The organism is Vibrio hepatarius (genome assembly GCF_011806575.1).
GTDB classification, from domain to species: Bacteria; Pseudomonadota; Gammaproteobacteria; order Enterobacterales; family Vibrionaceae; genus Vibrio; species Vibrio hepatarius_A.
In genome coordinates this window covers 1-115,343 of the sequence record NZ_JAATOO010000015.1, presented here as the reverse complement: position 1 = coordinate 115,343, position 115,343 = coordinate 1, and the positions used below count along the sequence as shown (strand labels likewise).

The following is a 115,343-nucleotide window of genomic DNA, read 5'->3' as shown; positions in this document are numbered from 1 at the left end:
CCATCGCATTTTTTGCATCAGCGTTTGATAACTCACGACTTTGCGCATACTGATCAAGCTTTTTATGCATGCTGCGCTCGTGCTCAGTGAAATTAACCTCCAAAGCTTGCAACTTTCTCTTCGGATAAAGAGCCTCTCCATTTTCATCGACAAGATCGGTTTTCAAACGCCTAATCATGACTTTCTGGAGTTGTTTCTCGTTCGGTAAGATATTGCGAGAGAAACGCTGGTCATCAAGGATTTCTAACAGCGATGTAAATGACTCTGTGTAGCCATTGTGGGGTGTCGCCGTTAAAAACAACTTGTGCTGAAAGTGTGGCGAGATTTCTCGAATAATTTTTGTGCGCTGACTTGCAACAGCGTAATTCGCTGAGCCAGATGGAGCGATATTATGCGCTTCGTCAATGACCAACATATCAAACTTACGCGGGTATTCAGCCTTTGCTGGCATAGTTTCTCTGAGAAGCCTTAAACCTTCTCCACTTTTTATCCAGTCTTGCGAAGCAATAAGTCGAGGAAACGACGTCCAAGGGTTAGCATGAATCCCTCGCTCGCGGCGAAGTTGTTTCACATACTCGGTATTAACAAGTTTGAACTCCAAACCAAACTTTTCTTGCATCTCGTCTTGCCACTTCAATTGCAAAGAAGCAGGGCAAATAATGAGCACTGTTCGAGCACGGTGGCGAATTAACATCTCCTGAATAACTAAGCCGGCTTCAATGGTTTTACCTAGGCCGACATCGTCTGCTATCAGAAGATTTACACGAGCCATATTGATTGCTCGAACTAAAGGATCAAGTTGAAAGTTTTCAATGCTCACACCGCTGCGAAAAGGGGCTTGTAAGAAGTTTCTATCTGCGTTGGTAGCGGCCGCCCAACGAACTGCATCTAGAAATGCATCTAACTTGCTTGCATCATCGAAACCAGTTATTTCTGGCAAGCCTGATTTTTCGATAATGTGAGCGCCAGGCTCAATCTCCCAGATCACTTCAAGTTCTTCGCCTAAGCCATCTTCATCAATAGAGGATAACGTTACATAATTTTGCTTTGTGCGAAATAAAGTTGGGAGTTGTGAAGTTTTCACGTCAGCGACAATCCATTGTTGCTTTCTAACTTCAACCAGTTGGCCTGGTTCTGGAGTGACTGAATATTCGATGGTTTGTGTCATAGCTACTTATTGCTGATAGAGAAAGCAGCCTATGATTATAGCATTGAACACTCAGTTATGAGGAGTTACTTAAACGCTAAAGTTGCTTCACATCAATAAGTTAACTGTACATTTTTCACTCTAACATGTGCAAATCAATACTATCGAGCCTTAAAGTAAAAACTACTGATTTGGTTGCTGGTTGATATGATTCTGTAGGGAAGTACCGACTATTTCACCAAGACGCACAGGTACTGCGTTTCCAATCATTTTACCAAGGTTTTTTATCGCATATTCGCCATCTGGCTCAACAAACTCATAGTCATCAGGAAACGACTGTAAAATTGCGGCTTCCCGCAATGAAATTGCTCGGGCTTGAGTTGGGTGTCCAAAACGACCATTCCCAAAACCAAAGCACTGAGTCGTGATAGTTGGACTAGGCTCATCCCATGTCATGCGACCATAAACGCTAGCATAGCCTTTTCCACTAGCTTTCGTATGGCATTTAGCCCGTAGTTCCTCAGGCCAATCTCGCCACGTGCCTCCTGGTTTTGATGCTTTTATTCGCTTCAGATTCAACTCAGACAAACTACTTGAGCGATGCAATGGATCATGCTTGCTAACACTACCCGCCTTAATTCTTGGCAGATGTCCTATAACATCTTTGACCGTTATGTATTTGCTTTTATCGTGAGTTGGTTTTATTAATTCAATTTTCCCCAGACGGGAAGCTAATAAAACGAGCCTACTTCTAGTCTGTGCCATCCCATAGTCCGGACAAAAAACAACTCTCTCATCAACGAAGTAACCTTCTGATTTTAGGCCTTCTTTGAAGTCAGCGTAGACTTTATGCTTATTCAAATCAGGAACATTTTCCATTGTAATGAAGTCAGGTTGTGATTCTTTAACTAGGCGAGCGAACTGATAAAGTAGCCCCCATCTCTCATCTTGTTCTTTAGGTTTCGCTTGAGTGTACTTAGAGAAAGGTTGGCAAGGTGCACAGCCAGCAAGTAACGAGTATGCACTATCGTCAAATCTTGACTTAATATCTTCGGCTGTAACATCCGCTACACTTTTTAGAACAAACTCAGCACTGTTGTTGTGCTCATACGGAAATTTGCAGTTCACCTCAATATCAAACCCAGCTTTTACATCAATCCCTGCCTTTTGTAAGCCATGGGTCAGGCCTCCAGCACCACAAAATAGGTCAACACCTACGATTTTCACTTTAACTACCAAAATCAACTTTAACTTTGCGAGGACTATACCATAAATCTAGTAAAGCATCGAGCACGATAGTGAAGTGTAACTATGAACAGCAAGAATCATCGTCACTAACAAACAGCTCGTTGATTATTGTGATATATCGCTCAGCCACTGTGCCAACCTCTCGATAAGCCATCTCGAGAATCATTGATACCTGCTCGTTGTTTTCAAGAGGTACGTAGTTTTTCTCGTCCATATAAGATTCAATCGCCTTAACCTTGTCATCCCGCCCTTCTAGGAATTCACGAAAATCTTTGCTTGCTTTTGCGCTATTACATTCTCTACAGCTCGGCACCAGATTTCCGAGTCGATGCTCTCCTAGGTAAACCTTATTAATAGGGATTGCGTGCTCAATCACCAGTTCCTTTGACTCTCCACAATAAGCACATTGATGGTTGAAGTAGGCTTTGGTTGCCTGCCAATCCTCTTCAGAAAACTGCTCTGTTCCAAGGTTACTAAGGATATTTCGCACTAATAGGTTTTGAGCATTGCCTATCGCATTACCACGGTAGCGGCTATTGGCTCTGGCAGTTGGTGCTGATAGCTTGTGCGAGAGTGTTGTTCTTGATTCAAGTGACTCACTCTCCAACTGAGATTGGTCATAGTCGATGCCGATTCGTTTTAAGTATTTAACAAAGTAAACCGCATCTTTTTCAAACCACTGGCTACATGCACGAACAGTTTGCCCACGCACCAAGTAAACTTTGGTCCAGTAACGTTTGGATAAATCCGAAGGAAGGCTACTGATTGGAATCAAAAAAGGAAAGTTAAGGTTAAAATTGCGCTTGGAGTAATCAGCATCGCAAAGACGCTCGAACTCATTGTGATTTTTTTGCTCACAATACTCCAGTATCTTGGGCAGAAGTGCCTGTACTAACTTTCCAATTTTCATGTATAACCTCAACGTTAATTGCCACGACCGCCCACGTAAAGTTTATAGCCAAATATGACTTTATTAGCTAAAAAATCCTTTCACAGCGCGATCTCGAACCTGTACCCGCCATTCCAACCATTCGTTTATGTCGCTTTCAAGCCAGGCGACTGTTCGTGACCCAATTGGCACGCTTACCGGAAACTCTCCTTTTCTAATTTGGTTGTAAATAGCTGATTTACTTAAACCTGTTTTCTCTCTCACCTCGTCTAACCTCAAGAACCTCATCTCATTTTCCTCATATTAGTTTTCAACAGACGTTAAGCCCCGGCTAGGAGTATAGGGACGTCCGAGTAGGTCCACATTAAATAAAATGGCCCTGCTAAATGACTCAACCTGACCCATAAAGTCTGTTTCTTACACCCCATCCCTACATAGATTAAGTAAGTCCCAGTAGGTTTATTATCCCCAGCTAAATACGACTAGGCATTTAGTCGATTCAAACAAATTTCAGGTACATATCATCCAAGTGCGTATACCCACTAACAGGAGTTTCTATATGCACGATTTAAGTAACCGACACTATTCGTTCCATGGGCCAATATCTGCTCACCAAGTACTAGAAAAAGCCGCTGAAATAATCGCGGAGAAATATCTGAGAGGAGATGCTTTCTGCAATCCCAATGCAACGAAGGATTACATCAAGTACAGACTGGGAAGCTATGAACGGGAAGTGTTCGCTCTCATGCTTCTCGATAACCAGCATCGCCTGATTGAGTTCAACGAGCTGTTTTACGGCACGATAGACAGCGCCAGTGTTTACCCAAGAGAAGTGGTCAAAGTCTGCCTAGAAAAGAATGCAGCCGCTGTCATACTGGCTCACAACCACCCTTCAGGAGACGCAACACCATCACAGTCCGACAGGCGAATCACGCAAAGACTCAAAGACGTATTGGCCCTGATTGATGTTCGCGTACTGGACCATATCGTAGTGGGTGAAGAGTGCTACTCAATGGCAGAAGGAGGCATGCTATGAGCAATGTTTCGAAAGAGATGGCATCAGCCTTTCAGCTTGCAAGCCTACACCAGCTCACTGAGTTCATCCTGAGCTGTTACCACATTCCAGAAGACAGCAAACGTGTGGTCCTTAACTTTAAGGTCTCCAGCTTCTATACCGAGCGCTGCGGCATCCAACCAGTAGAGATACAGCTTGAACGAGCCACACCTGACTCACCATGGGAGCTTCGCTTTATTGCGACCTTTGACGCTGAGCAACGTTAATGAACATAGACCCGACGTATTCACGTTTGGTTGCCTGAAAACGTCAAACTCTTGCTCTCTTACAAAATGCCTAATAAGCTGCGCTTTTTTTAAATGTTCGGTTCACTCAAGATAACATCAGACTTGGTCAAGATCTCAAGCCGCGGATCTATAGCCCGTACCTGAAAGCCGCTTGGGACGGACACAAAAACCGGGATTTCTAATTCGATGCGTTTTTTAATGCTTATCTGCAATAGGAACCTTTGCATCAATATCACTAAGTTTATAAGTCTGCTTGTTTGACAATCTCACAAAGCATCTCCATTCATAGCTATTTGTTGCTATTAGTAGCAGAAATAGCAACAGTACGCCGCTAGAGAGATCAAAACTTCACTGAGAAACAAGACACAACACTTCTTGGTGGTAAGCTTCCAACACAGGTTAAAATGCTCATATTTTCTTAATTCATCTCCAACGTATTGACAATATTTGGGAATTCACTTAGGGTTTCTTGGACTAAATTGCAGTCGGCTACCGAGTACGTTACTCACTTTTCCGCTCCCCTCTATTGCACGGGAGGTTTCAGCTGCAAATCCGGACACTGCTCCGGTTAATTCTATATGTGAAACCTAACTCCCATTTTTATTGGAGAAAACTATGTGCAGGATAGATGCGCCATTTGGCAATCGCTCCCTCGATGAAAAAAAAGATCCCGTTGAACGTTTCGTGCAAGCACTTGATGAATTTGAAATTCAAGGTAATTTCCGAACGTTATTGATTAAACACTTTTCAGAAAACTGGATTGATGTCTTTTATAACTCGTCACGCCTTGAAGATGCGTTGACTACCGCTAACGAGCAGAACTCTGAACCAGAAAAGTGCGTGGCGCTAGCGTTTTGCCAAAATATGAACATTCGTTTTCGCTTACAGCCATTTCGTGCTGACGATTCCTATAAAGAGTCATCACTATTCAAATTTTTGACTGACGTAGCAAACACATATTTTCCAACCTCTCCTTACAGCTTCTATAAAGCGGGAATGGAAAAACACTTTAGCTCATATGGTTGGTTTGTTCGAAATCACTATGACGATGAGCTTTTTTTCACCACAGAGTTTTTCAATGATGATGCGTTTTGTTCCCTCAATGGAAATGAGAGACTGCACATTCTTTGGGGTTGCTTGTACTTTATTGCTCCACCGTTTGACAGCTTAAGATACCACTCAGACAACTCGACTTTATTTAAAGGACTACTATCGCTAGCTTCATCAAGAGATGATTCTAGTTCCCCTTGCGAACACGCTCAATCAATCCAACTAGGCATAGAATTCTTACAAACATGGCTCAAACATGATGCAGAAATGGGACGAATTTCTTGTGATTTATCTAGTTTTTTTTGGGGCACGCCATGGGAACGGCTTGAGTCACTAGTTTGGCAGAAAGACTTTGATGACGAAGAGATCAAAAGGTCTCTAACTAACTGGCTCAACAACACAAATCAGGAACTCGAGAAGGTTTTGATTCTAAGTTTTAACTTAGATAATGCTTCAGGACCAGAACTTGAACAATGGGCTAGTCAAGTTGACCGGTACTTTAACCATATATCCCATGATTTCTACAGCGAATTTGATTGGGAGACACAACGTCATGAAGAACTGGACATTCGTCGCAACAGCGAGCTGGAAGCATTATGTTCTCAGTTAAGCTCACAGCAATTAGAAACTTGGATAGGATGGTCGATCCAGCAAGACTTTGACCGCATTTTGGGCGACAAGCAAAGATCGCCAGAATTATCTAATAGCTCTGAAAAATGGGTATGCGAAACTTTTTTTGCTACCTGGAAAGATCTTTTCTTGGCAAATATGAGTGAGCTAGAAGTTGAAAAGCAACTTCGCATTTTATCGGCTCATGTCCCAGCAAGAAGGGGAGTCTCTTCTGAGTTCTATTCCGCCTGTTCTGAATGGTGGAGCGAAATGTTTCGAAGGCTTCCTGAAACAGCTAATTTTCCAAAGAGGTTAATCCCTGAATGGACTACTACTGCTATTCGTTGTTTACATGGTGAAAATCTAACTCCGTATATTGATAAAAGCATTGGTATTTTGAGAGGAGAAGTCTCTAAGTCTGACGAGACAGAAACACCTCTCTACTATAGTGATCTGCTCAGGGTTTTATTGGAAAGACTAGACAAGGTACAGCCAAGCAAATCTTTTCGTCATCGTATGTTATTAATACGTTCTTATTCGAGTTCCTTTGCTGATGAGGCGATTTCATTACGAGATCGTTCCTTCAATACGAGCACGAACCAGTGGTATGAGCCTATTAGCGACCTTGCTAAGAAACTTTTTGATAATAATGAAGTCATCAATTTGGGCGAAGCACCAGAAAACTATGAAAAAAAGTTATCGCAGCCCTATATAGCTTGTACTCACGAATTAGCTGAGTTTTGTCTGAGCCGTTTACGCCTTCGCAAAGGCGAAAAAGCGCGTGATAAACAATACGCAGTTGAACAAATAGTCGAACGATCTTCAGTTTGGCGACAAGGATACTTAAAGGCACTAACTGAGTTAGGGGTTGATCTTAACGGCAAAGTTCATAAAGCAGTGTATTTCATCAAACTGTCAGATCCTGATCCGGATGTACGTGCAATCGCAAATGAATGTTACAAAGCTGTCCGAAGGAACACAAAAAGGAACTCTACTATCGCAGATTTGAAGCGAGGCATTATTGCAGCTGAATGGTGGTTACTTATCTGCCAGCGACAAAATCTCGGTATGACAATCAATCATGAGGATGCCCTCAAAACCAGACGCAACTTAATGCGTAACCCATAAACTACATTAAATTCATCCCATCTTGGTGTACTGGAGCCCGATGCTCCTACCTCGACGCTTGCCGTCCGCCATGTAAAAACTTTACGGCCTACGATTGTAGGCCCGTCAAGGAGTATACGTATGCCAAAAATAACTCACGGTGTTGCTAACGCCAACACAATAAACAGAATGACCTCTAGTCAGTTAAATGAACTCGTAATCAACTGGCACATAACAGAGGCTTGCAACTATAACTGTACCTATTGCTTTGCTAAGTGGGGAAAACCCAATGAGCTGCATCGCTCATTGAGCTCTATTGAACAACTGCTCGACAAACTAGCCAACTACTTCATTCATGGTAACCCAGAGATCAAAAGAATGCTTGGGTACCAGGATGTACGTTTAAATTTTGCTGGTGGTGAGCCAATGATGCTAGGTAGCGCGTTCTCTGCTGCTTTAGTAATGGCGAAACAGAAAGGATTCCAAACTTCAATCATTACTAACGGTAGCTATCTGTTAAGGCGGCGTTTCGAATTACCCGTTAATACACTGGATATGATTGGTATCAGCTTCGATAGTCAACAATCCTCCGTAAGAAGAGAGTTAGGTCGTATTGATAGAAGAGGCAACTCACTAAACGAAGATGAACTTCAGCTCGCACTACAACTTCTATCGCACACCCAAAAAGGATTGAAGACAAAAATTAACACCGTTGTAAACGCTCTAAACTGTGAAGAAGACTTTACTCATCTAATTTCCAGCATAGCAGTAGACAAATGGAAAGTGCTTCAGGTGATGCCTACTGATAAGCATGAACTGTTAATTTCAGATGATCAGTTTCGTCGGTTTGTTGAGAAACATTCAGGTAAGGGCTTACCAATCTCTCCTGAGTCAAACAATACAATGACTGAGTCATACTTGATGATTGACCCAAACGGACGTTTTTATCAAAACAATAATGGTATGTCTGGTTATAGTTACAGTGAGCGTATTACTGATGTAGGTGTAGAGGCGGCATTGAGCCAAGTAAACTTCAATTGTAATCGTTTTAAGTCTCGTTACCATGTCAAAAACATGTCCAACATCTCTGATGAGGTGCTGATATGAAAAGTGAGACGTGCCTAGGGAAAGTGTCCGGAAAACTTCTAAGTGTTTACTATACGGAGTTTGAGGCACAAGTTGCCGCTGAATACTCTAGAAATGTATATGGGAATGATCTAGCACCCTATAAATGCGAGAAGTGCAGGCAATGGCATTTATCTCCAAAGTCTAGGCTTACACCTAGTAAAAAGTGCTCCAGATGCACTTCCGCTATCGGGGAATACAAAAATTCATACCCTACAAGTAAAGAAGCCAGGCTCAGAGCTAATATCATTTACGAAGAGCAAGGCATTGAGTTAGAAGTGTATAAGTGCAAGCACGGTGAAGGTTGGCATTTGACCAAAGCCAAAAGATACTAATTGCTTGGGTTAAATGTAAACATGAAGTGATGTGACGATAGAGAGAGGGCTGTACCGTAGCACGGCCCTTTTTTTCATTTCCTGTTGGTTTCCCTCTCAGCCGATAGCCCTTAAGTGCACTGCGCCAGTTACAGATAGTGAACCAACTGCCGCATCATCGATGTAACTACTCCACCACTCCATCATTTTTCGTCGGCGTTCCAGGTAATCTGTTCGATTATAGGCAGAGCGGATGGCATTACGGTCCTGGTAAGCTAAAGCTGCTTCAATGATATCCGGATCAAAACCTCTTTCATTCAACGTAGTACTGGCGAGAGAGCGCATACCATGCGCGGTGGTGCGATCTTTGAACCCGATGCGTCCCAGGGCCTTATTGATGGTCTCAGAGTCAATAGACCGCTTAGGGAAGCGCATAGATGGAAATACATGCACCCTATGCCCACTGATAGGATGTATGCGTTCCAGTATGGCAATAGTCTGATCAGTCAATGGAATGCGATGTTCACGTTTCATTTTCATCCGTGTGTCTGGAATAATCCAGAGTCGATTTTCTATGTCAATCTCATCCCAGCGAGCACCAGCAGCTTCACTTGGTCTAGTCATGGTGTGCAGCTGCCACTCAATTAAACATTTGGTAGCCAGCTGCATATTTGCAGTTGCAACTGTCTGTAGTAACTCTGTTAGTTCATCAGGTTTAAGTGCCGCCATGTGTTTCACATCAGGAGAAGCAAAAGTTTCTCCAACTCCAGATAAAACGTTGTGTTGGATCAAACCGCTATTAATAGCAAAGCGCATGATTTCATTTACCAACTGGATGGTGCGTTTTACTGTCTCCAACTTGCCTCTACGAGCAATCGGCCTAAACGCTTCCTGAACTATTATTGGCGTCAGTGACTTAACCGGGATCTCACCGAACTTAGGAAAAGCATAAAGCTCGAGCTTTCTCCAGTTACCTTGGACGGTCTTAGGTTTTAGTTTCGTCTTGGTCTTAACCCATTCATCAGCGACTGACTTGAATGTACAAGCTTGCTCTTGTTGAATCTGGGTCCTCTTCTCGATCCTGTCTAACTTAGGGTCATACCTCCCTTCAGAAGTTTGCGCATCTCAAACGCTTTGTCACGAGCACCATCAACATTGAGCATGTCTAGGCTACCCAATCCCAAGAAGGTTCTGTTTTTTGTACCTGGCTTTGTATAACGAAACTCCCAGTATTTGAGGTTGTTGGGTTTCACCAGTAGATAGAGACCTCCACTATCAGGTAAACGATAGATTCGATCTCGGCCCTGCGCTTGTTCGATTTCCTTGTCTTTCAGACGATGTATTAAGTGCGACATATTGCCCCCTGGTATGACTAAGCTACACTCAGAAAAAGTTAGATTTTTCGCGTCATACCACTTAACCCTAAGCCATTGATTTATATAAAATCTAAGCTGTAATTCATGTAATTCCCAAGTTTCTAATCACTTGGATTGGAACTTAGTAAAACAGGTTCAAATGGTATATTCCCGAAGTCGAGAAAGATTAAAACATACACTTTGTCATACCCCAAAATGGCGAACGAACTAGGACATCTTTGGACGTTATCGGACGATAACTTATTGATTTAAAAGTATAATAGGCATAAAAAAAGACGTCCTAGGACGTCTTTCTTCAAGAATGTGGCGGTGAGTGAGAGATTCGAACTCTCGATACGTTTCCGTATACACACTTTCCAGGCGTGCTCCTTCAGCCACTCGGACAACTCACCGAATCAGATTGTGGTTGGTATGTTTAACCAACGAGGCGCTAATTTAATGATTCTGCTGGATTAGGTCAAGCCTAAATCCTTAAAAAAGCGGTGCGTTAATTCCGTTTGGTTACTATCTAGCTAATTCGATCGTGTTTCGACCATATTAGATTTGATGGTAGTAGCCCGGCACGCGGAACAGCTTGCGGCAAAGATCAAGGAAGTAACCATAAAGAACCCCCATCCCACAAGAGATCACGGCATTGGTTGCAACAGCGGTGACGATTTGATCGGTTGATGCACCAACGGTAAACAAAATGGCCGCGTATACCGGTGATTGGAACAACACGTAGGCAACCAAATCAGAAAGGTTCTTCATCACGCTACTCGAAGAAAGTTTTGCACCTTGGCGAAGCATGAAATCTCTGAACACGCCGTAAGGCCAAGCTATCGCTATATTTACCGGGATAGATAGCGTTCGCGAGGCAAGTGATTGCTCAAACGTCATCCCAGAGACAAAGATTTCAATGAACATACCGGATACAAAGCAGAAGATTACCATTGCAAATGTATCGGCTGCAGCGTTGCGAATGCAAAATGGCCCACGAGATTTCATCAACTCACCTAACAAAATACTACAAACAAAAACACAACTAAAACAATAAACCAGACAAAGAACTACAAAGCAGTTCATGCCGCTATTAAAGCATTAGTTTTTCAGTTTTTGATCTCGTATTTTTTGTGAGTTATTGAATAAAAAACCAACGGAAAATACAAACTTAGTTGGATTCACTACCCAGACAGAATTAAAACAATAAAATAACAACTTTAGCCAAAATTAATTACAGAATTCAGTGGCTTGCACCGCTAGTAAATCCATATCTTGAGTCGTTGGGAATTGATTTGCATTCAAACTAATTGCAATTCGCCCTAGGCAACCATCCAGCGTCAGGTTGGCAGTGTTGCCAATGGATTGAGACAACGGCTCAAAAGCCTCCTTAGCTTTGTCCAAATCTCTATCATCGACTGCCATAAAAAAGTTCAGTAGCTGTTGCTCTACGCCCAGTTCTATCTTGTGTTGCTTTTTGCGTAAGTTAGGCTTGAACTGATAAAGCTTATCGGCAAACGCAAAGAGCGCATCGTCGAGTTCAGTCTCATCGATCGGTTTAGGGATGATAAAGTCAACACCAGCGCTCTTCATGTGAGCGCGGGTATCCTTAAACACGTCAGCGGTACAGCCAACAATCAACACTCTCGATTTGCTGCTATCTAACTTGCGAATAGCGGTTGTGGCTTCTATACCGTCCATCACTGGCATATGGTTGTCCATCAATACCAGATCATAAACATCATTTGAAATCGCATCTATGGCTTGCTCACCGTTCTCAACGCAATCGCACTCAAAACCTTTGTTCGACATAAATGTGCTAATGATGATCGAGTTGGTTCGATTGTCTTCAACGACCAAAGCTTTTAAGCCTTCATAGCGTAGCTTTCTGTCCACTTTGGTATCAGGTGTTATCGGTTCACACACATCAAGTTGAAGCAGAGCTTCAAAGCACGAGCCAACTCCTAGTTCGCTAGTCACCTGTATCGAGCCGCCCATCTTCTCGCAGAGCTGCTTTACGATCGCTAAGCCTAAACCTGTACCACCAAATCGTCTGGTAGTGGTCGACTCTGCTTGCTCAAACGGCTTAAAGATCTTTTCTTGCGATTCTTTTGCAATCCCGATCCCAGTGTCTCGCACTTTGATCTGTAAGTAGTTTTTCCCTTCAATCGTTTTTTCATTGAAATGCATTTCGACATAACCCTGCACGGCAAACTTCACCGCATTACTGAGCAGATTGAAAAGGATCTGGCGCAACCTCGCTTTATCGGCCATGTACCAACGATCACTTGGTATCTGAGAAACCACTTTGAATTTCAGTCCTTTCTCCGCACAGAGCGAAAAATAGATGCTGTTGACGCTTCCAATAATCGAGTCTAAAGGGAACGGATAGAGGTCGAGCTCAATATGACCTTGTTCGATTTTCGAGAAGTCCAAGATTTCGTTGAGCAAGGTCATCATATGGTCGCCAGACTCATACAGGGTACGTAGGTGCCGGCGTTGCTCGTCATTAAGTGGTGATTTTAATAGGATTTGCGCCGTACCTAACACACCATTCATCGGTGTTCGGATCTCATGGGATAAAGTGGCTAAAAAAGCACTTTTGGCTTTGGTAGACGCCTGCGCTTTGACTTTTTCAGCTTCTAGGAAAACGGTCTTCTGGTTAAAGGTGTTGATGAGGTGTTTGATCTCATCGTTACTGTTGTAGTGAATATCAATAATGCCGCCTTCTTTCGAGTCACCAACCTTTTGCGCGATCAACACAATGGGTTCGATGAGAAAACGGCTGATAAGAAAGTAACCAAGCATCACGCAAAGCAACATGATCGGGACAATACCCGCTTCGACTTTCGAAACCACGTCGTAAACTTGTTCGTCCACGACGCGTTTGGCGTTGACGACATCAACTCGCCATTGGAAATTACCAAAGGTCTTTTTTCCAATATAACTGTGTTCTGCCCGCCTGAAGTTATGCTCAAGAATAACGTCACCGTAACCATCGGTCAGAATAACACCAAGGTTGTACTCTTCTGCGTGACGTCTGACAAAGCTCACCAATCCTTCAAGAGAAATGTCTACTGTCGCGACTCCGGCAAATTCCCCCTCCACATAATAAGGCGACGAAGCCGTTATCATCTGCACATGCGTAAAAGGGTCGATATAAACAGGAGACCAGGACACGGTGTTAGGAGATGAGTGAGATGCAGAGGTGTACCAGTCAGTAATATCGTATCCGCCAGATTCCGGATTGTCCCAAGAGTAAATACGGTCAATAATGCCATCAGGTGTGCGATTAAAAAATAAACTTGAATAAGCAACAGTCGGGTTGATGGAGTATGGCGCAGGCCAAAGCCCTCCACTTACGGCAACACCATCGGTGAGGGAAAAGAGGCTGTATAAAAGCTGGGCTTGGTTTTGTTGTGGGCTGGGATGGCTTCCAATACTAACGATGCTTTGTAGAACACTTAACGAGTTATTAACTGGGGCGAGTATCTGGGCAGAAATCAGTTCGGTACGTAAATCGAGGTTCTTCTCTAATTGATCTCGCGTTGGCGGTTCAACCACGAAATAGCTCACCGTCCCTATTAGCGCCACCACTGCCGCTAGGTATAGCGCAAGCGCAAACATGCTTTTCTGTTTTAGCGAAGATCGAATATCCATAACCGACTGAATTTTTATTGTTTAGCAAAAATTATAGTGAATATTTAAACCCTTCAACCTTTTTATCATTTACGTCGCCTGTTACCATTACGCCATCACAACTCTCCAATATTTATGGTTATCACTTTGACGCTACAAGAACTTCTCGCTCAACCTGAGCTGCAAGATAAGCTCATCAATGAAGCTAAAACTCGTGGTTTTGTGACTGCTATGGCCGCAGCACCAAACCTGTTACCTCCTCAAGAATGGTTGCCTTTCTTATGGGGTGGTGAAGAAGTCGCACCGTTTTCTGATGGTGAGCAACTGGAAATCTACATTGAGCATATCATTGCAATGTGGAATGAATACCGCCCTGCTCTATTAGAAAATCGCTGGCAGTGGCCAGAAGCGTGTCAATTGGATGAAGAAGAGATCGTCAACGAAGCAGCACGCGATTTCTGTGAAGGATTACTGCAAGGTTGGCAACTAGCACGCGACGATTGGGAAACCATCATGCCGCAAGACAGCGAAGATAGTGCGTTACTAGGCGGTGTATTGCTGTCTGTAAGCATGCTGTACGATCCAGAAACGTCGATTGCAACGCTTGCTGAACAAGGCATTGAAGGCTTAGAGCAATTTGAAGAAATCTTCAAGTCGATCCCAATGATGCTGTGTGGCTTAACCATGCGTGGTGTGACACTCGCTCAAGCAGAATAAGCTAACCGCCGCTGTTTGTTCAGCGGCTTTTCTCAACGAATCCCGCCTCTTTATTCCAAACACACTCAATCAGTTCACACTTACATCACCAACTGATAAAAATAGAGTTACATCTTTTTATCAGCCCTGCTAATATTCGCCACCAACATTCCACCCATTAAAACTCCGTGATGCGAATTATTCGAAACAATACGAGTATGCAAAAGGTCTTGGCGATTTACGTCATTGCCGCTCTTTTGTTTCAACTTTATTTGCTCGCCACCATGGCTCTGAACCCTTCACAAGTACATAGTAAAAACTGGCTATCGAAAGCGCAGGGAGAAAAAGTCTTGTTTTGTACCGCAGAAGGTTTTAAGTGGATAGATATTAGTGAGTTAATCGCTGCCAATGACGATAGTGACACCAGTCAACACAACTATCACGATCCACTCAAGTTCAGTTGCCCTCTATTAGACGTGTGTCAACTTGCGCTGTTGATCTTCGCGATGATTGCAAGCGTTATTGCTCTGTGGTTAGTTCGTATTCAACCTCCATTCAACGCTTACCGGTATCTTAGAGTCACGCAACGAATCTATTTATCCCTAGCGCCTAAACAGTCGCCTCCTAACTTTATCTACGCGTAACAACACAAACGACATATAAAGTAAGCCCGTTTTAATGGCGGAGTCGCTCTGCGCGTACATCGTCATGCTTTAAAACTCTACGGGTTTTGCTTCACTACTTCGCCAGCCTTATTCCAATACCATCGCTGGCAACACATAAAGTTAGGATTCAAAATGAACAAATACCTTCAAACACTGTTACTAAGCGCATTCACATTCTTTAGCGTTCAGACTGTGGCTCACGAGTACAATACGGGGAATATTGAGATCGACCATCCGTGGAGTCGTGAAGCGCCTCCAACTGCAACGGTTATCGCCGGTTTTTTCCAGCTCAAGAACAACGCTCAACAAGACGACTACTTAATTAGTGCCTCAACGCCTGTCGCACCAAGGGTCGAGATTCACACCCATGAAATGTCAGACGGCATGATGCAGATGAAGCAAATTGACCGCGTTAAAATCGCAGCGCAAGAGACGGTCATGTTCAAACCGGGTAGCTACCACCTAATGATTTTCAATCCTGAAAAGGCTTATAAGCAAGGGGAACGCTTCCCGATGACGTTAGTCTTTCAAAATGCTGGCGAGGTTCAAGTCGAATTAGCAGTCGAGAAAAACGGTCACGTTCACGCCCACTAGGCGATAAAAAATGCCCCACTTAGCTAAGTGGGGCACTGGACTCCTAACGCAAGGTTACGGATAAACTTAATTGGATTTCGCGCTCGCCGCTGCTTGCCAGTCGAACGATATAACGCGCTCATCAGCGATGTAGAACAACTTACTGCCTGCAGGAATTTCACGGTCGAGGTCTGGATTCAGTTCTATCCCCTGACCGACATCAATCGCAATCAAAGTCGCGTGATAAGCTCGCTTGATATACGTAAAAATTGCTTCTACGTCCGTCGCAGGAGCGTCTTCAGGATAAAAGGTTGAATACTGTGTCATACCGCGAGTCGATGCGAGTAGTTCTTGGTGCAACGCGCTGGAACCCGGATCAACCGCCGCTTTGGCAAGCATTTCCGCGCCAACAGCGGGAATGCACTCTGCTTTCGGGCAATGTTGACTCAACAAGTTACCTAACGCTTCGTCTTTAAAATACGCCAGTAAGTGCGCGTCAGGGTTAATGTTGGCACAGTACAACGACGCCGATAATGTAATGTCATCTTCTAGGTTATCCACCACAACACAACTCGCGCTCGGTACGTTCGCTAGCTTCATTTGCTCGCTATCGGTATAACTGGTCACTTTGACGAACTGAATTTCTCCCGGCAACGGGTTTTCGATGTCAGAACGGCTGCATAATACAATCGGCCTTTTGCCCTCTTCTTCGTGTTGCAACATTCGAATCAAATGAACGGTACGCTGACCATTCCAACCCAGCAAAAGAATATGATTTTCCACGTTCACTCTCCGTTTCCCTAATACGCCCGCTCGCCAATAATCAATCGCACCGCTTGCCACTCGACCTAATATCGCAGCAAACAAACTCAATCCGCCCGGTATGACAAACAAGATGACGATCCACTTACCCAAATCTGTTGTTGGCGAATAATCGCCATAACCAACCGTTGACGCAGTGACCATCAAGTAATAGATAAATGTTGAAAGATCGTTAGTCAGATCAGTCTCGCCCGCGGTGTACAACAATACCCAAGCAATTAAGATGTATAACACGCTGAGAACCAGTAGGTTTCGGTTGCTCAGACTAAACACATTCGACTTGAACCATCTTTTAAAAACGAACCAAACGGTCATAGATACACCAGAGTCTTTGTTTAAGTCATTGAATAATGATTATATACATAAGCGACAATCGGTTACTTAGCAACAGCGATAAAAAAACCAGCTAAATAGCTGGTTTTTGATACATGTCTTGTAACGAGTTTACGCGTTGCCTTTCACTTGCATATTGAGCTGCTCAGCGAAATCAAGCATGCGATTAAGCGGGATCAAAGACTTCACTCGTAGCGCTTCATCAACGAAGATCTCGTGGTCTTCACCACCGTCACGTAGCGCGGTTTCGATTGCTTTAAGACCGTTCATTGCCATCCAAGGACAGTGAGCACAGCTGCGGCAAGTGGCACCTGCACCAGCGGTCGGCGCTTCAATTAGCTCTTTCTCAGGCACGAGTTGCTGCATCTTGAAGAAGATACCTTTGTCCGTTGCCACGATCATTTGCTTGTGTGGCAACTCTTTTGCCGCTTTGATGAGCTGGCTGGTTGAGCCCACCGCGTCTGCCAGTTCAACAACGCTTGCTGGTGACTCTGGGTGAACCAAGATTGCCGCTTCTGGGTAGACCGCTTTCATCTTACGTAGCGCGTCTGCCGAAAACTCGTCGTGTACCACACACTCACCTTGCCAAAGCAACATATCAGCGCCAGTTTTGTTGGCAATGTATGAACCTAGATGGCGGTCAGGGCCCCAGATGATCGGTTTATCTTCCGCGTCTAGGTGCTCAACGATTTCAAGGGCAATACTCGATGTAACAACCCAATCTGCGCGCGCTTTTACCGCCGCAGAAGTGTTGGCGTATACAACAACCGTATGGTCTGGGTGTGCGTCACAGAACTCACTGAACTTGTCTGCAGGACAGCCTAAGTCTAATGAACACTCTGCTTCAAGGGTTGGCATCAAGATGCGTTTTTCTGGGGTGAGAATCTTTGCAGATTCCCCCATAAAACGAACACCAGCGATTATTAGGGTGCTTGCTGGGTGACGGTTACCAAACTTCGCCATCTCTAAAGAATCACCTACAAAACCGCCTGTTTCTTCAGCCAGCGCCTGGATTTCAGGGTCGGTATAGTAGTGTGCGATCAGCACCGCGTCTTTTTCTTTCAACAGCTTTTTAATATTCGCAATATACGTTTGCTTTTCGCTGTCTGTAAGCGGTGTTGGTTTTGGAGGAAAAGGGTAAACAGTTTCGATCTTATCTAAAATGTGGCTCATTGCTCTTGCTCTACGCAACTTCCAGTAATCCAAGTATTGTAACCCTAACCCGATTCAAGATGCCAGTTTATAGCCCAATAAGTTGGTTGTTATTGTGCTACTAAAAGGAATAAGCCGAGATCAAAAAAGAGCGCCGAAGCGCTCTTTTTTGTTATACCAATCACAGTAAGTAAATGATCAGATATAGCGAAGGAAAAACACTTGAGAACAAGGCAAAATTTTTCGATAAGTAGTTATTCTACAATCAAAAATTTCAACGCAGTTATCGAGTATTTTAACAAGCTAGAATGAGCAGTTATTTACTACGATTGGTATTAGTTAAGACGCTCGCTTGCGAGCTTCGCCGATGCGCTGTTTGGATATTCATCCAATACTTGCTGGTAGTATTTCTTCGCTTGAGTCGCATTGTTGTTGCGAGTCGCGATGTCACCTAGCTTCACTAAAGCATCAGCACGCTTGTTTGAATCCTTGTAAGAGACAACAGCGGCAAAACTCTTCACTGCGTCTTTATCTTGCTTCTTGGCAAAATAAAGCTGACCTAACCAGTAGTGTGAGTTTGCTGAAAACGTGGAATCAGGGTAGTCACTCTGAAACTTCTGGAACGCTGCAATCGCGCCAGTGTAGTCACGTTTTTTAAGAATAAGGTCGACTGCGTTTTGGTATGCAGTTTGTTCGTCCGCGTTAGTGGTGTACTTTCCGGCAGCGGCACCTTTATCTTGCTTTGGTGCGGGCGTTTCGGCTGCGGGCGCGGCGGCTTTTTGGCTGCGTAGTTTGTCTAGTTCAATAAACAACTCACGCTGACGCTGCAACATTTGTTGCATTTCATAGTTGTTTTGTTCCAGTTGACCACGCAAATCACTGATTTCCAGAGCCATATTGTCCACTTGCTGTTGTAGCTGCAACTGGACGCGATTGCGGTTTTGTAGCAGACGTTCAAGACGCTGAACTTCGGATTCGTTTGTACGGGCAGAGGCAACATTACTACCGCTTAGATCAGATACTGGAGCTGGTGCAGCGAGAACAGTACTCGCTGCACTTGCCAGTAACGTAAGCGTAATGACGCGCTTTAGGTTACTGAACATAGGGATTATCCTTGATTAGTATACTAGAACAGCACGACGGTTCTTAGCGTACACATCATTAGATTGACCTAGAAGAAGAGGCTTCTCTTCGCCGTAGCTAACGATTGAGATTTGGTCCGCTTGAACACCTAGTGCTTGTAGGTATTTCGCAACTGCAGTTGCACGACGCTCGCCTAGTGCGATGTTGTACTCTGGAGTACCACGCTCGTCTGCGTGACCTTCAACAGTTACTTTAAGTGCTGGGTTTTTGCTTAGGTAAGCTGCGTGAGCTGCTAGCATCTCTTCGTAATCCGCAGCGATAGTTGAGTTATCGAATGCAAAGTAGATGGTTGAAGATTCACGTAGAGCTTGCTCTTTAAGTTCTTGCTCAGAAAGCTGGCCATCTTGGTCCATTGGAGAAACAACCGTTGTATCAACGCTACCTGCTTCACCAGCAGTAGTTTGGTTAGTTTCAGAGCCAGTTGCGTTAGCTGCGTCGTCACTTGAACTACACGCTGTAACTGCTAGTACTGGTAGCGCAATTAGTAGCCCTTTAAGAACTTTGTTTAGTTGCATTTTTATTTTTCCTTAGTTGTTGATACTTACTTGCTACAAAAACGGTGACCATGCAGGAGCACGAACTCGTCCGTTTGTTGCTGGTAATCGAGCCTTAAAGCGTCCATCTATCGATACCATCGAAAGAACGTTAGTTTTCTGATAAACAGAGCTGTATATAACCATGCCGCCATTCGGAGCGATGCTTGGAGATTCATCCAACAGTGTCTTGGTTAACACTTGAACCGAACCTGTTTCCAAATCCTGTTTCGCAAGATTAAATCCAGAGTTGCTACGGTTCACCATAATTAGGAACCGACCATCTGGTGTAATCTGACCACCTAGGTTCTGACTTCCCTGCCAGGTCAAACGCTTCGGAGAGCCGCCTGCCAAATCTACTTGATAAATCTGTGGTTTTCCACCTCTATCCGAAGTGAAGATCAAGGTTTTGCCATCTGGATGCCAGAAAGGTTCGGTATTATTTGAGCGACCAGTGGTGATTTGTTTCAGTTTACGCGTCGTCAAATCCATGGTGTAAACATGCAGACTACCTGATTTAGACAACACCAGCGCTAACTGCTTGCCATCTGGGGAAAATCTTGGTGCACCATTGTGACGAGGGTATGACGTGACCTTCTCACGTTCACCGGTATAGATGTTCATGATGAAGATTTCAGCCTGACCATTTTGGAAGCTTACGTACGCAAGCTTTTTACCGTCCGGTGACCATGCTGGTGACATTAGTGGTTGCTTCGAGCGTAATACTAAGCGCTCGTTGTAGCCATCATAGTCCGATACACGAAGTTGGTATGGGTACTTCTGGTCTTTGTCATTCACCACAACATAAGCAATGCGTGTTAAGAACGCGCCGCGCTCACCCGTCAATTCTTGGTAAATCAGATCCGAGATACGGTGTGCGTATTCGCGCATGCGTTTACCCGGAACCGTCGCACGTTTGTTGAACAGTACGTGGTCTTGTGAAAGTACCAATTGACCGTCAGCGCTTAATGCTTTGCTCTGACCTTGCGTTAACTGACCGCGTACGACGTCAACTAACTGGTAGTTGATCAGGTAGCTGCCATCTGGATTTTGCGAGATGCTGCCCGTCAGCAGTGCATCCACACCCATACCCGTCCAAGCGTCAAAATTCACTTCAGACGCGTTATAAGGGGTTTGTGGCATTTTGCTGGTCGGAACCGGACTGAATTTACCACTGCGTTGTAAATCTGAAGCGATAACCGCAGACATGTCATGTGGTAACTTAGTCGCGCCCTCCCACTTGAATGGGACGATCGCAATCGGACGAGCCGAATCAATACCATCGGTAATGACCAGTTCCAATGCCGCATTTGCGACATTCGTTATACTGCTTAGCAGTACAAACATTCCTAGTAAAAGGCGTTTAGTCACGTCTTATTCCTTTTAGTCCAATGCAACAGTTAAGTTGATATCTTTAAGTTTTTCGTTAACAGAAGCTTCCGCCGATTTAGGGAAAGAGCCAACCTGAGCAATCGCACTCTTGGCTGCAGCACACACTCTTGAATCTCCACCCAACACGGTAACACCAGAAACCAACATGTCTGAACCTGTAGGGATCAGTTTGATGTTGACCCTACACTCCTTTCCCAACAGGTAATCGTCCTTAATCAGCCTTTGCTGGATATTTTGAGTATAGATAGACGACATACGTGCCAACTCATCATTAATGAACTGATTACGTGCGGCGCTGTTTTGATCCGCTTCGGTTTCCAATCCTGCAAAGATGTCGTTAAGCGCCGCTTCTTGTTCTTTGCGCTCACGCTCTAAGCGTTGAAGACGCTCTTTCTCTTTGCGGGCTTTTTCTGCTGCTTCCTTAGCGGCCTTCTCTTTAGCGATACGCTCTTGTTCCGCTTTCTTAGCCGCTTCACGTTCACGACGTGCTTTTTCTTCGGCTTCTTTTGCCGCTTTTTCACGTGCGATACGTTCTTGCTCGGCTTTCGCGATCGCCGCTTCTTTCGCTAAACGTTCTTGTTCCGCTTTTTTAACCGCTTCTTCTTTCGCTTTGCGCTCAGCTTCTGCCTTCGCTGCTCGCTCTTTTTCTTTGCGAGCTCGAGCTTCTTCCGCTTGGCGTTCTTTCTCTTTTTGAACGCGCTGCTTTTCAGCTTCACGCGCGGCTTTCGCTTCTTTTGCTTGCTGTTCTTTCAGCTTACGAATACGCTCTTCTTCCGCTTTGCGGTTTTTCTCCAGCTGCTCACTTTCGCGGCGCAGCTTATCTAAACGGTCTTGCTCTTTCTTCGCGGCTTCTTCACGTTGGCTGCGAATTTTCTGTGCCTGCTGCTTGACGAGAGCAGGATCAATCACCACCGCTTGAACCATTTGACCTGTCGGCTCTGGTTTAGACATGGTGAAATCCGCACCCCAGATCAGAGCAACGATCAACAGCGCATGTAGCGAAGTCGATATTGCTATCGACTTGCCGTAATCACTCTTTTTTTTTGGCTTATTGTCTTTCATAAACTAAGCGTGCTTATTCCTTAATGTCCGTCAGCAGACCTACTTTAGGGATACCTGCTTGGCTTAATTCATCCAACACTAATACCACATCTGCGTACGGTGTCGCCGCATCTCCCCCCACTGCAACCGGTGAGTTTGGTTTCAATGAAAGTTCGGCTTTAACGCGGACAATAACGTCTTGAAGCGATAAACCACGTTGCACTTCTTCGTCGTTGACGCTGAGGCCTAAGTTACCGTCACGGTCGATCTCGACAATGATAAAGCTTGCATCATTGTCCCCTGCTAGATCGGAAGCAGGTTTCGCCGTCGCGGTTTTCGGTAGCTCGACATCCACACCTTGGGTGACGAAAGGTGACGTCACCATAAAGATGATCAACAGTACCAACATGACGTCGATATAAGGTACGACGTTGATCTCTGCCGTCATCTTTCGCTTTTTACGTTGATACCCCGCCATTACGCTTATTCCTTATGCACGCTTTCACGGCCAGACATCGCCTGACGGTGAAGAATGCTGTGGAATTCTTCAGAAAACGTGGCGTAGTTGTGCTCTAGTTTGCCAACTTTGTTGCTTAGACGGTTGTAAGCCATTACCGCTGGAATCGCAGCAAACAGACCCATCGCCGTAGCAACAAGTGCTTCCGCGATACCCGGAGCAACCATCGCAAGCGTTGCTTGTTTCACTTCGCCTAGAGCGATAAACGCGTGCATGATACCCCACACGGTACCAAACAGACCGATGTAAGGACTGATCGAACCCACAGTGGCAAGGAAAGGTAGATTGGTTTCCAGTTCGTCGACTTCGCGAGCAACGGCGACGCGCATTGAACGACCTGTGCCTTCCATAATGAAATCGGGTGAATCTACGTTCGATTTACGCAAACGGGCGAATTCTGTGAAGCCTGAGTAGAAAATCTCTTCTGTACCAGACAGTTCATCTTTACGCTTTTTGGCATTTTGATACAGAATCGATAGATCGGTCCCTGACCAGAATTTATCTTCGAATGTTTCGGTATCTTTAAACGCTTGAGAGAGTACTTTGCTGCGTTTGATAATCATTGCCCAAGAAGCAATCGACATACCCAGCAAGGTTAACATCACCATTTTTACCAGCAGACTGGCTTGTAAAAAAAGGTCAAGCATTGAAATATCAGCGGTCACTGTGCGTAAACTCCATAACTATTGATTGAGGAATCGCGATTGGCCTCATTTTCTCATTGTCGATACATGCTACCTTAACCATTGACTTACACAATGATTTGCCCGCAGGATTTACGATCTCCTGACAGAAGGTAAGCGATGCCTTTTTTATTTCTGCGATTGAGCTTTTCACTACCAAGTGGTCGTCTAAACGCGCACCCTGCAAGAAATCGATGTCCATGTGTCGGACTACAAAACCAATGTTTTGTTCCAATAGTGTTTGTTGTGAAACGCCAACACTGCGAAGCAGCTCGGTTCTTGCTCGTTCGAAAAACTTTAGATAGTTAGAATGGTACACAACACCACCAGCATCGGTATCTTCGTAATACACGGTGATTGGCCATTCAAAAATAGCTTGGGTTGATTGCACTACTGAACCCTTTTAACTCGTTGAAGAGCCTTACTATAACGCATCCCATGACCGTATGTGCAAGGGATAACAACGGATTTCCATAAATTGGACAAAAAAATAGCGCCAACTAACAATGTTGGCGCTATTTCAATGAACTATTGGATAAATATCTCTCAGCTCACTTATACCAATCGTATCAATGTCAGATAAATTAGGATCGATAACGAAAAGTATGGGCTGAAGAAAACTTGCCAGTACCAGTTACGAGGTTTGAAACTCAAACCAAAAATCATGCTTGAACAAATTGCCCAAATCATTAGCGGTGAGATAACAGCGTTGAAGCCACCAATGGAAGCAGAATATGCTTCTGGATCCCACATCACCATCGCAACATGATAAAAACCCAGCAATAGTGATAAGACCCTAAACAGGGTCTTATCTAATGGTGCATGTAGCTTGGCTACCTGCGCAGCGAGGTTACTCACTGTCTTTATCCATCATTTCAGAGTGCTCTAACCAAAGAGCGTTGATGATACCGAATGCACAAGCAAGTAGTACACCTAGAATCCATGCGAAATACCACATAGTAAATGCTCCTTAGTAAAGTGAGTTTTTGTTGTCTTCGATGTATTTGTTATCCAGACGACCAAACATCTTGTAGTAAGTCCAAGAGGTGTAGCCAAGGATAACCGGAACCATAACCGCAGCAACCGCTGTCATTAGGTTCAGAGTCAGCTCAGACGACGTAGAATCCCACATGGTCAGACTATGGCTTGGCATTAGGTCTGACGGCATGATGAATGGGAACATCGCGAAACCAGCCGTTAGGATCACACCCGCGTTACCAAGGCTTGAAGCTAGGAACGCGATACCGCCTTTTTCAAGACGAGATGCCAACACAGCGAGTAGCGGCATTACCACACCAAGGATTGGTGCCGTCCACAGTAGCGGATAGGTTTCGAAGTTGTTCATCCAAGCACCCACTTCACGAATCACTTCTTTGTTGAGTGGGTTTGACGCTGCGTTAGTATCGATCACGCTAGTAATCACGTAGCCTTCGATGCTTTGCACCCAGAAACCAGCCGCAACAAACGCAGCGACAGTCAGTAGACCCATAATTTGAGCAACGTTGCGAGCACGCACGTGTACTTGGTCTGTAGTCTTCATCTGTAACCAAGTTGAACCTTGCATCAGAATCATGAACAAGCTAACCAGACCACAAAGTAACGCGAATGGGTTTAGCAGACCAAAGAACGAACCGTGGTACGTTGGCATCATAAAATCACTCAGTTGGAACGGTACGCCTTGTAGCAGGTTACCAAACGCCACACCAAAGATGATTGGTGGAACAAAACCACTGATAGAAATACAGATATCCCAAGTGTTACGCCATTTTGGCTCTTCGATCTTCGAACGATAATCTAAGCCTAGTGGACGTAACCAAAGCGCTGCCAGCGTTACGATCATCGCTAGGTAGAAACCTGAGAACGATGTTGCGTAAACCAAAGGCCATGCAGCAAACAGAGCACCACCAGCGGTGATAAGCCATACTTGGTTACCATCCCAGTGCGGTGCGATGGTGTTGATCATCACACGGCGCTCGTTGTCATTTTTGCCGATAACAGGTACAAGCGCGCCTACACCCATATCGAAACCGTCAGTAATTGCGAAACCTACCAGTAGAACACCGATCAGTACCCACCAGATAAGTCGCAAGATTTCGTAATCAAACATTTCGTGTCTCCTTGCCTTACGCTTCTACTTGGCGGCTAACTTTGTCTTCTACAGAGTCAGCGTTTTGCTCAAAGTGGTAGCGACCAGTTTTCAGGCTGCTTGGACCTTTCCGAGCAAATTTCACCATTAGGTATACTTCGGCAATCAGGAACACTGTGTACAGTGCGATGATTGCGAATAGCGATGTCCAGATTTCAGCCGCTGTCAGCGCAGACGCTGCAACGTGTACCGGAAGGATTTCACCTACCGCCCAAGGCTGACGCCCAAACTCAGCAACAAACCAACCTGCTTCGATCGCAATCCAAGGCAGTGGAATACTGATTAGCGCAGCTTTCAGAATCCAGTTTTTTTGCTCGATCTTTTGACGGCAAGTCTGAATGAACGCCGCACCGAATACGAATAGCATAATGAAGCCACACGCCACCATGATACGGAATGACCAGAATAGCGGCCAAACAGTTGGGATAGAGTCATCCGCAGCGGCTTGGATTTGTTCTTCTGTCGCGTCAACAACGTTTTCGGTGTAACGCTTAAGTAGAAGACCGTAACCGAGGTCACCTTTCACTTCATCAAACGCCGTCATGTTCGCTTCTGATTTATCACCAGCGCGTAGTTTTTCTAGCAACTCGTATGCGTACATACCCGTGCGGATACGCTCAACGTGCTCGTCACGCAGGTCACGAAGACCGGTTACTTGCTCGTCAAAAGAACGCGTTGCGATAATACCCATGACGTAAGGAATCTTGATTGCGTAGTCGGTGTGCATGGTCTCTTGGTTTGGGATACCAAACAGAGTGAAGGCTGCTGGCGCAGGTTCTGTGTGCCACTCTGCTTCGACCGCTGCAAGTTTCACTTTTTGCACTTCACCTAACTCGTAACCTGATTCGTCACCCAGTACGATTACAGACAGGATAGCGGCCATACCAAACGACGCTGCGATAGCGAATGAACGACGTGCGAATGCAATGTCACGACCTTTCAGTAGGTAGTAAGAGCTGATGCCAAGAATAAACATTGCGCCAGTCGTGTAACCTGAAGCCACTGTGTGTACGAACTTAACCTGAGCAACAGGGTTTAGAACCACTTCAGCGAAGCTCACCATTTCCATACGCATAGTTTCGAAGTTGAACTCAGCGCCAACTGGGTTTTGCATCCAACCATTTGCCACTAGGATCCAAAGTGCAGAGAAGTTAGAACCCAACGCTACCAACCAAGTCACAACAAGGTGTTGACGTTTAGTCAGGCGGTCCCAGCCAAAGAAGAACAGACCAACAAACGTCGATTCTAAGAAGAAGGCTACAAGGGCTTCGATCGCTAGAGGAGCACCGAAAATATCACCTACATAATGCGAATAGTACGACCAGTTAGTACCGAACTGGAATTCCATGGTTAAGCCAGTCGCTACACCAAGCGCAAAGTTAATACCAAAAAGCTTACCCCAGAACTTTGTCATGTCCTTATAGATTTGCTTATCCGTCATTACGTACAGAGATTCCATGATGGCTAATAAGAACGCCATACCTAGAGTCAATGGTACGAAGAGGAAGTGATACATCGCTGTCAGTGCAAATTGCAACCGCGATAGATCAACTACGTCAATCATGTTTTCTCCTATGTGTCGGCTGAAGACACTCTCTACATTTTACTTGCATAAGTAAGCGTTTCACACGCTTTATCTTTGTTGCAAAGAAGCAACACCTTGTTGCAAAAATGTACCGTAACGGTTAGTTAATTGTTAAGCATCAGCTAATATAGCTGGAGCTAATATTACTTGTAAAAACAGATTGTTTCAAAAGGTTTATGGGAGAGATTCGCTTTGATTTGAGTCAATCTTTAGACGCTGTTTTTGATTAAAAAATCCACACCTTGATCTACATCAATAGATTATGGTCGAAAATGTTAAGCGACGGTGACTAGTAGACGAGATTAGGTATTTATGCACTACAAGTGCGCAACATCTAATGCTAATCCATTACTTCTTTAGGGGTAGGAGAGATTTTAAAAGTGTGACATCGATCGTATAGAACAAAATAGCCAGTCACGGAGACTGGCTATGAAAACTTATTTTTCAATTCCGAAATGGAGATAAGCTCGATCAGTTGCGATTCGGCCGCGCGGAGTGCGTTGCAGATAGCCTTGTTGAATAAGATACGGCTCTAACACGTCTTCGATGGTGTCTTTCTCTTCACCGATCGCTGCCGCCATGTTATCTAACCCAACCGGACCACCAGAGAATTTCTCCATGATCGCCAGTAAGAGCTTTCTGTCCATGTAGTCAAAGCCTTGAGCGTCGACGTCTAACATGTTTAGCGCTTTATCAGCAATATCCACGCAAATGTGACCATTACCCTTCACTTCTGCATAGTCTCGCACGCGGCGCAACAAACGGTTGGCGATACGCGGTGTTCCTCGCGCTCGTCGTGCGACTTCCAGCGCACCATCGGCGTCCATTGATAAGCCCAGGCAATCCGCGCTGCGCTGGACGATGTTTTGCAGATCAGCGATCTTGTAGTACTCAAGGCGCTGAGTAATACCGAAACGGTCGCGCAGAGGCGAAGTCAACGAGCCGGCTCGGGTGGTCGCGCCGATCAAAGTAAACGGCGGTAGGTCAATCTTGATTGAGCGAGCCGCAGGCCCTTCACCAATCATGATGTCCAACTGGTAGTCTTCCATCGCAGGATACAGCACCTCTTCCACCATCGGGCTTAAGCGGTGTATCTCATCGATGAAGAGCACGTCGTTTTCTTCTAAATTGGTCAGCAGCGCGGCAAGGTCTCCGGCTTTTTCCAATACAGGACCTGATGTGGTGCGAATATTTACGCCCATTTCATTGGCAACAATGTTCGCCAGTGTGGTTTTACCCAAACCTGGAGGACCAAAGATCAATAGATGGTCGAGCGCTTCTTGGCGAAGCTGCGCCGCTTTAATAAAGATCTCCATCTGGTTACGAACGTGGTCTTGCCCTTTGTAGTCTTCAAGCTTCTTAGGACGAATGGCACGGTCGATGACGTCTTCATCGCGGTAGGTTGGATTCTCTGGTGCGATTAAGCGATCCGCTTCAATCATAGTCGGTAACCTTGTGTTTAAACCATCGATTTAAGAGCTTCGCGGATCAGATCTTCGCTGCTCATATCCGCAGTCATAACTTGAGAAACCACTTTCGACGCTTGTGTTGGTTTGTATCCCAACGCCAACAGAGCACTGATCGCTTCTTCTTCTGCGCTGTTTGTCGCTGGCGTGTTATCAACGGGTGCAGCGTCAGTGTACGGCGTAAACAGGTCTCCTGCTCCCCACCCTTTCAGGCGGTCTTTCATTTCGACCACCAAACGCTCGGCAGTTTTCTTACCTACGCCCGGCAATTTCACCAATGTCGATACGTCTTCACGCTCTACACAAGAAACAAACTGGCTTGCCGTCATACCCGACAAAATACCCAGACCGAGTTTAGGGCCAACACCGTTTGCTTTGATCACTTCGCGGAACAGCGCACGCTCTTTTACTGTGTTGAAACCGTAAAGCAGTTGGGCATCTTCTCGAACAACAAAGTGAGTATAAATGATCGCTTCTTCACCGATGTTTGGCAGTTCATAGAAGCAGCTCATTGGCATTTGCACTTCATAACCGATGCCATTCACTTCGATGAGCAATTCAGGGGGTTGTTTTTCAATCAGAATGCCGCGTAGACGTCCAATCACAGTAAATTCTCTTTAGAAATGGATTTGCGACAGGATAATAAAGAACTGGATAGACATCCAGTTCTTTATCGATTGTGTTGTCATTTTTGAGTAAACCGTCCCGCAGACTCAACTGCGGTTTATCGGTAGCGACCTCGGCGTGCACTGGTCGCTTTACCTGCCATCGCCACAAGGGTTTTGTTGGTGTTAGCGTGACAAATAGCGACACCGAGCGCATCGGCTGCATCGGCCTGAGGTTTGGAAGGCAGTTTCAGCATATGTTGTACCATGTGCTGCACCTGCGCCTTGTCGGCTGCCCCCGTACCAACAACCGCTTGTTTAATCAAACGCGCTGCGTATTCGTAGACCGGCAGCTCATTGTTTACCGCGGCAACAATCGCACTCCCACGTGCTTGACCAAGTTTCAGCGCAGAGTCGGCGTTACGCGCCATAAATACTTGCTCAATAGCAAACACATCGGGTTGGAACTGGGTAATGATTTCAGACACACCCGCGTAGATCTGCCTTAATCTACCCGGGAGTTCTTTTTCTGAAGTTCGGATACAGCCACTGCCAAGGTATTGCAAGTGGCGACCGGTTTGGCGAATGACCCCATAGCCCGTAATTCGCGAGCCTGGGTCGATACCTAATATTACTGACATTGAAACCTAATCGTCATTATTTCTTCTAACGGTATGGTAAATCAGACAGCAGACTATATCGAGGTAATTATCGCGCGACTCGACAAACCTGGCTCTAATGGAACTTCAATCACTTGCGTTGGCTCATTGATCAAACGCTCGCCTGTCCAGTAATCGTACCAAAAGACAGGATGATCTGAGGTTAACGTCACGTCACGCCCCGGTTGTTGGTAATTAAACAAACAGTGCAGCTCATTGTGCTCCGTTACGGGTAAAAAAGCATGATGTAAGTTAAGCGCCGTAAATCGCGCCGCCTGCTGGGTATGCTTATGGCGAAGAATCAACTTAGACAAACTCTGCTTAGCAAAAGGCGTTAAGTCTGGGAGTGGGTCACCAGAAAGCAGTAATCCGCCACACGCCAGCAGCGCATCACGGTGAAACTCGTAATTTTGCCGATCGGTCGCTTGATTGGACAACGAGACAAACGTCGCACAGTCCGGATCAATTTGCCATAACTTACGATGTTGCCAACTTCGATAAAACGTTTCCTTGGCAATCTGCTCAAAACGGCTGGCGCTGCGCTCAACGTCATCCGATACTCGCATCGCATCGACCATACCTAATGACGGCCACATTGGCGCGTTGCAGCCGAGAATCATCGCATCCCCAGCGCCTTCAGCTATTGCTTCCATCCCCATTCGGTAAGCTTCGACACCCGTTACCCCGCTTTGATGACGCGTACCTTTGAGCGTCCCCCAATAATTGGCATCAAGTTTAAACATCTCAACACCCCATTCCTCACGCATGGTTTTAACCACCAACGTTAAGTGTTCTTGCACCACAGGGTTGGAGGTATCGAGGATATACCAAGGCGTGCAACGCCAACCCGCATAGGTAATGTCTTCCGCTTTAAGTGGCTGTCCATTGTCATGGGTCACAAACCAATCAGGGTGTTGTTGGAACAGCTGAGACTCTGGTTGTGCAATAAATGGCGCTAACCAAATCGCTGGCTTTTTACCTTTCGACTTGATGGCCTGAAGCACCGAATGGACGCCAGAAGGAAACTTATCAGACGGCGTTAACCAATCGCCCATGAACGCTTGATAACCATCATCGATCAAAACATATTCCAGCGGCATCAAATCTGAATGCATCGCCTCTAGATTCTCAACGATATCTTGTTGTTTAACGTCAGCGTAATAAGCGTACCAAGAACACCAGCCGATCGGCGCATTCGCGGTGACACCGTCGCGCTTAGGATGATGAGCTTCTATCAAGCGACTGAACTCGTTGAAAAGCTCGCTCATCGATTCACCCTGCAAAAACACCACCGATTCCAGTTGATTGCTCGACCAGTCTTGTGGGTGAGAGTTTTCTCCGTCCAAATAGGCATTAATCAAGGTGTGGTTATCGCGATGTTCAAACTCAAAGTAACCGGCAAAGCGGTGACAAGAGGTAAAACCAAACAGTGCATAACCAGATGAGCTTTCGATCACCATGTAGTTGTAATAGCGCTGAGGGTCGCGAGGCGGATAAATCCGATAGGTAGAGCTGTTGTCTGGGCAACGACCGACTGGCGTGGGATCAAACGCCGTACCTGTCGTCTGGCACAACATCTGGAAACCGTCGCCTAATACGACGGCGCTACGCTCATAATCGAACACCGTTTGGCACAGTAGGAAACGGTTACTTAAGCCATCGTTATTGATGCCTTGATAGGAAAAACTCAGCTCGTTTTGGGTATGCTCTGTGCGTACGTCAAAGTTAGGAACATTAACGATACGCCCATTTGATAGTTCTATTTTTTGAGCCATAGCAAAGTCCCAGTTATCGCTAGATAATTTAATTAGAGCATTGGATACGGCTACTGTCTATTTCATCAACAGCGCATTTCATTGCCTGTCTCACGCTTTTGACAATTCAACAAGATGCTTATCAAATGCGTTGGTTACGCCTTAAACAATCAGCTTAAAAATGCAGCAGCGCACTTGAGTTGCTTATCGCAAAGACAAAAAAATACCAGCCTAGCAAGACTGGTATTTTTGATGAGAATGTCGTGATTACGCGACTTCGATTGGACCACCAAATGAAGTGACTGGTGGAACTTTACCTTTAAACTTCTCAAACTGAACGATACAGGTGTTTGCCGAGGTTGCCTGAGCAAGCTCTGAAGAACCGATATCCATTGTCAGAGTATTCGGGTCACCGTAAGTACAGATCGCACCTTCTTTCTCGTTTAGCGGACCGTACCATGCACCTTCTTCGATACGGATAACGCCACGTGGGTAGCTGTCAGTCAGTACTGCACCAGCTAGAAGCTGACCACGGTCGTTGTATACGCGTACTAAATCACCGTCTTTAATGCCTTTTTCTTTTGCATCTAGCGGGTTGATATAAACCGGTTCACGACCTTGTACCGCGTAAGTCGCGCGGAACTCTTCAGATTCACACATTTGTGAGTGCAGACGTTTGTCTGGGTGACAAGACTGCAGCCAGAATGGGTATTTATCTGAACCCGGACCACCGTGAGAACGTTCTGTCTTTTCAAACCACATTGGGTGCTCTTGACAGTGTTCGTAGCCGTAACGACCAATCTTACGTGACGTGATCTCGATAAAGCCTGACGGAGTACCTAGTGCGTTGATCTCTGGGTCTTTACGGAAGTCCGCATGGCGAACCCAAGGTTGGCCTTCACCAAAGTCTAGTACGCTCTTCTCCCAGAACTCATCAAATTCTGGCATATCGAACTTGTCTTTGTTCGCTGCACGACAATCATCGTACAAAGAACGAACCCATTGCATTTCATCCATACCACGGGTGTACTCGTTGTGGCGGCCAAAGCGACGAGTTAGCTCAGTAAAGATCTCGAAGTCCGTCTTAGACTGGAACAATGGATCCACCAAACGGTGCATCGCAATCAAACCCTTACCTGAGTAAGAACCGTACACATCAATGTCGTTACGTTCCCATTGTGTACACGCTGGTAGAACGATATCTGAGAAACGACAAGTTGCTGTCCACGCGAACTCAATAGTCACAACAGTTTGCAGCTTCTTGAACGCTTTCTTCATGCGGTTGCGGTCTTGGTGGTGATGCCACGGGTTGTTACCCGAGATAACCATCATCTTGTAACCCGGCAACTTCACTTTTGAGCCGTTGTAGCGGATCTCTTTACCCGGTTCTAGCAAACAGTCAATCCAACGTGCAACAGGGATTGTTTTGCTGTAGCCGTTAAAGTCGTCGTTATCCCATTTTGGTTTCATACCTTGGTCAAGGTTACGTGGGAAACCGCCTGGCGCCGCAAAACCTGTCGAAGGAACACCTATACCTGAGTAATGGTGACCGTAAGAGATACCGCCGCCCGGTAGACCGATTTGACCAACCATTGCTGCAACAACGGCTGCTGCCCAGTATGGTTGCTCACCGTGTTCCTGACGCTGAATACACCAGCCCATCAGAATCTGAGTACGGCCGTTGACTAGCATACGAGCGAATTCGCGGATCTTGTCTGCGCTCACGCCACAGATTTCAGCAGCCCACTCTGGTGTCTTCTCGATTTTGTCTTTCGATTCACCTTGAACGTACTTGATGAAGTCTTCAAAGCCTAGACAGTAAGTCTCGATGAACTTCTTGTCGTATAGATCTTCGTTGTACAGCACGTGAGCGATCGCTAGCATGAATGCCACGTCGGTCAATGGGTTGATGTACAAGTGATCATTTTGCAGGAATCGCTGCGTCTTGTTCTTCACAGGGTCAACCGAGATCACGTTGATCTCACCCTTCGACACTTTTTCTTTCAGTTGTTCAAGGTATGGGAAAGACTGGTGAGTTTCACAGTTCCAACCTACCTGTAGGTTCTTCACTGGGTCGTTCGCCCAAAGGATGATGTTGTCAGAGTTCTTTAAGATCTCAGACCACGACGTACCTTGTGCGTAAACCTCAGTAGAGCCCAGCACGTAAGGCAGGATGGTTTGACCTGCACCCGTTGAGTAGTCACCCACTTTAGTGATGAAGTTACCGTGCATACCTACTGCGCGTTGCATATGACTGGTACAGCTATGGAACTGACCTGTTTGACGCCAACCTGTCTGACCTGCGTGCAACGCCCAAGGACCGTAGTCTTTCTGTACACGCTCAAGCTCACGGTAGAAAAGGTCTAGCGCTTCATCCCAAGTTACGCGAATAAAGCGGTTGTCACCACGCGTTTCTGCGCTGTATTTGTGCTTTTTCAGCCAATCTAGGCGAACCATTGGGTAACGCACACGTGATGGGCTGTAGATAATACCTTTAATACCGTTCAACATTTCTGTTGGGTTAGAGTCTGATTCCAGCGGTTTGATCTCTTGGACTTTACCCGCGTAGACGTGGGCGCGGAACGCGCCCCAGTGTGAACCTGACACTTTCCAAGTACCGGTTGTTTCTGCTGCACTCGCAGACGCTGAGGCCAATAAGCTTGGACCAATGACCGATGCCGCGCTGGTAGTCGCAACACCTTTCAGAAAACTTCTTCGTGTAATAGCCATTTCAATTACTCCGTATGACGCTTATTAGTGGTGACCTTCAGCAAAATCTGAAGAGTGCTTCTGTAGATACTTCAATACTAACGCTTCGCTGTCAGTGTCGAAGTTAACGAATGCAAGCATACCGTTGAACATACCCGGCCATGTGTTCGCGTCGAAGTGCGCTTCATCAGGCTGCGTGTGACATACAGAACAGTTGGTTTTGTACGCTTCACTCGCTTTCTCCCAGATAGGCGTTACGTCGTTAAGCATCGCTTCTTTCTTCATCCACACTTTCGCCGCCACTTTCTCCCATGGCAGACCCGTTAGCTCATCGATTTTCTTCTCGCCAGCCGTCACGATTTCATCGCTTTGTGCCGCTTCTTTAAGTAGAGAACCCACTGCGATGTTCATACCGAAGTCTTCTTGAATTACACGACCAAAACCTTTTGCTTTACGCCAGCCATCGATCTCAACCTGAATCATCTCACCGTCGTCTTCAAGAACAGTCACAGTAGACGCAGGGTTAAGCAGACCAGCTTCCTCGCTCGCTTGCGCGTCGAAGTAAACCGGTAGGTGACGAACACTTACCAATGCTTGACCAACCGAGTAATCAGTATTCGATGTCAATTGCTCTAGCTCACCAACGATACCACCAATGCTATCCATACCCGCTGGAAGTTGGTGCGCAATACCTTTGTGACAGTCAACACAGCTTTGATCTTTCTCTGCCGCTTGTTTCATCTGGATACGAGCAGTCGGAGACATTTGCTCGAAGTCCATCGACTCATAGTTGTGACAGTTTTTACACTCAAGGGATTTGTTTGCCGAGAAACGGTCCCACTCGTGTTTAGCTAGTTCGATACGGCGCTCTTCAAATACGCCCGGTTCGTCGTAATTGCCAAATACTTGCGCAAAAACTTCTTTTGATGCCTGCATCTTACGTGCAATTTTGTCTGTCCAGTTGTGAGGAACGTGACAGTCAGGGCAAGTCGCGCGTACGCCTGAGTGGTTTTTCCAGTGTACCGTTTCTTGAAGTTCTACGTATACGTTGTCACGCATGGTATGACAGCTGATACAGAATTTTTCAGTGTTAGTCGCTTCTAAAGCTGTGTTAAAGCCACCCCAGAAGATAACACCTGCAATAAAGCCGCCCATAGTCAGCACACCAAGGCTGATATGAACTGCAGGGCGCGTCATAGTACGCCACAGTTTGATAATTAATGATTTCATGGTTTGCTCTCTTAAAATCTTTCAAAAATGTGGAAATAAGCTCGATGGCTTACATGCCATGTGCGCCAGGAGGACCAAAGAAGAATACTTGCAGCATCCAAACAATGAATCCGTAGCCTCCGACAAAAGCCACACTCAGAATCGGAAAGAGAACAACTGCAATGAAGAGGAACGACTTCCACTCCAGAGAGCGTTTTTCACCACTCTCAATTTTGTTAACATCACTCATACATTTGCCTATCTTGTATTTAGTGTTTTGGGATAGCTTCAGTGATCAAGCTAAAGTTTTTTTACAATTTCTACTTCAAAATGTTAGACCATACTAATAGTGAGGTTCAACGAATTCCGACCCTTCAAACCTTGTTATTCCACACTTTTTTGAGCTTAACCAGAGATGTGTTTGAATAAGAAATCATGTATAGATTTGCATAGAAATATGAAGAATTGTGAACAGTTAAATCGTTGTTAAATCAGCAACATTTTACAAACAAAAAGCAAACCAAACGGAAAATATCGCCCTTAAGATCATCGAAAAATTTACCGCTCAGACACCAAGATGTGAACAAAATGTATGCAGTTTTGTAGCAATTTATGTCTACAGATAACGCGATACTCTTGGCAAAAAGCTCACCACGTTGCCTTGCTAAGTGGCTGAAATATCGCTTCCTCGTTACAATGGAGAAACGTCGAATGGAGTGATCAGATGAATAGCGTTGTAGATATTTCTTGGCCGTTGCTTGGGGTGTTCTTTTGTACTTTAGCGATCCCGTTGTTTATCAGTCGCTATTACCAACTAGGTATCAGCAAAGATATTTTGATCAGTGTAGGCCGAATGACCGTGCAGTTAATCTTCATCGGCCTGTATTTGGAGTACTTATTTGCGCTAAATAACGTCTGGGTGAACTTAGTTTGGTTGCTGGTGATGACGGTGATTGGCACCAGCTCAATCATCGATAAAGCCAAATTGCCTAAACGACCGTTATTTGTTCCTGTGATCACTGGTTTATTGGTTGGTCTTTCACCCATGTTGGCCGTGATATGCGTATTGGTGGTAAAGCCCGATCCATTCTACAGCGCCCAGTATATGATCCCATTGGCGGGCATGTTGCTTGGCAACTCGCTCGGCGGCAACATCGTCACTTTGCAGAACTTCTTTACCGCTTTATCCCAGCGTAAAGACGAATATGAAGCGGCTATCTCTTTGGGGGCCTCTGTCCAGTTTGCGACGCTCCCTTTTCTACGTGAAGCGATTCAAAAATCACTCGCACCTAGCCTCGCTTCAATGGCCACGACAGGGCTGGTAACCTTACCGGGAATGATGACTGGTCAAATACTCGGTGGCGCAAATCCAGTCATCGCAATCAAATATCAACTTATGATCATGATCGCGATCTTCGTCATGATGTCGGTTTCAACGTCTATCTGCTTGAACTTGACGATCCGTAGCGCGATTCATCCCCATGGCCGAGTACTGATCAAACGCTTAGATAATCAATAGATCTGGAGCGAAACGTGCCAATAAGATCTTATCCACAGAATCTGTGGATAACAGTGGTGATACATATTTAGTGGATCCTCTACAGTGCTGAAATACTCTGGCATCGGAGTATTTTACAGTTATCTGACATAGTAAAAAGCGTACGTAAGACGTAATAAATGCGTCATTTGGCTCCGCTACATTGCAAGAACACACACTCACAAGGATAGCGTTATGTGTCTACAGTACGGCATTGAACAAGTTTTGTACAAAGCGACAGAAGAGGATGAACTGCGTGACTGGTTAGTTGATGAGCCACAAGGGTTGGTTACAGCAGAAGAGTTGTACAGACTAGAAAGATGAGATTAGTTAAGGGAGTAGATATTGTATCTACTCCCTGCAGGTCAATCAGTCGCGCAGGTAAATTAGCCAGTACCATATGCCGACAAACACACCACCGCCGATGATGTTACCTAACGTCACTGGAAGCAGGTTATTCAGCAAGAAATCGACCATGTTGAGGTCGGCATAGTCGGCAATGTTAGCGCCAGTCATTTGCCAAAATTCTGCGGGCGCCAAATTCTTAATACCAATCGCCATCGGCACTTGGAACATGTTTGCAATGCAGTGTTCAAAACCTGCTGAAACGAACATCGCCACTGGCAAGATCATCACCGCGATTTTATCTGTTAGTGTGCGACCGCTGAATGTCATCCATACTGCGACACACACCAAGACGTTACACATTACGCCTAAGGCAACGGCTGATAAGAATGTATGGTGCATCTTGTGTTGAGAAATCGCCATCGCATTCAGGCCAACTTGGCCGTGGTCAAACATATATTGCTTGGTCATCAGCATACAGAACACTAACAACAGTGCCCCGATCAAGTTTCCGCTATACACCACCAGCCAGTTTTTGAACAGCATTTTCCACGTGATCTTGCCGCTTGCTCTCGCCACCAGCGTCAGTACAGAACTGGTGAAAAGTTCACCGCCGGTTACCACTACAAGGATCAGGCCTAGACTAAACGCTAAGCCACCGATTAAGCGTGTAATACCCCAAGGCAGATCAGCCGCTCCAGTGGTCACTATGGTGTAAAAAACGAAGGCAATCCCAATATGCAGACCAGCAGAAATCGCCAGTAGAAAGGATTTAACAGGGTCTTTGGTCGCTTTACCAACCCCTACTTCTGCGGCGCGCTCAGCCATTTGCGGCGGAAGCAAAGAATCAAATTGGTTAAGATTAATCATCGAGGAAACATTTTGAAACAAATGGACGTTGGGCGCGGATAATTACTCGAAAAGTGATCTATTTCAAGCACTAAATATGAGTTTGCACTCAGTTGGTTATCTTTTTATTAAACCCTAGAGCATTCGATAAAATTATCAGTATAAAAACAGATAAATAAAGCTCAACAGACTAAATTAAAAGCATATAAATCAATTGGTTAATATAAAACTCTATTGAAAACTTACTTCTGAGACACTCTTAGTTCTATTATTCATAATAATTGAATTTTTTATTATTTTTCTCTATTAAGTTAGTGTTACTCCCTAGGAGCAGTCATTTGGGCATAAATATCCAGTAAGGTGTTATTGACTCAGATCAGGTGTGATTTTATTTATGCTTTATTTAACGCAAATACATGCCTCAGATAACATTTCTTTCTAAATGCAATTGCCGTGCTTCAGCGCTGGAACTATGGTGAGTGTATTGGTTTTATTAAGGATTTAACTATGAAGTACACTCCAGACCACATTGCAGAACTCAACTTACTTCTTCAATTCGATCTCAGTAGTGCGGCAACCGGAATCAAAGTTCACCAAGACGCTTCAGAAGATATGCAAACTGCAGTAAAAAGACTGTATGACAAAGGCTTGTGCACACTGCCAGACGGCGGCTACCTAACCGATGAAGGTATAGAAGTAGCGGAACACGCAGACAAGATATTACGTGTTTTAAACAGCTAATTAGCCCAAATATTTATCGACAACGCCAGCCATAACAAACGGCTGGCGTTTTTCGATTCACTTCCTTCCTCAACGCGAATTTTTTCTCAACCAACTGACTCCCTCGCAGGGTAATCTTTGATATGCTGGATGCAAGCAATGCGTTTTTCAGTCAGCGCCATACATAGACTCACACGTTTAATAAGGGATAGCCGTGAAAACAATCACTATTGTTGGTGGAGGATGGTTAGGTAGACCTCTCGCCCATTATCTAGAATCTATTGGTCATCACGTTTTTGTCAGTAAAACCACACCCGAAGGTGTCGAGCAACTCAAGCAAGAGCACCTAAACGCATTTCAGCTCGACCTCAGCGCAGGGGTTAGCCGAGTCACACAACAGATCTCTACTACTCAAGCCGACATCGTCATTGGCTGTTTTCCACCGGGCTTTCGTAAAGGCAACGGCGAAGAGTATGCTGACCATTGGAAAACGCTGGCCGACGCCTGCGTAAGCGCCAACGTCGGCCGAGTTGTCATGGTCAGCTCAACGACCGTCTACCCAAACATCGCCGAGGATATGGTCGAAGAGAAAGCCTCATTAGCGCTGGCTCAGACCCATGAAGACTTCTCAGACAATGCAAAAATAATGCTCAAGGCAGAGCAACACTTAATGGATTCAGGTCTGAAGTTTGCGATTGTTCGTTGCAGTGGCCTGGTAGGGCCGCATCGTCACCCTTCTCGCTTTGCTCCAAGGCTGAAACAAGTCAGCGACCTTGCCCCCGCCAACATGTTGCATCTGACTGATGCGATTGGCGCCGTCAGTTTCGTGGCTTTGCATGATAAAAACCTAGTGGTCAATGCCACGACACCGAACACAGTCAGCAAAACCGAGTTTTATCAAGCAGCACTGACGAATGCAGGTTCTAGTGAAGCACTCCCTCCGGTGGTTCACGTCGCAGATAAACGCATCGTCGCCGATGCCCTGCTCGCCCTCGGTTACAAGTTCCATCATCAACATACGCTTGAATTAACAGAAGGAACGTTGGAATGAAGCTGTACCAACATATAGAAAACCTTTGGGCTTACATGCAACTCGACCATCAGGTTGAGAAGTCGGATTGTATCTTTGTTCCGGGCAGTAACGATGTCAGAGTCGCGGAGCACGCTGCCAATCTATACTTGCAAGGATTAGCGGATAAAATCATTTTTTCTGGTGGTTTCGGACGGCTAACAGAAGGCGTATTTGAAAAAAGCGAAGCCGAGACGTTTGCCAATATAGCCAAAGACATGGGCGTAGTCAGCAAAGATATCATTATCGAAGATCAAGCGACCAATAGCGGTGAAAACGTTCTTTTTACAGCGGAGCTCGTCCGGCAACAAGGACTGGATTTGCGCTCTTTTATTTTGGTGCAGAAGCCATACATGGAAAGGCGCAGCTACGCTACGTTTGTCAAACAGTGGCCGCATCCGTACCAACACGTCGCTGTCACCTCAACCAAAACCGAATTCAGCCACTACTTTAACGACGATATTGACATCGATATGGTCGTTAGAGCCATGCTGGGCGACTTTGAACGCATCAAATCCTACCCTGAACTTGGATTCCAAATTGAGCAGGAAGTCCCGGCAAACGTAGAAGCGTCTTATCAGGCGATAAAAGCCGTCTTTGATTAGTTGTTTAGACAGCGGATACAAAAAAGCCAGAGCAGCAAGCTCTGGCTTTTGTTTATCTGATCAGATTAGTGAATCGCGGCTTCTTTTTCACTGAGGTATTTAAACTCTAGCTCGTCGCCTTTCAGCTCAACTATCACCGTGCCACCATCAATTAAAGAACCAAACAGCAGTTCGTTTGCCAGTGGTTTTTTCAGTTGATCCTGAATCACACGACTCATCGGACGCGCCCCCATCGCTTTGTCGTAACCTTTTAGTGCCAACCAATGACGAGCATCGTCAGACACTTCCAGAGATACGCCACGAGCGTCAAGTTGCGCTTGAAGCTCAACGATGAACTTATCGACTACTTGATGGATGACGTGTTCATCTAGGCTGTTGAACCAAATGATGTTGTCGAGGCGGTTGCGGAACTCAGGCGTAAATACTTTCTTAATTTCCGCCATCGCATCGTGGCTGTGATCTTGTTGGATCAGACCGATCGACTTCTTAACCGTTTCCTGAACACCAGCGTTGGTGGTCATTACGAGGATCACGTTTCTAAAGTCCGCTTTGCGACCGTTATTATCCGTAAGTGTACCGTTATCCATCACCTGCAGTAGTAGGTTAAAGATATCTGGGTGCGCTTTTTCGATCTCATCCAGCAGTACAACTGCGTGAGGATTTTTAATCACCGCATCGGTTAGTAGGCCACCTTGGTCATAACCAACGTAACCCGGAGGCGCACCAATCAAACGGCTTACCGAGTGACGTTCACCATACTCAGACATATCGAAACGCAATAGTTCAATGCCCAATAGCTTTGACAACTGAACCGTCACTTCCGTTTTACCTACCCCAGTTGGGCCAGCAAACAGGAATGAACCAACGGGTTTGTTATCCGCACCAAGACCAGCACGAGATAGTTTGATGGTTTCGCTCAACACATCGATAGCGTCATCCTGACCAAACACCAACATTTTCATCTTCTGATCAAGATTCTGCAGAATCTCTTTATCCGAAGAAGAGACTGATTTCTCAGGAATACGCGCCATTTTCGCTACCATCGCCTCGATGTCAGCGACACCCACCGTCTTCTTGCGTCGGCTAGCGGGTGCTAATCGGCTACGTGCGCCCGCTTCGTCAATTACGTCGATTGCTTTATCCGGCAAGTGACGCTCGTTGATGTACTTCGCAGACAACTCAACCGCGGCACGCAACGCCTTATTGGTGTAACGCACTTGGTGGTGAGCTTCGTATTTTGGTTTAAGACCCATCAGAATCTTAGTGGTGTCGTCCACTGATGGCTCAACAATATCGATTTTTTGGAAGCGGCGTGACAACGCACGCTCTTTCTCAAAGATGTTGCTGTATTCCTGATAAGTGGTTGAACCGATACAACGCAACTTGCCGCTACTCAGCAATGGCTTAATCAAGTTTGCCGCATCCACTTGTCCACCAGACGCCGCGCCAGCACCAATGATGGTGTGGATTTCGTCGATAAACAAAATCGCATCGTCTTCTTTTTCAAGCTGTTTCAAAATCGCTTTGAAACGTTTCTCGAAATCACCTCGGTATTTCGTACCCGCAAGTAGTGAGCCGATATCAAGTGAGTAGATCACACTGTTTTCGATGATCTCAGGGACTTGACCTTCAACGATTCTCCAAGCCAAACCTTCGGCGATGGCGGTTTTACCTACGCCAGCTTCACCGACAAGTAATGGGTTGTTCTTACGACGACGGCAAAGCACTTGAATCGTGCGTTCTAGCTCTTTCTCACGACCAATAAGCGGGTCAATCTGACCGTTTTTTGCTAGTTGGTTTAGGTTAGTCGCGAAACTTTCTAGGCGCTCATCAGAATTGGACTCTTCAACCGTGTCACCACCGAAAGAGTCGGATGAGCCCGGCTCGTCACCTTGGCTAGACGCCTTAGTGATGCCGTGTGAAATAAAGTTAACGATATCAAGACGACTTATGTCGTTCTTTTTCAATAAGTATGCGGCGTGCGACTCTTGCTCACTAAAAATCGCAACCAGTACGTTGGCGCCAGTGACTTCACTTCTGCCAGACGACTGCACGTGGAAAACCGCACGTTGCAGGACACGTTGGAAGCTTAACGTTGGTTGAGTTTCACGTGTCTCATCGTTCTCTGGGATAAGAGGTGTTGTTTGGTCGATAAAAATATCAAGCTCACCGCGCAGTGCATCAATGTCAGCCTGACATGCTTGCAGTGCCTCTCTCGCCGCATCATTTTCCAACAACGCTAGCAGGAGGTGCTCGACGGTCATAAATTCATGTCGTTTATCACGAGCGCGAGAAAATGCGCTGTTCAAACTCGACTCTAATTCTTTGTTCAGCATAAGGACCTCCTCAACAACAACTCAAATTGTACCGACAGATATTAAGCTTGCTCCATCGTACAAAGCAAAGGATGCTCATTCTCCCTGGAATACATAGTGACCTGAGCCACTTTGGTTTCCGCAACCTCCGCAGTAAATGTGCCACAGATTGCTTTACCTTCATAATGCACTTTAAGCATCACTTGCGCTGCTTTGTCTGCATCCATCGAGAAAAAACGTTCCAAGATTTCAATTACAAAGTCCATCGGGGTGTAATCATCGTTGTTCAAGACAACGTTATACATAGATGGTGGTTTTACTTTTGTTTTCTCTAACTCCAGCAGATCTGAATCTGGAGTGACCCATTCAAAATGCTTGCTCATGATCTAATAGTGTTGGTTTATGACTAGTTTTAATTTTACCACTTCAACGAGCAGAAGTTTTGAATTTAGCTCTGACATTCAGGGCAAATCGATAAGAAATTTTCTTTCCCCTTCATTAGAGACTAATCCAGCAATTGGAACGCTGCAAATAAAACATTCGTTCATCTGACTTATTAGGTATCTGATTGATTAAAAAAGAAACCGAAAACACCAGGTACCGACTGGAGTGGTGAATAAAAACACACACTTATAGTTAGAAAAATGTAAATCTCAAAAGTGATTTGTTTGTAAATATGTCGGGTCTTATACGTTTTTACTATTGACTGTGCTCAGTCATTGGCTAAATTGGTCAAATAGTGACTGAAAATTTGGCAGCGGCTGAATGGAAATTCACTTTTTGTTTACAAGGTACATAGTAAACGTTCAACAACATCAGTAACAAAATGCATGAGGGATGTATAGCATGGCTACAGGTACAGTAAAATGGTTTAACAATGCCAAAGGATTTGGTTTTATCTGTCCGGAAGGTGAAGATAGTGATGTGTTTGCTCACTACTCAACAATACAGATGGACGGCTATCGTACTCTGAAAGCAGGCCAACAAGTCAACTTTGAGGTGGAAGAAGGTCCAAAAGGTTATCACGCGAGCGTCGTGACTCCTGTGGAAGCTCAACCAGCTAAATGAACCGCTGCCAACTAATCAAGTAGAATGAGAATGTAAAAAAACCCGCCTTTCGGCGGGTTTCTTTTTTATCCGAGATTATCGATTGATAATCGCGTTCAATGTCGCGCTTGGACGCATCAGGTTTGATGCTTTCTCTGCATCTGGTGCGTAGTAACCACCTAAGTCACCCGCAACGCCTTGTGCGCCATTCAGCTCAGCAAGAATTTTCTCTTCGTTTGCCGCTAGTTGCTCAGCAATTGAAGCAAACTCTTCTGCCAACGCTTGATCTTCAGTTTGCGAAGCAAGTGCTTGTGCCCAGTACGTCGCTAAGTAGTAATGTGAACCACGGTTATCCAACTCGCCCACTTTACGTGAAGGCGATTTATTGTTGTCTAGGAACTCACCTGTCGCCTTGTCTAGTGCATCAGCCAGTATCTTCGCTCTCGCGTTGCCTGTAACTGTGCTTAGGTGCTCAAGAGACGCCGCCAATGCTAGGAACTCACCTAGAGAATCCCAACGTAGGTGGTTTTCTTTCTCAACCTGTTGAACGTGCTTAGGAGCAGAACCACCAGCACCAGTTTCAAACAGACCACCACCGTTCATTAACGGAACGATTGATAGCATTTTCGCTGATGTACCTAGCTCAAGGATTGGGAACAAGTCAGTTAGGTAGTCACGAAGAACGTTACCCGTTACTGAAATGGTATCTAGACCTTCTTTGATACGCTCTAGAGAGAACATACATGCTTCCAGTGGAGCAAGGATCTTGATATCCAGACCTGATGTATCGTGATCCGGTAGGTAAGCCTTCACCTTCTTGATTAGCTCTGCATCGTGTGCACGGTTTTCATCTAACCAGAATACCGCTGGTACACCAGTTGCGCGCGCACGTGTTACCGCCAGTTTCACCCAGTCTTGGATTGGCGCGTCTTTCACCTGACACATACGGAAGATGTCGCCAGCTTCCACTGCTTGCTCTAGTAGCACCGCACCTGATGCGTCAACAACACGTACTGTACCGGCTGCATCAAGGATGAATGTCTTGTCGTGTGAACCGTACTCTTCTGCTTTCTGAGCCATTAGGCCCACGTTTGGTACGCTACCCATAGTGGTTGGGTCAAATGCACCGTGTTCTTTACAGAAGTCGATTACCGCTTGGTAGATACCCGCGTAACAACGATCTGGGATCAACGCTTTCGTATCTTTCTGCTTACCATCCGGACCCCACATTTGACCAGAAGAACGCAGCATTGCTGGCATAGATGCGTCAACGATGATGTCGCTTGGTACGTGCAGGTTGGTGATGCCACGGTCAGAGTCAACCATTGCGAGTGGTGGCTGAGTTTCGTAAACCGCTTGAAGTGCCGCTTCGATTTCTGCTTTTTGTGCTTCAGGAAGCGCTTCAATCTTGCTGTAAACGTCGCCGATACCGTTGTTTACGTCGACGCCTAGCTTATCGAATAGCTCGCCGTATTTCGCAAACACATCTTTGTAGTAAACCTTAACCGCGTGACCAAAGATCACTGGGTCAGATACTTTCATCATTGTCGCTTTCATGTGCAGTGAAAGCAGAACGTCTTGTTCTTTCGCAGCAGCGATTTCTTTCTCGAAGAATTCAACCAATGCTTTTTTGTTCATCACTGACGAATCAATGATTTCTTTGTCTTGGATTGCGAATGGTGCTTTTAGCTCTTTCACACTGCCGTCTTGGCCAACGAACTCGATTTTAACCGTTGTTGCGCCATCAACGGTGTGCGATTTTTCGCTCCCGAAGAAGTCGTTGTTCAACATGCTTGAAACGTGAGACTTTGAGTCTTTTGACCACGCACCCATTGAGTGTGGGTTTTTCTTCGCGTAGTTCTTCACTGAAAGCGGCGCACGACGGTCTGAGTTACCTTCACGTAGTACTGGGTTTACCGCACTACCTTTGATCTTGTCGTAAGTCGCTTTGATCGCTTCTTCTTCGTATGTGCTTGGCTCTTCAGGGTAGTTTGGTAGGTTGAAGCCTTTCGCTTGCAGCTCTTTGATTGCTGCTTTTAGCTGAGGAATAGAAGCCGAAATATTTGGCAGTTTGATGATGTTTGCTTCAGGAGTTTTTGCTAAATCGCCTAGCTCAGCTAGTGCGTCACCCATACGTTGCTCTTCTGTTAGGTGCTCTGGGAAGTTAGCAAGAATACGTCCAGCAAGAGAGATATCACGCGTATCAACGTCAATACCTGATGAAGCAGTGAAAGACTGAATGATTGGAAGCAGCGAATATGTCGCTAGTGCAGGAGCTTCATCAGTAATGGTGTAAATGATTGTAGGTTTTTCTGTAGGCATGAAATTTCCCTATTGTTCTGACAAGGCCAGTCGGATGAACGGCTTTGTTATAGTGTGTCCGCCAACAAGTTGATAATACCTCCACCAGCCATGACGCGTTTGGTCAATGCTGTATGTAGTATGTGCCATCCCCTCACTTGTTTGCGATTGTTGTCTCTTCTGTTTTTTACTTACCTTCTCTCGAAAGCAAGATCCATGAGAACTAGTCTTTATAATTAAACAAAATCGGTAGAATAGTCTATTATCTTGTTCACCAATCCTGTTTTTGGGCGCGCACATAGTAGCCTAAATTCGGGCAAATCGAAACTTTCAAACACACTTCGTTTACATTTTTGCAAGGTAGTTAACATGTCACCAAGCTCACGCCGTGAGTCTCCAAAGTCTTCGCCGAATAAAGGCAAAAAGGGTTTTAAACGCCCTTCCTCGGTTCAAAATGACAAGAAATATACGTCCAGAAACCGTAAGAAGGTGTCGTCAAACAAGCCAAGAATCTCATCTGAGCAACGAAAAGTCATCGCTTTTAACAAGCCGTACGATACCTTGAGTCAGTTTACCGATGGTGACGGACGAAAAACACTGGCCGATTTTATTCCAGTCAAAGATGTGTACGCCGCTGGGCGATTAGACCGCGATAGCGAAGGGCTGATGATTTTGACCAACGACGGTATTTTGCAAGCAAAGTTGACCCAACCGAGTTCAAAATCACCCAAGACGTACTGGGTTCAAGTAGACGGCGCACCGAGCGAAGCGGATTTAGACAAGTTGCGCAAAGGGGTTGAGTTAAAAGATGGCATGACGTTGCCCGCACAAGTCGAAGTAATCGAAGAGCCGCAAGTGTGGGAAAGAACCCCTCCGGTTCGTTTTCGCGCCAATATCCCGACCACTTGGTTAGCCATTACCATCATCGAAGGTCGTAACCGCCAAGTGCGACGTATGACGGCAAATATCGGCTTCCCTACTCTGCGTTTGATTCGCTATTCAATGGGTGATGTCACTTTAGGAGACTTACAAACTGGAGAATGGCGAGAGATCCAGTTAAACCGTTAACAGCCACAATTTAAGCGCAATAAAAAACGCCACTTCGATTGAAGTGGCGTTTTGCTATTGAGTCGAACAAGATTCGCTGATTACTCTGCGTCTTTCTCTTTCGCTGCGGTCACTGCGATCGCTAGTTCTTCAAGCGCAGCAGGGTTTGCAAGGCTTGGAGCGTCTGTCAGTAGACAAGAAGCGGCAGTAGTTTTCGGGAACGCGATTACGTCACGGATGTTTTCCGTACCACATAGCAGCATAACCAAGCGGTCTAGACCGAATGCAAGACCTGCGTGTGGAGGCGTACCGAATTTCAGCGCGTCCAATAGGAAACCGAATTTTAAACGTTGCTCGTCTGCATCAATACCTAGAATATCGAATACCGCTGCCTGCATTTCTGCATTGTGGATACGTACAGAACCACCACCTACTTCGTAGCCGTTTAGCACCATATCGTAAGCATTTGAGTTCGCTGCCGCTGGGTTCGCTTTTAGCTCTTCCGCTGTCACTCCTAGAGGTGAAGTAAATGGGTGGTGCATCGCGTGTAGGTTGCCTTCGTCATCTTCTTCGAACATTGGGAAGTCAACAACCCATAACGGTGCCCATGCAGACTCGTCGGTTAGCTCTAGGTCTTTACCTAGTTTCAAACGTAGCGCACCCATTGCTTCTGCAACGATGCCCGCTTTATCAGCGCCAAATAGGATGATGTCGCCAGATTCTGCTTGAGTGCGGTCAAGAATACCGTTGATCACGTCTTCGTTAAGGAACTTAGCAACTGGAGATTGGATACCTTCCATGCCTGCAGCGCGGTCGTTAACCTTCATCCACGCTAGGCCTTTCGCGCCGTAGATACCAACAAATTCACCGTAACCGTCGATCTGCTTACGAGTCAGAGATGCACCGCCTGGTACGCGGATAACCGCAACGCGGCCTTTCTCGTCATTCGCAGGGCCAGAGAACACTTTAAACTCAACGTCTTTTACTAGGTCTGCAACGTCTACTAGCTCTAGTGGGTTACGTAGGTCTGGTTTGTCAGACCCGAAACGACGGATTGCTTCGCTAAATGGCATCACTGGGAACTGACCTAGATCTACGTTTAATAGCTCTTGCCACATATCACGAACCATGTTCTCAGTCACTTCACGCACTTGATCAGCCGTCATGAATGACGTTTCGATATCGATCTGTGTGAATTCTGGCTGACGGTCAGCACGCAAGTCTTCATCGCGGAAACACTTCACGATTTGGTAGTAACGGTCAAAACCAGACATCATTAGCAGCTGTTTGAATAGCTGTGGAGACTGAGGAAGCGCATAGAAGCTACCTTTGTGAACACGGCTTGGTACTAGGTAGTCACGAGCACCTTCTGGTGTCGCTTTCGTCAGTACTGGCGTTTCGATATCAAGGAAACCGTTGTCATCTAGGAAACGACGTACAAAACTTGACGCTTTAGCACGTAGCTTGATGCGGTCACTCATTTCTGGGCGACGCAAGTCTAGGTAACGGTACTTCAGACGCTGCTCTTCAGAGTTCTTCTGGTTGAAGTCTAGCGGCAGAACGTCAGAACGGTTAATGATTTCAAGACCTTTCGCAAGGATCTCAACTTCACCTGTTGCCATGTCTTTGTTTACTTGGCTTTCAGGACGAACGCGCACTTCACCCGTTAGTTTGATACAGAATTCATTACGAAGTGTGTTAGCCACTTCATACGCATCCGCCATATCTGGATCTACAACTACCTGAACGATGCCTTCACGATCTCGCATATCGATAAAAATAAGACCGCCTAAATCACGGCGACGGTTAACCCAGCCGCAAAGTTCTACAGTTTGTCCTGCAAGGGACTTGTTCAGGTGACCACAGTAATGGGTACGCATAATGAAATTCCCAATCTCTATAAATTTGTTGATTACTATCTATCAATGATAACGTCACAGATAGAGCAAAGTTCCATTTATACGCTGAAAGTACTTTTAGATCGACTATTCAACGTACAATTAATTGCGATTTATCTTCTATTGATGCTTTTTACACCAACAAAGGCGCAAAACTGCATCAATATTAAAAAATTGGCGCTGATTATAGCCCTATAAAGGGTGATTCGGCAAAACTCTCATACAAGAATATGAATAGAAGGTTATGGACGGTTTACCCTTACGACTTGGCCTGACCATGTGGTCGCATAACAACTGGCAACAGAGCTTTTACGGCAGTGGAACCAAACCAGCTGAAAGGCTAGAAAAGTACGCGCAGGTGTTTCATACCGTAGAAGGCAACACCACCTTCTACGCGACGCCAAGTATAACCACCGTTCAGAATTGGAAATCTGCGACAACTGATGATTTTCGCTTCACCTTCAAACTGCCCAAAGCCATCACCCACCAGCAGATGCTCAAAGGCAGCCAAGCGCAGTTGAAAGAGTTTATGCAGGTAATGGCGCCGCTGCATGATCGCATCGGACAATGGACCATTCAGTTGCCAGCCGCTTTCGGCCCCGAGCACCTTGATGCGCTCAAACAGTTTTGTGCCCTGTTTCCACCAAGTTTTCCCATTGGTGTGGAGGTTCGTCATCCAGCGTTCTTTGCGAAAGGCGACGCAGAACGAGCACTCAATCAATGGCTGATAGAGTGTGGCTACGATCGAATCATTATGGACAGTCGCCCGGTGTTCGCAGCAAAACCCGATAACGAAGCGATCATCGATGCGCAGATGAAAAAACCCAAAGTTCCGGTTCATGCGATTGCGACCGCTTCTCACCCGATGATTCGTTTTATTGGCCACCCGCTCGAACAGCAAAACTACGACTTTTTCACCCCTTGGTTGAGTAAGTTGCCGCAATGGATAACCGAAGGTAAGCAGCCATACGTGATGATTCATACCGCCGATAATATCGTCGCCCCAGAGCTGGCAGCGAATCTGTACAAAATGCTACAAAAAAACGTGGCGTTACCCGATTTAGCACCTTTTCCTGCCAACGATGGCAACTCCCAGTTACAGATGTTCTGAGGCAATCTAAAGCAATACATGACAGAGACGCGAATTTCTCATAAAATACGCGCCTTTTTAAAGCCTGCCGAACGCAGTTGCCCTTTGGTAAGAGAACGAGTTATGAACCCTAAAAGCAATCCAGACACCATTTTTTCGGCGCCAATCGATAAAATTGGCGACTTCACGTTTGATGAACGTGTCGCGGAAGTGTTTCCGGACATGATTCAACGTTCAGTACCGGGTTACAGCAACATCATCTCTGCAATTGGCATGCTGGCAGAACGATTTGTAAAGCCTCATAGCAACGTTTACGACTTAGGTTGTTCACTTGGCGCTGCAACACTTTCGATGCGTCGCCATATTCAGCAAGAAGGCTGCAAGATCATCGCGGTAGATAACTCGTCAGCGATGGTCGAGCGCTGCAAACTGCACGTGAACGCTTACCGTAGCGATACTCCGGTGGAAGTTGTCGAAGCAGACATCCGCGATATCGAGATCGAAAATGCATCAGTGGTGGTTCTCAACTTCACTTTGCAATTCTTATCTCCAGAAGATCGTTACAGCTTACTGGAAAAAATCTACGCGGGTTTACGTCCGGGCGGTATTTTGATTCTGTCTGAAAAGTTCGTGTTTGAAGACCCTGTTTCAAACGAGCTACTGATTGACCTGCACCACGATTTTAAACGTGCAAATGGCTACAGCGAGTTAGAGATCAGCCAAAAACGCAGTGCGATTGAAAACGTAATGCGTCCAAATTCAAAGCGAGAACACAAAGAACGTTTCGCCAAAATTGGCTTTAGCAGCTACGACGTTTGGTTCCAGTGCTTTAACTTTGGCTCAATGTTTGCGATTAAGTAATCGCGCAAACCACTAATTTTAGCGGTGAGTGCTCACCCCCTAGAAGCACTGATCGTCGACGATTTTTCTAGGGAATACAACCATAGGCACCAGGTTCGGATTTCATGTTTAATTTCGCTAACTTCTACCAACTGATCGCTCAAGATACACGTCTACAACCGTGGCTCAACACCCTGCCTCAGCAACTGACTGACTGGCAAAACGCGGAGCACGGTGATTTTGGGCGTTGGTTAAAAGCGCTAAACAAAATCCCAGAGGGTCAACCTGACCACATCGATATCACTGAGTCGGTGACGGTTTCAAACCACGAGCCGATGCCTACAGGCGAGTTAAAAAAGCTGGAGAACCTGCTGCGTACTTTCCACCCGTGGCGCAAAGGTCCATATAACATTCACGGTATCCATATCGATACGGAATGGCGCAGTGACTGGAAATGGGACCGCGTATTGCCACACATTTCTCCGCTCAAGAACCGCAGCGTGCTTGATGTGGGTTGCGGGAACGGCTACCACATGTGGCGTATGCTGGGTGCTGGCGCGCGTTTGTGTGTCGGTATCGACCCGTCTCATTTATTCTTAATCCAGTTTGAGGCGATCCGTAAGTTGATGGGTGGCGACCAACGTGCGCACCTTCTACCACTAGGTATCGAGCAACTGCCTAAACTCGAAGCGTTTGATACCGTATTCAGTATGGGCGTGCTTTATCACCGTCGCTCACCACTTGACCATTTGATTCAGTTAAAAGACCAGCTTGTCTCTGGTGGTGAGTTAGTGCTTGAGACTCTTGTCATTGAGGGGGATGAGACTTCGGTGCTTGTCCCTGTTGACCGCTATGCGCAAATGCGCAACGTTTACTTCTTCCCTTCAGCCAAAGCACTTAAAGTATGGCTAGAGCAAGTCGGCTTTATTGACGTACGTATCGTTGATGAGAATGTGACCTCAACAGATGAACAGCGTACCACCGACTGGATGACGCACAACTCTTTACCTGACTACTTAGATCCAAACGATCCGAGTAAAACCGTTGAAGGCCACCCGGCCCCACGCCGCGCGGTGTTGGTGGCAACTAAGCCATAGACAAATTCTCACTTCAACTTGACGAATTGACAGGGCGTTAACTCATAACGATTTGTTTACGTTTAGTCTCGTAGCACATGCTTTGTTGGTAAAATGAGGGTACAATATAACCCTCATTTTATTGTGTATTATCTACAATCCTCACTATTTGAGACCTTCGCACTCTTTGGAAGTTGTGAGTGATTACGTATATACGCTAAACTCCTTATTTATAACAACTTAAACATTCTTAGGTTTATCAATGCTGACCAGATTGACTCCAATAGTAGCCTTAGCAGTTCTGTCCGGCTGCTCTTTGACCAAAGGCGAGCAGTATCACAACGAAACACTCGCATCTATTCAGGCTTCTGAAACGAACGTATCGACTAAGCTTGAAAACTTGTCGCTTCAGCTTAGTAACCAAACGGACTACATCGAGTCACTAGAAAAGAAAATTGCGGTTCTGGACAGAGAGATGATTCGTCTTAAGAAAGACGTTGTCGCAGAAGTTCGCAAAAAAAATGCACCAGTTGTTATCCCTGCTCCAACACCAGAGCCACCGACGCCGACCCATAACATTGTTCTTGGCGAAGTTGAAAAAGTGACCATCGATACCATCAAACAAGCTTTTGATGCGCGCGTAGATACAGGCGCAGCGACGTCGTCTCTCAATGCTATCGACATCGAAGAGTTTGAACGCAATGGCAACAACTGGGTGAGATTCCACTTGTCTGACGGTGACACGCCACCAACAGAAGATAATTGGATTGAAGCGCCGGTTATACGTTACGTAAAAATCCGCCAGTCGACTAACGAAGATGTAGAACGCAGAGCCGTTGTCGAGCTTTGGGTTGAGCTAGGAAAGATCCACGAGAAAGCCCAGTTCACGTTAGCGGATCGATCTCAAATGAGCCACCCTGTGCTACTAGGCCGTGAGTTTATGCGAGATATCGCCGTGGTTGATGTAAGCAAGAAGTACATCCAAACACCACCGTCAAAAAGCAAAAAATAAAAGCCAGTAAGGTAAAATAATGACGTCTAAAGTTCCTTTTTATATTTCAGTTGTGCTACTTATTCTCGCGGGTATCGCACTGAGTCTATTCCGTCACCAAAGCTATGGTGTGCCATGGACTCCGGGCGAAACTCGTCAGGTATGGGACATCGAAGCTCGCATCGAATTTAACGCGCAAGGCTCGCCAGTTAAAGCATCGCTTGCCGCACCACACACACAAAACGGTTTTACCCTAGTTGGCGAATCATCATCGTCCCCTGGCTATGGCGTTTCATACGTCAACACTGAAACGGGTCGTCGTGCAGAGTGGTCCATTCGTCATGCTGTTGGCGCACAAACCATCTACTACAAGGCACAATTCCTTGTCGACCCTCAAGCGAAAGTGGAAGCGATTCCACCAAGCGGCGATATCGTCAAGCCAACCTTTGATGGTCCAACTGAAGCAGCCGTCGCAGCATTGATTGCGGTTGCAAACCAACGCTCAGCAGATGATGTCACTTTTGCTCGCGAGCTGGTTAAAGCCATTAATGACAGCGAAAGCCAAAACGCCTCCCTTATCCTCAATAACATGAGCAAGGTCGAGGCGATCGACAAGCTTCTCGCATACGCTCAAGTGCCAGGTAAAATCGTCGGTGTGATTGAATTGGAAGACGGCCGCCGCCGTCAAACAATCCAACACATGAACCAAGTTTGGAATGGCAGCAAATGGGTACTGTTTAACCCAGAAAGTGCACAGCAAGTCATTGCTGAAAACATTCTAGTTTGGGATGAGTCAAACATTTCCCTGCTTGACCTGATGGGTGGTCAAAACAGCCAAGTTCACTTCTCGATGATCGCGCTAGAGGTCACGCCTCAACAAGCGACCGACGACAAAGTACAAGCTGACGGCCTGATTAACTTCTCTATTCACAGCTTACCTCTTGAAGAGCAAGCGATGTTTAAGACCATCATGCTGATCCCAATCGGTGCGCTGATTGTCGTGTTCCTGCGCGTGATCATAGGTTTAAAAACATCGGGCACATTCATGCCTGTGCTTATCGCCGTAGCGTTTGTTCAAACCCAACTACTAACTGGTATTCTCGGCTTCTTGCTGATTGTCGGTACGGGTCTGGTGATACGAAGTTACTTGTCACGACTGAATTTACTGCTCGTCGCGCGGATTTCGGCGGTGATCATCACGGTGATTATGATCATCTCGGTGTTTACTGTTGTCGCATTCAAGATCGGTCTGACTGAAGGTCTGTCGATTACCTTCTTCCCGATGATCATCTTGTCATGGACAATCGAACGTATGTCGATTCTGTGGGAAGAAGAAGGCGCTAAAGAAGTGGTTCTACAAGGTGGTGGTTCGCTGTTAACTGCGGTACTGGTTTACCTTGCAATGACCAACCCATACATTCAGCACCTGACATTTAACTTCATTGGTCTACAACTGATTGTATTAGCAGGCATCCTGCTACTAGGTACTTACACAGGTTACCGTTTGACTGAGCTACGTCGCTTCAAACCACTAGCGGAGGACTAAACGATGCTATCACGTTTAACTTCGCGCTTTACGACCCCGGGCAAACTTCGCCATAAAGGGATCATGGGAATGAATCAACGTAACCACAGTTACATTGGTCGCTACAATGATCGCTCGAAGTACCCGTTGGTGGACGATAAGCTAAAAACCAAGATCATCGCGGAAGCAGCAGGCGCAACCGTGCCAAAGCTAATCGGCGTGATCCGTAACCAAGCCGACGTGCGCTCGATTCACGATATCGTCAAAGACTGGCCTGGGTTCGTGATCAAACCTGCGCAAGGCAGTGGCGGTAAAGGCATTCTGGTAATTACTTCGCACAAAGATGGCGTGTATACCAAACCATCAGGTTCAACGATTGGTAAAGAAGACGTTGAACGCCACATCAGTAACGCACTAGCAGGTTTGTTTTCGCTGGGTGGCAAGAATGACGTCGCAGTAGTCGAAAACTTGATTAAGTTCGATGACTGCTTCGAAGGCTTCAGTTACGAAGGTGTGCCTGATGTGCGTATTATCGTCTTCAAAGGCTACCCGGTAATGGCGATGATGCGTTGCTCAACTGCGGCGTCTGACGGCAAAGCGAACTTGCACCAAGGTGCGGTTGGCGTTGGACTCGATATTGCGACGGGTAGAGCGATTCGCGCGGTACAGTTTGACCAACCGATCACCCATCATCCAGATACAGGTAAAGACCTAGCAACGTTACAAGTTCCACATTGGGAGCGTTTGTTGGTGCTTGCGTCTAGCGCGTGGGAAATGACTGGCCTTGGTTACATGGGCACAGACATGGTATTGGATAAAGAAGAAGGTCCAATGGTACTTGAGCTTAACGCTCGCCCAGGACTGGCTATCCAAATCGCTAATGGTGCGGGCTTGTTGCCAAGGCTTCAACATATCGAAACGCTTGGTATGCCTGCCAATTATCCGACTCCGGAGCAACGCGTGGCCTACTCTGCTAAGCAGTTTGGCGCAAAAGCCTTGTTCTAAGATACTGACTGACGATTAAGCCCTGCTTGACCAAGCGGGGCTTTTTTATACCCAATACAATCATCGGCTTAAAGCACAGATACAAAAAAGCCCAGCATCGAGCTGGGCTTTGCGTATTGGCGTAAGATTAGAGTTCTTCAACCAACTCTTGGATCTCGCTCTTCGGCTTGTCTGGTTGACCAAAGCCACGCAGACCCACAACGTGTACGTGTTCGTGGTCTTTAAACACTTTACGTACCAGTTTATAAGTCGTGCCTTTTTCAGGACTGATGTTCTCTGGCGCCGCAATAAGCAATTGCATATCCAAACGGTCACACAGTTCAAACAGTGTCGAGATCGATTTCGCATCCAGACGCGCTGCTTCATCAAGGAACAGTAGACGACAAGGAACGATATCTTTGCTACGCAGACGTCGAGATTCTTCTTCCCAACTCTGAACGACCATCAATAGAATTGACTGACCCGTACCGATCGCCTCACCCGTTGATAGTGCGCCAGATTCCGCTTGCAACCAGCCATCCGAACCACGGTTTACTTCAACACTCAATTCTAGGTAGTTACGGTAATCCAGCAGTTCCTCACCCAATACCTGTGGAGAACGTTGTCCCATGTCGATATGCGGGTTAACGCGTTGGAACAGTTTCGCCATTGCTTCAGAGAAGGTGTAGCGCGAGGTTTCAAACAGGTCTTTGTGCTGCTCTTGCTGCGACGCTAGACCGTTGAGCAAAATCTCATGGCTTTCACGGATCTTAACGTTCAGGCGTACACCTTTCACCTGACCAAACGAAATGTTCGACAAACCTTGGTTAAGCATACGAATGCGGTTTTGCTCACGCTGAATGGTCTTCTTAATGATGCTTGCAACCGACTCTGAACTGATCGCCAAGCGATTTTCACGCTGGGTTAATTCTTCCGTCAGACGTGCAAGTTCCACTTCCATTTCTTCGATGGCTTCCACCGGATCATCGGTGCGGATGATGTCTTGGCGAATGCGCTCACGCAGATGCTGGTAGACCGCAATGTAGAACAAGACTTTACGTTCTGGACGCGCGTTGTCTTCAGACAGACGCAGCGCATCACGCAGGTCTTCGTTGTCGGCAACGGCAAGACGCAGCGCACCCAACGATTTATCCGACATCGAACGCAGCTCATCCGCCGACATGTACGCCAACTCACGCTTGTGAAGACGACGCTCCACGTCATTTTCACGCGCCAAGCGCAGTACTGAGCACCAACCCGCTTTTGCTGCGACAACAAAGGTACGCAGCTCAGCGTACTCTTTCTGCACTTTCTTCAGACGTTTCGCCAGACCTTTCATCTCAAGCTCTGTCGAAGTGATGGTACGTTCGTACTCACTCTTACGGCTACGAGAGCTATGTAGGCGTTCTTGCAACTCATCACGACGACGCATCGCTCGTTCTTCTGCGCCTTCGTCTGCGTTAACACCAAACTCTTGCAGCTCTTGTTTGAACTCTTGAACCGTCTCTAGTTTCGCTTGGTGCGAACTCTTCAGCGATGCCAATACTTGGTTGTATTGGTTCATCTGAGCTTGAGATTGCTTGAGTTCTTCACGCGTACGAGTACGGGCTTGCTCTGCTTGAACCAGTTTCGCTTTAAGCTGCTCGCTCAGTTCACTGCTTTGGTTTAGCAGATCAACCGAGTCTGAGTACGCGAAGTAATGACGGCGTTCAACCAGATCAGACAAGGCGAAGATCTGTTTCTTCAACACTTGCAGTTGCTGATCAGCCGCTTGGTATTCCGCTTCCAGTGCATCAAATTCCTCTGGATCCGCTTCCAACGCTGAAGATATTGTCTCCAGTTCAAGCAACGCCTTACCGTGGTTGTTAAGGAATGCCTTCGCTTCTGAAAGCTGCGCGATCTTCTCTTCAAGCTCGTCAAAACGACCTTGCAAAGTGTCGTCTTCAACCAGCGCCATATGCGGTGCTAATTTATCTAGCGACGCCAGCGCTTGCTTACTGGTTTGCAATTGTGAACGTTGCTGCTGCTCTTTTGCATCAAGATCGGCCAGTAAGCGCACAACTTGGTTACGCTTTTCGCGTAAGCCCATCAATGCCTGTTCTGGATCAGATTCGAACGCAACCTGAATGTGGTTAGCAACAAAGTGGTTGAATGCTTGGTACAAACGCTGCTGCTTTTGAGAATCAAAGGCCGCTTTAGCGTGCTTCTCAACCACTTCATCGCGCTCGGCACGCAGCAATTCTAAGCGCTGTTCACGCGCTGCACGGCCAAACAATGGAATTTCAGGTAAACGTGAGTAGCGCATCTGGCGGTCGTTCATGCGAACGCAAACCGCACCTTCCAGCTCTTCTGCATCAAATGAACTATCATCGAATGCGTCGACATCGCCTTCGATGATGTAGAGGTCTTCCGGACAATCGTCGAGTTCGACTAGCTTTTCTTCGATGCCCGATAGGTCAGACACGACAATCGCGTGACGAGCAGGACCATACATCGCACTGAAGTATGGTGCATCATCAATCGTGATATCGTCGTAGATCTCAGACAGCAGAACGCCGCCAAGCGTATCAGCCAGACCTTTTAAACGCGGATCGTTGGAACCGCCCGGAGAGGCTAAACGCTCGATTTCACTTTCTAGTTGCGCTCGGCGCTCAGCTAATTTGTCTTTCGCCAGAGATTGTTGTTTCTCTTGCTCAAGCACCACTTGCATGTGGCTCATTACCGATTGGCTGTCTTCTAGCTCGGCACCACTTTGCTCACGCAGTTTTTCTAGCGCGTCATGCGCGGCAATCCAAGTCGGGGCAATCGCCTCTTGTTTGCGGATTTCGGCACTTGCGTCTTGTTCTAGGCGACGCTGTTCGCTGCGCTGTTCACGCAGCTCTTCTTGCGCCATTTCCAGCGATTCAATTTGCATCGCATGACGTTCACGTTCCTGCTCAAACGCAATTTCATCAGTCAGCTCAACATGATGCTGTTTACGGTAGCTTTCTACTAACTCGCGAGCCTGACGTTGCTGATTTAAACTACGCTCTAAATCACGATGCTGAGCACGCCATTGTTGCTCATTCTGTGTGGTATGTTTTGCGTCGCGTGCTTGTTGCAACGCTTCTTTCGCCTCGCTTGCCGCTTGGTTGCGCTCAACCTGCCCTTTGATGCTTTGAACAAGTTTCAGTGCGGTATCAAACTGCTGCGCTGCTGCTGACGACATATCCAACTTGTGCTTCACCGACAGCAAGGTATTGGTGCTTTCGGTTTCTTTAAGCTTAAGCTCAGACACTAACGCTTGCGCGGTTTCTTCCGTCAGACTGTCGTCTTCAAGGAGCTGTTTTGCTTTCTCTAACGCTTGAACTGCCTGTTGATATTGCAGCGCACGAGTCTGTTGCACGTCCAGCGCTTGTTGGTAGTCGGCTAACTGAGTCTTCAAGCTATCCACTTCTTCTTCAGAAATGGTCGCTTGTTCTTCAGCCATCAGAACGCGCTCTTGCGCTTCTTCAACCACCATCATTTGCTCTTCAAGACGCTCGCTCAACTCTTCAAGATCTTCTTCGTAGCGAGCGATCTTCTCTTGCTGACGCAAAGCATTTTGCACCAGCTGCAAGTGGTCAGAAGCCGCTTGATAGTCCTGCTCGAGCGCAGACTCAGAGTCCACCAGCAGTTCAAGCTCTTCTTGGACGCGGTTCAGCAGGTTGTTTTGTTCAACCAGTGTTTCGCGCGAGTTGAACAACTCTGAACGCAGAGCCAGTGTTTGTTCTAGCTTGTTACGACGGTCATTGGCATGGCGCATATAGTCTGCAGCCACGTAGTTGGTCGATTCGGTAATCAGGTGCTTGAACAGGTCGCGGTCAGCCTGAGTGGTTTTGATCGCTTCCAGCGTCATGCGGTTTTCACGCAGCGCCGATTCCATATCTTGGAACGCTTTCTTAACGCCGCCGTTTTGTGGCAACAGGTAATCGCGTAGCGAGCGCGTGATCGCACTAGAAATACCACCGTAAAGCGACGCTTCGATCAGGCGGTAGAACTTCGAGCGGTCGCTAGAGTTACGCAGTTTCTTAGGCACGACACCAAACTCAAACATTTGCGCGTGGTAGTCGACGATCGATGAGAAGGCTTTGAATTGCACACCTTCGTATTGCACGATTGCGTCTTTCACTTCGTTGATTTGACGCACGCGAGCCTGAGTTGCAGAAACGCTTTCGATCAATATGTCCGTTGGTTTGACGTGACTAGGCAGACCTTGGATCACAAACGGTTTGATATCAACTTTCTTATCGCGTCCCGCGACTTGCTGCAGCTTCACTGCAAACAGTAAACGCTGGTTACGGGAGTTCACCACATCCAACGCAGCGTAACACGCGCCTGGTTGTAACTTACCGTAGAGACCTTTATCGCGAGACGACTGGCTGCTGCCCGCTTCAGTGGTGTTACGGAAGTGCAGTAGGGTTTGGTCTGGGATCAAAGCGGTGATGAAAGCCGCCATTGTGGTCGACTTACCCGCACCGTTACCACCAGACAGAGTTGTAACTAAACCATCAATATCAAAGGTACGTGCAAAGAAGCCGTTCCAGTTCACCATGGTCAGCGATTGATATTTACCACGTTCAATCATGCTTCACCTTCTTCAAATGTTTCTTCTTGCTCGTTGTCGTCGCTTGCCTCTTCTTCAGCAAGCAAACTGCCTTGGCTTGGCTCTTTGGTATGTACTACCGCTTCACCGTCGCGGATCAGACGCAGCTGCGCTTCACGCATATCATCACCCACACGTACGTCTGCACCGAAGCGGAACACCGATTCGCTGATGCTGAATTTTCCAGTTTCACCGATATTGATGATCATACCGAGACGACGCAGGCGACGTAATGAAGTACGTACTTTTTCAAACAACTTTTCTTTGTCTAAATCAGAGCCATTGGCGCGGTTGGTGACCAGCTTCATCAGCTTTTTCTCATCCGCTAATTGCAGTAGCTCTTCGTACAGCTCTTGGTTGGTGAAGATACCTTCGTGAGCCAGACGCTCAGGGCTAAGGTAAAGGAAACACAACACTTTACCTACCAGCATGTCCAGTTCAGAGAGTACGCTGCGGCCAATCAATGAAGTTGAACGTGGGCGAAGATAGAAGAAACCTTCCGGCGCTTTCACTAGCTCAGTGTTGTAGCGTTGGTAGAACGAAGACAGTTCGACTTCAAAGTCAGACAACAGTGCGTGGTTGTCCAAGTCTTCGCTAGAAATATGACGCCCTGCACGCAGCATGCTATCTAGCGCTGGGAACAGAGGGTTCGAAATTGCTTTCACCAGATTCTCTGGCATGTATTCATTAGTATCGGTCGATGACATTTGCTTGTACCTTTGCCCCAAAATCGTTGATCGCTTGCCAGTCTGGCTGAATTGCTTGGTAATCAGATTCCGAATAACCTAAGCGAACCGCTTGATCGACAACAATACGGGCTAAATCAAAGTGATGAGTGCGAGGATGCTGAGCTAGATAGTCGCGCAGTACCACACCGAGATCGATGGCACTGCCCTGCTCTTTATGCACTTTGAGCATCTCGCCAATGCGCTCTGACAGCTCATCATTGACTTGTTGAAACTCTTCGTATTCCACTTCCATCGGTACTTGACCCGTGACTTCATCGTCACGCAGTACCAGCGCTTCATCACGAAGGTCGGTGAGCCTTTCCGCATCTGCATAAGTCAGATACCAAGGCATATCAAAGTAATCTTTGAAGGATTGACGCAAGCGCGTACTGAAGGCACGGTTTTTATCCATATCGATTGCGGTACGGATAAACTTATGCACGTGGCGGTCATAGCCGATCCACAGGTCAATCGCTTGCTGACCCCAACTGGTGATGCGGTCAAGCTTCATTTGCAGACCAAACAACGCTTCCTCGATAAATTCCAGCTCATCGTCTCCGTAGACGATCTCTTGGATATCAAGGATTTGCGTTTGCAACTCATCACTCGCCGCTTGTAAGGTATCTTGCAGCTCACGCAGCGTGGTGGAGGTTTCAGACAGCAAAGCTTCACAGTTATTGATCGCTTCGCGCCAGTCTTTATTCAGCAGCTCAGCAATTTGCAGCTTCACTGACTGTTGCTGTTCGTCCATCACGCGTTGGTTGAGGTCAATTTGATCGAAGATTTCCCCTACTGAGTACTTCAGTACCCCATAGACGTTTTTCTTCCAGTGGCCCGGAGTGCCACCTTTCTGCGCAGCTTCAATCGCTTTTGCCATTTCATCGGCAACCATTGAAAGCTGGATAGAAAGACGGAGTTTAGAAAATTCACGATGGCGAACGTAGTAATCGGTAATGCCGATTGCCAGCGGTGACAAACGGTAAATACTTGCACCATCATTCACTTCACTGGTGAAACGACTGATCAGTCGCTGTTTCACCATTTCGTTGATGGCATTGTTCGCACGGAAAGCCGAAGCTTCACCGGTGTCTTCAAATAGCCGAGTGACGATGGTAAATGCATCATGCAGTTCACCTTCACCCAATTCCTCATCAAACCTTTCGTTGCTTAATACTGCAATTGCGATTAGAAAAGCCAATCGTTCAGTCGTCAGGTTCAATGAGAAATCGTGCTGCTTCACCCAGCTAACCAATTCGTCAATTGGTTGCTCTGCAGCATTGAGAGTCATCTCACTCATTGTTATTCCTGTTTCTCTTTCTTTTTTGCCCATACGTGTATGTATCGGCCTAATGAGAGGTATGGCTCTTGTCGACAAAGTTGTTTTTCGAGTGCCAACACATCTTCATATTGGTAGTCGCCGGTGTATTGCATATTCCCAATGTAATCACTAAAACAGCGGATACCTGATTTACCACAGATTTCAAATCCCGCGTCTTCTATCCATTGGTAGACGTCTTCAGGTTTTAAGCCTTTCTGTGGCTGTAATTTAAATCTCTTGCGGTGAGGCATACCATCCAAAATATGAGGAATATTGCCGCACACCACGTTTTTGTAGACCAGCCCATGATGGTTGTAGAACATAATTGAAGCGGCGCCGCCCGGTTTCACTTGTTCTAATACTGTTGCTAAAGCGGACTTGGGATCAGCCAACCACTCCATCACCGCGTGAAACATCACGACATCAACTGGTCGTTCTAGGTGTCGTTCAATGTCTTGGACGGGTGAATGAATCAAGCGATACTGCTCAAGCAAGCCATTTTTTTCAATATCCTGCTTTGCTAGTTGCAACATTTCCGAAGATAGATCACATAAAGATATGTGGTGTCCGAGCTTGGCAAGCTTTTGTGACATTTGTGCTAAGCCGCCACCGGCGTCTAATATTTCAAGGGCTCGGCTGTCGCCGTCAACAGCGGTCAATAGTTGTTCTAAATCTTCCCAAACAATGACTTGGCGAATCTCGCCTTTATCCGAGCCATATATGTTTTTTACAAATTTGTGGGCAATATCGTCGAAATTGCGGTCTTCAGTCACAGCAGCTTAGGGTATTATGTCTAATCGTGCTGCTATTCTGTCACAAGAAAGGCAGGAATAAAGAGGGTTTCTCTTAAAAAATAATCAACTGATGTTTTTTCGGACTATTTAGTATGTTTGAGCTGAAAAAAATGATCTCATCACTCCTCATGCCACTGCCAGCGATGCTGATCATCGGCATGATTGGGTTGATGCTTATCATGTTCACAAGAAATCAGAAGACCGGCTGTTTTATTGTTCTTTTCTCGTTTGTAGGTATTTTCCTTATCTCGTTCCAGCCAGTTTCATCGCGTCTCCTGATGCCTCTAGAACGTCAACATTCGGCGTTTCTCCCAGTCGACCAGCCTATCGATTATGTGATGGTGTTAGGCGGTGGACACGTTGTCGACGATGACATTCCACCCACTTCAGAATTAAGTCGAACTGGATTGATGCGTTTAGCTGAAGGGATTCGCATTATGCGTATTTACCCTGGCTCTAAACTGATCCTGTCTGGTTATGCTGGCGGTGCAGAAGTCAGCAATGCCAGAATGATGGCCAATGTGGCCTTAGCCCTAGGCGTTTCTAAGTCTGATATCGTGTTATTGGAAACGGCAAAAGACACGTGGGAAGAAGCGCGCCAAGCCGCTGCATTTGTGATGCGCAAAAATCTGGTATTGGTGACCTCGGCAAGCCACATGAAGCGTGCGCTGCATGAGTTTCAGTCTGCGGGCCTCAACCCCTACCCCGCACCGACTAACTTCCTTGCGCAGCGGAACGTCACTCAGCCTTGGGTGAAATACACGCCTAAAGCCGTGTACCTCGAGCAAACCGAACGTTATTGGCATGAGACTCTTGGCTCTATTTGGCAACGCCTGCGTAACTGGGCATCCAATACCGATACCGCGGCGACTCAATCGTAATCAAAAAAAATACCGAGGCCTAAACCTCGGTATTTTTTTATCTTGTCGTCAGTACGATTGACTCAACCAGCGTCAATCGCCTGCAAACATGTAACCTTCACCGTGCACCGTGACAAAGATTTGCGGGTTCTTAGGGTCAAACTCCATCTTCGCACGCATACGACGAATCAGGACATCGATGGTACGGTCATTTGGCGCATCGACGCGGTGACTAATCATGTTGAGAATGCGTTCTCTGCTAAGAACCTGATTAGGATAAGACGAAAGTGCCACCAGCAGCTCGTACTCTGCTTTTGTCAACTTCACAGGTTCACCTGCTTGGCTTAGCGCACGGCGCTGTACGTCAAAGGTCCAATCACCAAAACGTACAATATTGCCGCCTTGCTTGTCCTCGTCAACTGAGCTAGAACCGCTGCGTGCCGTCGAGATTCGCCAAAGTAGATTTTTAACACGCACGAGTAACTCGCGAAGCTCAAATGGCTTGGTTACGTAATCGTCAGCACCCATTTCAAGGCCGACAATCTTATCAATGCTATCCGTGCGTCCTGTTACCAGGATAATCCCAATGTCAGATTTACTGCGAAGTTCGCGAGTCAGCATCAAGCCATCTTCACCAGGAAGATTGATGTCTAACATCACCAAGTCAATCGCATTTTTCTGTAGTGACTCACGCATTTCCTCGCCACTTTCAGCTTCACTAACTTGGTAACCTTCATTTTGAAAGTAGCCAACTAGCTTGCTGCGAGTTACTGCGTCATCTTCTACAACTAATACGTGATAGCTCATTTACACCACTTATTTACATTGGTCATCGTTTAGGTTTGTATTCTATTCATAACTAGTAACATTTCTAGTATTTGTCACTTTAAAATTAAGAAAGATGATTTTTTATTGATTCAAGACAAAACCACACCACCTGTTCATTTTTCAGCACATTTTCACTTATTTACTCACAACTGGCGTTATCGCTATTCATTTTTATTGGTTAGACTAGTCAGTAGTTATTTTAGGAGTAATACCTAATGCAAGAAATTAAAGCATTTAATGAAAAACGCGCAGAAATTTACTGGTGGTTATCTAGCCTGTTTGCCAAAGAGTTAACGCAAGAAAGTATAGACCAATACCATTCGGCTGAGATTCGTTCTTTTTTAACCGGTCTTGGCGAAAACGAGACATTGAAACCCGCGGTTACAAAATTTATCGACGCGCTCAATCGCCTGATGGATCGCGAAGATGCTCAACTTGAGCTCGCGGCAGACTTCTGTGACTTATTCCTTAAATCGGATAGAGACTCGGCTCTACCATACGCCTCAATTTATTTGGGTAAATCCGGTTTGTTGAATGACTTTCCCGCTAAAGAAATGGAAGAGTTGATGCAAAAACATGGCGTGATGGTGAATAAGCAACTGAACGAGCCTGCTGACCACATCGCTATCGAGCTCGATTTCCTCGGAAATCTCATCATTCGCTCAAATGAGTTAGAGAGCGAAGACGAGATGGAAAATGCACTAATTCAACAAGACAACTTTATCCAGACTCAGCTTCTGAGCTGGACGCCAAAGTTTGCCGAGAAATGCCAAACACTGGATAAATTTGGCTTCTATTCAGCTGTAACATTACTGCTCGTTGCCTTCCTGCAACTCGATAGCAGCTACTTAAAGGGCGAATAAAAAACCACACGTTTTGTGACCCTTCACAGGTAACGAACACCTTTTTGTTTGCTCTTATCAGGTTTGCGGTCTAAAATCGTGACCGCAAACGATAAAAACGAATTTAATAAATACAAACCGCTAATTAACAGCGGTTTTTGTGTTTCTGATACTTCTGCCAGATTCTTCTAAACTTTGGATAAGCACTCTCGGCAGTCATCGACAGGACAAAACCTTATGGCCACTATAAAAGACGTTGCCCGCTTAGCCGGTGTGTCAACAACAACGGTTTCACACGTAATCAATAAAACACGCTTTGTTGCTGAAGCTACTCAAGAAAAAGTAATGGAAGCAGTACAAGAGCTTAATTACGCCCCAAGCGCAGTCGCTCGTAGCCTGAAGTGTAACAGTACACGTACGATCGGTATGCTGGTGACTCAATCGACTAACTTGTTCTTCTCTGAAGTTATCGACGGCGTAGAAAGCTACTGTTACCGCCAAGGTTACACACTGATTTTGTGTAACACTGGTGGTATTTACGAAAAGCAACGTGACTACATCCGTATGTTGGCAGAAAAACGTGTAGACGGCATTTTGGTGATGTGCTCTGACCTGACAGAAGAGCTGAGCGAAATGCTCGACCGCCATAAGGATATCCCAAAAGTGATCATGGACTGGGGCCCAGAAAGCTCGCAGGCAGATAAGATCATCGATAACTCGGAGGAAGGTGGCTACCTAGCGACTAAATACCTTATCGACCGTGGTCATAAAGACATCGCTTGCCTAAGTGGTCACTTTGAGAAACTGGCGTGTCAGGAACGTATTGCTGGTTACCGACGTGCAATGGCAGAAGCCAATCTATCCGTTGACGAAGACTGGATTTTAGAAGGTAACTTCGAATGTGATACTGCGGTACTCGCTGCTGATAAAATTGTCGCTATGGACAAAAAACCTACTGCAATTTTCTGTTTTAACGACACAATGGCACTTGGCTTAATGAGTCGTCTGCAACAGAAAGCCATCCGCATCCCAGAAGACATGTCTGTGATCGGCTATGACAATATCGAGTTGGCGGAATATTTCTCTCCACCGCTAACGACGGTACACCAACCTAAACGTCGTGTCGGTAAAAACGCATTTGAAATCCTGCTTGAGCGTATCAAAGATAAAGAGCATGAAAAGCGCGTTTTCGAAATGCACCCAGAGATTGTAGAGCGCTTTACCGTCCGCGATCTCAATAAATAATTGATTATGCGCGTTTAATGAATAATCCGATCGGTGATTAAACGCGCAAACTCCTTGGGAAATACGGAATTAAGATCACGTTTACCCCATCCTGTTGTGATACTAAGCTCAAATATTATTTATTCTCTCTTAGTTCGACTAGAGCCACGCACAGGGCAAACTATTTCGAAAGGATAGGACGCAAAGCCTCCGGCCTAAGTATGAATATACATGGTAGCGGGGTTGCCGATGGCAAAATGCAAATGCAATAAACACGGTTCTTCGTCAACAAGGTGTTCCGCTCTCTTCCGGAACCGTATTCTAAAGTGGTTCATTAAAACACATGGAATATGCACTTGTATGACACCTTATTGACATTGTGTCTGCGTTATTTTGCTACTCTCTCGGACCTGAATTGGTGGCGTATACATATACACCGAGAAAACACAGCATGGATAAACCAATACTAAAAGACTCGATGAGACTATTTGAACAATTAGGTCAAATACACTCTCGTTCGATGTTCGGCGGCTTCGGCATCTTCGCGGACGATACAATGTTTGCACTAGTGGTCAATGACAAGCTGCACATGAGAGCAAATAGCAAACTCTCAAAACAGTTTAAAGCGTTGGGGCTAGAACCATACATTTATAAAAAACGCGGTTTTCCCGTTGTTACCAAATATTTTGCACTTACAGATGAATGGGTTGCTGATACACAGCGAACTTTGGATATTGCTCAAGAAGCGCTCAGCGCTGCGAAAGAAGAGAAACAACGTCAATCTATAGCTAAACCTAACCGTTTAAAAGATTTGCCAAACCTTCGTTTAGCGACGGAAAGAATGCTTAAGAAAGCAGGCATTGATGATGTTGAGTCTCTTGAAGAAGCAGGTGCAGTTGAAGCATTCAAAGCGATTCAGTCAACACACACATCGAGTGTAAATATTGAACTTCTATGGGCGTTAGAAGGGGCGATCAACGGCACTCACTGGTCAGTGATACCTCACTCGCGTCGAGAAGAGCTGCTTGAACAGCTAAAAAATTGAGTATAACTAAATGAAAAAAGTCAGCTTGTGCTGACTTTTTTTATATCTAGAGGAAATTTTAAACTGAGTTTGACGTTCTTATCCGGTATATCAATAATTTCGTGTACTGAAGGTTATTTACCTTCCCATGCTGCGCGTACACGCGGCGTTTAATAGGGTGTTGTTATGAACAAAAAATTGATCCTTGGTTTGCTACTTGTTGGCTTAATTGTTTTCCTAGCCGTCAATTTTGGCCAATACCTCACCCTTGAAAACGCTAAAGCGCAACAAATTGCCCTAGCCGATTACATTGATAGTAATTTTGCTCTCGCGGCATCGGTTTACTTTCTTGTCTACATCGCGATTACCGCCTTTTCCATTCCCGGCGCAGCGGTTGTCACGCTATTAGGTGCTGCGCTATTCGGTTTCTGGACTAGCTTGGTATTGGTTTCGTTCGCTAGCACCATCGGCGCGACGCTAGCCTTTTTAAGCAGCCGATTCTTATTAAGAGAATGGGTACAAAGCAAATTCGGTGATAAACTCAATGCCATCAACCAAGGTATCAAACGTGATGGCGCATTTTACCTATTCTCATTACGCTTGATCCCCGTGTTTCCGTTTTTCCTTATCAACTTGCTGATGGGGTTAACGCCACTTTCGACAGCACGTTTTTATTTGGTTAGCCAATTAGGCATGCTGCCGGGTACCGCGGTGTACCTCAACGCTGGTACGCAATTGGCGCAAATCGAAAGCTTATCGGGTATTGTATCCCCTTCCGTATTGCTCTCTTTCGCGTTACTCGGTCTATTCCCAGTATGTGCGAAATGGGTGATGACAAAACTAAAAGGGGCACCGCAAACGGGTAACGGTCATTCTTAATGAAGATTTTCACCGCCTACAATCCAACTGAAGCACATATCGTGTGCGAACTGCTTAAATCGCAGCAAATATCCTGTGAAGTGCGAGGAGAAGGTATCTTTGGTTTGCAGGGCGAGATCCCTTTTGGAGAGCAGAGTGAACCTTATGTGTGGCTATTGGATGTCTCTCAAGTAGACGCTGCGCGAGCAATTGTTGGTGATTATCAGAAACCTGATACTGGACGAGCCTGGCGTTGCCAAAAGTGCGGAGAAAGTAACGAGCCTCAGTTTGCGCTGTGCTGGAACTGTGGCTCTGAATCCCCTTAAGCGGGTTTGATCTGCTGTTTGATAAACGCAATCGAGTGCTGGTTGAACTCATCTGGTCGCTCGACGTTACACACGTGGCCACAATCTGGGATCTCTAATAGTTGACTGTGGCTGTGAACCTCGACCATCTCTTTCACTGGCTTGATAAACATGTAATCCCGTTCCCCCATCAGATACAAGGTTGGAATAGGTAATTCACGTTCTTTAAAGTAGCGCATCAGCGGATTCACTTCGGACGTAAGAATGAACCAACGCTTAAATTCCTTCTGACACAGTTTCTTGGCTTCGCGGACAAACAAGTGACGCGACTCTTTTTGTGTTCGCTGCGGCATCACAATGTAGGCAAATAAGCTGTATAACCACATGTATGGCACGATATGCTTGCAAAGACCACCTACACGGACAAGGAACTGTGAACGAGTGTTAAGGCGGGTTACAGCGCCTCCTAGCACCATTGACTTCACACGTTCTGCAGAAATCTCTGCAATGTTGCGCACAATGATGGTTCCCAACGACATTCCGACAAAATGCGCCGAGGAGATCTTTAAGTGGTCAAGTACCTTAACGATATCTTGAGTGACTTCTTTGAAGGTATAACGATTGGCGATCAGTTCTTTGAGCAATTGATTGGATTTACCGTGACCACGCAGGTCGACGAAAAGTAGGTTGAAATGCTGTTTGTATGCTTTGATCTGTTTAAACCAGATCGATGAACTGCCACCCGCACCATGCACAAACACCACCCATTCATCGCTGGTTGGATGTTCGAACGTTTTATGAAAAAGCAGGGATGAAGTCATATCGCTAATATTACCAAATTGACCGACTCACTTTCCGGTCGTTATCAAAGAACTTTGTAAATAATTATATAACGCCACTTGCTAAGCACAATCTTGTCCCCCTCAGACTGTGTCGCTGACAGAAAGCAAAGGCAACGTAGGCAGTGGCTGAAAGTACTCGTTTGCGGGCATGCAGCCTACCACAAAGTCGCGCGCTTTTATTTCCTCAAAATCAAATTCGTGTTCTTAGACATGGGATTAAAATGAAAAAAGGCGCCAATTGACGCCTTTGCTCTAACTTTATCAGTATTGAAATGCTTGTTGGTAAAGCTTGAGGTACTCCTGAGCGGCTTTATTCCAACAGAAGTTCTGTTGCATCGCATAAAGCTGCACGCGTCGGATCTCGCTGAGTTGCTGAGCATACAGCAGTAACGAGCGCTGCATCGTCAGCAATAAAACGGTGGGTTCTGGTTCTTGAAATACAAAACCAGTCGCCACTAGCGGGTCTGCATCAAAATCTTGCACGCTATCTTTCAAGCCACCAACACCGCGAACTATCGGCAGTGTGCCATAAGCCATACTGTAGATCTGATTCAAACCACAAGGTTCAAATTCAGATGGCATCAAGAAGAAGTCTGAGCCAGCCTCAACCAAGTGAGCCAAACCGTTATCGTAGGCTTCGATAAACTTAAACTTATCGCTATGTAACGCTTCAACTTCTTTAAGTTGCGACGCGAGCACAGGATCACCGGTACCGACCACGACAACCTGTACATCGTTGTTGAGGAACTGAGACAAGATTGGCAATAGATAGTGAACGCCCTTCTGGTTGGTCAAACGACAGACCATACCGTACATGGCAACATCTCTGACCGGCAAACCTACTCGTTTTTGCAACTCGCGCTTACAAGCACTTTTGCCTTCAACCATACTTGCTTCATCAGCTTGGTAGTTCGCAGGCAGCAGAGGATCCGTTTCAGGGTTCCACGCCGAATAGTCGCATCCATTAAGGATACCGACTAAATCACCTGCGCGTGACTGAAACTCAGCCGCCATACCATGGCTACCTAGCTGCGTCTTCAACTCTTCAGCATAGGTTGGGCTAACTGCATTAATTTTATCTGCATTCATCACACCGGCTTTGAGCATAGTGACATGAGTCGTGCTTACCGCAGCATCGGGTGCGTATCGCCCGTGAAACTCAGGTAAACATTGCAGCTCGTCGTAACTGAACACTCCTTTGAATACCGCATTATGGATAGAGATGACACTTTTGGTCTGAGCAAAAAACGCATCGTTTCCATAGCGATGTTTCAGTAGGAATGGCACAAAGCCTGTATGCCAATCATTGGCATGAATGATGTCAGGTTGAAAACCAAGTTTAGGCAACATGTCAAGACACGCTGCACTAAAGAACGCAAAACGCTCGCCATTGTCTTGATACGCTTGGTTATTTTCAGCGTACATTTCTGGACGGTCAAAATACTGCGCACAATCAATCGCGTAGACTTTCACGCCTGCAGTCGTCAATTCGCGAACTTTGTATTCAGTATGAGGCCAATGCTCTAGTTTGGTTTCCAGCAAAACTGGTGCAGATTCAATACCATTAACCTTTCGGTATGCAGGAAGGGTTAATCGAACATCTTGATCAAGCTCTAGGAGTGCTTCAGGCAGTGCCTTGGCAACATCTGCCAAGCCACCGCTTTTAATCAATCCTTCAACTTCCGATGCTACAAAGAGAATAGAAAAATTCTTAGTAGCCAACGCGTGCTCCTTTTGGAATTACAACAATGCCGTTTTCAGACACATGGTACAGTTTTTTATCTTCCGTTAGGTTAACACCAATTTGCGTACCTGGGGCGATATCTGCATCTTTATCAATAATCACACGACGAAGTACACAGCCTTCACCTACTTTCACATCACCTAAAAGAATACATTCGCTGACATCACATGCCGACGCGATATTACTGCGGAAACCAAGCACCGATTTTTCGATTCTTGAGCCTCGCACATAACTACCGTTACACACTAGACTATCAATGATTTGTACACGGCCATTCACCGAGTCTGTAAACGTTGCAGGCGGCAGCGGGGGGTAGTAAGTATGTAGCGGCCATTTACGGTTGTACAAAGAGAATGCGCTGTCTTTACCCAGCAGATCCATATGCGCTTCCCAGTACGCCTCAATCGTACCTACATCGCGCCAGTAAACTTCCTCTTTCTCGCCCGGAATGGTGTTCAAGCTAAAGTCGTACACGTAAACATCGCCACTTGGGTACATTTTTGGAATGATGTCGTGGCCAAAGTCGTGCGTTGACTCTGGGTTATCTGCGTCTTCAATCAGTTCATTAAATAGCGTTTGTGCTTCAAAAATATAGTTCCCCATCGATACTAATGCATGCTCAGGGTCACCAGGAATAGATTTTGGGTTGGCAGGTTTTTCTTCGAAGCCAATCATGCGGCCATCTTCGTCTACTTCGATTACGCCGAATTGAGATGCTTCAGATAGCGGCATACGAAGTGCCGAAACAGTAAGAGATGCTTGTTTTTCTTGATGGAAAGTCAACATCTGTTTGATATCCATCTTATAGATGTGGTCAGAACCAAAAATACAGACATGATCAGGTTCTGCAAGTTCCATAAAACGTAGGTTTTGATAGATTGCGTCTGCGGTACCTTCGTACCAACGTTTACCTGTACGCATTTGCGCAGGAATGGGGTCAATGAAACGATCTGTAATACCACTAATGTTCCAGCCTTTTTTTAGGTGATGGAACAAGGATTGCGATTTAAATTGGGTTAGAACATAGATGCGCATCAGATCAGCGTTAATAAAGTTATTTAGCGCGAAATCGATTAGTCGATAACTACCTCCGAATGGTACCGAAGGTTTACTGCGAGATTCAGTCAATGGACGTAAGCGTGAGCCTTCTCCACCAGCAAGGATCATACCTAAAACACCAGCCATATAGTTCTCTCCATTTTATAGTTTTTGGATAAGCTTAATGTAGGGCTTATCTCACTTTTCTTAAACTACCCGCAGAGACTCGTTGGATAGTTTAGACAACAAGCGTAACAAGCAGTCATTTAGCGCACTCAGCAAACCAAACAACTCATCTACACGTTATCGTATTTCAGGAAGATTACAATTTGATTTGCACGTTACTAATAACCGTACAATGAATACTTTTAATGACCCGGAAGTGGCTCACATTATCTTGGAATTGAAGTACAAAACTGTCCCAATAAGGCGACATAAAAGTGACATTCATCTCATATCAGTTTCATATGAAATAACGCTTATAGCGAGGAAGCTCAAGGGCTGAGGCACTACCCTCTGTAGGTAGAAAACGAAAAGCGAGTTTTGACTCGTTAGCAAGTGTAGCAACAATTTAAAAATATGCGTCCCACGAAAAAGCAGCCTTTCGGCTGCTTAATTCGCATTATCTTAACCTATTTTTTTGCCGGCTTCTTGCGTTTATCTGTGATTTCCCACTTACCGTCGACATACAAAGCAGTGTAACCAGAAGGCTTACCATCAATCTCTGAACGTACGTAGTTTTCTTTAGACTTACGGCTAAAGCGAACTACCATCGGTAGACCATCCGGGTCTTTTTGTGGCGCTTCCGTCAGGTAGTGGAATTTTGGCGATAAACGGTCTTTGAACCTCACCAACTCTTCAACCAACGGTGCACGAGTTTCGCGCGATTTAGGGAACGTGCTCGCGGCTAAGAACAGACCTGAGGCACCATCACGAAGTACAAAGTACGCATCTGAGTTTTCACATGGAAGCTCAGGAAGGTGCACTGGATCTTCTTTTGGTGGCGCCACTTCGCCATTCTTTAGAATCTTACGCGTGTTCTTACACGTTTCACTAGTACAGTCCATGTACTTACCAAAACGACCATTCTTCAGTACCATGTCACTGCCACACTTGTCACACTCAACAACTGGGCCGTCATAGCCTTTCACTTTGTATTCGCCGTGCTCGACTACATAACCTTCACAGTTCGGGTTATTACCACAAACGTGCAGTTTACGCTTATCGTCGATTAGGTAAGCGTCCATCGCGGTTTCACAGATAGGACAACGCTTCTTAGCGCGAAGGGCAGCAGTTTCAACGTCTTCTTCAAGTACATTGATAATGCCTTCTTCGTCACCTAGATTGATGGTTGTTTTACAACGCTCTTTCGGTGGCAATGCATAACCCGAACAACCTAGGAACACACCAGTTGACGCGGTACGTATACCCATCGGACGTGAACAAGTCGGACACTCAATGTCGGTGTAGACGATGTGGTTTGGCTTCATACCACCATGGTCTTCGTCTTGTTCCGCTTTTTCTAGGTCACCAGTAAAGTCTTTGAAGAAATTATCCAGTACGCCTTTCCAGTTCACTTGACCTTCCGCGATTTGGTCAAGTTTTTCTTCCATGCGTGACGTAAACTCATAGTTCATCAACTCATGGAAACTGTCATCCAGACGGTCAGTAACGATTTCACCCATTTTCTCAGCGTAGAAACGGCGCTGATCGACTTTTACGTAACCACGGTCTTGAATCGTTGAAATGATCGATGCGTAGGTAGACGGACGGCCAATACCACGCTTCTCAAGCTCTTTAACCAACGCGGCTTCCGTAAAGCGTGCTGGCGGCTTGGTGAAGTGTTGCTTAGGATCGAGTTTAATCAGTTCGATCTTATCACCGACTTGAACCGCAGGCAGGATTTGGTCTTCGTTCTTACCTAACGGACGTTGAACACGAGTCCAACCATCAAACTTAAGGATGCGACCTTTTGCTTTCAGCGTGTACTCTGCCGCTTTGACACTGACAGTAGTCGAGTCGTATTTTGCTGGCGTCATCTGACAAGCAACAAATTGATTCCAAATCAGCGAGTAGAGCTTGTGAGCGTCTGCTTCCATACCGTTTAGGTCTTCCGCTTTCACTGTCACATCTGAAGGACGAATCGCTTCGTGCGCTTCTTGTGCACCTTGCTTGCTACCGTACACATTCGCTTTCGCTGGCAGGTAAGCTTCACCAAATTCGCTGTTGATGTAGTCACGAACAGTATCAACCGCTTCCGCACTTAGGTTCGTCGAGTCAGTACGCATGTAGGTGATGTAACCCGCTTCGTACAGACGCTGCGCGAGCATCATGGTTTTCTTAACGCCGTAACCGAGTCGCGTACTTGCCGCTTGTTGTAGCGTAGAAGTAATAAATGGTGCAGAAGGCTTGCTTGATGTCGGACGGTCTTCACGCTTACACACTTCGTAAGCGGCCTTTTCCAACACTGATATTGCCGCGTTAGTTTCCGTTTCATTGACCGGCTTAAATGCAGAGCCGTCTTTTTGCGCAACTTGTAAACGGAAATCTGTTTTATCTGCCGTTTTGGTGTCCGCGTGAATATCCCAGAATTCTTCTGGAACAAACGCTTTGATTTCGCGCTCACGCTCAACAAGTAGTTTTACCGCAACAGACTGTACACGACCCGCAGACAGACCACGCGCGACTTTCTTCCATAAGAGTGGTGAGACCATAAAGCCTACTACTCGGTCCATGAAACGACGCGCTTGCTGTGCGTTAACCCCATCCATACTCAACTCACCAGGACTCTGGAAAGCTTGTTGGATAGCGTTTTTGGTAATCTCGTTAAATACAACGCGTTTGTATCGCTCTTCATCGCCACCGATGATCTCACGAAGGTGCCAAGCGATAGCCTCTCCCTCGCGGTCTAAATCGGTTGCGAGATAGACACAATCTGCATCTTTCGCCAGCTTCTGAAGTTCAGCAACCACTTTCTCTTTGCCAGGAAGCACTTGGTAGTTTGCTTCCCAACCATGATATGGGTCGATACCCATTTTCTTGATCAGTGATTTACGATCTTTTTCTTTTTTGATTCGGGCTTTTTCTTCAGGGCTTAAGCCTTTGGTTGATACCGCTGCTGCTTTCTGACCAGTACTTTGGCCAGCAGTTGGTAGATCACGTACGTGACCTACGCTGGACTTTACAATGAAGTCCTTACCTAAATACTTATTGATGGTTTTCGCTTTGGCTGGCGACTCCACAATAACCAGTGACTTACCCATATTTGACTCAAGTGTCCTATAATGAATGCGACGCCTTTTAGCGCACGACATACTTAATAATTAAGTTCTTTTTTTACTATTGAGCGAGAATACTAGAAGATCAATACCTTTTTTCAAAATTCATTTTGACTGCTCGACAATTCGACGAATGCCGCCAAGTTTGAAAGTGTCACATACTAAACGTCACTATTCAGGTTCTGCTAGTCGGTAATGGGTTTTTATGTCTTTTGTCACAAAACCAAACCTGATTACACACCAGACTCTTCGCTCTTCATTGATCTAGGGCATTTGAAATCACCCTCGAAATTCCTACAATCACTTTCACCTCTTTTATATAAAGCTAATAACCCAAGAGTAAGATCATGAGTGAGAAGAAAGTCATTTCAAAATTTGAGCTGTTGTTGATCGCCAACCACGTTATTCAAGAGCACGACGACTATATCGAAGGCATGCGAGCCGACAGCGTCGAAGAAAAAGATGACGTGCTGGTATTTAAAGGCGAATACTTCTTGGATGAGAATGGGTTACCAACGCCAAAAACAACCGCAGTATTTAACATGTTTAAGTACCTAGCCCATCATTTATCTAAAGAATTTACCTTAGAGAAATAACAGACCAGAAAAAAGCCAGAGCGTAAACTCTGGCTTTTTCATGCAATGAACTAACAGCTTAACGACTCTAGCTTATCAAAGTAGTCAGGGAACGTCTTTGAGGTACATTTTGGGTCATTGATGGTCACTGGCGTGTCACTCAGAGCAACCAATGAAAAACACATTGCCATTCGGTGGTCGTCATAGGTGTCGATTGCAGCGTGCTTCAGTTGAGCAGGTGGCGTGACGATAATGTAATCTTCCCCCTCTTCCACTTCCGCACCGACTTTGCGTAGCTCAGTTGCCATTGCTGCCAGACGGTCTGTTTCTTTTACGCGCCAGTTGTACACGTTACGAATTGCCGTTGTACCTTCTGCAAACAGAGCTGTGGTCGCGATCGTCATTGCCGCGTCTGGGATATGGTTAAAGTCCATATCAACCGCTTTCAACTGACCGACACGAGAGATCACGTAGTCATCGCCCCATTCAATTTCAGCGCCCATTTTTTCTAGCGCGTCAGCAAATTGAATGTCACCTTGAATACTCTTCCTACCAATACCGGTAACTTTGATTTCACCGCCTTTGATCGCCGCCGCCGCTAAAAAGTAAGACGCTGATGACGCATCACCTTCAACCAAGAAATCGCCAGGAGCAATGTACGATTGGCCGCTACGGATAACAAATTCTTGGTAGTCACGGTTTTCAACTTCAACGCCAAACTGCGCCATAATGTGCAGCGTAATATCGATGTACGGTTTAGAAACGAGTTCACCGATGATCTTTATCGTCACATCGTCTTGCGCAAGTGGCGCAGACATTAAAAATGCGGTCAGGAACTGGCTTGAGATAGAACCGTCAATTTCGACCGTACCGCCGGCTAGACCAGTACCGGTAATCTTAAGCGGTGGGTAATTTTCATTTTCCAAGTATTCTACTTGCGCACCAGCTTGTTTAAGAGCCTCCACCAAGTGGCCGATTGGGCGCTCTTTCATACGTGGCTCACCGGTTAACACAAACTCGCCACGGCCTAAACACAGTGCTGCCGCCAATGGACGCATCGCAGTACCCGCGTTACCAAGAAACAGCTCTTGAGCTTCTGTCGCTTCAAACGCTTTGCCCAGACCTTCCACTTCACACACGGTTTTGTCATCCGAAAGCTGATACTTAACGCCAAGCTTAGTCAGCGCATTCAGCATATGACGGATATCGTCACTGTCGAGCAGGTTAGTTAGACGCGTCGTTCCTTTTGCCAACGCAGCCAAAAGTAGCGCGCGGTTAGAAACACTTTTTGAACCAGGTAAGTTAACCTCACCATTGACTTTATTGATAGGTTGTAACGTAAGGCTTTCCATTAAAATTGATATTCCTTGCTCGCCCAGCCTTACTCACCGGACGATGAAAAATTCTTCGTACTTGCAGACTATCTAAAAACTTTACGTAAAACTAGCCTCTAATCGGCATTAAATAAGGATATTTATGCAGTTTAGGATGAAGTACTACCAGTTCGCCATCAGTACTCTTTATCCACTCTGACTCCATCGTCAAAATAGAGGATACGAACTCTATCACCACGCTCAAACAGCATGTTGTTGTCCACATCTTGAATAACGTCAATCAACTTCCCTTTTTCGGTTTTGATCAAAATCTCTACCAAACGATATTCGACCCGATATTCTTGCTGAGCTTGGTTTCTCACTATCGTTGCTCCAGCCACCGCGCCAATCGCCGTGGCGACTTCTTTGCCTCGTCCGCCACCAAACTGATTGCCTATCACACCACCAACCACGGCCCCCAGCAGCGTCTCCCAGCCGTTGTGTTCCGCGCGAACCACATCCTGTTGGGTCATGTAACGGACTGTTTCAACTTGGCCAAACACGACATCATTTACTGGTCGGGCTTTATTTCTTTCATACGCTGCATTGGCAAGCAAAGGAAAAATCAATAATATCCATAACCACTTTCTCATACCTTGTTTCCTCGTATTTATGGCAATTTATCTGACTGAGTTAGACCCAGACGAATTATGGTTTCCATCACCTGAAGAAGCGCTTAACGACCCGAATGGTCTACTTGCCTTTGGCGGTGATTTGTCGCCAGAGCGATTGCTGCTAGCGTACCAGCATGGCATTTTCCCTTGGTATGGGCCAGGTGAACCCATCTTATGGTGGAACCCTACTCCACGCGCAGTCTTTAACCCTATGACTTTTAAACCCGCCAAAAGTCTCAAAAAATTTCAAAAAAGGCACGCTTATAAGGTAAGTATAAATAAAGCCACTGACTCGGTGATCGATTTCTGTGCCGCAGTACGAAGCAAAGAAGAAACGTGGTTAAACGAAGATATGCGTGCCGCCTACAAACGACTCGCTCAACGAGGAAACTGCCACTCAGTTGAAGTGTGGCAAGATGAGAAGCTCATCGGCGGTTTATACGGTATTTCCGTAGGACAGATTTTTTGTGGCGAGTCGATGTTTAGCTTGAGCACCAACGCGTCAAAAGTCGCACTGTGGTACTTTTGCCATCACTTTCAGCAGTTTGGCGGTAAGTTAATCGACTGCCAAGTGATGAATCCTCACCTTAAATCTTTGGGAGCGTATGAATTGCAGCGAGAGGAATTTGCGCAAACACTGCTATCCTATAGAAACGAGCCTATCGATAAACGTTGTTTTAGTGAACAGTGGTTGGCATTACCGCTAGAGGGTATAAATGAGCTCTGATCTTCAGCAAATACGTATTGGCCTGACTGACAGCCATCCTTGTAGCTACTTGACCGAACGACAGGAACGAGTGGCAGTGGCGCTTGATCCCGCAATGCACACAACCTCGAACTACGAAGTATTACTCGCAAACGGATTCCGACGCAGCGGAAACACCATCTACAAGCCCCATTGCGATAACTGCCAAGCGTGTGAAGCGCTGCGTGTCGCTGTGCCAGATTTCCAGCCGTCAAAAAGCCAGAAAAGGCTGCGCAGCAAGACCCGAGATTATCAGTGGGCGTTCAAATCACACATGGATGATGGTTGGTTTGGCCTTTATTCACGTTACATCGAAGCTCGTCACCATACTGGTTCAATGTATCCGCCTAAGCAGGATGAGTTCGCCCAATTCTCACAGTGTAACTGGCTCAACACCCAATATTTACACCTTTACGACGACGATAAACTGGTCGCGATCGCCGTTACCGACATCCTGACGAACAGTGCCAGCGCCTTCTATACCTTCTATGATCCGGACTACGAAATATCTCTAGGAACACTGGGGGTACTGATTCAACTGGAATACTGTCAGCGAGAAGGAAAACAGTGGCTGTACCTTGGTTATCAAATTGATGAATGTCCAGCAATGAGCTATAAAGTCCGCTTTCAACGCCATCAAAGGCTAGTAAATCAGCGTTGGCGAGGGTAGAATACGCTCCAACTTTACTAAATTCATTTTGTTCGGCATTATACGGCGAGCAAAATTGCCCATTTTTTAAAAGAGGATTAAATGGCTAAAGAAGACGTAATTGAGATGCAAGGCACAGTCCTTGATACTCTTCCAAACACAATGTTCCGTGTTGAGCTAGAAAACGGCCACGTAGTTACTGCTCACATCTCTGGTAAAATGCGTAAGAACTACATCCGTATTCTTACTGGTGACAAAGTAACTGTAGAGATGACTCCATACGATCTATCAAAAGGTCGCATCGTCTTCCGTGCTCGTTAATCTCTGATTATCGAATACAACAAAAAACGGAGCTACATGCTCCGTTTTTTGTGTCTGCGGCTTGGATTATTTACCCATCGCTTCTTTGTAGTGCTGTCGGCATACTGATACGTAGCGGTCATTACCACCAATATCCACTTGCGCCCCTTCGGCAATCGCATTACCGTGCTCATCGGTTCGGATAACCATATTGGCTTTACGACCACAGTGGCAAATAGTTTTTAGCTCAACCAGCTTATCTGCCCAAGAAAGTAAATACTTACTGCCTTCAAACAGCTCACCTAGGAAGTCCGTTCTCAGACCATAGCACAATACTGGAATACCCAATTTATCCACGACTTCCGTCAGTTGGTAAACTTGCTCACGAGTCAAAAACTGACACTCATCGACCAAAATACAGTGACGTTGCTCTACCTCATGCAGCGACGCAATTTCAAAGTACAGGTCCGTATCACTACGGTACAAATGCGCGTCGGATTGCAGACCAATTCGAGAGCTAACTTTACCGACACCGTAACGGTCGTCCAATGCTGCGGTGAAAATGACTGGTGTCATACCGCGCTCTTGATAGTTAAATGAAGATTGAAGAAGAGTGGTGGATTTACCCGCATTCATCGCGGAGTAATAGAAATACATCTGAGCCACAGATTGGTACCTACACTAACCAAGTTATAAACAAAGAAAAGGGCTGTAGTGACAGCCCTTTAGAAAGGTTGATTACTTACGACGCCACGTTGTGCCTTCTGGACCATCTTCCAGAACGATACCCATTTCCGTCAGCTTGTCGCGCGCCATATCCGCGTTCGCCCAATCTTTAGCTGCACGGCTGTCGTTACGAAGCTTAATTAGCGCTTCAATTTCAGCGACTTCGTCATCGTTACCCGCATCACCTTTTAGGAAGGATTCTGGGTCTTGGTGCAAAATACCAATCACATCCGCAAGTTCACGCATTAGCGCACCTAAAGAGTTCGCTGACGATAAGTCTTCTGTTTTCAGACGGTTGATTTCACGCGCCATATCAAACAGAACGGAATAAGCTTCTGGTGTATTGAAGTCATCGTTCATCGCTGCGGCAAAACGCGACACGTACTCTTCACCACCCGCTGCAGAAGCCGTTTGATCTAGGCCACGTAGCGCAGTGTATAAACGCTCTAAAGACGCACGTGCTTGATTGAGGTTTTCTTCGCTGTAGTTCAGTTGGCTACGATAGTGACCAGACATCAGGAAGTAACGCACTGTTTCCGCATCGTAGTGCTGCAATACATCACGAATGGTGAAGAAGTTGCCAAGCGACTTAGACATCTTCTCTTTATCCACCATCACCATGCCGCTGTGCATCCAAGTATTAACGTACTGAGTGCCGTGCGCACAGCAAGATTGTGCAATTTCGTTTTCATGGTGTGGGAACTGCAGGTCAGAACCACCACCGTGAATATCAAAGTGGTTGCCAAGAATTGACGAGTTCATTGCTGAACATTCGATGTGCCAACCCGGACGACCAGGGCCCCACGGTGATTCCCATGTTGGTTCGCCTGGCTTAGACATTTTCCACAGAACAAAGTCCAGTGGGCTGCGTTTTGCACTTTCTACGTCAACGCGGGCACCGGCTTGAAGTTGGTCCAAATCTTGTTTTGATAGCTTACCGTATTCGTCAAATTTACCTACTTCAAACATAACGTCGCCGTTAGAAGCAACGTACGCAAAACCACGTTCAATCAGTTTCTCAACCAATTCGATGATCTCGTCGATGTATTGCGTCGCGCGCGGTTCGATATCAGGGCGCTTCATGTTTAACGCGTCAAAATCTGCGTACATTTCGCCAATCAGACGTTCCGTCAATGAATCACAGCTCTCGCCATTTTCATTCGCACGTTTGATGATTTTGTCGTCGATGTCAGTGATGTTACGTACAAACGTAAGATCATAACCTAGGTAACGTAGGTAGCGAGCCACGACATCAAACGACACAAACGTACGGCCGTGACCGATGTGACAGAGATCGTAGATGGTTACCCCACAGACATACATGCCGACTTTGCCAGCATTGATTGGTTTGAATTCCTCTTTCTGTCTTGTGAGTGTGTTATATATCTTTAACATGATCTCTATCTAATTATTAGGTTAAACAAAATAGTGGGTCAGTATATCAATTCGAGCCATGTTAAGTAATCCCTACAAAGCGTAAAAAGCGCCCAATAATGCCTATACTCATCACTTAGCCTCGACTTTTCGCATGTTAATGTCCGAAAAGTTGAGATAGAATCTCTGGTTCAAATCAAAAACATATGTAAAGGACATAATCATGATCACCCTTCACACTAATTTTGGTGACATCAAAATTCAGCTTAATGAAGAAAAAGCACCGGAAACAAGCGCGAACTTTCTACAGTACTGCCGTGATGGTTTCTACGACAACACGCTATTCCACCGTGTTATCGATGGTTTCATGATTCAAGGTGGCGGCATGGAGTCTGGTTTACGTGAAAAACCAACTCGCGCTCCAATTAAGAATGAAGCGAACAACGGCCTAAGCAACAAAGTGGGTACACTCGCGATGGCTCGTACTATGGAGCCGCATTCAGCAAGCTCTCAGTTCTTTATCAACGTGAACAACAACACTTTCCTAGATTTCCGTAGCGAAAGCCTTGATGGTTGGGGTTACTGTGTATTCGGCGAAGTTGTTGAAGGCATGGACGTAGTAAACAAAATCAAAGGCGTAAGCACTGGTTCTTACGGCATGCACCAAGATGTACCACTTGAAGATGTGGTAATCACTGGCGCAACCATCGAAGAATAATGATGGTTGGGAGGAGCACTTATCGCTCCTCCCTCTTGCCCATTCCAGTAGGTAACTGAGTTATATGTCCACGCTATTTATCTCCGATCTCCATCTTTCCCCCGCGACTCCCTCTATCAATCAATGCTTTGCTCAGTTTATGAGAGAAGAAGCAGTCAAAGCCGATGCGCTCTATGTGTTAGGAGACTTATTTGATTTTTGGATTGGTGACGACGACAAATCCGATTTTGCTAACTTTGTCCGAAGTGAGTTTAAACGACTGACTGATGCTGGCGTCCCTTGCTTCTTTACTAAAGGCAATCGTGACTTTTTGGTCGGCAAGCGATTTGCCAAGCAAACGGGTATAACACTGCTCGGTGATGAAACCGTGATTGACCTATATGGACGAAAGGCAGTGCTACTACATGGGGACACACTTTGCACACAAGATGTCAATTATTTGAAGTTTCGTAAAAAAGTGAATCAAAAATGGCTGCAATGGCTGTTTAATCGCATCCCAATGTTTATTAAAGCGAAAATTGTCAGTAAAATTCAATCTGATATCAGAGACGATAAACAAACTAAGTCTCTTGAAATCATGGACGTGACTCAAGAAGAAGTAGAACGCGTGATGGAAATGCACCAAGTTGATTTGATGATTCATGGTCATACTCACCGTCCTAATGTTCATATATTTGAGACGAATCAATCTACTAATACTAGAATTGTCTTAGGGGATTGGTACACTCAAGGGTCCGTACTGGTATGCGATAAAAAAAATATAGAGCTACAAGCCAGACCATTTTTGTAATTACTTTGTCTTACATTAACCAGTTTTAGCTGTTAATTTTGAAGACCCAGAATGCTTGTTCCGTTTTAAGTACAGTAGTCATGCTGCTGTGAATTGTTGATTTACTCTCCGAGCAAGGTAAACATCTTGAAATATTCGTACGTTGCCAGGCAACCAATACTGGATAAAGATAAAAAAACGTTTGGATACGAACTTCTTTTTAGGGATGGTCCTAAAAACACTTTCCCGGTTATCGATGCCGAGGAAGCGACTAGCCGTCTTCTTTCCGATCATGTGCTCTCAACTCAATACGCAACTTTGGGTGACAAGCTTGGCTTTGTTAACTTCCCTTATAAGAGCCTGATCAATCGTGTACCAACCCTCTTTCCGGTTGACAGTTTGGTCATCGAAATTCTCGAAGACTGTGAACCAACGGATGAGCTGTTAGAAGCGGTCAAAGAGATGTGTAAGTTAGGGTATAAAATCGCACTTGACGATTTTGTGCCTTCCAAAGCTTGGCGCGAGTTTCTTCCTTACATCTCTATCATCAAGTTTGATATTCGTATTGTACCACTGCCAAAAGCGCAGCTGTTCATCGATCGCTTTGCAAAAACAGGCATCAAATTCCTAGCCGAGAAGGTAGAAACCTACGAGGAGTTTGAACACGCTAAGCAAATCGGCTTTGACTATTTTCAAGGTTACTTCTTCAGCAAGCCTGAGATGATTCAGCGTAAAGCGTTGAAGCCGTCATTTATGAGCATCATCCAACTCCTGACGGAAATTTCACATGAGCGAATCGACTTTGAAAAAGTAGAGGCCTTAATCAGTAAAGATGTCACCTTATCGTACAAACTGCTGACCTACGTTAACTCGTCCTCTCTGGTGAAAAAGAAAATCCAATCGTTTAAGCAAGCACTGATTTATCTTGGTGAAGACAAGATTCGTAAGTTTATCTCTTTGGTGGCGCTGGCGTCGACGGACAGCCAAAAACCGGACTACCTGTACGGCCTGTCGATTCAACGTGCACGCTTCTGTGAACTGCTTGTCCATAAACAGCTATCGAACATAGACCCAAGCAAAGCCTTCTTGATGGGCATGTTCTCGCTACTTGATAGTTTGCTCGACTTACCTATCGAACAGATCATTGCTGAAGTGCCGATTGATACAGCAATCAAGCTCGCGCTGACTGAAGAAAGTGGTGCACTAGGTCAATTGCTTTCTTTGATTAAAGCCTATGAGCGTGCTGAATGGGATGACGTTTCTCAGCTCTGTCAAGCAATGCACTTATCACAAGATACGTTGAGCGAATGCTACGATGAAGCCGTAGCGTGGGCGGCTGAAATGCTTTCTGTTCAACGCTAGTATTTGGAGTTTCATTATGTCGTTATGCCCGTGCGGCAGTCGGCAGTCTTATACAGACTGCTGCGAATCTATCCACCAAGATCCAACTTTAGCAACCGTGCCGGAACAACTGATGCGTGCGCGTTACTCTGCTCATGTCAAAAAGCTGGCCGATTTTGTGGTGGAGACTTATCACCCAAGCTGCGAAGCGGAATCTCAACGCACCGAGATTGCAGAATCTATCGACAGTGAGTGGTGCAAGTTAGAAGTGTTATCGAGTGAGAGCGGTGCTAAGGATAATGAAGGCTTTGTGACGTTTAAAGCCTACTTCAAGCAAGACGGCGAAGAGTTTTGCCTACAAGAACGCTCGCGCTTCGTTAAAGAAGGCCGACAGTGGTACTACATTGACGGCACTTTCCCTGAAGAGGCGCAAGATACGCGCCTATCGCAGCCAATTAAGAACCTCAAAGTTGGCCGAAATGACCCATGTATTTGTGGTAGCGGCAAAAAATTTAAAAAATGTTGTGGTTAACCCGCAGAAATTGAAAAAGGCAGAGTTTACTCTGCCTTTCTTTTTTAGAACCATCTATAGTTCTTAATGATTTGGGTTGACTCGAACGATGTCTTCTTCAGCAGAGTTAAACTGCTTTTTGAGTTCAGCTTTAGATTTGAAGCTAATCTCACCGCCTTGAGCAACCGTCATATGCTGTGCATCTTTATTATGCTTTGATTGGTATAGCATCACAGCTTGCATACAAGAATCGCGCTGCTCTTGAGTTAATGGGGTACCCTCAGGCCACTTTCCTGTTTCAACAGCAAAAAGTAGACGCTCATAAGCTTCAGGTGTGATGGCATCAATTAACTGCTTTGCGTCCATGGTGTATCCTTTAATTGAATTGAACGACAAAGAACATAACCGCCCCTAATAAGTAGTCAAGGACCGATAAAGAAATAAGTCTAACGGATCACAAGCCACCTTATGAAGATGAATAAAACACACGCGCTTACGGTAAGCGTACTCTGCATTGCATTGACTGGCTGTTTTGAAAGTCGCAAGAACACGGAGCAGTTGTGCAACGATACTCCTGCTTTGCAGTGTGAACGTTTGAATATGGACGATGGCCAATGCCGCGTACCTAGAACTGATTTGGTTTGGCATCGCTTTGACGCCTTAAAGAACCCATCACCTAAGAACCAAATCAAAGAATATGACCTATTAGGCAAATACAAGAAATGTCTAGAGCTTGCGGCACAGATCCAAGCTATCGACCAAACAGAATTAAAAGAACGACGCGTTCACTCGATGCTGTTTGCCACTGAAGACATGGAAAAGATCATCAGTAATTTGATCAAGTCCAAGTCACCAGAAGCACTATATTTCCTTTGGAGCCGTACCGGGAACGAAGAAGCCAAACGCAGCTTCTTACAACTGGAGGGCAAATCTGTCCTCGAGACGGCAGAAATGCAATATTATCTCGCCACTTTCTACACCAGTCGTGACAAAGTAAAAACGCATGACCTGCTGATTCGTTCCCTTGAGCTCACTAAGAACAATAAAGTGAACAACGAAGTACTCAAATCTTTAGCCAGCACAACCTACCAACTTAAAAGAAAAGAAGAAGCATACATCTGGGCAATGGTGGCGAAAGAATATGGAGTACCAATCGCATCAGAAAGCGAACTACAACTACTATACGGCTTTGATGAGAAAAAATATCAACAGTTGGAAGGCAATGCCGACAAGATTATCGGTGCCATCAAAAATGGCACCTTTAGTCAGGAACTAGTTCCCAAATATTGATATTTCAATTGAAAGGATGAAACAAACAGCGGTGAGATCTTCACCGCTTTTTTATGAATTGTTGAAAATTAACGACACTGAGTTTACACAAAAACGTTCACCGGTAGTCTTAGGACCATCGGGAAAAACGTGACCTAGATGGCTGTCGCATACTGAACATCGTATTTCAGTTCTCACCATTCCGTGACTTAGATCTTCCAAATAGCGAATAGCCTGATCATTAATAGGGGCATCAAAACTAGGCCATCCGCATCCCGAGTCATATTTGTTGTCTGAATAAAATAATGGGCTATTACAACAGGTGCATGAATATACCCCTGTCTCCTTATTATGTAACAACTTACCGCTAAACGGAGCCTCAGTTCCTTGTTGTCTACATACTCTATACTCTTCTTCGGAGAGCGACTCACGCCAGTATTCATCAGGCTTAACTAGCTTTTCTCTCTTCTGACTCACGACTAATTTCCTCCATTTTATTATTTTTAATTTTGACTTTTTTTGTGAAAAACTTGCTAACAATAACCTTTGTGGCACATACTTTGACACCATAAAGAGATGGTTAAACTTTCAGCACAGCTTTAAACATCCGAAACAATATTACGTCAACTGGTTAGGGAAAAAACCAGTAATCCGTTCAAAATATGACCATATATGGCGAATTGTGAAAAAAAGCGACGCTTTTTTTTGACTTTAAACAAGTTAAGTCCGATTATCGGTTGCAGATTTTGACTGGATTCTGTAATTTTACTACCAGTTATCTTTAATCAGAAATTAAGTTGTGGAGCAACTATAATGACTATCAAAGTAGGTATTAACGGTTTTGGCCGTATCGGTCGTTTCGTATTCCGTGCAGCGCAAGAGCGCAACGACATCGAAGTAGTAGGTATCAACGACCTTATCGATGTAGATTACATGGCATACATGCTTAAGTATGACTCAACTCACGGCCGTTTCAACGGTACTGTTGAAGTTGAAGGCGGTAACCTAATCGTTAACGGTAAAACTGTACGTGTTACTGCAGAGCGCAACCCTGAAGACCTAAAATGGGACGAAATCGGTGTTGACGTTGTAGCTGAAGCAACTGGTCTTTTCCTAACTGACGAAACTGCACGTAAGCACATTACTGCAGGCGCGAAAAAAGTTGTACTAACTGGTCCTTCTAAAGACGCGACTCCAATGTTCGTTAACGGCGTAAACTTCGACACTTACGCTGGTCAAGACATCGTTTCTAACGCTTCTTGTACTACTAACTGTCTAGCGCCTATCGCTAAAGTTCTTAACGACAAGTTCGGTATCGAATCTGGTCTTATGACTACAGTTCACGCAACTACAGCAACTCAAAAAACTGTAGATGGTCCTTCTGCTAAAGACTGGCGCGGTGGTCGTGGTGCTTCTCAAAACATCATCCCATCTTCAACTGGTGCTGCTAAAGCAGTAGGCGTTGTACTTCCAGAAGTAAACGGCAAACTAACTGGTATGGCTTTCCGCGTACCAACTGCTAACGTTTCTGTAGTTGACCTAACTGTTAACCTAGTTAACGGTGCTTCTTACGAAGACATCTGTAAAGCGATGAAAGAAGCTTCTGAAGGCGAACTAAAAGGCGTTCTAGGCTACACTGAAGATGCAGTTGTATCTCAAGACTTCATCGGCGAAGTTTGCACTTCAGTATTCGATGCTAAAGCTGGTATCGCTCTAACTGACAAATTCGTTAAAGTTGTATCTTGGTACGACAACGAAATCGGTTACTCAAACAAAGTTCTAGACCTAATCGCACACATCTCTAAGTAATTAGAAACAGTGATTAGCTCTTAACTGAGTTGAAAAAAGGCGGCTAATATAGTCGCCTTTTTTGTATCTTGAATACTGTAATAATGCGACTAAAGCATCTACACATCAGGAACGATAAATATGGATTTACGATCACTTCCAGTAGTCTCTGCCCTCTCAGACTGTGTGACTATTGTAGAAAAAGACGCCGTTAAAATTGTACGTGTCATACACGACAAAGCCAGCGCAGGTATCGCGTTGCACGGTGGTCATGTAGTTTCATTTCAACCAGCAGGTCAAGAAGACCTTATTTGGATGAGCGATACCACCATTTTTGACGGCAAAGCAGCACTTCGTGGTGGCATCCCTGTATGCTGGCCTTGGTTTGGCCGCATTGCCGCACCTGCTCATGGTTTTGCTCGCAACTCAACATGGCAACTGATCGAACATAGAGAGAATGATAACGGTGTTATTGTTGAGCTCGGTCTGGACTCCAGTGAAGAGAGCCTAAAGGTTTGGCCATACCTATTCAGTGTACGTTTGACTGTCGAAGTGACTGAGCAGCTGAAAGTTTCGCTAAAAGTTGACAACATCGATCAGCAACCGTGGATATTCTCTGGCGCACTGCACACATACTTAAATGTAGGTGATATCAAACAAGCGAAAGTCACTGGTATGGGCCCAGAGTACATCGATAGTCTGCAAAACGATGAAGTGATTCAAGGCGGCCAAGAGTTAGTCCTAAGCAATACTATCGACCGTGTCTACACTCAGCCAGAATCAGATATCCTCATCCAAGACCCAGTACTAAAACGCACGCTCACCGTAACCAACCACGGTCATAACTGCGCAGTATTATGGAACCCTTGGCTTGAAGGCGCACAATCGATGGGCGACATGCCAGACAACGGCTTTGAAACCTTCCTATGTGTTGAATCAACACTCCACGCGCCATCCATTGAACAAGGTAAGACTCTGCAACCTGGAGAGACTTACCAACTAGAGACCATTATCTCTGCCTAAGTTCAAGCGACACATTGGGCAGGCAACCCGCTTGCCCTATCAACTTCTTGTTGAGGTTACTGACGTCACAACAGCCATTCTTATGCCGTAACAATATACGCCTATCTTTCGTTTATAATCATCTGTTATATTTTCACCTCGCCATTCCTGACAAACCAATCAATATAGGTCCCAGAATGGTGAATTAAGGAAGGTGTTGTCACTGAGTCAGATGGATTTGAAAGCATGTCTAAGTCGAAAAAGCTGTATAGCTTTGTTACCCTTTTTATCGCAGGCTTGCTGTTTGTCTTCATCCTGACAGCTCTAGTTACTCAGCGTTATTGGTTCCAACGTTTAGACCAACAAGTGTCAAGCGAAGCAGTCAACGTTAGCCAATATTTCAATAAACAGCTCGAACGTTACCAACACATTCCGGACCTGCTCACCAGCCATTACCAAATACGTCAGGTACTCAAACAAGAAACGCAGACTTACGCGTTAAGCAAAATCCTGTTGGATATTCAAAAGACCAGTGGCGCGAGTGATGTTTACGTCCTCGATACTCACGGAGATGTGATTGCATCCAGCAATTTCCAGTCGGCCAAAAGTTATATCGGTTCAAACTACGCATTCCGCCCCTACTTTTACCAAGCGATGCAAGGCAATCGTTGGACAGATTACGCGTTAGGGTTGCGCTCGGGTGAGCGAGGTATCTTCTTCTCAGCCCCTATTTATGCCGACAACGAGATCATCGGCGTCATCGCGGTTAAAGTCGATATCGACAAATTTGAGCAAGACACAGAGTGGCTTGCTGGCTCAAATAGCGCCAAATTTATGGTGTACGGCAAAGACGAAGTCGTCTTCATTTCTAATCACCCCTATTGGCGACTGAAACAACTCCGTGAAAGTGATTACTACACTTGGTCAGAAATTCAGGCTACCCACCGTTACTTAGATCTTCAGCAACAACGACTTAGCAACGCTATCACTTCGACACCCTATCTCGATAAGTCGGTTTGGCAAATCGAATCAAGCTCTCAGCGCCACGAACAATATGTCTATGGCAAAGCCAAACTGCCATTGCTCGACCTAGATTTCGTTATGTTGCTACCGGTGAGCGAAGCGCGGGACAAAGTACAGGTTTCACTTATTTTATCCAGCCTGGCATACACCTTATTGGTCACCGTTATGGTGTTTGTGTTTCGCCGAGTCGCAGGCTATCGACAGTTGATCTTTACCCGCAACGCGTTAGAAAGCGAAGTCGTTCAGCGAACTCAGCAACTTGAGAGTGCGCACCAAGCACTGGTTCAATCGGCCAAACTGGCGACAATTGGCCAGCTGTCGGCGAGCGTCAACCATGAGATCAATCAACCGCTGAGCGCTATGAGTACCTACTTAGTCGCAAGCAAAAGAATGCTAGCGAAAGGTATGCTGGATGAAGCGCAACAAAACATGGTGAACATCGAGTCGTTGATTGCCCGAGTACACAAAACTGTTTCACAGCTCAAGCAATTTAGCCGCCCTAGCGAGCATCGTCTGGATTGGTGCCAATGGCAAAGCTGTTTGAACAACGCATTGATTGTGGTTGGACCAAAGATCAATAGCAGTGGTGTGATCTTAGAAGCAGAACCACACAGTGTGTTAATTTGGGGCGATCCACTTAAGCTCGAACAAGTGCTGGTCAATCTGCTATCTAATGCTGTTGAAGCGATGCAAGAATGCAATAGAAGGTATATCTCTATTCGCTTCGAACAAGACGGCGAGTTGGAGCTCATCACTATCTCAGATACTGGTACCGGACTTGATTTACACGCCATCGAGTCGATTTTTGAACCTTTCTATTCGACCAAATCAGATAATGGTTTAGGCCTAGGATTGGCGATATCACGTAGTATTATCCAGTCTTTTGGTGGAGAACTGTTGGCTGCCAATAACGATGCTCACCAAGGCGCAAAATTCACATTGAGGTTAAAAAGAAAACCACATGCAGACCACAACTAAAGCCAAAGTCATCATCATCGATGACGAGCAAATTATTCGAGACTCGCTCTCACAGCTTTTGGGTATTGAAGGATACCAAACCGAGGCATTTGAGAATGGCGAAGACGCTTTGGCAGTCCTTAACGACGAGTTTCATGGCATTGTGATTTCAGACCTCAATATGGCACGTATGCACGGCGTAGACGTCCTGCGTGCGATTCAAACCATTGATGCCGATATCCCGGTGATCATGTTGACCGGATACGCAGACGTGCAACTCGCCGTTACCGCGCTTAGAGATGGCGCGTATGACTTCTTCGAAAAACCCGTAAACGAACAGCTTTTGGACTGTGTGAGCCGAGCAGTAGAAAAGCGTACGCTCATTCTTGAAAACCGCCGTCTGAAAACCTACTTAAAAGCCGCGAAGTCTGGCCCACAAATTCTCGGTGACACCCCTGAGATGAAGAAAATGATGGGCTTGCTCAATGCGGTTGTCGATACGCCTGCAGACGTGTTAATTCACGGAGAAACTGGCGCTGGTAAAGAAATGGTCGCACGTTATTTGCATGAGCGCAGTCACCGAGCGCAAGCCAACTTTGTCGCGATTAACTGCGGCGCACTGCCTGAAAACCTAATCGAAAGTGAATTGTTTGGTAGCCGAAAAGGCGCATTTACCGGCGCGAATGAAAACCGCATAGGTAAGCTAGAGTTTGCTCAAGGCGGCACCGTGTTCTTGGATGAGATAGAAAGCATGCCACTCGCGATGCAGGTAAAACTGCTGCGCGTGATAGAAGAGCGCAAAGTTACCCCTGTCGGTAGCAACAAAGCCATTCCGCTCAATATCCGTTTCGTCGCCGCGACCAAAGTCGACCTATTGGCAGTCGCCGAACAAGGCCTATTCCGCTCGGATTTATACTACCGCTTAAACCTTGTCACGGTGCACATTCCACCACTTCGCGCACGAAAAGCCGATATCCCGTTGCTGTTTCGCCATTTCAGTTCCATTGCCGCTGGGCGTTTCCACAAACCACTGCGCGCCATTAGCAGTGAAGAGCTAGACCAACTGATGCGCTATGACTGGCCGGGAAATGTCCGAGAGCTACGCAATGTTGCAGAGCGACAGGTACTACTTGGCTTGCCCGTTGAACTTCAACAGAACAGCAATCTCACGATACCAAGTGATGATCTTTCATTGCATGAGAAGGTCGCTTTCTACGAATGTGCGTTGATTGAAGAAGCGCTCAGCCAAACATCTGGCTCAGTGAAAGAAGCCATCGCCCTATTAAAGCTGCCAAGAAAAACCTTTTACGACAAGGTTGCCAAATACGGCATCGAACGTAGCAAATTCATTAACTCATGAGTGTGGATATGGTGACACTCATCAAGTAAATTCTGTGTGGGAATCCGCACAATTATTCGAGTTACAACAACCCACATCAATATAAGTAACTGTTTTAATTTGATTTAATTTCATCTTCACATTCTGGCAACACTTTTGCACTTATAGGACTCTGCTGGGAAGCAGCAGCCTATCAAGAACTTCCCACCAAGTTCGATTTTGGTGGTTACAAAGGATGAAAGAATGAGTGAAAATAATAAAAAAACACCATGGATAATGTTGTGCTTGGGCCCTTTGGTCATGCTCACAACCTTACTGGTTGACCCTCCGGTAGCGGGGCTAAGCGTAGAAGCTTGGCGCACCGCCGGATTGGCTTTTTGGATGGCAAGTTGGTGGATTTCTGAAGCCGTACCGATTCCAGCGGCATCATTGCTACCGCTTTTTGTGGTCCCTGTGGCAGGTATCGCCAACATCAAACAAGTCGCAGCACCGTATGCGCACCCTTTAATTTTCCTATTCCTCGGAGGTTTCCTGATTTCAATCGCGATGGAGCGTTGGAATCTGCACCGCCGTATCGCACTCAAAACAATGTTGTTTGCCGGCAATAAGCCAAGCATACAAGTGCTTGGAATCATGCTGGTCACTGCATTCCTTTCGATGTGGATGTCAAACACCGCAACCGCCGTCATGATGCTACCTATCGCATTATCAGTGATCAAAATCGTTACCGACCGCGATCCAAGCAACGAAAAATTCGGCAAAGCGATGCTACTTTCTATCGCTTACGGTGCGAGTATCGGTGGTATCGCTACCTTGATCGGTACACCACCAAACGCGCTGATGGCGGCTTACTTATCTGATAGCTACGGAATTGAAATTGGCTTCGGTCAGTGGATGAAAATGGGCTTACCACTTTCGATTATCATGCTGCTATTTACTTGGGTATGGCTAACCAAAATCAGCTACAAAGTCGACCAAGCGGGCGAAGTGAGCTCTAAATCAGTATTCCGCGAGCAACTCGACAAACTGGGCGCAATGTCTGCCGGTGAGAAGAAAGTGCTTTTCATCTTCGCCTTTGCCGCTCTGGGTTGGATCTTCCGTCCTTATATTGCGAAAGCCACGGGCATCGGCCTATCTGATACTGGCATTGCTATGGCAGCTGCGATCTTACTGTTTGCCCTACCGGTGAAGTCTGGCAGCAATCAAAGGGTTCTAGACTGGGAAAGTGCGAAAAACGTACCTTGGGGAATTCTGATCCTATTTGGTGGCGGTTTAGCATTAGCCGCGAAAATCAAATCATCTGGTTTGGCAGAGTACATCGCACTACAGATTCAAGGCGCAGATACCATCTCACTGGTTATGGGTATCTTAGTGGTTACGGCGCTGATTACCTTCCTTACCGAAATCACCAGTAACACCGCGACTGCAGCCGGTTTCTTACCTCTGCTTGGTCCTGTCGCCGAGTCAATCACGGGGACGCCAATGGTATGGGTAATTCCTGCGGCCATAGCGGCGAGTTGTGCCTTTATGATGCCTGTCGCAACACCGCCGAATGCGATCGTATTTGGCTCTGGTCAGCTGAAAATGAGTGACATGATCCGTGCAGGTTTTCTGCTCAATATCGTTGCGATTGCGCTTATCACCATCGTCAGCATCACGCTACTTCCACTAGTGTTTGGTCTATAAACGTCCGACTCTAATCATTCACGGTGCTTAGTTTTGCGCTAAGCACCGTTCTAAAACCAATGACAGACGAACTATGACATACAAACGCCCTTTATATATTCCTTTTGCCGGACCTGCGTTACTCGAAACGCCGCTGCTCAACAAAGGCAGCGCGTTCTCTCAACAAGAACGCCAAGAGTTCAATCTTACAGGCTTGTTGCCACACACGATTGAAACCATTGATTCCCAATCCGCTCGCGCATATCAACAACTGTGTGCGTTTCAATCGGATTTGGACAAACATATCTACCTGCGCAACATTCAAGATACCAACGAAACCTTGTTCCACCATTTGATCAACCACCACCTCGAAGAAGTCATGCCGTTGATCTACACCCCAACCGTTGGCGAAGCATGCGAACAGTTCTCTAAAATTTATCGCCGTAAGCGTGGATTATTGATTTCTTATCCTGAGCGTGAACTTATCGACGATATGCTGCAAAACGCGACCAAGCGTAATGTTAAAGTGATTGTCGTCACTGACGGCGAACGTATCCTCGGTCTCGGTGATCAAGGCATCGGCGGTATGGGCATTCCAATTGGTAAGCTCGCACTCTATACCTCTTGTGGAGGCATCAGCCCAGCCCACTGCCTGCCAATCGTATTGGATGTTGGTACTAACAACAGCGACCTGTTGTCCGACCCGATGTACATGGGTTGGCGTCATCCTCGCATTTCAGGGCAAGAATACGACGAATTTCTCGAAGCATTCATCGACGCGGTGAAACGCCGCTGGCCAAATGTTTTATTGCAGTTTGAAGACTTCGCCCAAGCGAATGCCACGCCACTATTAGAGCGTTATCGCGACCTGTTATGCTGTTTTAACGATGATATTCAAGGTACGGCAGCCGTCTCTGTCGGCACTCTGCTCGCCGCCTGTCGTCAGAAAGGAGAACAACTCTCTCAGCAACGCATCGTTTTTGTCGGAGCGGGATCGGCTGGATGTGGTATTGCCAAGCAAATCATCAGCCAAATGTGTCATGAAGGCTTAAGCGATCAGCAAGCAAAGCAACAGGTTTTCATGATTGACCGTGACGGGCTTTTGACCGATGACATGACGAATTTAACAGACTTCCAAAAGCCACTGGCGCACTGCAAAACCGACTTAGACTCATGGCAAAACTCCAATGAATTAGACTTAGAGAATGTCGTCAAACAGAGCAAAGCTACCGTCTTAATCGGTGTGAGTGGTCAACCGGGGCTATTCAGCCAAAACGTTATCCAATCGCTCAGTGCGAACACTAGTCAGCCGATTGTGCTGCCGCTTTCCAACCCAACGTCACGAGTGGAAGCAACACCGAAAGATATCTTGCAGTGGAGTCAAGGTCAGGCAATTGTGGCGACAGGCAGCCCTTTTGAGCCAGTGCAATTTACCGACGCGCAAGGAAATCTGCAAACGCGTGAGATTTCACAGTGTAACAACAGCTATATCTTCCCTGGTGTCGGGTTGGGGGTGGTCGCCGTACAGGCCGAACGAATTAGCGAACCGATGTTGATGGCGGCGAGTAAAGCCTTAGCGGAGAGTGCAGAGCAAGCGACACGTTCAAACGGCGCGATTCTGCCCGCACTTAAAGATATCCAACAAATCAGCAAACAGATTGCCTTTGCCGTTGCGAAACAAGCGATCGAGGAAAAGTTAGCATTGCCAGTTCCTGACGACGCACTCCAAGCGAAAATTGAGGCGACATTTTGGCACCCCGAATACCGTCAGTATCGACGCACCTCTTTTTAATCCTCAGCCACTTCGGTGGCTTTTGTTGACCTCAAACTGCCCTCTACCGTTCTAAACCAGCGATATCTGAGTTAACTCGTCACACAACGCTAGAAACTCGACCGAATCCTCTGTACTCTTAGCGCCGTCCACACAATCACTAACTGAGCTTGTTATGTCCTATACCTGCCCTCTTTGTCATCAACCTCTTGCTTTTGCCGACCGTACTTATCGCTGTGAAAACAACCACAGTTTCGATCTAGCAAAAGAAGGTTACGTAAACCTGATGCCAGCGCACCACAAGCGCTCGAAAGATCCAGGTGACAACACAGAGATGATGCAGGCGCGACGTCGATTCCTAGAGAAAGATTACTACCAGCCAATGAAATTGCGTGTTGCTGAATTGTGCGCTCAGTACCTACAAGGAACGCAACACCAATTGCTCGATATCGGTTGTGGTGAAGGCTACTACACCACCAAAGTGGCGGAGCAGTTAGCCGAGCAACATTCAGAAGCGCAGACTTTTGGTCTCGATATCTCCAAAGTGGCGATTCGCTACGCGGCTAAGCGTTATCCAAATTGCCAGTTCAGTGTCGCGTCTAGCCATCGCTTACCTTTTGCCGACAGTAGCTTAGACGGAATCCTGCGCATTTACGCACCGTGTAAAGCAGAAGAGCTGACACGCGTAATTAATGATAACGGTGTTGTCATTACAGTCACACCAGCGGGTCGCCATTTGTATCAGCTGCGTGAGCGTATTTATCAAGAAGTGCGCCTGCACAATGAAGATCCAGAGCAAATAAATGGCTTTGTTCTTGAACACCAAGAAAAACTATCCTACATAATGGAACTAGCGGATGGTGATGCATTTGACCTATTGCAGATGACACCATTCGCGTGGAAAGCGTCTGACAGCCTGCGTGAAGAATTGACCAATTCAGCACTGTTCAAATGTGAAGCCGACTTTATGTTGAGAGTTTACCGCAAGATATAAGAGAATAGTTCTCATTAATATTGAGTAAGCAGTAAGCCTCTATTAATATACTCCGACTATTTTATGGAGGCTTTCAATGCGTCATATTCTCACTACATCAATCGCTTCGATGATTCTTGCCGGTTGTTCCGCGACGCCCAAACAGTCCGTCAGTACCTTTTACGATTACCAACTCTATTCACCTCAAGCGAGTGCTATTAGCGTTCAAAAGCTACCAGCCAGCATCCGTTCTGCCGATGTCATCCTGATCGGTGAATGGCATACCCACTCCGGTATTCATCGTTTCCAAGCTGATTTATTGAAGTCACTCAGCCAATCTAACGATGCGATTGCATTGTCAATGGAACAGTTCGCACGCGACAAACAGTCTGTCGTTAACGAGTACCTAGCGGGTAAAATTGGTGAACAAATGTTGATTAAAAACGGCAACGCATGGCCAAACTACACCAGCGATTACCGTCCATTGGTTGAGTTCGCCAAAGCCAAAGACATGGACATCATCGCGGCGAACGCGCCAAAGCCGATTGTGCGTTGTATCGGTCAACAAGGATTGAATTACCTCAATAAACTCACGCGCAAAGAGCGCTCTCAGTTGGCCGAAGATATCGATACCTCGCCTTCCGCGTATAAAGATAAATTTATGGTCTCGATGCATCATGGAAAGCCGGAGCAGACCGAGAAGCAGTTTGCCGCTCAGGTGACTTGGGATGAAACCATGGCAGAAAGCATCGTCAATTATCTCGAAGACAATCCGGGGCACAAAGTGGTTCATGTCGCGGGTAAATTTCACGTCGAGCAAGGGCTTGGAACCAAAGCATCTATCCTTAAACGCAACCCCAACCTTAAGGTGGTGGTGATCACCCCATCGGCTAGCTTAAGCGAAGACCTCGGCCAAGATTACCGCTTACTCGTTCTTGACCCACCAGTGCGATACGTGCAAGTAGAAAACAAAATGGAAGCGTACCGCAACTTGGGTAAACGAAACGAAGAGTTAACCTGCCGCTAATCCATTCCCCCTCAGCAAAAGAGTCAGTACGCCAACAGCCGCTGACTCTTTTATTAATAACTGGCATCACCTTCTAAAAACGGCACGGATTGTGCTTGGATAAAAATTGCTCATATAACGCATTTTTTACCCAAGTTTTGTAAGTTTTGGCCGATAAATTGTCTAGGACAGTAGAAGGAGTGCAGAATGATACCAGTAGGCAAGGAGCCAGCCACGCTGTCGCCAACCCGACAGGTTAAGGCTCAATCTCAGGATGTACAAAGCAGTCCGTCATCCGCACCGCTGAAAATAGAACACAATAAAGTCACCTTGTCTGATGAAGGCAAAGCGCTGTTGGCTGCGTTGCAGGAAATTGAGAAAGACTCAAAGATTTCCGATAAGCACGACAAAACGGTCGGTGACCAAGTTGAATCTTTCGCCCACGGTGCATTGGGTATGGACCATCCAGATAAAATAAAAGAAGAAGATGATACGTCTTACTCGGCGGGGCAATACTTGTCCGCTGCGGCAACCATTGGCGGCATTCTTCTCGCTATCGTCTAAACTAACTTTCAGCGAAAACTCTTTGTCTTGACGATAAATTATCTAATTTGGAGCGTAATTACCTCAGGTCCATAATTTGCAGACCTTTAAAGATTATGGACTTTTTCTGTGAAAAAATCTTTTTCGCTCATTGATAAACCGACGTTTTTGGGCGCAATTACTCTGCTATTGACGATAGTCATTCCCCTCATCCTGTTTCCTCAACAAGGGGCAAACTGGATCGCGCTGGCCAAGACGTTCATGACCGATAAGCTAGGCTTTCTCTACTTAGCACTCGGCTTAGGGGCGTTCTTTTTCATGATTTATGTGGTCTTTAGCGACATGGGCCAAATCAAGTTAGGTGACGCCAACGAAAAGCCTGAATTTGCTACATCGTCTTGGGCTGCCATGCTGTTTTGTGGCGGCATTGGTGCCAGTATTCTTTATTGGGGCTGCATCGAATGGGCCTACTACTATCAATCTCCCCCTTTCCAACTAGAACCAGGTAGCGAAGAAGCCGTTCGTTGGGCTGCTACTTACGGAATATTCCACTGGGGGCCAATCGCGTGGGCCATTTATCTGATTCCAGCGATTCCTATCGCCTACTTTTTCTACGTAAGAAAACAGCCGGTGCTCAAGGTTTCCAGCGCTTTAATGCCAGTCATTGGCGAAGAAAGAACTAAGGGTACCTTCGGCAAAATCGTCGATATTCTGTTTATTTTTGGCTTACTTGGAGGCGCCGCGACAACACTAGGCCTTGCCGCACCTCTGATCGGCGAAGGGCTTTACTTCTTATTTGGTATCGAACAAAGTACACTCAGCCAGATCGCGATTTTGCTGCTTTGTACTGCGATCTTTGCTTACTCATCTTATGCGGGTATGGAAAAAGGCATCAAGATTCTGAGTAACATTAACTTCTGGGGAGCGATGGGTTTACTTATGTTCGTGCTCGCTGTCGGACCGACGATTTTTATGCTCGAAACAGGTCTAGACTCTATCGGTCGTATGCTGTCCAACTTTTTTGTCATGGCGACTTGGGCAGAGCCATTTGGTGGCTATGGTTCTTTTGACGACACCCATTTCCCTCAGGATTGGACGATTTTCTACTGGGCGTGGTGGTTGGTGTTCGCCCCAAGTATGGGGTTGTTTGTCGCTCGTATCTCACGAGGCAGAACCATCAAACAAATGGTTTCCGGCTCAATTTTCTTCGGTTCTTTAGGCTGCTTCCTGTTCTTTATGATATTGGGAAACTACGGCCTATCTTTGCAACTTTCTGGCGATCTGGATGTGGTACAAATCCTAAATTCTGAAGGCGCGACTAAGGCCATTTTCTCGATGCTAGACACGCTACCGCTTAGCACATTAGTTATCGCGGTTTTTACTATCTTGTGTGTGATTTTTACCGCGACCACATTTGACTCCATCTCATATATTTTGGCCTCAGTGGTACAAAACAACGTGACAGAGGAGCCAATGCGCTGGAACCGTATGTTCTGGGCTTTTGCGTTGTCCTTCTTACCAACGGTTCTGATGTTTTTGGGTGGTTTGAGCACCTTACAAACAGCGGCAATCGTCGGTGGTCTTCCTTTGTTAGGCATCTCCGTGATGTTGATTGTGTCGGCGGTCCGCGCTACAACGCTCGATCTCCGTCATCAAGAAGATTATGTCGAACCGACGATTAATATCGAAGAATTACCTGATGTTGACCCATGGTCCTCAGAAGGTATAGCGCTCGCGAAATTCGAAAAAAACCGAGACATTGCCCAAGCTGCCGCAGAAGCCGAACGCGAATCGTTAGCCAACGTATTGGAGATTAAAAAACGAATTCGTGCGTTTGTGCTGGAAAACAGTTCAGATGAGAACATTGCTGATCACAAGCTCCCGCAAGAGCTTCAGGACGAACTGAACGCTGGTTTAGAAGCGGTAAGTAAAGCTCAGGAAGCGAAAATCAAAGCTTCAGAGCAAACGCAAGCGGCGCGAATCGAGTTCAATCAAGTACTTGTCAGTACAAACGCAAGTTAATCGTCTCTTTAGCCTTGCTCCACTCTCCTAGACTAATTCAAAGCTCACCGATTGGTGAGCTTTTTAATTCTCGCCTGCAACAGAAACGTCATACAAGCGACACAAAAGTTAAGTTTTTCAATGATTAAATCCACCTGCTCGCAATACAAGGATTAATCGATGAAGCATTTATCAAAAACCGCTATGGCTGTACTGGCAACTTCTACTCTTTCTTTTAACGTCGTAGCAACTGAAATCAAAAACGTTATTTTAATGATTGGCGATGGCATGGGACCACAACAAGTTGGCCTACTGGAAACTTACGCGAATCAAGCACCAGACTCTATCTACAAAGGCAAACATACCGCGCTGTATACCCTAGCAAAAGAAGGTGTGCTCGGCTCTTCTCTAACGCACCCTGAAGAAGCGATTGTGGTTGACTCTGCTTGTTCAGCAACGATGCTGGCGGCAGGTATCTACACCGCGTCAGAAGTGATTGGTATCGACTCACAAGGTAATCACGTTGAGACCGTTTTAGAGCAAGCAAAACGCTTAGGTAAAGCAACCGGACTGGTATCAGATACCCGCTTAACACATGCAACGCCAGCCGCGTTCGCCGCGCACCAACCGCACCGTTCGCTAGAAAACGACATCGCATCTGATATGTTGCAAACAGGTGTGGATGTGATGTTGTCTGGTGGTCTTCGTCACTGGATTCCTAAGTCGACGAACGACAAAGGCGACACTTACGCTCAGCTTGAGAAACTGACTCAAGGCGACGTGTACTTAAAGTCAAAACGTAAAGACGACCGCAACCTACTTACCGAAGCTCAAGAAGACGGCTACCAACTGGCGTTCAACCGCTCAATGCTGGATAAAGCAAACGGTGACAAGATCCTGGGCCTATTCTCATACTCAGGTATGGACGACGGCATCGCTTACACCAACAGCAAGCAAGACCCTAAGCGTAGCCAACCATCGCTAAAAGAGATGACTGAAAAAGCGATCAACACGTTAGCGAAAGACAAAGATGGCTTTTTCTTGATGGTTGAAGGCGGTCAGATTGACTGGGCAGGACACAGCAACGATGCTGGCACTATGCTGCACGAAATGATCAAATTCGACGAAGCGGTCAACAGTGTTTACGAGTGGGCAAAAGACCGCGACGATACACTGATCATTGTTACTGCCGACCACGAAACTGGCTCATTTGGCTTTAGCTACTCATCTAGCAATCTGCCAAAAGCAGAAAAGCGTTCAGGTGAAGCATTTAAGGATCGCGACTACGCGCCGAACTTCAACTTTGGTTCATTCGATATCCTGTCAGGACTGTACAATCAAAAAGTCAGCTACTACGGCATGCTTAAGCAGTTTGACGAGTTGGAAGAGTCAAACAGAACACCTGAAAAACTTGCTGAAATCATTAACAAAAACAGCGAATTCCCAATCACGAAAGCTCAAGCAGCGAACATCCTGAAAAACAAACCAAACCCATACCGTTTGGCAGGACACAGCTACTTGGCAGAAGAAAATGTTCCAGCGATTAACGACTTTGACGCTTTCTACCCATACAACGACCGCACGAACTTGATTGCACGTGAACAAGCAACTGGACAAAACATCGTTTGGGGTACCGGTACGCACACGCATACACCAGTAAACGTGTTTGCTTGGGGGCCGGCGGAGAAGATCTTGCCAGTCTCTAAGATCATGCATCACTCTGAGCTGGGTGAGTTCATCAAAGCACAAGTGAAGTAAACCTTTACTCTAAAGCGCTCCTACCGGAGCGCTTTTTTATTTCGTATCGGCTCTTGACGCATTGGCCGATAATGAACAGAATTTGTTCTTTGAGTAAAAGCCCTATCTCGACCATGTGCGAAATATTTGCGAAACAACCCCAACAAAACTACCAGTTCATTACCCGTTCAATCCGTATTGATGGCCACGCAACCAGCGTAAAACTGGAATCGAGCTTTTGGCTCATTCTAGAAGAAATCGCTGCGGCGCAAGGCATGACGGTTCCTAAGTTCATCAGCACTGTGTATCAAGAAGCTCTAAAGCACAATGGAGAGGTTAATAACTTCGCATCGCTACTGCGCTGTGCGTGTTTAACTTATGCCAGACAACCCGATGTGACGATTGAAACGGCAAAACAGCAGCTAGCAAGTTAACTGTCGTACTAGAGTACTACCCACCACATTCTTTGCCTGTGTACCCTTATAGCGAAATAAGGAGTACCCATGACTAAGATGATTCATTCCATGATCCGAGTAAGCGATCTGGAGCGTTCCGTTAAATTTTATCAAGACGCACTTGAGCTGGACGTCAAAGACCAATACGTTTTTGACGGCTTCTCGTTGACCTACCTCGCTAATAAAGCAACCGAATTCGAATTAGAGTTGACGCATAACCACGGCCAAACTGCGCCTTACGAACTGGGTAACGGCTACGGTCATTTAGCGGTGAGTGTTGAAGACATTGAAGCCGCGCACAAACGCATTACATCACTGGGTATCGAAGCCAGCGATATAAAAGCCTTCGACCACCAACAAAAACATCTGGCGACATTCTTCTTCATTACCGACCCTGACGGCTACAAAATTGAGTTTCTGCAGCGTCAGGGAAGATACCTCTAAACACAACATAAAGAACGAAAACTATGATTAATGTAACTGCGACTTTTCTTGCGAAACAAGGGCAAGAGAAAGCCCTTGAAAAGCTGTTAACCGGAATTATTGAACCAACCCGTAACGAAGACGGTTGCTTACGCTACTGTTTATTCCAAGATGAAAAACAACCGCAAAAGTTTATGTTTCAAGAGCAGTTTAAAGACCAAGCTGCTTTTGACTTCCATGGCCAGCAACCTCATTTTCAGACGCTGATCGCGAACTTAGATGGGTTGTTAGAAGCTGAACCTGAGATTCGCTTCTACCAAGAGCTGTAAAAGCAAAGAGCGCCTCTCGGCGCTCTTTTTTAGTTCTCTGGAATATCCTCATTCTTAATGATATTGAGGTGGACATCCTGTTGTGGGAATGGAATCGAGATCCCCTCGCGGTCAAACCTCAGCTTCACTTCTTTGGTCACATCCCAATACACGTCCCAGTAGTCATCGGTTTTTACCCAAGGCCGCACGATAAAATCCACGGATGACGTATTTAGCGTATGGACTTTGACGGTCGGATCTGGCGCTTTCAGTACACTTGGATGTGAAGTGATGATATCCAACAGCACGCTTTCTGCCTTCAATAAGTCATCCGCGTAGCCAATGCCAAACACCATATCCACCCGACGCACGCGTTCATGAGTGACATTTTTTATAATATCTCCCCAGATCTTGCTGTTAGGTACAATGATGATCTGGTTGTCAAACGTTCGGATCGTGGTATTCACCAAACTCATGTGGCTAACTTTGCCGTCCACGCCACCAGCAAACACAACGTCACCAACGTCAAATGGACGCCCTATCAGTAGCGCCATCCCGGCGAGAAAGTTCGACAACGTATCTTGCAACGCAAAGCCGATAACGACACCTGCGATACCGAAACCGGTTAATACCGGCGTTAAATCGAGACCAACCTGTGACAACCCAACCATGATGCCGATGATCCACACTAAGTAGCCGGACACGGCGATAAAAAAGTCTTGCATCAAGTGAGATATTTTAAGGTTTTTGGCGACAACGGCTTTACCTACCAAAAAGCGTGCTGGTGTGACTAACAACTTCGTCATGATCAAGATGACAACAAACACTAATAGCTGTATCAGGTGTTGTGGCGCGTTGTTGGCCAACCAATCCCAAACATTATCGAGCCATTTGGAGAGGATTGCGATCATCACTTTACCGTCGAACAACTCTTGGGTGATGCTTCCTGTCACTTCAAACATCAAACGCTTGTAGTCGGCAGTTTCGATACCAAGCGGTTCTGCGATGGAAATTAACGAACGTAAACTGTCGGTCGCGATGTCCAAACGTTGTTTCAATACCAGTTCGCTGAGCTGCAACGCGGATTTTTCAGAATCGGGCCGTTCTGAGATCTGTTTACCAGCGATATCGACTTGCTGGTTATAGTAGTCAACGGATGCTGAAGTCACTCGGAGCTGTTTCTCGACCGATGTTTTCAGTGCGCGCTCGGCATGCTCTTGATTCACACCCAACGATGCTAGCCATTGAATGTTCTGCCACTTCGACTCGTTGACCGCATCAAGATAACGTTGTAACTCTTGGTAATCAGTTAACAAAGCTAAGCGCTCTTCACTGCTGGCGTGTTTGATGGTGTCGTCGAGCGTTTTGAGCCTATCTTCCAAATAATCTGTTGCGTCTTTGGCGTATTCTTGCTGCAACGTAATGAACTCGATCAGCTTATCTTGATGCACACTTTGCTTAGCAATCGCCGATTTCAACAACAGCCTCAATGCTTCATTCTTATGGAAAAGCTGAAGTTGTAGCGCCTCTTTTTGGTCACCTTCAATTTCAAGCAAACTCTCGGACAGATCGATCAACTCACCGTTGATACGTTCTATTTCTAACTCTGCTTGAGAAACAGTGGAAGCATCAGGCTCTTGTTGCTCTTGCTGCGCGTGAACAAGCAAACTCACCATGCATGCAGCGGCAAATAATAGAATGTGCCGGACGAACCCCGACCTTTTTGAACACATGTGCACGTTTACACCCCGAAGAAGAGTCGCTCTACTCTCAATACACTTCTTCAAGTTTATGCCATCGTCCGCATGGGCAGCGTCTCATTAATAATAGAACGATAACTTTAGGTAGGTTTTGGCGGAAGGAGAGATGAATTGCTTTTAACTTCGCCCGCACAAAAAAAAGCGCCTTGCGGCGCTCTCTGTTAATTCTCAGGTGTGTCTTCATCCTTAATCATATGAAGATGCACATCTTGTTGTGGGAATGGAATCGAGATCCCCTCACGGTCAAATCTCAGCTTCACTTCCTTGGTCACATCCCAGTACACGTCCCAGTAATCATCGGTTTTAACCCAAGGGCGAACAATAAAGTCCACAGATGAAGTGTTTAGTGTATGTACTTTGATCATTGGCTCTGGCGCACGCAATACGCTTGGGTGTTCGGTAACGATCTCCGTCAGTACACGCTCGGCTTTGAGTAAGTCGTCACCATAACCAATCCCAAACACCATATCGACGCGACGAACACGTTCGTGGGTCACATTCTTGATCACATCACCCCAAATTTTGCTATTCGGAACCATAATGATCTGGTTGTCAAACGTCTTGATCGTGGTGTTCACCAAACTCATATGGCTAACTTTACCATCCACCCCACCAGCGAACACGAAGTCACCAACATCAAACGGGCGATAGATAAGTAGCATCATACCCGCGGCAAAGTTAGACAAGGTATCTTGCAAGGCGAAACCAATGATCACACCGGCGATACCGAAACCGGTCAAGACAGGCGTTAAGTTGAGACCAATTTGTGACAGACCAACCAAGACACCAATAATCCAGACCAAATTACCCGACATCGCAATGAAGAAATCTTGCATCAGTTGCGACATATTGAGGTTCTTAGACACTACCGCTTTGCCGATGACCTTACGTGTCACTTTCGCCAACACTTTTGTCGCTAACAAGATAACCGCGAACACCAATAGTTGAATCAGGTGTTGTGGCGCATTGTTCGCTAGCCAGTCCCAGAAGTTATCCAGCCAACTCGATAGAATTGAGCCAATCACTTTCCCATCAAACAGGTCTTGGGTAATGCTGCCAGTGACTTCAAACATCAAGCGGCGGTAGTCCGAGGTATCGACGTCCAGTTGGCGACCAATCGAAATCAGTGCTCGCATGCTATCGACTGCGGTATCCATACGCTGTTTCAGCACTAACTGGCTAAGTTGCAGCGCCGATTTTTCAGATTCCGGACGCACAGCAATCTGCTTGTTGACCACTTCAATTTGCTGGTTGTAGTACTCAACAGACGCAGATATCACACGCAGTCTTTTTTCTACCGTGTCTGTTAGCTCTTGCTGGGCTTTTCTTACGTCGACATCAAGCGCTTTCAACCATTGGATGTTCTGCCATTTTGACTCAATCAATACATCCAGATAGTGCTGCAATTCTTGGTAATCACTGAGCAGTGCTAAACGCTCTTCTTCCTTAGCTTTATTGATGGTCTCATCGAGCTGTTTGATCTTCTGTTCCAGATACTGCGTTGCACCACGCGAGTAGTTTTGTTGCATCTTGACCAAAGAGATTAGCTTATCTTTTGGCACGCGCTCCTTGTCGATCGCCGTTTCAAGAACCGCACGCAACTCTTCATTCTTTTGGAACAACTGCAACTGCAAGGCTTCTTTTTGATCGCCTGTTGTATCTTTCAGCGCATCTGACAAGTCTTTCAAGTCACTGTTAATCCGTTCTATTTCCAGTTCAACTTTTGAAATAGACGCGGATTCCACCTCTTCTACCGCTTGGGCAAGCGGCGATAGCGCGCAGCTGAACGCAATCAGCACGCCCCAAAGAAAAAGCGCCGATTTTCGGCAAGATAAGCTCAACATGACAACCCCTAAATAAGTAAACTCAAGTCATTGTTTAATAAGTATTTGGATGTAATTGTACATCAACCAGCAGAAAAAATGCGTGTGCAACGTTATAGGTTAGTCAATATATAAACATACGACTCTCTGGTAGGAATTGACTGACTTCCACTAAAACTAAAAAAGGTTCAGAATTAATGGATAATATTCTGAGATAAAAAACAGAGTGGTAGAAGATAAGTAGATTTACAGTGAGAGGGGCGAACTGAGGAAGATTGTGGCTTGAGAAAAATAGACAACCACAATCTTCGATAACAAACAATTAAGCACGTGTCGGATGGTTTAGGATGTGGTCCTCCCAATCCACCACGTCGATTTCATATACCACTTTATTGCGGACACTTTCCCCCGCGGCGTGCATCGCTGATTTTGAGCCCGTAATCAGCGGGTGCCATTCTGGTAACGGCTCACCTTCCGCCAATAAGCGGTACGCACAGGTGTGTGGTAGCCAAGTAAAGTCGTCGATGTCTTCACGGGTTAACTTGGTGCATTCCTCACCAGAGGTAAAGCGGTTTGGGTAGTCTTTACACGAACACGTTTTGCTATTTAACCAGCTACACGCTACGTTGGTGTAATAGATTTCGTCGGTATCTTCATCCATGAGCTTGTGCAAACAGCACTTTCCGCAGCCATCGCAAAGAGATTCCCATTCATCTTCTGTCATCTGCTCTAACGATTTACTTTGCCAAAATGGAATGCTCATACTTCAGGTCTCACCAAGTGAATTTCGGGCACGATTTATACCCCTCTCACCGCAAAAGTTCAAGTTTTGAGACGATATCCAATAAATGACAACTAACTGAAGAGCAATTCAACGGATTCTTTTTTGCTGTTCTATCCTTAAGCAAATTGGTGTTACTCGTTTGATCAAAAAAGAATTAAGGAGTTTTCATGGGCGTTATTTCTTGGATTATTTTAGGTCTGATCGCTGGTGCGTTGGCGAAATGGTTAATGCCAGGCAGAGACGGCGGCGGTTGGATTGCCACCATGTTGTTGGGTATTGCAGGCGCATTTGTCGGTGGCTTCCTTGGCGGCATGCTCGGCTTTGGTGGGGCAACGGGCGTAAACATCGGCAGTATCCTTACCGCGACACTAGGCGCGTTTATCCTGCTGTTTGTTTACAACCGTTTTCTTAAGTGATTGATCTTCTGACAAACCTCGACAACATTAGGAGTATTAGTTAAATGCTCCTTCTGTCTTTTTGCCTACCAACTCTTCCAATCCACGTCAAAATGACCATAATTGCACCTCATTTTTTAAGAGGTATAGATTATGGATTGTCGATTAGGTTGTGGCGCTTGTTGTATCGCCCCGAGTATCTCCTCACCTATTCCGGGTATGCCAAACGGCAAGCCTGCTGGCGTTCGCTGTATTCAGTTGAACGACGATAATCTGTGCAAGCTGTTCGGCAAACCGGAACGACCAAAAGTGTGCCACGATTTCAAACCTTGTCCGGTAGTATGCGGCAGCACCAACCAAGACGCATTGAATAACATTACTGAATTGGAACAGCTCACTTAACCGCTGCAAATTATCGGTTGAGTCGAAAATTTCACCATTTAGTCACAAACGGTCACAGAGACATCAGGCTAATTTCGCTATAGTGCATCCATTAAGCATTACGCAATGGAGAGCTATGCAAACCGCACATTCTCATATCGTGTTGGTCGAAGACGACCACCAACTCGCCGAGCTCATTCGCGACTTTCTTGAAACGTACGATTTTCAAGTCACTACAGTCGCTGACGGGTTAGCGGCCGTCGATACCATTTTGCAGCTTCAGCCGGATCTGGTGATCCTTGACGTAATGCTCCCTGGTCAAAGCGGCATGGATGTCTGCCGTCAAATTCGAGCCGATTATCGCGGTATGATTCTGATGCAAACCGCGCTCGATGACGATATCGACCAAGTGATGGGGCTAGAGCTCGGCGCCGATGATTATGTGGTAAAGCAAGTTCAACCGAGACTGCTGTTGTCTCGTATTCGCGCACTACTTAGACGCCATGAACGCCTTGGCGCAGATTCAAACTGTAGTCAGCATCAAATTAAACTTGGCTCCTTGATTATCGACACTCAGCTGCGCCAAATAATCATGAACAATCAACCCGTAAAATTAACGACGTCTGAGTTTGAGCTCCTGCTGCTACTTGCCGCCCATGTCGGTCACGTGGTCTCTCGCGATGAAATCGCACAAAGTATTCGCGGCTTTGAGTACGACGGCTTGGATCGCTCTATAGACCGACGCATTTCTCGCCTGCGCCGCAGGCTGGGTGACGATCCAAACGAACCAACTATAATCAAAACCGTACGAGGACAAGGTTATCAGCTTTGTCGCGTTGCAGATTGAAGGAGCCAATATGCTACGCTCGTTTGCCATTCTTTGGTTCGCTGTTTTTACACCACTCGTATTGTTGATTATTCCCACCGACCTTAACCCGGTCCAAGCAATTTCTAAGTCGATGAGTGGCAGCTTTTTCAAGTCAGTCTACTCTGGCTCGGTCAATTTGATTGAAGAGGAACTCCTCTCCCTCTCACCTCAAGAGTGGTCAGCCACAATCGAACAACATCAGCAGTTTTTTCATAACCCGCTCAAGCTAACTCACTTAGAAGCGTTACAAGATAAACCTGAAATTCTAAACGAGGTTATGGCTGGAGAGGTTGCCTTTGAGTTTGCTTCTCCGATGGCGCTTTTCAAACGGGTTGGTGATTCACAGCAAGTGATTTACTACGCATTGGAAGAATCGGAAGAGAGCATGGTCGCCAATCAGGCTCGCGGCGCGCTTTACCTCGCCAAGCAAGATTTGCTCAAACACCCTCAAGATACGTGGCGCGAGCGTTTACGATTAAACCACGATGAGTTGCCGATCTCGGTTGAACTGGTGCAAAAAGAGCAAGTGCCTACAATGTTACTCGAGCGACTGCAATCATCAACCGATTGGCTCGCTTCTTATACAGTTCCTGAAACTTCAACGATTCAGTTGCTAACGCAAGTGGATAACCGACACTGGATCCTAGTGACAGATGAGGGTTCTCGTTCAGTAAAGATGAAGCTCACCACCTACGCCGTCAGTGCGCTGTTTGGTTTGGTTTCGGCAACGCTGATTTTATGGGTCTACCCGCTGTCTAGAGACTTGAAACGCTTGTCACGAACGGCGAGCGAGTTTGGCCAAGGTATTCTAACGCGCAGAGCAAAAACATCGTCCTTATCGGTGGTGTCTCAATTGAGCCGTTCATTTAATCAAATGGCCGACAATATTGAGCGCCTAATTGCCAGCCAGCGTGACCTGACCCGCGCTGTCGCCCATGACTTGCGAACCCCCTTGTATCGCCTGCGCTTTGCGATGGAGATGCTTGAAGACGACAACATCACGCCAGCGCAAAAAGACAAGTACCGCCAGATCGCCGCTAGAAGTTTGGATAATCTTGATCACTTAATCAATCAAACCCTGCTGCTTTCTCGCTATAACCGCATCGCGGATATCAGCCAGTTCTCGCCCGTCAATTTGTACCAACGGCTAGAAAGTGAGATTGAAGACTTCCAACATCAACATACACATTTGTCTCTGCGTTTTACTTCTCCGTCTAGCTTACAAGACCAAACAGTATTGATCGACGAGCGAGGACTGGTGCGCGCGCTCAATAACTTGCTGGCCAACGCCGCTCGTTTTGCTCAGCAGACAATAGAAATCTCCTATCTTCACGCTGGAAGTGATTTTTTACTGGTTGTTGAGGACGACGGCATCGGTGTTGAACAATTGATGCGAGATAAAATCTTCGAACCTTTTACTCAACTAAACAACCAAGAGCGTGCTAGCGAGAAAGGACATGGGTTGGGATTGGCCATTGTAAAACAAATTGCGGTCTGGCACGGCGGCGATGCAAGCGTGGAAGAATCCAAACTCGGTGGTGCAAGATTTATCATTCGCTGGCCAAGCAGGCAAGAAAGTATCGAGCGTAGAAATGTGACCATGCTTGACACAAACTGTCTCAAAACAGACAACGACTTATAACACCTATCTCGTTAATTTAAATGGAAGTAACGGCTTAACAGAACTCAAGGATAGAATAATGACGACAACTCAGAGGCTAACAACACTGCTGGCGTGTGCTTTCCCGCTTTTAACCAGTGCACCCAGCATAGCAAACGGCAACTTTGATCCCCTTCAACCCGGCTTTAGTGGCGCTATCGCCGTCAACGTTGGTGTGGCTGGCGGCTCTTCTCAGTTCAACACCGACGACGACAATGCCACCACCAAAGACCTAACTAATAACGGCGACAGTTATGTCAGCGCTGCGCCTATGATACTGGGCCGCTTGCAATATTCATTTGGCGATACTGCTGTATTTATCGGTAACAGCCCAGATCAAATCGCAGAGGCGCAATTTCAGGCGGAGCTTGGGGTGGTGCGTCGACTCTACGCTGACAACACTCTTACAGTGGCACTGTTTGGCAACGTGCCGTCTGTTGATGAAACGTGGGAAGACCCATACCTAACTGGTGTAGACCGCGACACCAGCGAACAAACAGTGATGGGTGGACGCGTCGCACTGGACTTAAACGTGCCGATTCCTGTGTCCGTTTCCTATGCGATTGCCGACAGCGAAATTGATGACGACTACATCGGTACTAGCTTAACGCTCAGCACAAGTGAACGTTCGCTGCTAAAACGAGACAGCGTATTTCAAAGAGCAACGCTTGATGTTTCAATTCCGGTATTCGCGAATCTCAATCTGACGCCGGGAGTGCAATACACGGTTCGAGATGCAGACGGCAGTGCTCAGAGCCACCAAGACAAAGCAGTGCAATTGGCGATTTCGTCCAGTCTGCGTCGCCACTCTTTCACGGCTACATTCAGAGCATCACAAACCGAATACGATGAAGTAAATCCGGTATTTGACCGCAAACGCGATAGTGATAATGTTGGTATCTTCGCCGTATACAACTACATGGGTCTATTTTCTTGGCAGAACGCAATGTTCAACTTGATGGCGGGATACTCGGAGTCAGACTCAGACATCACTTTCTACGACACAGAAACCTTCTTCGTCGCCACTGGTGTCGGGTTTAGATTTTAAGCTAGGCAGCACAAGAACCGTAGTGCGTCATATCGCCAGTATTCGGTGTGTGGCGCCTCCCATTTACAGGAAGTAATTTCAACAAAGTCGGAAAATCTGACAAATGAGCCGTTTCATTTTTGAGATTTTGTCTCGCCACTCCTCTAACTCTTACAATTTCTAACTATCACTCACACGTTACTGACATTTCTCGGCTATCTTTCCGAGGTCTTCCAAACAATTATTATAGGAAACCCATGAATAAATATATTGCAGAGTCATTTGGTACGTTTTGGCTAGTACTGGGCGGTTGTGGTAGTGCAGTGCTTGCGGCAGGCTTCCCGGACGTCGGTATCGGTCTACTGGGTGTAGCGCTGGCATTTGGTCTAACGGTAATGACAATGGCGTTCGCTATTGGTCATATTTCTGGTTGTCATCTCAACCCAGCGGTCACCATTGGTCTATGGGCTGGCGGTCGTTTCGAGGCTAAACACGTGGTTCCTTACATCGTATCGCAAGTGATTGGTGGTCTTGTTGCCGCAACGGTGCTTTACTTTATCGCAACGGGTCAGGCAGGTTTTGACGTAGCAGCATCTGGTTTTGCGGCAAACGGTTTTGGCGAACACTCTCCTGGTCAATACTCAATGACCGCAGCACTGATTTCAGAAGTCGTGATGACGATGATGTTCCTGATGATTATCATGGGTGCGACCGATGAACGCGCGCCACAAGGATTTGCACCAATCGCGATCGGTCTTGGTCTTACCTTGATCCATTTAATCAGCATTCCGGTGACCAACACTTCGGTAAACCCTGCGCGCAGCACTGCGGTTGCGGTTTATGTCGGTGACTGGGCAACTTCTCAGCTTTGGTTATTCTGGGTCGCTCCTATCGTCGGCGCGATCATTGGCGCGGTCGCTTACCGCTCGCTTTTCTCCGCCAAACAAGCCTAGTTTCTATATTCAATAGAGAAAATACAAAAGAAAAGCCGCAGCGATTGCTGCGGCTTTTTTACATTTGTTCGCTTAAAGCTTTTGTCGGCCGAGTAACGAGTGCGATAGCGTTGTGCCATCCACCAGTTCAAGTTCGCCGCCGACGGGTACGCCATGTGCGATTCGACTCGCCGCGACTTGGTGCTCTCGACACAGCTCGGCAATATAGTGCGCCGTCGCCTCGCCTTCAACCGTCGGGTTGGTCGCTAAAATCACTTCTGTAACGTCACCACGACGTAAACGGAAATCCAATACGTCTAAGCCAATATCACTTGGACCGATACCATCTAACGGTGACAGGTGTCCCATTAGTACAAAGTAACGACCGGAGAACTGCCCTGTTGCTTCAACAGCAGCAATATCCGCTGGGCTTTCTACCACACAGATCTGGCCGTTTTCTTGGCGTTTCGGGTTAGTACAAATGTGGCAGATATCTTCTTCAGTAAAAGTGCGGCACTCTGAACAGTGACCAATTTCCGTCATCGCCTGACTCAGAGCATCAGCAAGCTGTAAGCCGCCTTTTCTATCTCGCTGTAACAAATGAAAGGCCATACGCTGAGCCGACTTGGGGCCAACCCCAGGCAGACAACGTAAGGCCTCCATCAATTGCTCCAGCATATGACTGGTGCGCATTAACTACCCTTGCTGGTTAGAATGGCATTTTCATGCCTGGTGGTAGTTGCATACCGCCAGTTACATCAGCCATTTTCTCTTTCTGAGTTTCTTCAACACGACGTGCCGCGTCGTTAAACGCTGCAGCGATCAGGTCTTCTAGCATCTCTTTGTCGTCTTCCATCAGACTTTCATCGATATGCACGCGACGTACGCTATGGCTACCAGTAATTGTAACTTTAACAAGACCAGCACCAGACTCGCCGGTTACTTCCATATTCGCAATTTCTTCTTGAAGCTTTTGCATACGTTCTTGCATTTGCTGGGCTTGCTTCATTAGGTTGCCCATACCGCCTTTACCAAACATGTTTATCTCTCTGGTTGTTGATACCAAATCTACTTATTGATTTTAGTATCTAGCTTGTCGTTTCGTTATTAGATGGGGTCGACCGGTGTAGCTTTCAACCCCGTAAAATTAAATCGGTCTTACGCTGTCTCTATCAAGTTGAGCCGCAAATCGCGTCTCGATAAACTTCACATTTGCATCGTTTTCTAAGCTGGTGAAGGCCTGCTGCAGCTTGCCTTGATACAGTTTGTCTCTGAGTTCGAGTGGCGTTTCACCCACGGATCCGATTTCTACGCTTAAGTGGCACTCTTCACCTAAGGCTTCATTGAGTGCTTGCAGCAACTCACTTTGCGCTTTATCTGTATTCAGGTGCGCTTGCTCAGGGCGCAATGTCAGCGAAATCGATGAACCGTTTTTCTCAAAGTGAGAGTTCAGCGCTAACTGTTCGGTCAGTTTCGCCGTTTCTAAACGGCTGATCAAACTCGCCCATTCATTCTGTGCTCGGCTCTCATCCACCAGCTTTTGAGACATTTCTGGTGTTTTTTCGTGTTCCAGCGCTTTTTTAAGTTGTGTCGGTGTTAGCTCTTTGTTGACCTGCTCTTTTTGCGGCAACGTTGGCTTCCACTGATACGGTTCATCTTTCGCTGGTTCAGGTGTCGCTATTTGATGTGGGTTTGACAATGACGACACCTGCCCAGTTCCCCCGCGTTTTTGTGCAACACGGTC

107 protein-coding genes, 1 tRNA gene, 1 pseudogene and 1 riboswitch (1 of these 110 running past the window's edge) are annotated in these 115,343 nt (G+C 46.1%); of the genes and pseudogenes, 55 read left to right on the top strand and 54 right to left on the bottom strand.

Features of this window, described 5'->3' with window-relative positions; translation table 11 throughout:
* From drmD to HCZ42_RS13500, 4 genes are all read right to left on the bottom strand, one after another.
* Window positions 1-1,168, bottom strand: part of the annotated coding region (drmD, locus tag HCZ42_RS13515; RefSeq protein ID WP_167421186.1) for a DISARM system SNF2-like helicase DrmD (this coding region is incomplete at its 3' end). The annotated region extends 247 nt beyond the left edge of the window; 1,168 of its 1,415 annotated nt are in view.
* 162 nt (window positions 1,169-1,330) lie between these two features.
* Window positions 1,331-2,374 carry a DNA cytosine methyltransferase gene (locus HCZ42_RS13510; protein ID WP_237484639.1) on the bottom strand — a complete coding sequence of 348 codons (1,044 nt, stop codon included), beginning with the start codon at window positions 2,372-2,374 and terminating at the stop codon, window positions 1,331-1,333.
* 82 nt (window positions 2,375-2,456) lie between these two features.
* Window positions 2,457-3,305, bottom strand: coding sequence for an HNH endonuclease (locus tag HCZ42_RS13505; RefSeq protein WP_167421184.1), 849 nt, complete (start codon window positions 3,303-3,305; stop codon window positions 2,457-2,459).
* A gap of 63 nt (window positions 3,306-3,368) precedes the next feature.
* Window positions 3,369-3,572, bottom strand: coding sequence for a helix-turn-helix transcriptional regulator (locus HCZ42_RS13500; protein ID WP_140338491.1), 204 nt, complete (start codon window positions 3,570-3,572; stop codon window positions 3,369-3,371).
* A 271-nt stretch (window positions 3,573-3,843) separates the two neighbouring features.
* Between HCZ42_RS13500 and radC the strand changes: the two genes are divergently transcribed.
* The 4 genes from radC (at window position 3,844) to HCZ42_RS13480 (ending at window position 8,459) form a co-directional block, all read left to right on the top strand.
* On the top strand, window positions 3,844-4,320 hold the full coding sequence (radC, locus tag HCZ42_RS13495) for a RadC family protein (protein ID WP_167421183.1): 477 nt from the start codon (window positions 3,844-3,846) through the stop codon (window positions 4,318-4,320).
* Window positions 4,317-4,565 (top strand): DUF2787 family protein, encoded by a 249-nt coding sequence (locus tag HCZ42_RS13490; RefSeq protein ID WP_254868972.1) that lies wholly within the window; start codon window positions 4,317-4,319, stop codon window positions 4,563-4,565. The genes radC and HCZ42_RS13490 overlap by 4 nt, the downstream gene beginning before the upstream one ends.
* 636 nt (window positions 4,566-5,201) lie before the next feature.
* Window positions 5,202-7,373 carry a hypothetical protein gene (locus HCZ42_RS13485; RefSeq protein ID WP_167421182.1) on the top strand — a complete coding sequence of 724 codons (2,172 nt, stop codon included), beginning with the start codon at window positions 5,202-5,204 and terminating at the stop codon, window positions 7,371-7,373.
* 120 nt (window positions 7,374-7,493) lie between these two features.
* The gene (locus HCZ42_RS13480) at window positions 7,494-8,459 is read left to right on the top strand and encodes a viperin family antiviral radical SAM protein (protein WP_167421181.1); all 966 of its coding nucleotides are present in this window, start codon (window positions 7,494-7,496) and stop codon (window positions 8,457-8,459) included.
* Between the two features lie 449 nt (window positions 8,460-8,908).
* Here HCZ42_RS13480 and HCZ42_RS13475 read toward each other — a convergent pair.
* The 4 genes and pseudogenes from HCZ42_RS13475 to HCZ42_RS13460 form a co-directional block, all read right to left on the bottom strand.
* A pseudogene (locus HCZ42_RS13475) lies at window positions 8,909-10,146 on the bottom strand (tyrosine-type recombinase/integrase).
* A gap of 325 nt (window positions 10,147-10,471) precedes the next feature.
* Window positions 10,472-10,559, bottom strand: a tRNA-Ser gene (locus HCZ42_RS13470).
* A gap of 145 nt (window positions 10,560-10,704) precedes the next feature.
* Window positions 10,705-11,154, bottom strand: a complete 450-nt coding sequence (locus tag HCZ42_RS13465; RefSeq protein ID WP_167421180.1) for an L-alanine exporter AlaE — start codon at window positions 11,152-11,154, stop codon at window positions 10,705-10,707.
* Window positions 11,155-11,376: 222 nt separating this feature from the next.
* Window positions 11,377-13,806: a hybrid sensor histidine kinase/response regulator gene (locus tag HCZ42_RS13460; protein ID WP_167421179.1), complete on the bottom strand. Its 2,430-nt coding sequence runs from the start codon at window positions 13,804-13,806 to the stop codon at window positions 11,377-11,379.
* 126 nt (window positions 13,807-13,932) lie between these two features.
* Here HCZ42_RS13460 and HCZ42_RS13455 point away from each other — a divergent pair, with 126 nt between their 5' ends.
* The 3 genes from HCZ42_RS13455 to HCZ42_RS13445 all read left to right on the top strand — a co-directional run bounded on the left by HCZ42_RS13455 (window position 13,933) and on the right by HCZ42_RS13445 (window position 15,740).
* Entirely contained in the window at window positions 13,933-14,502 is a 570-nt protein-coding gene (locus tag HCZ42_RS13455) for a UPF0149 family protein (RefSeq protein ID WP_167421178.1), read from the top strand.
* A 197-nt stretch (window positions 14,503-14,699) separates the two neighbouring features.
* Window positions 14,700-15,125, top strand: a complete 426-nt coding sequence (locus HCZ42_RS13450) for a hypothetical protein (protein WP_167421177.1) — start codon at window positions 14,700-14,702, stop codon at window positions 15,123-15,125.
* Between the two features lie 153 nt (window positions 15,126-15,278).
* Entirely contained in the window at window positions 15,279-15,740 is a 462-nt protein-coding gene (locus HCZ42_RS13445) for a copper chaperone PCu(A)C (protein ID WP_167421176.1), read from the top strand.
* A gap of 66 nt (window positions 15,741-15,806) precedes the next feature.
* On the opposite strand, the gene HCZ42_RS13440 is transcribed toward HCZ42_RS13445, so the two are convergent.
* From HCZ42_RS13440 to torE, 20 genes are all read right to left on the bottom strand, one after another.
* A complete protein-coding gene (locus HCZ42_RS13440) occupies window positions 15,807-16,856 on the bottom strand; it encodes a potassium channel protein (protein WP_167421175.1) in 1,050 nt (349 codons plus the stop codon).
* Window positions 16,857-16,985: 129 nt separating this feature from the next.
* Window positions 16,986-18,047, bottom strand: a complete 1,062-nt coding sequence (gene nadA / locus HCZ42_RS13435) for a quinolinate synthase NadA (protein WP_167421174.1) — start codon at window positions 18,045-18,047, stop codon at window positions 16,986-16,988.
* A gap of 314 nt (window positions 18,048-18,361) precedes the next feature.
* The gene (gene ybgF / locus HCZ42_RS13430; RefSeq protein ID WP_167421173.1) at window positions 18,362-19,129 is read right to left on the bottom strand and encodes a tol-pal system protein YbgF; all 768 of its coding nucleotides are present in this window, start codon (window positions 19,127-19,129) and stop codon (window positions 18,362-18,364) included.
* A 15-nt stretch (window positions 19,130-19,144) separates the two neighbouring features.
* A complete protein-coding gene (gene pal, locus HCZ42_RS13425) occupies window positions 19,145-19,684 on the bottom strand; it encodes a peptidoglycan-associated lipoprotein Pal (RefSeq protein ID WP_167421172.1) in 540 nt (179 codons plus the stop codon).
* A 33-nt stretch (window positions 19,685-19,717) separates the two neighbouring features.
* On the bottom strand, window positions 19,718-21,073 hold the full coding sequence (gene tolB / locus HCZ42_RS13420) for a Tol-Pal system beta propeller repeat protein TolB (RefSeq protein ID WP_167421171.1): 1,356 nt from the start codon (window positions 21,071-21,073) through the stop codon (window positions 19,718-19,720).
* 12 nt (window positions 21,074-21,085) lie between these two features.
* A complete protein-coding gene (tolA, locus tag HCZ42_RS13415; protein ID WP_167421170.1) occupies window positions 21,086-22,156 on the bottom strand; it encodes a cell envelope integrity protein TolA in 1,071 nt (356 codons plus the stop codon).
* Window positions 22,157-22,169: 13 nt separating this feature from the next.
* Window positions 22,170-22,613: a protein TolR gene (gene tolR / locus HCZ42_RS13410; protein WP_167421169.1), complete on the bottom strand. Its 444-nt coding sequence runs from the start codon at window positions 22,611-22,613 to the stop codon at window positions 22,170-22,172.
* A gap of 5 nt (window positions 22,614-22,618) precedes the next feature.
* Window positions 22,619-23,317, bottom strand: coding sequence for a protein TolQ (gene tolQ, locus HCZ42_RS13405; RefSeq protein WP_167421168.1), 699 nt, complete (start codon window positions 23,315-23,317; stop codon window positions 22,619-22,621).
* The gene (ybgC, locus tag HCZ42_RS13400) at window positions 23,307-23,726 is read right to left on the bottom strand and encodes a tol-pal system-associated acyl-CoA thioesterase (RefSeq protein WP_053410825.1); all 420 of its coding nucleotides are present in this window, start codon (window positions 23,724-23,726) and stop codon (window positions 23,307-23,309) included. The genes tolQ and ybgC overlap by 11 nt, the downstream gene beginning before the upstream one ends.
* Before the next feature lie 164 nt (window positions 23,727-23,890).
* Window positions 23,891-24,193: a cyd operon protein YbgE gene (gene ybgE / locus HCZ42_RS13395; protein ID WP_167421167.1), complete on the bottom strand. Its 303-nt coding sequence runs from the start codon at window positions 24,191-24,193 to the stop codon at window positions 23,891-23,893.
* Window positions 24,186-24,293 carry a cytochrome bd-I oxidase subunit CydX gene (cydX, locus tag HCZ42_RS13390; protein WP_000270284.1) on the bottom strand — a complete coding sequence of 36 codons (108 nt, stop codon included), beginning with the start codon at window positions 24,291-24,293 and terminating at the stop codon, window positions 24,186-24,188. Before cydX ends, ybgE begins: the two co-directional genes overlap by 8 nt.
* A 12-nt stretch (window positions 24,294-24,305) precedes the next feature.
* The gene (cydB, locus tag HCZ42_RS13385) at window positions 24,306-25,442 is read right to left on the bottom strand and encodes a cytochrome d ubiquinol oxidase subunit II (protein WP_053410823.1); all 1,137 of its coding nucleotides are present in this window, start codon (window positions 25,440-25,442) and stop codon (window positions 24,306-24,308) included.
* A gap of 16 nt (window positions 25,443-25,458) precedes the next feature.
* Complete coding sequence (gene cydA, locus HCZ42_RS13380) at window positions 25,459-27,045, bottom strand: cytochrome ubiquinol oxidase subunit I (protein WP_167421166.1); 1,587 nt, start codon at window positions 27,043-27,045, stop codon at window positions 25,459-25,461.
* A 458-nt stretch (window positions 27,046-27,503) separates the two neighbouring features.
* Complete coding sequence (gene ruvB / locus HCZ42_RS13375; RefSeq protein WP_167421165.1) at window positions 27,504-28,508, bottom strand: Holliday junction branch migration DNA helicase RuvB; 1,005 nt, start codon at window positions 28,506-28,508, stop codon at window positions 27,504-27,506.
* Window positions 28,509-28,525: 17 nt separating this feature from the next.
* On the bottom strand, window positions 28,526-29,137 hold the full coding sequence (gene ruvA, locus HCZ42_RS13370; RefSeq protein ID WP_053410820.1) for a Holliday junction branch migration protein RuvA: 612 nt from the start codon (window positions 29,135-29,137) through the stop codon (window positions 28,526-28,528).
* A gap of 119 nt (window positions 29,138-29,256) precedes the next feature.
* Window positions 29,257-29,778, bottom strand: coding sequence for a crossover junction endodeoxyribonuclease RuvC (gene ruvC / locus HCZ42_RS13365; protein ID WP_053410819.1), 522 nt, complete (start codon window positions 29,776-29,778; stop codon window positions 29,257-29,259).
* 53 nt (window positions 29,779-29,831) lie between these two features.
* Window positions 29,832-31,571, bottom strand: coding sequence for a glycoside hydrolase family 36 protein (locus tag HCZ42_RS13360; protein ID WP_167421164.1), 1,740 nt, complete (start codon window positions 31,569-31,571; stop codon window positions 29,832-29,834).
* 246 nt (window positions 31,572-31,817) lie between these two features.
* Window positions 31,818-34,280 (bottom strand): trimethylamine-N-oxide reductase TorA, encoded by a 2,463-nt coding sequence (gene torA, locus HCZ42_RS13355; protein ID WP_167421163.1) that lies wholly within the window; start codon window positions 34,278-34,280, stop codon window positions 31,818-31,820.
* A 24-nt stretch (window positions 34,281-34,304) separates the two neighbouring features.
* Entirely contained in the window at window positions 34,305-35,489 is a 1,185-nt protein-coding gene (gene torC, locus HCZ42_RS13350) for a pentaheme c-type cytochrome TorC (protein ID WP_167421162.1), read from the bottom strand.
* A gap of 49 nt (window positions 35,490-35,538) precedes the next feature.
* The gene (torE, locus tag HCZ42_RS13345) at window positions 35,539-35,718 is read right to left on the bottom strand and encodes a trimethylamine N-oxide reductase system protein TorE (RefSeq protein ID WP_005378141.1); all 180 of its coding nucleotides are present in this window, start codon (window positions 35,716-35,718) and stop codon (window positions 35,539-35,541) included.
* 474 nt (window positions 35,719-36,192) lie between these two features.
* Between torE and HCZ42_RS13340 the strand changes: the two genes are divergently transcribed.
* Together HCZ42_RS13340 and HCZ42_RS22045 are read left to right on the top strand one after the other, a co-directional pair.
* The gene (locus tag HCZ42_RS13340) at window positions 36,193-36,987 is read left to right on the top strand and encodes an ABC transporter permease (RefSeq protein ID WP_167421161.1); all 795 of its coding nucleotides are present in this window, start codon (window positions 36,193-36,195) and stop codon (window positions 36,985-36,987) included.
* Between the two features lie 213 nt (window positions 36,988-37,200).
* Window positions 37,201-37,329 (top strand): hypothetical protein, encoded by a 129-nt coding sequence (locus tag HCZ42_RS22045; protein WP_303047959.1) that lies wholly within the window; start codon window positions 37,201-37,203, stop codon window positions 37,327-37,329.
* A gap of 45 nt (window positions 37,330-37,374) precedes the next feature.
* On the opposite strand, the gene focA is transcribed toward HCZ42_RS22045, so the two are convergent.
* Window positions 37,375-38,217, bottom strand: coding sequence for a formate transporter FocA (gene focA / locus HCZ42_RS13335; protein WP_167421188.1), 843 nt, complete (start codon window positions 38,215-38,217; stop codon window positions 37,375-37,377).
* Between the two features lie 489 nt (window positions 38,218-38,706).
* Between focA and HCZ42_RS13330 the strand changes: the two genes are divergently transcribed.
* From HCZ42_RS13330 to HCZ42_RS13320, 3 genes are all read left to right on the top strand, one after another.
* A complete protein-coding gene (locus HCZ42_RS13330; protein WP_167421160.1) occupies window positions 38,707-38,940 on the top strand; it encodes a TIGR02647 family protein in 234 nt (77 codons plus the stop codon).
* A gap of 193 nt (window positions 38,941-39,133) precedes the next feature.
* On the top strand, window positions 39,134-39,970 hold the full coding sequence (locus tag HCZ42_RS13325; protein WP_167421159.1) for an NAD-dependent epimerase/dehydratase family protein: 837 nt from the start codon (window positions 39,134-39,136) through the stop codon (window positions 39,968-39,970).
* Window positions 39,967-40,593 (top strand): YdcF family protein, encoded by a 627-nt coding sequence (locus HCZ42_RS13320; RefSeq protein WP_167421158.1) that lies wholly within the window; start codon window positions 39,967-39,969, stop codon window positions 40,591-40,593. Before HCZ42_RS13325 ends, HCZ42_RS13320 begins: the two co-directional genes overlap by 4 nt.
* Window positions 40,594-40,658: 65 nt before the next feature.
* Here the strand turns inward: HCZ42_RS13320 and clpA are convergent, their stop codons facing one another.
* Both clpA and clpS read right to left on the bottom strand, forming a co-directional pair.
* Window positions 40,659-42,929, bottom strand: coding sequence for an ATP-dependent Clp protease ATP-binding subunit ClpA (gene clpA, locus HCZ42_RS13315; protein WP_167421157.1), 2,271 nt, complete (start codon window positions 42,927-42,929; stop codon window positions 40,659-40,661).
* Window positions 42,930-42,970: 41 nt separating this feature from the next.
* Window positions 42,971-43,291 carry an ATP-dependent Clp protease adapter ClpS gene (gene clpS / locus HCZ42_RS13310; RefSeq protein ID WP_053410810.1) on the bottom strand — a complete coding sequence of 107 codons (321 nt, stop codon included), beginning with the start codon at window positions 43,289-43,291 and terminating at the stop codon, window positions 42,971-42,973.
* Between the two features lie 463 nt (window positions 43,292-43,754).
* On the opposite strand from clpS, the gene cspD reads away from it, so the two are divergent.
* Window positions 43,755-43,976, top strand: a complete 222-nt coding sequence (gene cspD / locus HCZ42_RS13305; RefSeq protein ID WP_167421156.1) for a cold shock domain-containing protein CspD — start codon at window positions 43,755-43,757, stop codon at window positions 43,974-43,976.
* A gap of 75 nt (window positions 43,977-44,051) precedes the next feature.
* Here the strand turns inward: cspD and HCZ42_RS13300 are convergent, their stop codons facing one another.
* Window positions 44,052-46,277, bottom strand: a complete 2,226-nt coding sequence (locus HCZ42_RS13300) for an NADP-dependent isocitrate dehydrogenase (RefSeq protein WP_167421155.1) — start codon at window positions 46,275-46,277, stop codon at window positions 44,052-44,054.
* A gap of 348 nt (window positions 46,278-46,625) precedes the next feature.
* Here HCZ42_RS13300 and HCZ42_RS13295 point away from each other — a divergent pair, with 348 nt between their 5' ends.
* Window positions 46,626-47,324 (top strand): pseudouridine synthase, encoded by a 699-nt coding sequence (locus tag HCZ42_RS13295; RefSeq protein ID WP_167421154.1) that lies wholly within the window; start codon window positions 46,626-46,628, stop codon window positions 47,322-47,324.
* 80 nt (window positions 47,325-47,404) lie between these two features.
* Here the strand turns inward: HCZ42_RS13295 and aspS are convergent, their stop codons facing one another.
* Window positions 47,405-49,183, bottom strand: coding sequence for an aspartate--tRNA ligase (gene aspS / locus HCZ42_RS13290; protein WP_167421153.1), 1,779 nt, complete (start codon window positions 49,181-49,183; stop codon window positions 47,405-47,407).
* Between the two features lie 262 nt (window positions 49,184-49,445).
* Between aspS and HCZ42_RS13285 the strand changes: the two genes are divergently transcribed.
* The 6 genes from HCZ42_RS13285 (at window position 49,446) to HCZ42_RS13260 (ending at window position 55,728) form a co-directional block, all read left to right on the top strand.
* Window positions 49,446-50,312, top strand: a complete 867-nt coding sequence (locus HCZ42_RS13285) for a DUF72 domain-containing protein (RefSeq protein WP_167421152.1) — start codon at window positions 49,446-49,448, stop codon at window positions 50,310-50,312.
* A 102-nt stretch (window positions 50,313-50,414) separates the two neighbouring features.
* Window positions 50,415-51,152 (top strand): carboxy-S-adenosyl-L-methionine synthase CmoA, encoded by a 738-nt coding sequence (gene cmoA / locus HCZ42_RS13280; protein WP_167421151.1) that lies wholly within the window; start codon window positions 50,415-50,417, stop codon window positions 51,150-51,152.
* A gap of 104 nt (window positions 51,153-51,256) precedes the next feature.
* Entirely contained in the window at window positions 51,257-52,228 is a 972-nt protein-coding gene (gene cmoB / locus HCZ42_RS13275; protein ID WP_167421150.1) for a tRNA 5-methoxyuridine(34)/uridine 5-oxyacetic acid(34) synthase CmoB, read from the top strand.
* Window positions 52,229-52,469: 241 nt separating this feature from the next.
* Entirely contained in the window at window positions 52,470-53,219 is a 750-nt protein-coding gene (locus HCZ42_RS13270) for an ATP-dependent zinc protease family protein (RefSeq protein ID WP_167421149.1), read from the top strand.
* Between the two features lie 19 nt (window positions 53,220-53,238).
* Entirely contained in the window at window positions 53,239-54,744 is a 1,506-nt protein-coding gene (locus HCZ42_RS13265; protein WP_167421148.1) for an inactive transglutaminase family protein, read from the top strand.
* 3 nt (window positions 54,745-54,747) lie between these two features.
* Entirely contained in the window at window positions 54,748-55,728 is a 981-nt protein-coding gene (locus HCZ42_RS13260; protein WP_167421147.1) for an alpha-L-glutamate ligase-like protein, read from the top strand.
* Between the two features lie 127 nt (window positions 55,729-55,855).
* Here the strand turns inward: HCZ42_RS13260 and mukB are convergent, their stop codons facing one another.
* Genes mukB through cmoM form a run of 4 tightly spaced genes read right to left on the bottom strand, consistent with a single transcriptional unit; the run spans window position 55,856 to window position 63,150 of the window.
* Window positions 55,856-60,313, bottom strand: a complete 4,458-nt coding sequence (gene mukB / locus HCZ42_RS13255; protein WP_167421146.1) for a chromosome partition protein MukB — start codon at window positions 60,311-60,313, stop codon at window positions 55,856-55,858.
* A complete protein-coding gene (mukE, locus tag HCZ42_RS13250) occupies window positions 60,310-61,038 on the bottom strand; it encodes a chromosome partition protein MukE (protein ID WP_167421145.1) in 729 nt (242 codons plus the stop codon). The genes mukB and mukE overlap by 4 nt, the downstream gene beginning before the upstream one ends.
* Window positions 61,019-62,356 (bottom strand): chromosome partition protein MukF, encoded by a 1,338-nt coding sequence (gene mukF / locus HCZ42_RS13245; RefSeq protein ID WP_053410797.1) that lies wholly within the window; start codon window positions 62,354-62,356, stop codon window positions 61,019-61,021. Before mukF ends, mukE begins: the two co-directional genes overlap by 20 nt.
* 2 nt (window positions 62,357-62,358) lie before the next feature.
* Window positions 62,359-63,150 (bottom strand): tRNA uridine 5-oxyacetic acid(34) methyltransferase CmoM, encoded by a 792-nt coding sequence (gene cmoM, locus HCZ42_RS13240; RefSeq protein ID WP_167421144.1) that lies wholly within the window; start codon window positions 63,148-63,150, stop codon window positions 62,359-62,361.
* Between the two features lie 113 nt (window positions 63,151-63,263).
* Here cmoM and elyC point away from each other — a divergent pair, with 113 nt between their 5' ends.
* Entirely contained in the window at window positions 63,264-64,052 is a 789-nt protein-coding gene (elyC, locus tag HCZ42_RS13235) for an envelope biogenesis factor ElyC (protein WP_167421143.1), read from the top strand.
* Window positions 64,053-64,124: 72 nt separating this feature from the next.
* On the opposite strand, the gene torR is transcribed toward elyC, so the two are convergent.
* Window positions 64,125-64,838 (bottom strand): two-component system response regulator TorR, encoded by a 714-nt coding sequence (gene torR / locus HCZ42_RS13230; RefSeq protein ID WP_167421142.1) that lies wholly within the window; start codon window positions 64,836-64,838, stop codon window positions 64,125-64,127.
* A 236-nt stretch (window positions 64,839-65,074) separates the two neighbouring features.
* Between torR and torD the strand changes: the two genes are divergently transcribed.
* The 5 genes from torD to HCZ42_RS13205 all read left to right on the top strand — a co-directional run bounded on the left by torD (window position 65,075) and on the right by HCZ42_RS13205 (window position 69,133).
* A complete protein-coding gene (torD, locus tag HCZ42_RS13225; protein ID WP_167421141.1) occupies window positions 65,075-65,722 on the top strand; it encodes a molecular chaperone TorD in 648 nt (215 codons plus the stop codon).
* Between the two features lie 216 nt (window positions 65,723-65,938).
* Window positions 65,939-66,946, top strand: a complete 1,008-nt coding sequence (purR, locus tag HCZ42_RS13220; RefSeq protein WP_167421140.1) for an HTH-type transcriptional repressor PurR — start codon at window positions 65,939-65,941, stop codon at window positions 66,944-66,946.
* 144 nt (window positions 66,947-67,090) lie between these two features.
* A riboswitch (cyclic di-GMP riboswitch) is annotated at window positions 67,091-67,176 on the top strand.
* 200 nt (window positions 67,177-67,376) lie between these two features.
* A complete protein-coding gene (locus tag HCZ42_RS13215; RefSeq protein ID WP_167421139.1) occupies window positions 67,377-67,970 on the top strand; it encodes a TfoX/Sxy family DNA transformation protein in 594 nt (197 codons plus the stop codon).
* A 165-nt stretch (window positions 67,971-68,135) separates the two neighbouring features.
* The gene (locus HCZ42_RS13210; RefSeq protein WP_167421138.1) at window positions 68,136-68,828 is read left to right on the top strand and encodes a TVP38/TMEM64 family protein; all 693 of its coding nucleotides are present in this window, start codon (window positions 68,136-68,138) and stop codon (window positions 68,826-68,828) included.
* Window positions 68,828-69,133, top strand: a complete 306-nt coding sequence (locus HCZ42_RS13205) for a putative signal transducing protein (RefSeq protein WP_167421137.1) — start codon at window positions 68,828-68,830, stop codon at window positions 69,131-69,133. The genes HCZ42_RS13210 and HCZ42_RS13205 overlap by 1 nt, the downstream gene beginning before the upstream one ends.
* Here HCZ42_RS13205 and HCZ42_RS13200 read toward each other — a convergent pair.
* From HCZ42_RS13200 to topA, 4 genes are all read right to left on the bottom strand, one after another.
* Window positions 69,130-69,933: an alpha/beta fold hydrolase gene (locus HCZ42_RS13200; RefSeq protein ID WP_053410788.1), complete on the bottom strand. Its 804-nt coding sequence runs from the start codon at window positions 69,931-69,933 to the stop codon at window positions 69,130-69,132. The two genes, HCZ42_RS13205 and HCZ42_RS13200, sit on opposite strands and share 4 nt — an antisense overlap.
* Before the next feature lie 282 nt (window positions 69,934-70,215).
* Window positions 70,216-71,676 carry a glycogen synthase GlgA gene (gene glgA / locus HCZ42_RS13195; RefSeq protein WP_167421136.1) on the bottom strand — a complete coding sequence of 487 codons (1,461 nt, stop codon included), beginning with the start codon at window positions 71,674-71,676 and terminating at the stop codon, window positions 70,216-70,218.
* The gene (gene glgC / locus HCZ42_RS13190; RefSeq protein ID WP_167421135.1) at window positions 71,666-72,883 is read right to left on the bottom strand and encodes a glucose-1-phosphate adenylyltransferase; all 1,218 of its coding nucleotides are present in this window, start codon (window positions 72,881-72,883) and stop codon (window positions 71,666-71,668) included. Before glgC ends, glgA begins: the two co-directional genes overlap by 11 nt.
* A gap of 485 nt (window positions 72,884-73,368) precedes the next feature.
* A complete protein-coding gene (gene topA, locus HCZ42_RS13185; RefSeq protein WP_167421134.1) occupies window positions 73,369-75,999 on the bottom strand; it encodes a type I DNA topoisomerase in 2,631 nt (876 codons plus the stop codon).
* A 362-nt stretch (window positions 76,000-76,361) separates the two neighbouring features.
* Between topA and HCZ42_RS13180 the strand changes: the two genes are divergently transcribed.
* Window positions 76,362-76,610: a YciN family protein gene (locus tag HCZ42_RS13180; RefSeq protein ID WP_167421133.1), complete on the top strand. Its 249-nt coding sequence runs from the start codon at window positions 76,362-76,364 to the stop codon at window positions 76,608-76,610.
* A 50-nt stretch (window positions 76,611-76,660) separates the two neighbouring features.
* Here the strand turns inward: HCZ42_RS13180 and aroA are convergent, their stop codons facing one another.
* Both aroA and HCZ42_RS13170 read right to left on the bottom strand, forming a co-directional pair.
* A complete protein-coding gene (aroA, locus tag HCZ42_RS13175; RefSeq protein ID WP_167421132.1) occupies window positions 76,661-77,941 on the bottom strand; it encodes a 3-phosphoshikimate 1-carboxyvinyltransferase in 1,281 nt (426 codons plus the stop codon).
* A 158-nt stretch (window positions 77,942-78,099) separates the two neighbouring features.
* A complete protein-coding gene (locus HCZ42_RS13170; RefSeq protein WP_167421131.1) occupies window positions 78,100-78,555 on the bottom strand; it encodes a glycine zipper 2TM domain-containing protein in 456 nt (151 codons plus the stop codon).
* Window positions 78,556-78,574: 19 nt separating this feature from the next.
* Here HCZ42_RS13170 and aat point away from each other — a divergent pair, with 19 nt between their 5' ends.
* The 3 genes from aat to infA all read left to right on the top strand — a co-directional run bounded on the left by aat (window position 78,575) and on the right by infA (window position 80,291).
* Window positions 78,575-79,303 carry a leucyl/phenylalanyl-tRNA--protein transferase gene (gene aat / locus HCZ42_RS13165; protein WP_167421130.1) on the top strand — a complete coding sequence of 243 codons (729 nt, stop codon included), beginning with the start codon at window positions 78,575-78,577 and terminating at the stop codon, window positions 79,301-79,303.
* On the top strand, window positions 79,293-79,991 hold the full coding sequence (locus HCZ42_RS13160) for an arginyltransferase (protein ID WP_167421129.1): 699 nt from the start codon (window positions 79,293-79,295) through the stop codon (window positions 79,989-79,991). Before aat ends, HCZ42_RS13160 begins: the two co-directional genes overlap by 11 nt.
* Window positions 79,992-80,072: 81 nt before the next feature.
* Entirely contained in the window at window positions 80,073-80,291 is a 219-nt protein-coding gene (gene infA, locus HCZ42_RS13155; protein WP_001040192.1) for a translation initiation factor IF-1, read from the top strand.
* Between the two features lie 66 nt (window positions 80,292-80,357).
* Here infA and HCZ42_RS13150 read toward each other — a convergent pair whose 3' ends face one another.
* Together HCZ42_RS13150 and cysS are read right to left on the bottom strand one after the other, a co-directional pair.
* Entirely contained in the window at window positions 80,358-80,936 is a 579-nt protein-coding gene (locus HCZ42_RS13150) for a thymidine kinase (protein WP_167421128.1), read from the bottom strand.
* Window positions 80,937-81,008: 72 nt separating this feature from the next.
* Complete coding sequence (cysS, locus tag HCZ42_RS13145) at window positions 81,009-82,391, bottom strand: cysteine--tRNA ligase (RefSeq protein WP_167421127.1); 1,383 nt, start codon at window positions 82,389-82,391, stop codon at window positions 81,009-81,011.
* Between the two features lie 202 nt (window positions 82,392-82,593).
* Between cysS and HCZ42_RS13140 the strand changes: the two genes are divergently transcribed.
* The 4 genes from HCZ42_RS13140 to HCZ42_RS13125 all read left to right on the top strand — a co-directional run bounded on the left by HCZ42_RS13140 (window position 82,594) and on the right by HCZ42_RS13125 (window position 85,730).
* Window positions 82,594-83,088 (top strand): peptidylprolyl isomerase, encoded by a 495-nt coding sequence (locus HCZ42_RS13140; protein ID WP_053410777.1) that lies wholly within the window; start codon window positions 82,594-82,596, stop codon window positions 83,086-83,088.
* 64 nt (window positions 83,089-83,152) lie between these two features.
* On the top strand, window positions 83,153-83,878 hold the full coding sequence (gene lpxH / locus HCZ42_RS13135) for a UDP-2,3-diacylglucosamine diphosphatase (protein WP_167421126.1): 726 nt from the start codon (window positions 83,153-83,155) through the stop codon (window positions 83,876-83,878).
* A gap of 126 nt (window positions 83,879-84,004) precedes the next feature.
* A complete protein-coding gene (locus HCZ42_RS13130; protein WP_167421125.1) occupies window positions 84,005-85,219 on the top strand; it encodes an EAL and HDOD domain-containing protein in 1,215 nt (404 codons plus the stop codon).
* Between the two features lie 16 nt (window positions 85,220-85,235).
* Window positions 85,236-85,730: a YchJ family protein gene (locus HCZ42_RS13125; protein WP_167421124.1), complete on the top strand. Its 495-nt coding sequence runs from the start codon at window positions 85,236-85,238 to the stop codon at window positions 85,728-85,730.
* 63 nt (window positions 85,731-85,793) lie between these two features.
* On the opposite strand, the gene HCZ42_RS13120 is transcribed toward HCZ42_RS13125, so the two are convergent.
* Window positions 85,794-86,075 carry a YeaC family protein gene (locus tag HCZ42_RS13120; RefSeq protein WP_167421123.1) on the bottom strand — a complete coding sequence of 94 codons (282 nt, stop codon included), beginning with the start codon at window positions 86,073-86,075 and terminating at the stop codon, window positions 85,794-85,796.
* A 108-nt stretch (window positions 86,076-86,183) separates the two neighbouring features.
* On the opposite strand from HCZ42_RS13120, the gene HCZ42_RS13115 reads away from it, so the two are divergent.
* Entirely contained in the window at window positions 86,184-86,999 is an 816-nt protein-coding gene (locus HCZ42_RS13115) for a DUF2989 domain-containing protein (RefSeq protein WP_439849000.1), read from the top strand.
* A 51-nt stretch (window positions 87,000-87,050) separates the two neighbouring features.
* Here the strand turns inward: HCZ42_RS13115 and msrB are convergent, their stop codons facing one another.
* Window positions 87,051-87,455 carry a peptide-methionine (R)-S-oxide reductase MsrB gene (gene msrB / locus HCZ42_RS13110; protein ID WP_167421121.1) on the bottom strand — a complete coding sequence of 135 codons (405 nt, stop codon included), beginning with the start codon at window positions 87,453-87,455 and terminating at the stop codon, window positions 87,051-87,053.
* A gap of 336 nt (window positions 87,456-87,791) precedes the next feature.
* On the opposite strand from msrB, the gene gap reads away from it, so the two are divergent.
* From gap to HCZ42_RS13040, 14 genes are all read left to right on the top strand, one after another.
* Window positions 87,792-88,787 carry a type I glyceraldehyde-3-phosphate dehydrogenase gene (gap, locus tag HCZ42_RS13105; protein WP_005380697.1) on the top strand — a complete coding sequence of 332 codons (996 nt, stop codon included), beginning with the start codon at window positions 87,792-87,794 and terminating at the stop codon, window positions 88,785-88,787.
* Between the two features lie 120 nt (window positions 88,788-88,907).
* Window positions 88,908-89,789, top strand: coding sequence for a D-hexose-6-phosphate mutarotase (locus tag HCZ42_RS13100; protein ID WP_167421120.1), 882 nt, complete (start codon window positions 88,908-88,910; stop codon window positions 89,787-89,789).
* A gap of 225 nt (window positions 89,790-90,014) precedes the next feature.
* The gene (locus HCZ42_RS13095) at window positions 90,015-91,769 is read left to right on the top strand and encodes a sensor histidine kinase (RefSeq protein ID WP_167421119.1); all 1,755 of its coding nucleotides are present in this window, start codon (window positions 90,015-90,017) and stop codon (window positions 91,767-91,769) included.
* Complete coding sequence (locus HCZ42_RS13090) at window positions 91,753-93,108, top strand: sigma-54-dependent transcriptional regulator (RefSeq protein WP_167421118.1); 1,356 nt, start codon at window positions 91,753-91,755, stop codon at window positions 93,106-93,108. Before HCZ42_RS13095 ends, HCZ42_RS13090 begins: the two co-directional genes overlap by 17 nt.
* Window positions 93,109-93,330: 222 nt before the next feature.
* The gene (locus HCZ42_RS13085; protein WP_167421117.1) at window positions 93,331-94,773 is read left to right on the top strand and encodes an SLC13 family permease; all 1,443 of its coding nucleotides are present in this window, start codon (window positions 93,331-93,333) and stop codon (window positions 94,771-94,773) included.
* A 73-nt stretch (window positions 94,774-94,846) separates the two neighbouring features.
* Window positions 94,847-96,544 (top strand): NAD-dependent malic enzyme, encoded by a 1,698-nt coding sequence (locus tag HCZ42_RS13080; RefSeq protein ID WP_167421116.1) that lies wholly within the window; start codon window positions 94,847-94,849, stop codon window positions 96,542-96,544.
* A gap of 154 nt (window positions 96,545-96,698) precedes the next feature.
* Window positions 96,699-97,517 (top strand): 23S rRNA (guanine(745)-N(1))-methyltransferase, encoded by an 819-nt coding sequence (gene rlmA / locus HCZ42_RS13075; RefSeq protein WP_167421115.1) that lies wholly within the window; start codon window positions 96,699-96,701, stop codon window positions 97,515-97,517.
* 76 nt (window positions 97,518-97,593) lie between these two features.
* The gene (locus HCZ42_RS13070; RefSeq protein ID WP_167421114.1) at window positions 97,594-98,523 is read left to right on the top strand and encodes a ChaN family lipoprotein; all 930 of its coding nucleotides are present in this window, start codon (window positions 97,594-97,596) and stop codon (window positions 98,521-98,523) included.
* A 186-nt stretch (window positions 98,524-98,709) separates the two neighbouring features.
* The gene (locus tag HCZ42_RS13065; RefSeq protein WP_167421113.1) at window positions 98,710-99,066 is read left to right on the top strand and encodes a hypothetical protein; all 357 of its coding nucleotides are present in this window, start codon (window positions 98,710-98,712) and stop codon (window positions 99,064-99,066) included.
* Window positions 99,067-99,174: 108 nt separating this feature from the next.
* On the top strand, window positions 99,175-101,067 hold the full coding sequence (locus HCZ42_RS13060; protein ID WP_167421112.1) for a BCCT family transporter: 1,893 nt from the start codon (window positions 99,175-99,177) through the stop codon (window positions 101,065-101,067).
* Window positions 101,068-101,226: 159 nt separating this feature from the next.
* On the top strand, window positions 101,227-102,804 hold the full coding sequence (locus HCZ42_RS13055) for an alkaline phosphatase (RefSeq protein ID WP_167421111.1): 1,578 nt from the start codon (window positions 101,227-101,229) through the stop codon (window positions 102,802-102,804).
* Window positions 102,805-102,917: 113 nt separating this feature from the next.
* Window positions 102,918-103,217 (top strand): ribbon-helix-helix domain-containing protein, encoded by a 300-nt coding sequence (locus tag HCZ42_RS13050; RefSeq protein WP_167421187.1) that lies wholly within the window; start codon window positions 102,918-102,920, stop codon window positions 103,215-103,217.
* Window positions 103,218-103,286: 69 nt separating this feature from the next.
* The gene (locus HCZ42_RS13045) at window positions 103,287-103,682 is read left to right on the top strand and encodes a VOC family protein (protein ID WP_167421110.1); all 396 of its coding nucleotides are present in this window, start codon (window positions 103,287-103,289) and stop codon (window positions 103,680-103,682) included.
* Between the two features lie 23 nt (window positions 103,683-103,705).
* Window positions 103,706-103,990: a putative quinol monooxygenase gene (locus tag HCZ42_RS13040; protein ID WP_167421109.1), complete on the top strand. Its 285-nt coding sequence runs from the start codon at window positions 103,706-103,708 to the stop codon at window positions 103,988-103,990.
* Window positions 103,991-104,019: 29 nt separating this feature from the next.
* Here HCZ42_RS13040 and HCZ42_RS13035 read toward each other — a convergent pair whose 3' ends face one another.
* From HCZ42_RS13035 to HCZ42_RS13025, 3 genes are all read right to left on the bottom strand, one after another.
* The gene (locus HCZ42_RS13035; RefSeq protein WP_254868971.1) at window positions 104,020-105,645 is read right to left on the bottom strand and encodes a mechanosensitive ion channel domain-containing protein; all 1,626 of its coding nucleotides are present in this window, start codon (window positions 105,643-105,645) and stop codon (window positions 104,020-104,022) included.
* Window positions 105,646-105,890: 245 nt separating this feature from the next.
* Window positions 105,891-107,573, bottom strand: a complete 1,683-nt coding sequence (locus HCZ42_RS13030) for a mechanosensitive ion channel domain-containing protein (RefSeq protein WP_167421107.1) — start codon at window positions 107,571-107,573, stop codon at window positions 105,891-105,893.
* Window positions 107,574-107,874: 301 nt separating this feature from the next.
* Window positions 107,875-108,315 carry a YcgN family cysteine cluster protein gene (locus tag HCZ42_RS13025; RefSeq protein ID WP_167421106.1) on the bottom strand — a complete coding sequence of 147 codons (441 nt, stop codon included), beginning with the start codon at window positions 108,313-108,315 and terminating at the stop codon, window positions 107,875-107,877.
* Between the two features lie 188 nt (window positions 108,316-108,503).
* On the opposite strand from HCZ42_RS13025, the gene HCZ42_RS13020 reads away from it, so the two are divergent.
* From HCZ42_RS13020 to aqpZ, 6 genes are all read left to right on the top strand, one after another.
* Window positions 108,504-108,752 carry a GlsB/YeaQ/YmgE family stress response membrane protein gene (locus HCZ42_RS13020; protein ID WP_167421105.1) on the top strand — a complete coding sequence of 83 codons (249 nt, stop codon included), beginning with the start codon at window positions 108,504-108,506 and terminating at the stop codon, window positions 108,750-108,752.
* Window positions 108,753-108,884: 132 nt separating this feature from the next.
* Window positions 108,885-109,133, top strand: coding sequence for a YkgJ family cysteine cluster protein (locus HCZ42_RS13015; RefSeq protein WP_053410758.1), 249 nt, complete (start codon window positions 108,885-108,887; stop codon window positions 109,131-109,133).
* A 115-nt stretch (window positions 109,134-109,248) separates the two neighbouring features.
* The gene (locus HCZ42_RS13010; protein WP_167421104.1) at window positions 109,249-109,959 is read left to right on the top strand and encodes a winged helix-turn-helix domain-containing protein; all 711 of its coding nucleotides are present in this window, start codon (window positions 109,249-109,251) and stop codon (window positions 109,957-109,959) included.
* Window positions 109,960-109,969: 10 nt separating this feature from the next.
* Window positions 109,970-111,622, top strand: a complete 1,653-nt coding sequence (locus HCZ42_RS13005) for an ATP-binding protein (protein WP_167421103.1) — start codon at window positions 109,970-109,972, stop codon at window positions 111,620-111,622.
* 58 nt (window positions 111,623-111,680) lie between these two features.
* The gene (locus HCZ42_RS13000; RefSeq protein ID WP_167421102.1) at window positions 111,681-112,688 is read left to right on the top strand and encodes a DUF2860 family protein; all 1,008 of its coding nucleotides are present in this window, start codon (window positions 111,681-111,683) and stop codon (window positions 112,686-112,688) included.
* A 236-nt stretch (window positions 112,689-112,924) separates the two neighbouring features.
* Window positions 112,925-113,620, top strand: a complete 696-nt coding sequence (gene aqpZ / locus HCZ42_RS12995) for an aquaporin Z (protein WP_167421101.1) — start codon at window positions 112,925-112,927, stop codon at window positions 113,618-113,620.
* A 72-nt stretch (window positions 113,621-113,692) separates the two neighbouring features.
* On the opposite strand, the gene recR is transcribed toward aqpZ, so the two are convergent.
* The 3 genes from recR to HCZ42_RS12980 form a co-directional block, all read right to left on the bottom strand.
* Window positions 113,693-114,292: a recombination mediator RecR gene (gene recR / locus HCZ42_RS12990; protein WP_167421100.1), complete on the bottom strand. Its 600-nt coding sequence runs from the start codon at window positions 114,290-114,292 to the stop codon at window positions 113,693-113,695.
* Window positions 114,293-114,308: 16 nt separating this feature from the next.
* Entirely contained in the window at window positions 114,309-114,638 is a 330-nt protein-coding gene (locus HCZ42_RS12985; protein WP_053410753.1) for a YbaB/EbfC family nucleoid-associated protein, read from the bottom strand.
* 108 nt (window positions 114,639-114,746) lie between these two features.
* Window positions 114,747-115,343 (bottom strand): DNA polymerase III subunit gamma/tau C-terminal domain-containing protein (locus tag HCZ42_RS12980; protein WP_303047958.1); only part of this gene is annotated, 597 nt, incomplete at its 5' end.

Coding starts and splice junctions, on each gene's coding strand:
- HCZ42_RS13340 (WP_167421161.1), top strand. CDS start 36,193: ATGAATAGCGTTGTAGATATTTCTTGGCCGTTGCTTGGGGTGTTCTTT.
- aroA (WP_167421132.1), bottom strand. CDS start 77,941: ATGGAAAGCCTTACGTTACAACCTATCAATAAAGTCAATGGTGAGGTT.
- HCZ42_RS13505 (WP_167421184.1), bottom strand. CDS start 3,305: ATGAAAATTGGAAAGTTAGTACAGGCACTTCTGCCCAAGATACTGGAG.
- mukB (WP_167421146.1), bottom strand. CDS start 60,313: ATGATTGAACGTGGTAAATATCAATCGCTGACCATGGTGAACTGGAAC.
- radC (WP_167421183.1), top strand. CDS start 3,844: ATGCACGATTTAAGTAACCGACACTATTCGTTCCATGGGCCAATATCT.
- gap (WP_005380697.1), top strand. CDS start 87,792: ATGACTATCAAAGTAGGTATTAACGGTTTTGGCCGTATCGGTCGTTTC.
- torE (WP_005378141.1), bottom strand. CDS start 35,718: ATGAGTGATGTTAACAAAATTGAGAGTGGTGAAAAACGCTCTCTGGAG.
- tolA (WP_167421170.1), bottom strand. CDS start 22,156: ATGAAAGACAATAAGCCAAAAAAAAAGAGTGATTACGGCAAGTCGATA.
- HCZ42_RS13210 (WP_167421138.1), top strand. CDS start 68,136: ATGAACAAAAAATTGATCCTTGGTTTGCTACTTGTTGGCTTAATTGTT.
- HCZ42_RS13480 (WP_167421181.1), top strand. CDS start 7,494: ATGCCAAAAATAACTCACGGTGTTGCTAACGCCAACACAATAAACAGA.
- clpA (WP_167421157.1), bottom strand. CDS start 42,929: ATGCTGAACAAAGAATTAGAGTCGAGTTTGAACAGCGCATTTTCTCGC.
- mukF (WP_053410797.1), bottom strand. CDS start 62,356: ATGAGTGAGATGACTCTCAATGCTGCAGAGCAACCAATTGACGAATTG.
- cspD (WP_167421156.1), top strand. CDS start 43,755: ATGGCTACAGGTACAGTAAAATGGTTTAACAATGCCAAAGGATTTGGT.
- HCZ42_RS13140 (WP_053410777.1), top strand. CDS start 82,594: ATGATCACCCTTCACACTAATTTTGGTGACATCAAAATTCAGCTTAAT.
- HCZ42_RS13445 (WP_167421176.1), top strand. CDS start 15,279: ATGAACAAATACCTTCAAACACTGTTACTAAGCGCATTCACATTCTTT.
- HCZ42_RS13450 (WP_167421177.1), top strand. CDS start 14,700: ATGCAAAAGGTCTTGGCGATTTACGTCATTGCCGCTCTTTTGTTTCAA.
- HCZ42_RS13040 (WP_167421109.1), top strand. CDS start 103,706: ATGATTAATGTAACTGCGACTTTTCTTGCGAAACAAGGGCAAGAGAAA.
- torR (WP_167421142.1), bottom strand. CDS start 64,838: ATGAGCTATCACGTATTAGTTGTAGAAGATGACGCAGTAACTCGCAGC.
- elyC (WP_167421143.1), top strand. CDS start 63,264: ATGTTTGAGCTGAAAAAAATGATCTCATCACTCCTCATGCCACTGCCA.
- HCZ42_RS13020 (WP_167421105.1), top strand. CDS start 108,504: ATGGGCGTTATTTCTTGGATTATTTTAGGTCTGATCGCTGGTGCGTTG.
- HCZ42_RS13205 (WP_167421137.1), top strand. CDS start 68,828: ATGAAGATTTTCACCGCCTACAATCCAACTGAAGCACATATCGTGTGC.
- aqpZ (WP_167421101.1), top strand. CDS start 112,925: ATGAATAAATATATTGCAGAGTCATTTGGTACGTTTTGGCTAGTACTG.
- HCZ42_RS13170 (WP_167421131.1), bottom strand. CDS start 78,555: ATGAGAAAGTGGTTATGGATATTATTGATTTTTCCTTTGCTTGCCAAT.
- ybgF (WP_167421173.1), bottom strand. CDS start 19,129: ATGTTCAGTAACCTAAAGCGCGTCATTACGCTTACGTTACTGGCAAGT.
- ruvB (WP_167421165.1), bottom strand. CDS start 28,508: ATGATTGAAGCGGATCGCTTAATCGCACCAGAGAATCCAACCTACCGC.
- HCZ42_RS13045 (WP_167421110.1), top strand. CDS start 103,287: ATGACTAAGATGATTCATTCCATGATCCGAGTAAGCGATCTGGAGCGT.
- torD (WP_167421141.1), top strand. CDS start 65,075: ATGCAAGAAATTAAAGCATTTAATGAAAAACGCGCAGAAATTTACTGG.
- HCZ42_RS13120 (WP_167421123.1), bottom strand. CDS start 86,075: ATGGACGCAAAGCAGTTAATTGATGCCATCACACCTGAAGCTTATGAG.
- HCZ42_RS13265 (WP_167421148.1), top strand. CDS start 53,239: ATGACGTCTAAAGTTCCTTTTTATATTTCAGTTGTGCTACTTATTCTC.
- HCZ42_RS13035 (WP_254868971.1), bottom strand. CDS start 105,645: ATGGTGAGTTTGCTTGTTCACGCGCAGCAAGAGCAACAAGAGCCTGAT.
- HCZ42_RS13115 (WP_439849000.1), top strand. CDS start 86,184: ATGAATAAAACACACGCGCTTACGGTAAGCGTACTCTGCATTGCATTG.
- HCZ42_RS13055 (WP_167421111.1), top strand. CDS start 101,227: ATGAAGCATTTATCAAAAACCGCTATGGCTGTACTGGCAACTTCTACT.
- aspS (WP_167421153.1), bottom strand. CDS start 49,183: ATGCGTACCCATTACTGTGGTCACCTGAACAAGTCCCTTGCAGGACAA.
- aat (WP_167421130.1), top strand. CDS start 78,575: ATGGCAATTTATCTGACTGAGTTAGACCCAGACGAATTATGGTTTCCA.
- HCZ42_RS13500 (WP_140338491.1), bottom strand. CDS start 3,572: ATGAGGTTCTTGAGGTTAGACGAGGTGAGAGAGAAAACAGGTTTAAGT.
- cmoB (WP_167421150.1), top strand. CDS start 51,257: ATGTTTAATTTCGCTAACTTCTACCAACTGATCGCTCAAGATACACGT.
- mukE (WP_167421145.1), bottom strand. CDS start 61,038: ATGTCATCGACCGATACTAATGAATACATGCCAGAGAATCTGGTGAAA.
- HCZ42_RS13465 (WP_167421180.1), bottom strand. CDS start 11,154: ATGAAATCTCGTGGGCCATTTTGCATTCGCAACGCTGCAGCCGATACA.
- cysS (WP_167421127.1), bottom strand. CDS start 82,391: ATGTTAAAGATATATAACACACTCACAAGACAGAAAGAGGAATTCAAA.
- torC (WP_167421162.1), bottom strand. CDS start 35,489: ATGAAATCATTAATTATCAAACTGTGGCGTACTATGACGCGCCCTGCA.
- HCZ42_RS12985 (WP_053410753.1), bottom strand. CDS start 114,638: ATGTTTGGTAAAGGCGGTATGGGCAACCTAATGAAGCAAGCCCAGCAA.
- HCZ42_RS22045 (WP_303047959.1), top strand. CDS start 37,201: ATGTGTCTACAGTACGGCATTGAACAAGTTTTGTACAAAGCGACAGAA.
- HCZ42_RS13160 (WP_167421129.1), top strand. CDS start 79,293: ATGAGCTCTGATCTTCAGCAAATACGTATTGGCCTGACTGACAGCCAT.
- HCZ42_RS13490 (WP_254868972.1), top strand. CDS start 4,317: ATGAGCAATGTTTCGAAAGAGATGGCATCAGCCTTTCAGCTTGCAAGC.
- lpxH (WP_167421126.1), top strand. CDS start 83,153: ATGTCCACGCTATTTATCTCCGATCTCCATCTTTCCCCCGCGACTCCC.
- cydA (WP_167421166.1), bottom strand. CDS start 27,045: ATGATTGACGTAGTTGATCTATCGCGGTTGCAATTTGCACTGACAGCG.
- HCZ42_RS13360 (WP_167421164.1), bottom strand. CDS start 31,571: ATGGCTCAAAAAATAGAACTATCAAATGGGCGTATCGTTAATGTTCCT.
- HCZ42_RS13080 (WP_167421116.1), top strand. CDS start 94,847: ATGACATACAAACGCCCTTTATATATTCCTTTTGCCGGACCTGCGTTA.
- HCZ42_RS13200 (WP_053410788.1), bottom strand. CDS start 69,933: ATGACTTCATCCCTGCTTTTTCATAAAACGTTCGAACATCCAACCAGC.
- HCZ42_RS13300 (WP_167421155.1), bottom strand. CDS start 46,277: ATGCCTACAGAAAAACCTACAATCATTTACACCATTACTGATGAAGCT.
- glgC (WP_167421135.1), bottom strand. CDS start 72,883: ATGGCTGGTGTTTTAGGTATGATCCTTGCTGGTGGAGAAGGCTCACGC.
- pal (WP_167421172.1), bottom strand. CDS start 19,684: ATGCAACTAAACAAAGTTCTTAAAGGGCTACTAATTGCGCTACCAGTA.
- HCZ42_RS13030 (WP_167421107.1), bottom strand. CDS start 107,573: ATGTTGAGCTTATCTTGCCGAAAATCGGCGCTTTTTCTTTGGGGCGTG.
- HCZ42_RS13440 (WP_167421175.1), bottom strand. CDS start 16,856: ATGACCGTTTGGTTCGTTTTTAAAAGATGGTTCAAGTCGAATGTGTTT.
- HCZ42_RS13125 (WP_167421124.1), top strand. CDS start 85,236: ATGTCGTTATGCCCGTGCGGCAGTCGGCAGTCTTATACAGACTGCTGC.
- HCZ42_RS13215 (WP_167421139.1), top strand. CDS start 67,377: ATGGATAAACCAATACTAAAAGACTCGATGAGACTATTTGAACAATTA.
- HCZ42_RS13295 (WP_167421154.1), top strand. CDS start 46,626: ATGTCACCAAGCTCACGCCGTGAGTCTCCAAAGTCTTCGCCGAATAAA.
- clpS (WP_053410810.1), bottom strand. CDS start 43,291: ATGAGCAAGCATTTTGAATGGGTCACTCCAGATTCAGATCTGCTGGAG.
- cydB (WP_053410823.1), bottom strand. CDS start 25,442: ATGTTTGATTACGAAATCTTGCGACTTATCTGGTGGGTACTGATCGGT.
- HCZ42_RS13065 (WP_167421113.1), top strand. CDS start 98,710: ATGATACCAGTAGGCAAGGAGCCAGCCACGCTGTCGCCAACCCGACAG.
- HCZ42_RS13000 (WP_167421102.1), top strand. CDS start 111,681: ATGACGACAACTCAGAGGCTAACAACACTGCTGGCGTGTGCTTTCCCG.
- HCZ42_RS13330 (WP_167421160.1), top strand. CDS start 38,707: ATGAAGTACACTCCAGACCACATTGCAGAACTCAACTTACTTCTTCAA.
- nadA (WP_167421174.1), bottom strand. CDS start 18,047: ATGAGCCACATTTTAGATAAGATCGAAACTGTTTACCCTTTTCCTCCA.
- HCZ42_RS13005 (WP_167421103.1), top strand. CDS start 109,970: ATGCTACGCTCGTTTGCCATTCTTTGGTTCGCTGTTTTTACACCACTC.
- cydX (WP_000270284.1), bottom strand. CDS start 24,293: ATGTGGTATTTCGCATGGATTCTAGGTGTACTACTTGCTTGTGCATTC.
- HCZ42_RS13070 (WP_167421114.1), top strand. CDS start 97,594: ATGCGTCATATTCTCACTACATCAATCGCTTCGATGATTCTTGCCGGT.
- HCZ42_RS13010 (WP_167421104.1), top strand. CDS start 109,249: ATGCAAACCGCACATTCTCATATCGTGTTGGTCGAAGACGACCACCAA.
- torA (WP_167421163.1), bottom strand. CDS start 34,280: ATGGCTATTACACGAAGAAGTTTTCTGAAAGGTGTTGCGACTACCAGC.
- HCZ42_RS13320 (WP_167421158.1), top strand. CDS start 39,967: ATGAAGCTGTACCAACATATAGAAAACCTTTGGGCTTACATGCAACTC.
- HCZ42_RS13270 (WP_167421149.1), top strand. CDS start 52,470: ATGCTGACCAGATTGACTCCAATAGTAGCCTTAGCAGTTCTGTCCGGC.
- HCZ42_RS13015 (WP_053410758.1), top strand. CDS start 108,885: ATGGATTGTCGATTAGGTTGTGGCGCTTGTTGTATCGCCCCGAGTATC.
- HCZ42_RS13095 (WP_167421119.1), top strand. CDS start 90,015: ATGTCTAAGTCGAAAAAGCTGTATAGCTTTGTTACCCTTTTTATCGCA.
- HCZ42_RS13090 (WP_167421118.1), top strand. CDS start 91,753: ATGCAGACCACAACTAAAGCCAAAGTCATCATCATCGATGACGAGCAA.
- infA (WP_001040192.1), top strand. CDS start 80,073: ATGGCTAAAGAAGACGTAATTGAGATGCAAGGCACAGTCCTTGATACT.
- HCZ42_RS13100 (WP_167421120.1), top strand. CDS start 88,908: ATGGATTTACGATCACTTCCAGTAGTCTCTGCCCTCTCAGACTGTGTG.
- recR (WP_167421100.1), bottom strand. CDS start 114,292: ATGCGCACCAGTCATATGCTGGAGCAATTGATGGAGGCCTTACGTTGT.
- HCZ42_RS13460 (WP_167421179.1), bottom strand. CDS start 13,806: ATGGATATTCGATCTTCGCTAAAACAGAAAAGCATGTTTGCGCTTGCG.
- HCZ42_RS13285 (WP_167421152.1), top strand. CDS start 49,446: ATGGACGGTTTACCCTTACGACTTGGCCTGACCATGTGGTCGCATAAC.
- HCZ42_RS13050 (WP_167421187.1), top strand. CDS start 102,918: ATGTGCGAAATATTTGCGAAACAACCCCAACAAAACTACCAGTTCATT.
- HCZ42_RS13085 (WP_167421117.1), top strand. CDS start 93,331: ATGAGTGAAAATAATAAAAAAACACCATGGATAATGTTGTGCTTGGGC.
- topA (WP_167421134.1), bottom strand. CDS start 75,999: ATGGGTAAGTCACTGGTTATTGTGGAGTCGCCAGCCAAAGCGAAAACC.
- rlmA (WP_167421115.1), top strand. CDS start 96,699: ATGTCCTATACCTGCCCTCTTTGTCATCAACCTCTTGCTTTTGCCGAC.
- HCZ42_RS13025 (WP_167421106.1), bottom strand. CDS start 108,315: ATGAGCATTCCATTTTGGCAAAGTAAATCGTTAGAGCAGATGACAGAA.
- HCZ42_RS13180 (WP_167421133.1), top strand. CDS start 76,362: ATGAGTGAGAAGAAAGTCATTTCAAAATTTGAGCTGTTGTTGATCGCC.
- cmoA (WP_167421151.1), top strand. CDS start 50,415: ATGAACCCTAAAAGCAATCCAGACACCATTTTTTCGGCGCCAATCGAT.
- ruvC (WP_053410819.1), bottom strand. CDS start 29,778: ATGTCAGTAATATTAGGTATCGACCCAGGCTCGCGAATTACGGGCTAT.
- HCZ42_RS13485 (WP_167421182.1), top strand. CDS start 5,202: ATGTGCAGGATAGATGCGCCATTTGGCAATCGCTCCCTCGATGAAAAA.
- tolR (WP_167421169.1), bottom strand. CDS start 22,613: ATGGCGGGGTATCAACGTAAAAAGCGAAAGATGACGGCAGAGATCAAC.
- HCZ42_RS13260 (WP_167421147.1), top strand. CDS start 54,748: ATGCTATCACGTTTAACTTCGCGCTTTACGACCCCGGGCAAACTTCGC.
- purR (WP_167421140.1), top strand. CDS start 65,939: ATGGCCACTATAAAAGACGTTGCCCGCTTAGCCGGTGTGTCAACAACA.